Annotated in this window: 87 protein-coding genes, 3 pseudogenes and 1 riboswitch (1 of these 91 only partly in view); of the genes and pseudogenes, 25 read left to right on the top strand and 65 right to left on the bottom strand. The window is 72.5% G+C overall.

What is annotated here, in order from left to right; genetic code table 11:
* Positions 1-30 precede the first annotated feature (30 nt).
* A complete protein-coding gene (locus tag ACFVFH_RS23925) occupies positions 31-1,446 on the bottom strand; it encodes a purine-cytosine permease family protein (protein WP_383772082.1) in 1,416 nt (471 codons plus the stop codon).
* Positions 1,447-1,614: 168 nt separating this feature from the next.
* On the opposite strand from ACFVFH_RS23925, the gene ACFVFH_RS23920 reads away from it, so the two are divergent.
* From ACFVFH_RS23920 to ACFVFH_RS23905, 4 genes are all read left to right on the top strand, one after another.
* A complete protein-coding gene (locus ACFVFH_RS23920) occupies positions 1,615-2,220 on the top strand; it encodes a TetR/AcrR family transcriptional regulator (protein ID WP_383772080.1) in 606 nt (201 codons plus the stop codon).
* A 525-nt stretch (positions 2,221-2,745) separates the two neighbouring features.
* Positions 2,746-3,219: a hypothetical protein gene (locus ACFVFH_RS23915; RefSeq protein WP_383772078.1), complete on the top strand. Its 474-nt coding sequence runs from the start codon at positions 2,746-2,748 to the stop codon at positions 3,217-3,219.
* 85 nt (positions 3,220-3,304) lie between these two features.
* A complete protein-coding gene (locus ACFVFH_RS23910) occupies positions 3,305-4,513 on the top strand; it encodes an MFS transporter (RefSeq protein ID WP_383772130.1) in 1,209 nt (402 codons plus the stop codon).
* Between the two features lie 126 nt (positions 4,514-4,639).
* Positions 4,640-5,491 (top strand): NmrA/HSCARG family protein, encoded by an 852-nt coding sequence (locus ACFVFH_RS23905; protein WP_383772076.1) that lies wholly within the window; start codon positions 4,640-4,642, stop codon positions 5,489-5,491.
* A gap of 25 nt (positions 5,492-5,516) precedes the next feature.
* On the opposite strand, the gene ACFVFH_RS23900 is transcribed toward ACFVFH_RS23905, so the two are convergent.
* The 7 genes from ACFVFH_RS23900 to ACFVFH_RS23870 form a co-directional block, all read right to left on the bottom strand.
* On the bottom strand, positions 5,517-6,677 hold the full coding sequence (locus ACFVFH_RS23900) for a cytochrome P450 (RefSeq protein WP_383772128.1): 1,161 nt from the start codon (positions 6,675-6,677) through the stop codon (positions 5,517-5,519).
* A gap of 108 nt (positions 6,678-6,785) precedes the next feature.
* Entirely contained in the window at positions 6,786-7,841 is a 1,056-nt protein-coding gene (locus ACFVFH_RS23895; RefSeq protein ID WP_383772074.1) for an MDR family NADP-dependent oxidoreductase, read from the bottom strand.
* A complete protein-coding gene (locus tag ACFVFH_RS23890) occupies positions 7,838-9,562 on the bottom strand; it encodes a phytoene desaturase family protein (RefSeq protein ID WP_383772072.1) in 1,725 nt (574 codons plus the stop codon). The genes ACFVFH_RS23895 and ACFVFH_RS23890 overlap by 4 nt, the downstream gene beginning before the upstream one ends.
* 20 nt (positions 9,563-9,582) lie before the next feature.
* Entirely contained in the window at positions 9,583-11,271 is a 1,689-nt protein-coding gene (locus ACFVFH_RS23885) for a phytoene desaturase family protein (RefSeq protein ID WP_383772070.1), read from the bottom strand.
* Positions 11,261-20,650: an amino acid adenylation domain-containing protein gene (locus tag ACFVFH_RS23880; RefSeq protein ID WP_383772126.1), complete on the bottom strand. Its 9,390-nt coding sequence runs from the start codon at positions 20,648-20,650 to the stop codon at positions 11,261-11,263. The genes ACFVFH_RS23885 and ACFVFH_RS23880 overlap by 11 nt, the downstream gene beginning before the upstream one ends.
* A gap of 100 nt (positions 20,651-20,750) precedes the next feature.
* Positions 20,751-21,650: a sterol desaturase family protein gene (locus tag ACFVFH_RS23875; RefSeq protein WP_383772124.1), complete on the bottom strand. Its 900-nt coding sequence runs from the start codon at positions 21,648-21,650 to the stop codon at positions 20,751-20,753.
* 438 nt (positions 21,651-22,088) lie between these two features.
* The gene (locus ACFVFH_RS23870; protein ID WP_383772068.1) at positions 22,089-23,597 is read right to left on the bottom strand and encodes a glutamate synthase subunit beta; all 1,509 of its coding nucleotides are present in this window, start codon (positions 23,595-23,597) and stop codon (positions 22,089-22,091) included.
* A 254-nt stretch (positions 23,598-23,851) separates the two neighbouring features.
* On the opposite strand from ACFVFH_RS23870, the gene ACFVFH_RS23865 reads away from it, so the two are divergent.
* The gene (locus tag ACFVFH_RS23865) at positions 23,852-24,442 is read left to right on the top strand and encodes a lytic polysaccharide monooxygenase (RefSeq protein ID WP_383772066.1); all 591 of its coding nucleotides are present in this window, start codon (positions 23,852-23,854) and stop codon (positions 24,440-24,442) included.
* Between the two features lie 75 nt (positions 24,443-24,517).
* On the opposite strand, the gene ACFVFH_RS23860 is transcribed toward ACFVFH_RS23865, so the two are convergent.
* Together ACFVFH_RS23860 and ACFVFH_RS23855 are read right to left on the bottom strand one after the other, a co-directional pair.
* Positions 24,518-26,203, bottom strand: a complete 1,686-nt coding sequence (locus ACFVFH_RS23860) for a hypothetical protein (RefSeq protein ID WP_383772064.1) — start codon at positions 26,201-26,203, stop codon at positions 24,518-24,520.
* A gap of 75 nt (positions 26,204-26,278) precedes the next feature.
* Positions 26,279-29,227 carry a glycosyl hydrolase gene (locus tag ACFVFH_RS23855; RefSeq protein ID WP_383772062.1) on the bottom strand — a complete coding sequence of 983 codons (2,949 nt, stop codon included), beginning with the start codon at positions 29,225-29,227 and terminating at the stop codon, positions 26,279-26,281.
* A gap of 215 nt (positions 29,228-29,442) precedes the next feature.
* On the opposite strand from ACFVFH_RS23855, the gene ACFVFH_RS23850 reads away from it, so the two are divergent.
* Positions 29,443-30,459, top strand: a complete 1,017-nt coding sequence (locus tag ACFVFH_RS23850; protein ID WP_383772060.1) for a LacI family DNA-binding transcriptional regulator — start codon at positions 29,443-29,445, stop codon at positions 30,457-30,459.
* A 24-nt stretch (positions 30,460-30,483) separates the two neighbouring features.
* Here the strand turns inward: ACFVFH_RS23850 and ACFVFH_RS23845 are convergent, their stop codons facing one another.
* From ACFVFH_RS23845 to ACFVFH_RS23830, 4 genes are all read right to left on the bottom strand, one after another.
* Positions 30,484-31,356, bottom strand: coding sequence for an EamA family transporter (locus tag ACFVFH_RS23845; RefSeq protein ID WP_383772058.1), 873 nt, complete (start codon positions 31,354-31,356; stop codon positions 30,484-30,486).
* 183 nt (positions 31,357-31,539) lie between these two features.
* Positions 31,540-32,187, bottom strand: a complete 648-nt coding sequence (locus ACFVFH_RS23840) for an HD domain-containing protein (RefSeq protein ID WP_383772056.1) — start codon at positions 32,185-32,187, stop codon at positions 31,540-31,542.
* 77 nt (positions 32,188-32,264) lie between these two features.
* Positions 32,265-33,344 (bottom strand): NAD(+)/NADH kinase, encoded by a 1,080-nt coding sequence (locus ACFVFH_RS23835; RefSeq protein WP_383772054.1) that lies wholly within the window; start codon positions 33,342-33,344, stop codon positions 32,265-32,267.
* Positions 33,345-33,556: 212 nt separating this feature from the next.
* Positions 33,557-34,954, bottom strand: a complete 1,398-nt coding sequence (locus ACFVFH_RS23830) for an APC family permease (protein WP_383772052.1) — start codon at positions 34,952-34,954, stop codon at positions 33,557-33,559.
* A 370-nt stretch (positions 34,955-35,324) separates the two neighbouring features.
* Between ACFVFH_RS23830 and ACFVFH_RS23825 the strand changes: the two genes are divergently transcribed.
* Positions 35,325-35,642: a hypothetical protein gene (locus tag ACFVFH_RS23825; RefSeq protein WP_383772050.1), complete on the top strand. Its 318-nt coding sequence runs from the start codon at positions 35,325-35,327 to the stop codon at positions 35,640-35,642.
* Positions 35,643-35,681: 39 nt separating this feature from the next.
* Here the strand turns inward: ACFVFH_RS23825 and ACFVFH_RS23820 are convergent.
* Positions 35,682-36,047 (bottom strand): annotated as a pseudogene (locus ACFVFH_RS23820) (TetR family transcriptional regulator C-terminal domain-containing protein); the annotation flags it as partial.
* Positions 36,048-36,051: 4 nt separating this feature from the next.
* Here ACFVFH_RS23820 and ACFVFH_RS23815 point away from each other — a divergent pair.
* Positions 36,052-36,525: pseudogene (locus ACFVFH_RS23815) on the top strand (FAD-dependent monooxygenase); the annotation flags it as partial.
* A 37-nt stretch (positions 36,526-36,562) separates the two neighbouring features.
* Here ACFVFH_RS23815 and ACFVFH_RS23810 read toward each other — a convergent pair.
* A complete protein-coding gene (locus ACFVFH_RS23810; RefSeq protein WP_383772048.1) occupies positions 36,563-37,054 on the bottom strand; it encodes a transglycosylase SLT domain-containing protein in 492 nt (163 codons plus the stop codon).
* 4 nt (positions 37,055-37,058) lie between these two features.
* Positions 37,059-37,217: riboswitch (cyclic di-AMP (ydaO/yuaA leader) on the bottom strand.
* A gap of 667 nt (positions 37,218-37,884) precedes the next feature.
* Here ACFVFH_RS23810 and ACFVFH_RS23805 point away from each other — a divergent pair.
* Complete coding sequence (locus ACFVFH_RS23805) at positions 37,885-39,549, top strand: ABC-F family ATP-binding cassette domain-containing protein (RefSeq protein WP_383772046.1); 1,665 nt, start codon at positions 37,885-37,887, stop codon at positions 39,547-39,549.
* A 91-nt stretch (positions 39,550-39,640) separates the two neighbouring features.
* Here ACFVFH_RS23805 and ACFVFH_RS23800 read toward each other — a convergent pair whose 3' ends face one another.
* Entirely contained in the window at positions 39,641-40,306 is a 666-nt protein-coding gene (locus tag ACFVFH_RS23800; RefSeq protein ID WP_383772044.1) for a DUF305 domain-containing protein, read from the bottom strand.
* A 100-nt stretch (positions 40,307-40,406) separates the two neighbouring features.
* Positions 40,407-40,886, bottom strand: a complete 480-nt coding sequence (locus ACFVFH_RS23795; protein WP_383772042.1) for a hypothetical protein — start codon at positions 40,884-40,886, stop codon at positions 40,407-40,409.
* Positions 40,887-41,097: 211 nt separating this feature from the next.
* Here ACFVFH_RS23795 and ACFVFH_RS23790 point away from each other — a divergent pair, with 211 nt between their 5' ends.
* Positions 41,098-41,943 carry an MIP/aquaporin family protein gene (locus ACFVFH_RS23790; RefSeq protein ID WP_383772041.1) on the top strand — a complete coding sequence of 282 codons (846 nt, stop codon included), beginning with the start codon at positions 41,098-41,100 and terminating at the stop codon, positions 41,941-41,943.
* A 46-nt stretch (positions 41,944-41,989) separates the two neighbouring features.
* Entirely contained in the window at positions 41,990-43,507 is a 1,518-nt protein-coding gene (gene glpK, locus ACFVFH_RS23785) for a glycerol kinase GlpK (RefSeq protein WP_383772039.1), read from the top strand.
* Positions 43,508-43,564: 57 nt separating this feature from the next.
* Here the strand turns inward: glpK and ACFVFH_RS23780 are convergent, their stop codons facing one another.
* Genes ACFVFH_RS23780 through ACFVFH_RS23750 form a run of 7 tightly spaced genes read right to left on the bottom strand, consistent with a single transcriptional unit; the run spans position 43,565 to position 55,127 of the window.
* The gene (locus ACFVFH_RS23780; RefSeq protein WP_383772037.1) at positions 43,565-45,847 is read right to left on the bottom strand and encodes a M20/M25/M40 family metallo-hydrolase; all 2,283 of its coding nucleotides are present in this window, start codon (positions 45,845-45,847) and stop codon (positions 43,565-43,567) included.
* Positions 45,844-47,598 carry an AMP-binding protein gene (locus ACFVFH_RS23775; protein ID WP_383772035.1) on the bottom strand — a complete coding sequence of 585 codons (1,755 nt, stop codon included), beginning with the start codon at positions 47,596-47,598 and terminating at the stop codon, positions 45,844-45,846. The genes ACFVFH_RS23780 and ACFVFH_RS23775 overlap by 4 nt, the downstream gene beginning before the upstream one ends.
* On the bottom strand, positions 47,595-50,906 hold the full coding sequence (locus ACFVFH_RS23770) for an amino acid adenylation domain-containing protein (protein WP_383772033.1): 3,312 nt from the start codon (positions 50,904-50,906) through the stop codon (positions 47,595-47,597). Before ACFVFH_RS23770 ends, ACFVFH_RS23775 begins: the two co-directional genes overlap by 4 nt.
* The gene (locus ACFVFH_RS23765; protein ID WP_383772031.1) at positions 50,903-51,718 is read right to left on the bottom strand and encodes a class I SAM-dependent methyltransferase; all 816 of its coding nucleotides are present in this window, start codon (positions 51,716-51,718) and stop codon (positions 50,903-50,905) included. The genes ACFVFH_RS23770 and ACFVFH_RS23765 overlap by 4 nt, the downstream gene beginning before the upstream one ends.
* A 10-nt stretch (positions 51,719-51,728) precedes the next feature.
* The gene (locus ACFVFH_RS23760) at positions 51,729-52,802 is read right to left on the bottom strand and encodes an ornithine cyclodeaminase family protein (RefSeq protein WP_383772029.1); all 1,074 of its coding nucleotides are present in this window, start codon (positions 52,800-52,802) and stop codon (positions 51,729-51,731) included.
* A gap of 58 nt (positions 52,803-52,860) precedes the next feature.
* Positions 52,861-54,090, bottom strand: coding sequence for an MFS transporter (locus ACFVFH_RS23755; protein WP_383772027.1), 1,230 nt, complete (start codon positions 54,088-54,090; stop codon positions 52,861-52,863).
* 2 nt (positions 54,091-54,092) lie between these two features.
* Complete coding sequence (locus tag ACFVFH_RS23750; protein WP_383772025.1) at positions 54,093-55,127, bottom strand: pyridoxal-phosphate dependent enzyme; 1,035 nt, start codon at positions 55,125-55,127, stop codon at positions 54,093-54,095.
* A 500-nt stretch (positions 55,128-55,627) separates the two neighbouring features.
* On the opposite strand from ACFVFH_RS23750, the gene ACFVFH_RS23745 reads away from it, so the two are divergent.
* Together ACFVFH_RS23745 and ACFVFH_RS23740 are read left to right on the top strand one after the other, a co-directional pair.
* Complete coding sequence (locus ACFVFH_RS23745) at positions 55,628-57,661, top strand: transglycosylase domain-containing protein (protein ID WP_383772023.1); 2,034 nt, start codon at positions 55,628-55,630, stop codon at positions 57,659-57,661.
* The gene (locus ACFVFH_RS23740) at positions 57,658-58,956 is read left to right on the top strand and encodes a hypothetical protein (protein ID WP_383772021.1); all 1,299 of its coding nucleotides are present in this window, start codon (positions 57,658-57,660) and stop codon (positions 58,954-58,956) included. Before ACFVFH_RS23745 ends, ACFVFH_RS23740 begins: the two co-directional genes overlap by 4 nt.
* Positions 58,957-59,104: 148 nt before the next feature.
* Here ACFVFH_RS23740 and ACFVFH_RS23735 read toward each other — a convergent pair whose 3' ends face one another.
* The 3 genes from ACFVFH_RS23735 to ACFVFH_RS23725 are packed head-to-tail and all read right to left on the bottom strand — an operon-like array spanning position 59,105 to position 61,861.
* On the bottom strand, positions 59,105-60,139 hold the full coding sequence (locus tag ACFVFH_RS23735) for an ABC transporter substrate-binding protein (protein ID WP_383772019.1): 1,035 nt from the start codon (positions 60,137-60,139) through the stop codon (positions 59,105-59,107).
* A gap of 53 nt (positions 60,140-60,192) precedes the next feature.
* On the bottom strand, positions 60,193-61,056 hold the full coding sequence (locus ACFVFH_RS23730) for an ABC transporter permease (protein ID WP_383772017.1): 864 nt from the start codon (positions 61,054-61,056) through the stop codon (positions 60,193-60,195).
* On the bottom strand, positions 61,046-61,861 hold the full coding sequence (locus ACFVFH_RS23725) for an ABC transporter ATP-binding protein (protein WP_383772015.1): 816 nt from the start codon (positions 61,859-61,861) through the stop codon (positions 61,046-61,048). The genes ACFVFH_RS23730 and ACFVFH_RS23725 overlap by 11 nt, the downstream gene beginning before the upstream one ends.
* A gap of 218 nt (positions 61,862-62,079) precedes the next feature.
* Here ACFVFH_RS23725 and ACFVFH_RS23720 point away from each other — a divergent pair, with 218 nt between their 5' ends.
* Genes ACFVFH_RS23720 through ACFVFH_RS23710 form a run of 3 tightly spaced genes read left to right on the top strand, consistent with a single transcriptional unit; the run spans position 62,080 to position 64,756 of the window.
* Complete coding sequence (locus tag ACFVFH_RS23720; RefSeq protein ID WP_383772013.1) at positions 62,080-63,678, top strand: ATP-binding protein; 1,599 nt, start codon at positions 62,080-62,082, stop codon at positions 63,676-63,678.
* A complete protein-coding gene (locus ACFVFH_RS23715; protein WP_383772011.1) occupies positions 63,675-64,388 on the top strand; it encodes a response regulator in 714 nt (237 codons plus the stop codon). The genes ACFVFH_RS23720 and ACFVFH_RS23715 overlap by 4 nt, the downstream gene beginning before the upstream one ends.
* Entirely contained in the window at positions 64,385-64,756 is a 372-nt protein-coding gene (locus tag ACFVFH_RS23710) for a DUF779 domain-containing protein (RefSeq protein WP_383772010.1), read from the top strand. The genes ACFVFH_RS23715 and ACFVFH_RS23710 overlap by 4 nt, the downstream gene beginning before the upstream one ends.
* A gap of 48 nt (positions 64,757-64,804) precedes the next feature.
* Here ACFVFH_RS23710 and ACFVFH_RS23705 read toward each other — a convergent pair whose 3' ends face one another.
* Positions 64,805-64,999 (bottom strand): hypothetical protein, encoded by a 195-nt coding sequence (locus ACFVFH_RS23705; protein WP_383772008.1) that lies wholly within the window; start codon positions 64,997-64,999, stop codon positions 64,805-64,807.
* 133 nt (positions 65,000-65,132) lie between these two features.
* Positions 65,133-66,029 (bottom strand): phosphatidylinositol-specific phospholipase C/glycerophosphodiester phosphodiesterase family protein, encoded by an 897-nt coding sequence (locus ACFVFH_RS23700; protein WP_383772006.1) that lies wholly within the window; start codon positions 66,027-66,029, stop codon positions 65,133-65,135.
* A 390-nt stretch (positions 66,030-66,419) separates the two neighbouring features.
* On the opposite strand from ACFVFH_RS23700, the gene ACFVFH_RS23695 reads away from it, so the two are divergent.
* On the top strand, positions 66,420-67,160 hold the full coding sequence (locus ACFVFH_RS23695) for a class I SAM-dependent DNA methyltransferase (protein ID WP_383772004.1): 741 nt from the start codon (positions 66,420-66,422) through the stop codon (positions 67,158-67,160).
* A gap of 27 nt (positions 67,161-67,187) precedes the next feature.
* Here the strand turns inward: ACFVFH_RS23695 and ACFVFH_RS23690 are convergent, their stop codons facing one another.
* The 8 genes from ACFVFH_RS23690 to ACFVFH_RS23655 form a co-directional block, all read right to left on the bottom strand.
* The gene (locus tag ACFVFH_RS23690) at positions 67,188-67,889 is read right to left on the bottom strand and encodes an ABC transporter ATP-binding protein (protein WP_383772002.1); all 702 of its coding nucleotides are present in this window, start codon (positions 67,887-67,889) and stop codon (positions 67,188-67,190) included.
* On the bottom strand, positions 67,882-68,799 hold the full coding sequence (locus ACFVFH_RS23685) for an ABC transporter ATP-binding protein (RefSeq protein ID WP_383772122.1): 918 nt from the start codon (positions 68,797-68,799) through the stop codon (positions 67,882-67,884). The genes ACFVFH_RS23690 and ACFVFH_RS23685 overlap by 8 nt, the downstream gene beginning before the upstream one ends.
* A gap of 62 nt (positions 68,800-68,861) precedes the next feature.
* The gene (locus tag ACFVFH_RS23680; RefSeq protein ID WP_383772000.1) at positions 68,862-69,716 is read right to left on the bottom strand and encodes an ABC transporter permease; all 855 of its coding nucleotides are present in this window, start codon (positions 69,714-69,716) and stop codon (positions 68,862-68,864) included.
* The gene (locus ACFVFH_RS23675) at positions 69,709-70,674 is read right to left on the bottom strand and encodes an ABC transporter permease (RefSeq protein ID WP_383772120.1); all 966 of its coding nucleotides are present in this window, start codon (positions 70,672-70,674) and stop codon (positions 69,709-69,711) included. Before ACFVFH_RS23675 ends, ACFVFH_RS23680 begins: the two co-directional genes overlap by 8 nt.
* A gap of 23 nt (positions 70,675-70,697) precedes the next feature.
* The gene (locus ACFVFH_RS23670) at positions 70,698-72,293 is read right to left on the bottom strand and encodes an ABC transporter substrate-binding protein (RefSeq protein ID WP_383771998.1); all 1,596 of its coding nucleotides are present in this window, start codon (positions 72,291-72,293) and stop codon (positions 70,698-70,700) included.
* 175 nt (positions 72,294-72,468) lie between these two features.
* The gene (locus tag ACFVFH_RS23665; RefSeq protein WP_383771996.1) at positions 72,469-73,599 is read right to left on the bottom strand and encodes an acyl-CoA dehydrogenase family protein; all 1,131 of its coding nucleotides are present in this window, start codon (positions 73,597-73,599) and stop codon (positions 72,469-72,471) included.
* Positions 73,596-74,783 carry an acyl-CoA dehydrogenase family protein gene (locus ACFVFH_RS23660; protein ID WP_383771994.1) on the bottom strand — a complete coding sequence of 396 codons (1,188 nt, stop codon included), beginning with the start codon at positions 74,781-74,783 and terminating at the stop codon, positions 73,596-73,598. The genes ACFVFH_RS23665 and ACFVFH_RS23660 overlap by 4 nt, the downstream gene beginning before the upstream one ends.
* Positions 74,780-75,748: an NADPH:quinone oxidoreductase family protein gene (locus tag ACFVFH_RS23655; protein WP_383771992.1), complete on the bottom strand. Its 969-nt coding sequence runs from the start codon at positions 75,746-75,748 to the stop codon at positions 74,780-74,782. Before ACFVFH_RS23655 ends, ACFVFH_RS23660 begins: the two co-directional genes overlap by 4 nt.
* A 1,188-nt stretch (positions 75,749-76,936) precedes the next feature.
* Here ACFVFH_RS23655 and ACFVFH_RS23650 point away from each other — a divergent pair.
* Complete coding sequence (locus tag ACFVFH_RS23650; protein WP_383771990.1) at positions 76,937-77,230, top strand: carbohydrate-binding module family 14 protein; 294 nt, start codon at positions 76,937-76,939, stop codon at positions 77,228-77,230.
* Between the two features lie 25 nt (positions 77,231-77,255).
* Here ACFVFH_RS23650 and ACFVFH_RS23645 read toward each other — a convergent pair.
* A pseudogene (locus ACFVFH_RS23645) lies at positions 77,256-78,145 on the bottom strand (IS5 family transposase).
* Positions 78,146-78,410: 265 nt separating this feature from the next.
* Positions 78,411-79,100 (bottom strand): UdgX family uracil-DNA binding protein, encoded by a 690-nt coding sequence (locus ACFVFH_RS23640; protein WP_383771988.1) that lies wholly within the window; start codon positions 79,098-79,100, stop codon positions 78,411-78,413.
* Between the two features lie 598 nt (positions 79,101-79,698).
* Here ACFVFH_RS23640 and ACFVFH_RS23635 point away from each other — a divergent pair.
* Together ACFVFH_RS23635 and ACFVFH_RS23630 are read left to right on the top strand one after the other, a co-directional pair.
* On the top strand, positions 79,699-80,736 hold the full coding sequence (locus ACFVFH_RS23635) for an NAD-dependent epimerase/dehydratase family protein (RefSeq protein WP_383771986.1): 1,038 nt from the start codon (positions 79,699-79,701) through the stop codon (positions 80,734-80,736).
* A 390-nt stretch (positions 80,737-81,126) separates the two neighbouring features.
* A complete protein-coding gene (locus tag ACFVFH_RS23630; RefSeq protein ID WP_383771984.1) occupies positions 81,127-82,233 on the top strand; it encodes a glutamate--cysteine ligase in 1,107 nt (368 codons plus the stop codon).
* A 350-nt stretch (positions 82,234-82,583) separates the two neighbouring features.
* On the opposite strand, the gene ACFVFH_RS23625 is transcribed toward ACFVFH_RS23630, so the two are convergent.
* The 4 genes from ACFVFH_RS23625 to ACFVFH_RS23610 all read right to left on the bottom strand — a co-directional run bounded on the left by ACFVFH_RS23625 (position 82,584) and on the right by ACFVFH_RS23610 (position 86,202).
* Positions 82,584-82,826, bottom strand: coding sequence for a hypothetical protein (locus ACFVFH_RS23625; protein ID WP_383771982.1), 243 nt, complete (start codon positions 82,824-82,826; stop codon positions 82,584-82,586).
* 716 nt (positions 82,827-83,542) lie between these two features.
* The gene (locus ACFVFH_RS23620) at positions 83,543-84,370 is read right to left on the bottom strand and encodes a class II glutamine amidotransferase (RefSeq protein WP_383771980.1); all 828 of its coding nucleotides are present in this window, start codon (positions 84,368-84,370) and stop codon (positions 83,543-83,545) included.
* A gap of 130 nt (positions 84,371-84,500) precedes the next feature.
* Complete coding sequence (locus ACFVFH_RS23615) at positions 84,501-85,175, bottom strand: HAD family hydrolase (RefSeq protein WP_383771978.1); 675 nt, start codon at positions 85,173-85,175, stop codon at positions 84,501-84,503.
* A 61-nt stretch (positions 85,176-85,236) separates the two neighbouring features.
* The gene (locus tag ACFVFH_RS23610) at positions 85,237-86,202 is read right to left on the bottom strand and encodes an LLM class F420-dependent oxidoreductase (RefSeq protein ID WP_383771976.1); all 966 of its coding nucleotides are present in this window, start codon (positions 86,200-86,202) and stop codon (positions 85,237-85,239) included.
* Between the two features lie 467 nt (positions 86,203-86,669).
* Between ACFVFH_RS23610 and ACFVFH_RS23605 the strand changes: the two genes are divergently transcribed.
* Both ACFVFH_RS23605 and ACFVFH_RS23600 read left to right on the top strand, forming a co-directional pair.
* Positions 86,670-88,040: a rhodanese-like domain-containing protein gene (locus tag ACFVFH_RS23605; RefSeq protein ID WP_383771974.1), complete on the top strand. Its 1,371-nt coding sequence runs from the start codon at positions 86,670-86,672 to the stop codon at positions 88,038-88,040.
* A complete protein-coding gene (locus tag ACFVFH_RS23600) occupies positions 88,037-88,798 on the top strand; it encodes a sulfite exporter TauE/SafE family protein (protein ID WP_383771972.1) in 762 nt (253 codons plus the stop codon). Before ACFVFH_RS23605 ends, ACFVFH_RS23600 begins: the two co-directional genes overlap by 4 nt.
* Before the next feature lie 24 nt (positions 88,799-88,822).
* Here ACFVFH_RS23600 and ACFVFH_RS23595 read toward each other — a convergent pair whose 3' ends face one another.
* Entirely contained in the window at positions 88,823-89,101 is a 279-nt protein-coding gene (locus ACFVFH_RS23595; RefSeq protein ID WP_383771970.1) for a metal-sensitive transcriptional regulator, read from the bottom strand.
* 99 nt (positions 89,102-89,200) lie between these two features.
* On the opposite strand from ACFVFH_RS23595, the gene ACFVFH_RS23590 reads away from it, so the two are divergent.
* The gene (locus ACFVFH_RS23590) at positions 89,201-89,773 is read left to right on the top strand and encodes a rhodanese-like domain-containing protein (RefSeq protein WP_383771968.1); all 573 of its coding nucleotides are present in this window, start codon (positions 89,201-89,203) and stop codon (positions 89,771-89,773) included.
* Between the two features lie 69 nt (positions 89,774-89,842).
* On the opposite strand, the gene ACFVFH_RS23585 is transcribed toward ACFVFH_RS23590, so the two are convergent.
* Positions 89,843-91,138 (bottom strand): alpha/beta fold hydrolase, encoded by a 1,296-nt coding sequence (locus ACFVFH_RS23585; RefSeq protein ID WP_383771966.1) that lies wholly within the window; start codon positions 91,136-91,138, stop codon positions 89,843-89,845.
* A gap of 106 nt (positions 91,139-91,244) precedes the next feature.
* On the opposite strand from ACFVFH_RS23585, the gene ACFVFH_RS23580 reads away from it, so the two are divergent.
* A complete protein-coding gene (locus tag ACFVFH_RS23580) occupies positions 91,245-92,408 on the top strand; it encodes an ABC transporter ATP-binding protein (RefSeq protein ID WP_383771964.1) in 1,164 nt (387 codons plus the stop codon).
* A gap of 60 nt (positions 92,409-92,468) precedes the next feature.
* On the opposite strand, the gene ACFVFH_RS23575 is transcribed toward ACFVFH_RS23580, so the two are convergent.
* From ACFVFH_RS23575 to ACFVFH_RS23555, 5 genes are all read right to left on the bottom strand, one after another.
* Positions 92,469-93,752 carry a transporter gene (locus ACFVFH_RS23575; RefSeq protein WP_383771962.1) on the bottom strand — a complete coding sequence of 428 codons (1,284 nt, stop codon included), beginning with the start codon at positions 93,750-93,752 and terminating at the stop codon, positions 92,469-92,471.
* Positions 93,753-93,756: 4 nt separating this feature from the next.
* Positions 93,757-94,344, bottom strand: coding sequence for a hypothetical protein (locus tag ACFVFH_RS23570; protein ID WP_383771960.1), 588 nt, complete (start codon positions 94,342-94,344; stop codon positions 93,757-93,759).
* The gene (locus ACFVFH_RS23565; protein WP_383771959.1) at positions 94,341-96,470 is read right to left on the bottom strand and encodes a hydantoinase/oxoprolinase family protein; all 2,130 of its coding nucleotides are present in this window, start codon (positions 96,468-96,470) and stop codon (positions 94,341-94,343) included. Before ACFVFH_RS23565 ends, ACFVFH_RS23570 begins: the two co-directional genes overlap by 4 nt.
* A gap of 100 nt (positions 96,471-96,570) precedes the next feature.
* The gene (locus tag ACFVFH_RS23560) at positions 96,571-98,181 is read right to left on the bottom strand and encodes an FAD-dependent oxidoreductase (RefSeq protein ID WP_383771957.1); all 1,611 of its coding nucleotides are present in this window, start codon (positions 98,179-98,181) and stop codon (positions 96,571-96,573) included.
* Positions 98,178-99,320, bottom strand: a complete 1,143-nt coding sequence (locus tag ACFVFH_RS23555) for a LacI family DNA-binding transcriptional regulator (RefSeq protein ID WP_383771955.1) — start codon at positions 99,318-99,320, stop codon at positions 98,178-98,180. The genes ACFVFH_RS23560 and ACFVFH_RS23555 overlap by 4 nt, the downstream gene beginning before the upstream one ends.
* Positions 99,321-99,523: 203 nt before the next feature.
* Between ACFVFH_RS23555 and ACFVFH_RS23550 the strand changes: the two genes are divergently transcribed.
* The gene (locus ACFVFH_RS23550; protein WP_383771953.1) at positions 99,524-100,498 is read left to right on the top strand and encodes an acetylxylan esterase; all 975 of its coding nucleotides are present in this window, start codon (positions 99,524-99,526) and stop codon (positions 100,496-100,498) included.
* 12 nt (positions 100,499-100,510) lie between these two features.
* Here the strand turns inward: ACFVFH_RS23550 and ACFVFH_RS23545 are convergent, their stop codons facing one another.
* The 14 genes from ACFVFH_RS23545 to ACFVFH_RS23480 form a co-directional block, all read right to left on the bottom strand.
* Positions 100,511-101,461 carry an ABC transporter substrate-binding protein gene (locus ACFVFH_RS23545; RefSeq protein ID WP_383771952.1) on the bottom strand — a complete coding sequence of 317 codons (951 nt, stop codon included), beginning with the start codon at positions 101,459-101,461 and terminating at the stop codon, positions 100,511-100,513.
* Positions 101,458-102,135, bottom strand: a complete 678-nt coding sequence (locus ACFVFH_RS23540; protein ID WP_383772118.1) for an ABC transporter permease — start codon at positions 102,133-102,135, stop codon at positions 101,458-101,460. The genes ACFVFH_RS23545 and ACFVFH_RS23540 overlap by 4 nt, the downstream gene beginning before the upstream one ends.
* Positions 102,132-102,809, bottom strand: a complete 678-nt coding sequence (locus tag ACFVFH_RS23535; RefSeq protein ID WP_383771950.1) for an ABC transporter permease — start codon at positions 102,807-102,809, stop codon at positions 102,132-102,134. The genes ACFVFH_RS23540 and ACFVFH_RS23535 overlap by 4 nt, the downstream gene beginning before the upstream one ends.
* Before the next feature lie 177 nt (positions 102,810-102,986).
* On the bottom strand, positions 102,987-103,433 hold the full coding sequence (locus ACFVFH_RS23530) for a nitroreductase family deazaflavin-dependent oxidoreductase (protein ID WP_383771948.1): 447 nt from the start codon (positions 103,431-103,433) through the stop codon (positions 102,987-102,989).
* A 137-nt stretch (positions 103,434-103,570) separates the two neighbouring features.
* The gene (locus ACFVFH_RS23525; protein ID WP_383771946.1) at positions 103,571-105,169 is read right to left on the bottom strand and encodes a PucR family transcriptional regulator; all 1,599 of its coding nucleotides are present in this window, start codon (positions 105,167-105,169) and stop codon (positions 103,571-103,573) included.
* 70 nt (positions 105,170-105,239) lie between these two features.
* Entirely contained in the window at positions 105,240-106,346 is a 1,107-nt protein-coding gene (gene menC, locus ACFVFH_RS23520; protein WP_383771944.1) for an o-succinylbenzoate synthase, read from the bottom strand.
* On the bottom strand, positions 106,343-107,200 hold the full coding sequence (locus ACFVFH_RS23515) for a GNAT family N-acetyltransferase (protein WP_383771942.1): 858 nt from the start codon (positions 107,198-107,200) through the stop codon (positions 106,343-106,345). Before ACFVFH_RS23515 ends, menC begins: the two co-directional genes overlap by 4 nt.
* A complete protein-coding gene (locus ACFVFH_RS23510) occupies positions 107,197-108,327 on the bottom strand; it encodes a M20 family metallopeptidase (protein WP_383771940.1) in 1,131 nt (376 codons plus the stop codon). The genes ACFVFH_RS23515 and ACFVFH_RS23510 overlap by 4 nt, the downstream gene beginning before the upstream one ends.
* A gap of 1 nt (position 108,328) precedes the next feature.
* Complete coding sequence (locus ACFVFH_RS23505; protein WP_383771938.1) at positions 108,329-109,699, bottom strand: serine hydrolase domain-containing protein; 1,371 nt, start codon at positions 109,697-109,699, stop codon at positions 108,329-108,331.
* A gap of 23 nt (positions 109,700-109,722) precedes the next feature.
* Positions 109,723-111,663, bottom strand: coding sequence for a prolyl oligopeptidase family serine peptidase (locus ACFVFH_RS23500; protein ID WP_383771937.1), 1,941 nt, complete (start codon positions 111,661-111,663; stop codon positions 109,723-109,725).
* Positions 111,660-112,430 (bottom strand): ABC transporter ATP-binding protein, encoded by a 771-nt coding sequence (locus tag ACFVFH_RS23495; protein ID WP_383771935.1) that lies wholly within the window; start codon positions 112,428-112,430, stop codon positions 111,660-111,662. Before ACFVFH_RS23495 ends, ACFVFH_RS23500 begins: the two co-directional genes overlap by 4 nt.
* Positions 112,427-114,337: a dipeptide/oligopeptide/nickel ABC transporter permease/ATP-binding protein gene (locus ACFVFH_RS23490; RefSeq protein WP_383771933.1), complete on the bottom strand. Its 1,911-nt coding sequence runs from the start codon at positions 114,335-114,337 to the stop codon at positions 112,427-112,429. Before ACFVFH_RS23490 ends, ACFVFH_RS23495 begins: the two co-directional genes overlap by 4 nt.
* A gap of 2 nt (positions 114,338-114,339) precedes the next feature.
* Positions 114,340-115,326 (bottom strand): ABC transporter permease, encoded by a 987-nt coding sequence (locus ACFVFH_RS23485; protein ID WP_383771931.1) that lies wholly within the window; start codon positions 115,324-115,326, stop codon positions 114,340-114,342.
* Positions 115,326-115,343: the final stretch of an ABC transporter substrate-binding protein gene (locus ACFVFH_RS23480; RefSeq protein ID WP_383771929.1), read on the bottom strand. The gene runs 1,593 nt beyond the window's last position; only the last 18 of its 1,611 coding nucleotides appear in the window; its start codon lies off the right edge, out of view; the stop codon is at positions 115,326-115,328. The genes ACFVFH_RS23485 and ACFVFH_RS23480 overlap by 1 nt, the downstream gene beginning before the upstream one ends.

The raw sequence follows: 115,343 nt of genomic DNA, 5'->3' as shown, positions 1-115,343 counted from the left end.
GCGGTACGTCGCCGCCCCGGTGGTGTCCGGTCAGGACGGGCCGGTGTGCGGTACGACGGTCCGCCGGGCGAGCAGCCAGTAGACGAGCCCCGAGACGACGGAGCCGAGCAGGGTCAGGTCGGCGCCGCCCAGCGGGGCGACCAGCGGGCCGGTCCACAGTTCGGAGTCGCAGGTGAGCCCGGCGAAGACCATCCCGACGAGCAGGGCGGTCATACCGGCCGGGTGGTAGCCGGACCGGTACCAGTAGGCGCCGCCCGGCCCGGCGTGCAGGGCCGGTGCGTCGTAGCGGCAGCGGCGCATCAGCATGTCCGCGAGGAACACACCGCCCCAGGGCGCGAACACGATGATGAGCAGGGAGAGGAAGGACAGCAGGGAGCTGGTGAAGTCGGTGAGGAAGAGCGCGCACAGGGAGCCGGCGGCGGTGACGGCCGCGCTGATGACGATGGCCTTGGAACGGCTCCAGGGGACGCCGAGCACCTGGAGGTTCAGGCTCGACGAGTAGAGGGTGACGATCGAGTTGGTGACCGAGCCGCCGAGGACGAGGGCGAGGAAGAGCGGCTGGAACCATCCCGGCAGCAGCTTCTCGGTCCCCGCCACCGCGTCGGTCATGTCCGTCTGCGTGGCGGCGGCCACCCCGGCCACGCCCAGGGCCACCGAGGAGACGAAGCCGCCGAGGGCTCCGTACCAGGTGAGTGCGCGCATCGAGGTCGTCCTCGGCAGGTAGCGCGTGTAGTCGGCGGGCATCGGCACGTAGGAGAACGGCCCGGCCAGCATCACGACGAAGGCCAGGCTCCACCCGGACGCGCCGGGGTGGGCCGCCGCACCGCCCGTGTCGGCGCCCGGCAGCAGGAACACCAGGAGCACGGCGAATCCGACGGCGAGGACGTACGAGATCCAGCGTTCGGCGAACTGGACGGTGGCATGGCCCCAGAGGGCGACGACGAAGGTCAGCGCGAGGGTGACGAGCAGGGCGAGGGCCCGCCCGGTGCGGCCGGAGGCCCAGCCGAGGTCGGTGAGGAAGGCTTCCAGGGCGAGTGTGCCGACGACGGTGTTGAGGATCGTGTAGCCGATGCTGACCACCCAGTTGAGCATCCCGGCGGGCCAGTTGCCGCGTGTGCCGAAGGGGGCCCGGGAGATCACCAGGGTGGCGGTGCCGGTGCGGACACCGCTCAGTCCGGCGGCGCTGATGGCGAAGAACGCCAGCCCGCCGAGGACGACGACCCCGGTCGCCTGCCAGAACGACAGCCCGAAGGCGACGGCCAGGGCGCCGTTGATGACGTAGGTGAAGGTGAGGTTGGAGCCGAACCAGAGCCAGAACAGGTCCTTCGCTCCGCCGTGGCGGTCCGCGTCGGGGATCGGGTCGATGCCGTGGGTCTCGACCTGGAAGACCTGGTCGGTGGCCATGGTCCCGCCGGGCGCCCTCGCGGTCGTCTCCTGCTGCGTCATGCGGCCTGCCCCTCATCCGTGCGTGCCCCGGGAGCCCGGAACAGTACTTTGAATGCCGTTCTAGAAGTTAGAACGGCATTCAAGGTGTGGGAACGGGGGCCCGTCAAGAGCTCCGCCGAAATCGGCGGCTAAGGTCGTCACCGGATCCATCGGGAGCGGAGGGGTGGCGTGGCAGCGACGGCGCGACGGCGCGACGGGCACCTGGCCCGGGAACGCATGCTGGAGGAGGCGATGACGGCCATCGCCGAGGACGGCCTGGCGGCACTCACCATGTCGGCACTGGCCAAGCGGCTCGGCACCAGCGGCGGCCACATCCTCTACTACTTCGGCAGCAAGGACCGGCTGCTCCTGGAGGTGCTGGGCTGGAGCGAGAACACGCTCGCCGAGGAGCGACGGGAGCTGCTGGCCGGCCGGTCCGGCGCCGAACGGAAACTCGCCCTCTTCCTGGAGCTGTACCTCCCCCGCGGGCCGCGCGATCCGCGCTGGACACTGTGGATCGAACTGTGGGCGCGCACGGCGTCGAACGAGCCGCTGCGACAGGCCCAGGCCGAGATCGACCGCGGCTGGCAGGACGACCTCGAAGCGCTCCTCGCCGCGGGCGTGCGACAGGGCCGCTTCGCCGCCGGCCTCGACACCGCGGAGCGCGCCTCCGAACTCCTGGCCCTGCTGGACGGGTTGAGCACCCGGGTCGTCCTCGGCCAGCGCGGAGCCGACCGGGCGGGCGCGCTGCGCACGGCGCTGTCGGCGGCCCGTCGGCTGATCGAACGGGACTGACCCCGCCACGCCCGGCCCTGGAATGCGGTGGGTCCGCAACATGGTACGGAGGGGGCCGCGTCGACCCGGATTGCGATCGTCGACGGAGGGCCGGGCGGCCCGGCCGCGGCCCTGTCCCCGGAGCGCCGCGGACTTCGGGTGACCTTGTTCGAGCGGGACGGCCGATTCCCGCTCCGCCCGCGTACGACGGCCCCACGCGCGCGGAGCGGGAATCGGCCGCACGACACGCGGGCGGCGCCGCCCGGACACCGGAGGGACCGGAACGCGCTCCCGGCCGGTGACGCGCGCCGGAGCCGCCGGCGCCTCCCGGAGAGGCGTACCGGGCCTTCGGACTCCGGCCGGAGGCGCCGGATGATGACTCGAATACCTTTCGCACCATTTTTGCACTGTTCTCACCCGTACGGGTGGTGTATCACTGGGTGTGGCCATATTGTCGATGCAGGAACGACGGCTGGAAGAAGGGCGCCACGCCCGACGACTGCCCGGGGCGGCGTGGGCTCGACATGAGGCAGCCGAGGAGCCGACATGCAGAAGAGCAAGCTCAGGACAGCGTTCATGCTGGGCGCCGCCGCGGCGTTCGCAGCGGTGAGCCCCCTATCGGCGTCCGCCGCCGGATCAGCACCCGCGTCCGTGACCGCATCCGCGCAATCCAGCCCGTCGGCCCACGCGGTGGCCGTGGACTGCTCCTCACAGCCGCAGGTCCGCCCCGGCGACTTCCTGCTCGCCTGCGGGGACGGCAACAACCGGCTCGTCGACATCCACTGGTCCCACTGGGGTCCGGCCTCGGCGGTGGGCACGGCGCTCGACGCGGTGAACGACTGTCAGCCCTACTGCGCGGCCGGTACGTTCCACTCCTACCCGGTCGTCGTGCGGCTGGACCACCCGGAGACCTGGCAGGCCCATCCCGAACAGCAGCGGTTCACCCAGCTCCACCTCGTCTACACCGACGGCAGCCCCGCGCACACGGAGCGGGTCGTGACGCACGATCTCTGGGGCTGACCTTCCCGGACCCGGCCACGCCGGGGCGCCCGGCCGCGAGGTGATGTGTGTGAACGTTCGCGACTGCACATCGAAAGCACGCGGAATGCGGCGCCCCGGCTATCTGGCGGCCGCCTCCGTGTTCGCCATCGGAATGGCCGGGACGACGTTGCCCACCCCGCTGTACGGGCTCTACCAGCAGCGGATCGGGTTCTCCGAGCTGATGGTGACCGTGGTCTTCGCCGTCTACGCGATCGCGGTCATCACGGTGCTGGTGGTGGCGGGCAACTACTCCGACCGGGTCGGCCGTCGCCCCGTCCTCCTGTGCGCCCTGGCGCTGTCGGCGGCAAGCGCGGTGTGCTTCCTGCTGGAAGGCGGGCTGCCGCTGCTCTTCGCGGGACGGATGCTGTCCGGCTGCGCGGCCGGGCTGCTGAGCGGCGCGGCGACGGCGGCCGTGATCGAGCTGGCGAGTCCGGGGCACCGGGCACGCGCGGGGTTCGCCGCGACCGCGGCGAACATGGGTGGCCTGGGCTGCGGGCCGCTGCTCTCCGGGATCCTCGCGCAGTACACCCCCTGGCCGCTGACGCTCCCGTTCTGGGTCCATCTGGGACTGGTGGCGGCGGCCTGCCAGATCACCTGGCTCCTCCCCGAGACCGTCGTCGATCCCCAGCGTCTGCCGCCCCTGAAGCCGCAGGGCCTGACCGTTCCGCCCGAGGTGAAGACGGTCTTCCTGCCCGCCTCGCTGGCGGCCTTCGCCGGATTCGCCCTGCTCGGTCTGTTCACCGCCGTGGCCCCGAGCTTCGCCGCGAAGACGCTGGGGGTCCACAACCTGGCCGTCGCGGGTGCCGTGGTCTTCTCCGTGTTCCTCGCCTCAACCGCCGGGCAGTCCCTGACCCGGCGGATCGGCGCACGCCGCGCGCTCCCGGTCGGCTGCGCCGTCCTCGTCACCGGTCTGCTGCTGGTGGCCTCGTCGCTGGCCGTCGAGTCCCTGCCGCTGCTCGTCGTGGGAGCCCTGTGCGGCGGCACCGGCCAGGGGCTCGCCTTCCGCGCGGCGCTCACCCTGATCAGCGCCGCGGCCCCGGCGCAGCACCGCGGCGGCACCATCTCGGCGTTCTTCGTCGTCGCCTACGCCGGCATCTCCGTACCGGTGGTCGGGGTCGGCGCCCTGGCCGTCCTGCTGGGACTGCGCCCGGCCGGGCTGATCTTCACGGGCTGCGTGGTACTGCTGGCGGCGGGCGCGGGCGCGTACGCCGCGCGCAGGCTGCCCCAGGACCAGGACCCTCGGGCGGCTTCCTCCCGGATCCGAGCGCCTTGACCGAACGGCGCGCCGACGGCCCGTCCGCGTACGGTCCGGCTCCGGTGGCCGGGTTCCCGCCTCCCGGTGGCGGCTCCGGCCCGGTCTGGTCAGCATGGACCCATGTCGCTCGGTCAGGGAGGTCTCATGTCCATCGCGGTACTCGGCGCGACCGGCGGGCAGGGGGGCGCGGTCGTCGCCGCCCTGCTGGAAGCCGGACATCCGGTGCGGGCGGTGGTGCGCGATCCCGGTGGCGGCCGTGCCCGGTCGCTGGCGGCGGCCGGGGCGGAGGTCGTGCCGGGGGACCTGTTCGACGCGGTCTCGCTCGCCGAAGCGTTCCGGGGCACGACGGCCGCGTTCGCCGTGACCACCCCCTTCCAGGACGGCCTGGACGCCGAGGTCGCCCAGGGCGAGGCGATCGTACGCGCGGCCTCGGACGCCGCCCTGCCGCATCTGGTGATGGCCTCCGTGGCCGGCGCGGACCGTGACACCGGTGTCCCGCACTTCGAGACCAAGGCCAGGACCGAGGAACTGCTGGCGGCCTCGGGGCTGCCCGCGACGGTGGTGGCGCCGACCTATTTCTACGACAACGCGCTGAGCGGCCTGGACGAGGTGGCCGCGGGCATCCTCACCATGCCGATTCCCGGGGACACCCCGCTCCAGCAGGTGGCCCGGCGGGATCTGGGCCGGGTCGTGGCCGCGGTCGTCGCCGACCCGGACCGCTGGATCGGACGGCGGGTCGAGGTGGCGGGCGACGATCCCACGCCGCTCCGGATGGCCGCGGAGATCGGGCGGGCCGCGGGCGGCACGGTCGAGTTCCGCCAGTCGTCGCTGGAGGAGCTGCGCACCGCCGACCCCGACATGTTCGCCATGTACAACTTCTTCGTGCGCACCGGCTACCAGGTGGATCTGTCGGCGTTGCGCGAACAGTTCCCCACCGTTCCATGGACTTCCTACGGTGCGTGGGCGGACGCCCAGGACTGGCCGAGGCCCGCCTGACGCCCGCCCTCGCGCACCGGGTCCACTACCAGCTGACGGCGATCCGCCGCGGGCTGCGGGAGGTGGTGCCCAGGTGCCATTCGACCGCGTCGGCGGGCTCTGCCAGGCTCAGTCCGGGCAGCCGCGCGGCCAGCCGGTGCAGGGCGAGCTGGAGTTCGAGCCGGGCCAGCCAGGCGCCCAGGCAGTAGTGCGCCCCCGCGCCGAACGACAGGGTGGGCGCGGCCAGCGGTGCGAAGAGGTCCTCGAACGGCCCCGGCGGAAACACCTCGGGGTCACGGTTGGCCGTGCCGCACTCGGCGAGCACCACCGAACCCGCCGGGATCACCACACCACCGACCTCCGTGTCGACGGCGGTATGGCGCGCGGTCCCCCGGTCGTCGCCGAGCGGAATCAGATGGAGCAGGCGCTCGGCGAGCGTCCCGGCGGCCTCCTCGTCCGCCCCGAGGCGGGGCCAGACCTCCGGCCGTTCACCGAGCAGGTAGAGCAGCGCGTTGCCGAGCATCGTCATGGTGCTGTCATGGCCGCCCACCACCAGCCCGCAGACCAGGTCGACGAGTTGGCTCTCCGGCACGCCCCCCTCCTCGTCGGCCGCCGTGACCAGCACACTGGTCAGGTCGTCGCCCGGCGCGCGCCTCCGCTCGGCCAGCAGCTCCGCGCCGAACGCGGCGAACTCCGCCAGCGCGGAGGCCATTTCCTCCTCGGGGTGCGAACCGTCGGAGAAGGCGTACTGGCTCCAGTGGCGCAGCCGCTCCCGGGCCGCGGCGTCGAGGCCCATCAGCCTGCTGACCACCGCGACCGGCAGCGGCAGGGTGAAGCCGGCCACCAGATCGGCCGGGCGTGCGCTGTCCACGAACTCGTCCAGGCACTGTTCGACGATGGTCGCGATCCAGGGCCGCCAGCGGGCGACGGCGCGCGGCGTGAAGGCGCGCCGCATGGTGCGGCGCAGCCGGAGATGGTCCTCTCCGTCCTGGTTGAAGATCAGGTCGAGGCTGCTCACCAGGCCGGATTCGCCCGGCAGCGACGGGGCGTCGGGGGTGTGGAGCCCGGCGCGTCCGAACCTGCTGTCGGTCAGGACCTTGCGGACGTCGGCGTAGCGGCTCACCTGCCAGGCCCGTGTCCCGTCGGGCAGCTCGACGAGCCGGGGCGGTCCGGGTGAGTCGAACGACAGACGGTGGAGCGGGGGCATCGACGGACCGGGGCGGACATGGGCGTCGGCGGGGCAGGACACAGGGCCTCCTGGCTTGCGCGGATACGGTGGACTGCTGGACGGGCGGGGGCCGGAGCGGGGCCGGGGTCAGAGTTCGACCAGGACCTTGCCCCGGCTTCCCGCGGTGCCCTGGTAGAGGCTGCGGTAGGCGTCGGGAATGTTCTCGAAGCCGTGGTGGAGGGTGTGCCCGCAGCGGACCTCGCCCCGTCGGATCAGGCCGCCGAGCTCGTCGTGGAGGGCGCGCCAGTTCTCCTCGGTGAACCACTCCAGCGAGAAGATGCCCCGGACGTGTGCGCGGGGGAACATGATCTGCGGCAGCAGCCTCGGTCCCGTGACGTCGCGGCCCACCTGGGTGGCCCACTGCCAGCAGACGGCCACCTGGCTGTCGACGTTGAGCATGGAGAACACGGCGTCGGTGACGGTGCCGCCCAGATTGTCGAAGTACTTGTCGACGCCGTCCGGCGCCGCCCACAGGAGGGCGTCCCGCACGGCCTCGCGGTTGTCGCCGTGGCGGTAGACGATGACCGCGTCGAACCCCAGCTCGTCGAGGTAGTCGGCCTTCTCCGTCGTCGACGTGGTGCCCACCACCCGGGCGCCCGCGAGCTTGGCGAGCTGGCCGACCAGCGAGCCGACGGAACCGGAGGCACCGCTGATCACCATGGTGTCCCCCGGCCGGACCGACATGAACTTCGTCAGGGTGCCCCAGGCGGTCATGCCGGGGCCGCCCATGGCGCTCAGCGCGGTGGGGAGCGGCAGCGCGTCGTCGTACCAGGCGGGGTCCAGTCGGCGGAAGGCCGGGAAGACCATGGGGAACGTCCCGGTCCACCAGGGGGTGGCCGCGCCGTTGCTGACGAGGTGGGTGCGCCAGCCGCCGAACCCCTGGAGGAGGTCACCGGGCCGGTGGGCCGCGTGCGGCCCCGCCTCCAGCACTTCCATGATCGAGTCGGCCCCCATGTGCGCGCCGAGCGGGGTGTCCAGCGCGATGCCCTGGAGGTAGGGGTCCACCGACACGTACCGCGTCCTCAGCAGCATCTCGTCCGGGGCCAGTTCGGTGTCGAGGTCCTCCTCGACCTCTCCGTAGACCCGCTCGACGTCGGGGACGCCTTCGATGTGCTCGCGCACCACCCATTTCCTGGCCCTCATGCCGTTCCCTTCCTCTCGACGAGGGCCGGGCGGCCCTCCGCGACGGGACGTGGCACCGGCCGGGGCCCGACCTCGATGACCCGGTGGGTGGGGAGCGGCCCGCTCTCGTCCACGGACGCGGTGAAGGGGCGGCCGTCGTCGCGGCAGACGAACTGCATCACATGCCGGCCGGCCGCCGCCGCGCGGATCAGACCGCCCGTGGTGGCCCAGACCCCGGACTGGTAGAAGTCGCGCAGTCCGGGCAGGCCGGGGCCGTGCTTCTTGATGAGCTTCTCCAGCGTTTCCCCGCTCTCCACGAAGGGCTGCCAGCCGAGCACCGTGCCGTCGTAGTTGCCCGTGTAGCGGACCTGGGTGAGCGGGCTGGAGACGTCGCGGACGGCGATCGCGTCGGCGATGCCGGGGTGCTGCCGCTCCAGGAACGCGACAAGGGTCTCGCGGGCCCGGCGCTTGGCCGCGTAGTAGCCGCGGCCGTGGCGTACCGGAAGGGTGTGCAGTTCCTGGCCGCCGCGGGTCCGGGTCGCCTGTTCCGGGCCTTCGTCCAGGGCGCGCCAGGGGGCGATGTCGCAGAAGTAGGTGACGTACGCGACGCTTGTCCCGGGCGGGGAGAGCTCGGGGTAGTGCCTGTTGCGGAACTGGACGTTGATGCTGGGGTGCCGCATGCCGGTCAGCCCGGCCGCTTCCTTCTCGTCGAGCAGATAGGTGGTGCAGGGGTCGGCGTCGGGGAATTCGCGGCGCAGGCCGAGGAAGAGCGTGAAGTATCCGGGAAAGACCATGCCGGGCTGTTCGATGGTGCGGGTGTAGAGGCGGCGGTACTCCTCGTTGAGGTAGCGGCCCTTCAGCAGGTCCATCGTCGTGGTGCGTCCGTCGCAGGCCGAGACGATGATGTCGGCGCGCAGTTCGCGCCCGTCGCTGAGCCGCACCCCGACCGCGCGGTCGTCCTCGACCAGGATCTCCTCGGCCTTGGCGTTGTAGGTGATGTCGCCGCCGAGCGAGCGGTAGCGCCGCTCGATGGACTCGGCCAGTCCGAGGGATCCTCCTTCGGGGACGCCCGCGGAGAGGTTGGCGTGCGAGGCGAGCTGGAAGTGGAACGGCAGTACGGGGAAGGCCGGGTGCTTCTCGTAGAGGATGAAGTTGAACGCCTCGCGCAGCAGGGGGTCCTTGAACCGTGCCGAGTAGTCGGTCATGAGGACGCCGATGGATTTGCGCACGACGTTGAAGTACGGGACGAAGGAGGCCAGCATGCGCCAGCGCTCCCTCGTCGGCATCAGCCCGACCGGCTTGAGGAACGGATAGACGGCGAGGCATTTGCGGAAGGCGCGCAGTTGCCCGCAGAAGTTCTTGATCAGCGCGGCGTCGGCGGGCGAGATCTCCATGAGGTGGGCCTGGAGCCGGTCGGGGTCGGAGTAGAAGTAGACCGACCGGCCGCAGGTGCCGCGCACCACGTTGAACACATCGAAGTGCCGCATCTCCTTGCCCTGGAGCGCGCCCAGCTCCAGCCAGATCTGGTGCATCTCGTTCCCGGGGCCGCTGCCCAGGAGCCAGCTGACGCAGGGATCCAGCCGGAAGTCACCGCGGTCCCAGGCCGTGCAGCAGCCGCCGGGCAGTTCGTGCATCTCCAGGACATGGGTCCGGTAGCCGTTCATCCGGGCGTAGCAGCCGGTGGAAAGCCCTCCCAGCCCAGCGCCGATGATGATCATCGACTCTCTTCCGGAACGCGGCATGGACCTGTTCTCCTCGGTGTTCATGTGCGGACGTCACCACGCATGGACCATTTGTCGAGCTGGGGCAGCCGGCCCAGCTTCCCGGGGTGCCAGGGCTCGGTGCCCCGGCTCTCCGACGCCGTGAATCCGCGTCCCAGCTCGTCGCAGAGGTACTGGACGACGAAGCGTCCGGTGGACGCGGCGCGGATCAGGCCGCCCATCCCGACCCATTGCCCGGCCATCGAGAAGCCGCTCAGGCCGGGCAGCCGCATGCGGTCCTTGCCGACCAGCTTGGCCGCGATGTCGTCGGCCTCGGAGAACGCCTTCCAGGCCAGGATGGATCCGTCGTGGTTGCCGGTGTAGCGCCGGGTCGTCGCCGGGGACGCGACGTCGACGAGCTCGATGCGCTCACCGATGCCCGGCATCCGGCGTTCCAGGAACTCCCGGACGAAGGCGGCGACTTGGCCCTTCTTCGCGCGGTAGTCCTTGCGGTCGGCGGCGCGCAGCGCCTTCCAGTACGCGAAGTCGCTGAAGTAGGTGCAGTGGATGACGGACCTTCCGGGTGGGGCGAATCCGTCCGAGTAGTCGGAACGGAGCTGGACCACCACACTGCTCTGGAGCGCGCCGGGCAGCCGTGCGGCGTCCTCGGGCGGGAGCAGATAGGTGGTGCTGTGGGCCCGGTCGGGGCCCGGGTCCGGGTCTCCCCGGACCCCGACGAAGGCGGAGACCACCGCGGGGAAGAGCGCGCCGGGGCGGTGCAGCAGTTCGTCGTAGAGCTTGTCGATCCGGGGGCCGGTGAACCGGCCCTGCAGGAGTCCGTGGATCGTAGTGTGGCCGTCGCAGGCGGAGACCACGTGGTCGGCGTAGTACCGCTTGCCGTCGCGCAGTTCGATCCCGATGGCCCGCCCGTCCTCGACCAGGATCCGTTCGACGCGTGCCCGGTAGCTGATCCGGCCGCCCAGCGAGGTGTACCGTTCCTCGATCGACCGGGCCAGGCCCAGTGAACCGCCCTGGGGGAAACCGGCGTTGAGGTGATGGGCGCCGGCCATGTTGAACAGGTACGGCAGGAGCGGGAAGCCCTCCGGGTCCTGGAAGAAGATGTTGCGGAACGCCCTGCGGAGCAACGGGTCCTGGAACCGGTCGGCGAACGCGTGCATGGGTGTCGAGGCCGTGCGCCAGAACAGCCGGAAGGCGGGCAGGACGGTGCGCAGGAGCGCCGCTCTCTCCCGTACGGTCCGCAGGGCGGGGGCCGTCAGGAAGGGGTACAGCTCGATGTCGACGAACCGGCGCAGGTCCCGGCAGAAGGTCCGGATCAGCCGGGCGTCGGCGGGCGAGAGGTCGAGCAGATGGCGTTCCAGCCGGTCCGGGTCGTTGTAGAAGGTCACGGAGCGGCCGGTCTCGTCGACGACCCGGTTGAACATCTCGAAGTTGGTGATGGTCTTGCCGTCGAGCGCGCCCAGCTCTCGCCAGACCTGGTGGGCCTCGTTGCCCTCGGCGGTTCCGATCAGCCACTCGATGCAGTAGTCGAAGACATAGCCTTCGCGCGACCAGGCCGTGCAGCAGCCGCCGGGCAGTACGTGCTTCTCGAAGATGCGGGAGCGCATCCCGTTCATCTGCGCGTAGCACCCGGTGGACATTCCCGCGACGCCCGCGCCGATCACGATGACCCGGGGGCCGCCGTCGCCCGCGCCGTCGGGGGAACTCCACTCGTCCTCCGTCTCACCGGACACCGGCGCCGCCCTCCTGGAGGATGCCGCGCACCAGCTCGGCGTTGCGTGCCGCGTGCTTGGGGTCGAGCATGTCGGCGTGGATCCCGGAGCCGCAGAGCACGGCCGTCGCGACGGTCGAGCTGCCGTGCCAGGTGCCGCGCGCGTCCGCGGCGTACAGCGCCGTCTTGTCCTCGTCGGTGATGACGCTGACGGTCGCGGAGACCGTCCCGAGGTTCGGGGTGCGGCCGCAGAAGGCCAGGTACTCCGCGGCGTGGTCCAGGGTCTCGCGGGCGACGGCGTCCGATCCGGTGTGCTTGCGCAGGTGCTCGGCCAGCTCCGCCTCGAAGAACTCGATGTGCTCGGGGCCGGGCACATACGGTTCGAGGATGCGGTGCGAGTCCAGCACGATCACATGGGCGACGTCCCGTCCCCGGCCTTCGAGCTCCTTGGCCACCTCGAAGGCGAGGTTGCCGCCGAGCGAGTAGCCGAGCAGCAGGCACCTGCCGTCGGGCCGGTGCGACTCGACGAGGTCGGCGTACCGGGCCACCTTGTCCGCGCCGGGCACGTAGTTGAACGCGATGAGCCGGTACTCGGGCAGGGTGGCGGCGAACTGCCGGTAGACGAGTCCGTGGCCGCCGGCCGGTGGGAAGCAGAACACGGTCCGCTCCCGGTCGCTGTTGAAGCTGAGGCAGGGCAGGTCGTCGGAGACCGATCCGGTGGCGAGGCGCTCCAGCGTGGCGGCCATTCCGTGCAGTGTCGTCACCCGGTACAGCAGGCTGACGGGGATGCCGACGCCGTACTCCTTGCGGAGCCGGTGGATCAGCTCGATCAGTTTGATGGAGCTGCCGCCGACCTCGAAGAACTCGTGGGTCAGGCCGACCCGTTCCAGGCCGAGGAGTTCCTTCCAGTGCCGGGCCATGCTCACTTCGAACGGTGTGCTCGGCTTCTCCTCGGGCTCGTCGTCCGCGTCGAACCGGGGCACCGGGAGGGCGGTGGGGTCGACCTTGCCGTTGGCGGTCAGGGGCAGTTCCGGCACGGTGACGAAGTGCGCGGGGACCATGTACCCGGGCAGCCGGTCCGCGAGGTGCCGGCGCAGCGCGCGCCGGTCCAGCGCCGCTCCCTCGGCCGGTACGCAGTAGGCGCAGAGCACCTCCTCGCCCCCGGCGTCGGGGCGCACCGTGACGACGGCGCGAGCCAGCTCGGGCCACTGGGCGAGGTGGGCCTCGATGTCGCCGAGCTCGATCCGGTGGCCCCGGAGCTTGATCTGGCTGTCGGCCCGGCCCAGCAGATGGACCCGGCCCTCCGCGTCCCAGCGCGCCGCGTCGCCGCTGCGGTAGAGGCGTACGGGGAGCGCGCCCGGTGCCCGGCTCAGGGTCCGGGTCACGAAGCGCCGGTCCGTCAGCTCGGGGTCGCCCGCGTAGCCGAGTGCCACGCCGTCGCCGCCGATCCACAGCTCGCCGGGCACACCGGGTGGCACCGGTTCGCCGTGCCGGTCGAGCACATGGAGCGTGCTGTTGCTCAGGGGCCGCCCGATCGGCACCGTCCGTCCGGGTTCCAGGTCGTCGAGGGGTCCTTCGAAGCAGGCGCTGTCGATGGTCGCCTCGGTGACCCCGTAGGAGTTGATCAGACGGGTGCCCGGTCCGCACAGCTCGTGCAGCCTCCGGTACTCCCCCGCCTTCCAGACGTCGGAGCCGACGACCAGCAGGCGCATGAAGTCCAGCCGGTGGCCGCGCCGTTCGCAGTGGTCCATGAGACCGCGTACGACGGCGGGCACGAACTCCGCGCAGTCGACCCGCTCCTGGCGCATCGTGGTGTACAGCCGCTCGGTGTCGAAGAGCAGATCGCGGTCGGCCAGCACCAGGCTGCCGCCCGAGCAGAGCGCGCGCACCACGTCCCCGGTGAACACGTCGAACGAGGGGGCGGCCATCTGGAGGTGCACCCGGACGTCACGGTCCAGCCGGTACTCCTGGAGCCAGGCGCCGTAGGCCGAGGCCAGGTTGCGGTGGCTGACCCGCACGGCCTTGGGGAGACCGGTCGAGCCGGAGGTGTGGATGATGTACGCGGTCGAGTCCGGACCGGCCTCCGCGGCGCCGTCGCCGGCCTCGCCCGGGTCGTCCGTCGCGGGCACGGCCCCGCGCAGTTCCCGCAGGGTCAGCGTCCGCTCCGGCAGCCCGGCCAGCCGCTCGCGGCAGGCGTCGTCCTCGGCGACGACGAGGGTGGCTCCGGCGGTCCGCACCGTGTGCGCGACCCGGTCGGCCGGGTGGTCGGCCGGGATCGGGAGGTAGGCGCCGCCCGCCTTGAGTACCGCGAGCAGTGCGACGACGAGGTCCGGTGACTTCTCCAGGCAGAGCGCCACCACCGACCCCGCACCGACCCCGAGTGCGCGCAGGTGCCGGGCCGACTCCTCCGACCTGCGGTCCAGTTCCGCGTACGTCATCCGGTGGGCGGGCTCGTGGAGCGCCGGGACCGTGACGGCCACGGCGTCCGGGCGACGGGCGGCCTGCTCACTGATCAGCCGGTGCACCGGACGGAACGCCTCCGCCCCGTCCTCGCCCGTTCCGGCGGGCAGTGCGGTGCGCCCGGCGCCGCTCCACTCGCCGACCAGCCGTTCGCGCTCCTGGGCGTCCAGCATCTCCAGCCGGGAGGCGGGCCGGTCGGCCGGGGCGCGGGTCATGCTGTCGAGCAGCGCGGTGTAGTGCGATGCCATCCGCCGCACGGTCTCCGGCAGGAACAGGTCCGTGTTGTATTTGAGGACGCAGTGGAAACGGCCCTCCGCCTCGTCCTCGTAGACCGAGAGTGTCACATCGAACTGCCCCTCTTCCTCGGGGAGTTCGATGTACTGGAGCCGGTAGCCGTACTTCTCGGTGGCGACCTTGTGGGTGAGCAGGATGAACATGGCCTGGAACACCGCGGAGCGGCTGGGGTCGTGCTGGAGCCCCAGCTCGTCGACCAGCAGGACGAACGGGTACTCCTGGTTGTCCAGACCGCCCAGCACGGTGGTACGGACCTGTTGCAGCAGCCGGGCGACCGAGGGGTCGCCGGAGAGGTCCGCGTGCAGCGGGAGCGGGTTGACGAAGTACCCGTAGACGGAGGCGAAGTCCTGCTCGGTACGGCCGGTCACCGGGCTGCCCACGACGACCTGGTCCTGGCCCGAGTAGCGCTGGAGCAGCAGGTAGTAGGCGCTCAGCAGCACCATGAACGGCGTCACGTCGTGCTCACGGGCCAGGGCGTGCACCCGGGAGGTGAGTTCGGTGTCAAGGACGAAGAACTCGGAGGCGCCGTTGTGCGTCTGCACGGCGGGCCGGGGCTTGTCGACAGGCAGTTCCAGGGTCGGGACCTCGGCCGGCAGGTGCGAGCGCCAGTAGTCGAGCATGCGGGACGCGGCGGGTCCGGCGAGGAAGCGGTTCTGTGCGTTGAGGAAGTCCAGATAGCGGGCGGTGACCGGGGGCAGTGAGGGCGCGTGGCCCTGGCGCAGCCCCTCGTACACCGCCAGGAGCTCCTCGATGAAGGTGAACGTCGAGATCGCGTCGGAGACGATGTGGTGCACCGCCTTCATGATCACCCAGCGGTCGTCGGCGCGCTTGAAGAGGCGGAAGCGGAACAGCGGGTCGTGTTCCAGGTCGTAGGGCTTGCGGTACTCGGCGACGATCGTGCGGTGGATGTCCTCCCACTCCTGGTCGCGCACGTCGAACAGGGCGACGTCGGCGACGGCCTCGGGCGACACCTGCTGCATCGGGACGCCGTCCACCGTGAGGAAGTTGGTCCGCAGCGCGGGGTGGCGTGCCACCAGGCAGCGCACGGCCTCGAACATGAGCTCCGGGTCGAGTGCGACCCGGACCTCGACCGCGCCGCCGATGTTGTACGCGTAGCCCTCGGGGTTGAGCTGCCTGAGGAACCACAGGGCCTTCTGGTTCTGCGTCAGCGGATGGCGGAGTTCGTCCTCGAACACCTCGACCGCCGCGGCGTCGGCGCCCGCGGCCTCATGGGCGACCAGTTCCTCCAGCGCGTCGTGGAGCTGGGTGATCAGCTCGACCACGGGAGTGCCGCTCAGCAGCGCCACCACGGGCGGGGCGACGCCCAGCTCGGAGCTGATCCGGGCGCGCAGCTCCATCGCCAGGAGCGAGTCGAGTCCCAGCGCGTTGAGCCCCGCGTGTGGATCGATCCGCTCGGGGCCGGTCCGCAGCACGGAGGCGGTCAGCGCGATGAACCGCCCGGTCACCAGGGACAGGCGTTCGGCCTGGTCCGCGTGGCGGAAGACGTCCAGGACGCCCTCCCCCGGGCCGGTGGGCGTTCCGGCGGGTGCCGCCGCGGCCAGCTCCGTCACCAGTGCGGGCGGCGAGGCGTACCAGGCCAGGAACACCGGCCAGTCGACGACGGTGGCGACGAGCAGCTGGGCACGGTCCTGGCCGATGACGCGTTCCAGCACGGCCATGCCGACGTCCGGTGCGAGTGAGCTCATCCCCCGGTGGTGGAGGTAGTGGTCGACGAGTCCCAGCTCCTCGATCATGCCGGTGGCCCACGGGCCCCAGTCCACGCTCAGCCCCGGCAGTCCGTGTGCCCGGCGGTGCTGGGCCAGTGCGTCCAGGAAGGCGTTCCCGGCGGCGTAGTTGGTCTGGCCCGCCGTGGTGAGCAGCGAGGCGATCGAGGCGAAGAGGACGAAGTGGTCCAGCGGTTCGTCCCGGAGGTGGCGGTGCAGCAGATACGCGCCGACGGCCTTGGGATCGTGGGCGTCCGCGAACGTACGGCGGTCCATGTCCTCGACGAGGGTGTCGCGGACCTGTCCGGCGAGATGGAACACACCGCGCACGGGCAGCGGGTCGGTGCTCCGGTGCGTCTCCAGCCAGGAGGTGAGCGCGGCCTCGTCGGTGATGTCGAGCGGCGCCAGGACCACTCTCGCCCCGAGCGCCTCCAGCTCCTTGACGTAGGCGGTGGCACGGCCCTCGGCGGTGTCGGGGTCCAGGTCCCGCCAGGTGGAGCGCTCGGGCAGCGCGGTGCGTCCGACCAGGATCAGGCTGCGCGCCCCGCGTCGGACGAGCGTGCGGCAGAGCAGCCGGCCGAGTGCGCCGAAGGCGCCGGTGACCAGGTAGTTCGCATCGGTGCGCAGGCTCAGCGGGAGGGGGTGGGTCAGCTGCTCGGCCTGCCGGATCCGGCTGGTGAGGCGGGCCCCGCCGCGCAGCGCGATCTCCTCCTCGTCGTCGGTCAGCAGTTCGCGCAGCAGCGCGCGGGCCTCGTCCCGGCACTCCTCGCCGCTCGGCGCGCCGGGGGCCAGGTCGATCAGCTTGCCGGGGTGGGAGAGCAGTTCCTGGTGCCGGAGCACCCGGCCGACTCCCCAGGCGGGCGCTCCCAGTGGCTCGACCGTGTCGTCGGGGCCGGTGTGCTGCGCGCCGCGGGTCACGATGTGCAGCCGGCCGGCCGCCTCGCGGCGGAGCAGCGTCCGGGCGAGCGCGATCAGCGAGTAGGCGCCGGTGCCGCTGTGCCGTACGAGGTCCTGCGGCGTGGCGTCGGCGAGGTGGGGCAGCCCGAGGTTCCACAGGTGCACGACGGTGCCGACGGGTCCCCCGGCACCGTCCTCGTCCAGGTCGGTGAAGAGCCGCTCCAGGTCCGCGTCGGACTCCGGGTCGACGGTGAACTCGCCGCCTTCGCGGCTTCTTCGGTAGGTGTCGCCGGGGCGCACCAGGCGGCAGCGTTCGCCGCGCTCGGAGAGCAGGGCGCTCAGGGCGTCGCCGACGCCCTGGCGGTCCGCGAACACCAGCCAGTCACCGCCGGTGGCCGCGGGGCTGTCGGGGCCTGTCCCGTCCTCCTGGGTGGCGGACGGCGCGTCGATCCACGCGGTCTCGGCCAGCCAGGAGTCGATCGTGCCGAGGCCGACCGCCGTGGACGCCTTCTCCACGTCGGCCGCGCGGAAGCCGTGGATGCCGCCGAGGGGCTCTCCGCCGTCCCCGTAGACGGCCATGTCCCCGACGAGTTCGTCGGTGCCGCCGCGGGTCACCGTCGCGTGGACCCAGATGGGCCGGTCCCCCACCGGGGCGAGGCACAGCTCCTCGATCGACAGGGGCAGCCGGATCCCGGATCCCTGCGGTTCCGGTTCGCCCGCGCCCCGGGCGTCCGCTCCGGTGTCGGGCAGCTGGGTCGCCAGCAGCGACTGGAAGCAGGCGTCGAGCAGTACGGGGTGGATGTGGTGTCCGGCCGCGTCGTCGCCGATCGCCGAGGGCGGCCGGAGGCGGGCGAGGACCTCTCCGGTGCCGATCCACACCTCTTCGATGGCCCGGAACGCGGGCCCGTAGTGGTAGCCGAGGGCGGCGAGGGCCGCGTAGCAGTCCTCGGCGTCCAGCCGCCGCCGGGTGCCCGCCCGGAGGGCTTCGACGTCGGTGGGCGGCCCGGCCGGGCGGGGCTGCCCCGAGCGCACCACGCCGTTCGCGTGCACCGCGCGGCTGCCCTCGTCCTGTCCGGCCGAGGCGATGGTGAACGCGGCGTTCTGCGAGGAGAGGGTCAGGCGTACCGCCCGGTCCTCGCCCTCGGGCAGGAAGAGTGCCTTGCGGAATTCGATGTCGGTCAGCACCACATGGGTGCCGCCGGTGAGGGTGCGGACGGCCTGCGTGGCCATCTCCAGGTAGCCCGCGGCCGGGAAGACCACCGTGGACTGGATGCGGTGGTCGTCGAGGTAGGGCAGCCGTTCGGTGTCCAGCGTGGCGTGCCAGGTCGGCTCGGTGTCGTCGGTACGGCGGCCCAGCAGCGGGTGGTCGGTGCGGCCGAGACGCACCTGGGCGACGGACGCGGGCTCCGTCCAGTGGCGGTCGCGCCGCCACGGGTAGCGGGGCAGGGCCACCGGTCTGCCCGCCGGGTGCAGGGTGCCCCAGTCGACGGGGACGCCGAGGTTGTGCAGTTCCGCCAGCGAGGCGGCGAAGCGCTCGGGTTCGTTCTCCTGGCGGCGGATCGACGGGAGGGTCCGGACGGGGGTCTCGCGGCCTTCGAGGCATTCCCGGATGGAGTGGCCCAGGACCGGGTGCGGACCGATCTCCAGGAAGAGCCCGTACCCGTCGTCGGCGAGCCGGTCGACGGCCGAGCGGAACCGGACCCGGTCGCGGACGTTCCGCCACCAGTAGTCCGCGTCCAGCTCGCTGCCGTGCGCCGTGCCGTCCTGCCCGGTCAGGTGGAGGGGGACCGTGGCCGGCCGGGGATCGAGCCCGGCCAGTGAGGTGAGCAGCTCCTCCTTGATCGCCTCCATGCCCGCGCTGTGGTAAGGCACCTGCACGGCGAGGAACTTGGCGAAGACCTGCTCGGCGTGGAGGCTCTCCGCCAGCTCGGCCAGGGCGTCGCGGTCCCCGGCCAGGGTGACCGCGGAGGGGCTGTTGACCGCGGCGACGGAGATCCGGTCCCCGAACGCGGCCACCCGGGACTGTGCCTCCTCCTCGGTCAGGCTCACGGCGAGCATGGTGCCGGTGCCGGTCAGCTTCTGCTGGAGGCGGCTGCGGTGCACCACCACCTTCACCGCGTCCTCCAGGGTGTAGACCCCCGCCTCGTAGAAGGCGGCGATCTCCCCGGTGCTGTGGCCGACCACGGCGTCGGGCCGCACGCCGTAGTGGCGCCACATCGCCGCGAGGCCGACCTGGACGGCGAAGTTGGCCGGCTGGGCGAGCCAGGTCTCGTCCATGCGCGACCCGGCCTCGTCGGCCCGCATCTCCTCGATCAGGGACCAGCCCGCGATGGCGCGGATGGCCCGGTCGCAGCGGGTGACCGCCTCCCGGAACACCTCGTCGCCCTCCAGCAGCTGACGGCCCATCCCCCACCACTGCGGGCCCATGCCGGTGAAGACCCAGACCAGGCCGCGTTGTCCGGGTTCGAGCTGTCTGCCCTGGACGACTCCGGGGTGCGGTTCGTCGCGCAGGAAGGCGGCGAGCGCCTCGTCCAGTCCGGACCGTGAGGAGTAGACGACGGAGAGCCGGGACTCCAGGTGCTGGCGGCGGTGGGCCAGTGTGTGGCCGAGGTCGGGCAGCGACACCCCGGGGCCGTCGGCCCCGGCCAGTTCGCGGCGGATGCCGGCCGCCAGCTCCGGCAGCGCCTCGGGGGTGCGGGCGGTCAACGGGAGGAGGTTCCAGGCCCGTTCGGCGGGGGCGGCCGGTGGGTCCTTTCTGGGCGGTGCCTGCTCCAGCACGATGTGCGCGTTGGTGCCGCCGAATCCGAACGAGTTCACCCCGGCCCGTGCGGGCCCCTCGTGGTCGGGCCATGCGGTCGGCTCGGTGGGGATGCGGTACGGGGCGGTGTCCTGGTCGATGGCGGCGTTGAGCTGTTCCAGGTTGATGTGGGGCGGGATGAGGCGGTGTTCGAGGCAGAGCACGGTCTTGATCAGTCCGGCGATGCCCGCGGCCGCTTCGGTGTGCCCGATGTTGGTCTTGACGGAGCCCACGTAGCAGGGCGCGTCCGGCCGGCGGCCCACGGAGAGCGCCCGGCTCAGCGCGTTCGCCTCGATCGGGTCGCCGACAGGGGTGGAGGTGCCGTGCGCCTCCACGTACTGGAGGTCGCCGGGCGTGATGCCGGCTTCGCCGCAGACGCGTCGGATGAGGGAGACCTGGGCGTCCGCGTTGGGGACGGTGATGCCGTTGGTGCGGCCGTCCTGGTTGACCCCCGCGCCGAGGATCACCGCGTGGATGGGGTCGCCGTCGCGCAGGGCGTCGTCCAGCCGCTTGAGCGCGACCAGGCCGACGCCCTCGGCCCGTACGTAGCCGTTGGCCGAGGCGTCGAAGGCGCGCGAACGGCCGTCGGGCGAGAGGAATCCACCCTTGGTCTCGGCGATGGTGTACTGCGGCGCCATGTGCAGCAGTACACCGCCGGCCAGCGCGAGGTCGGTCTCCCGGTTCTGGAGGCTCTGGCAGGCGAGGTGCACCGCCACCAGGGAGGAACTGCACGCGGTGTCGATCGAGAGGCTCGGTCCGCGGAAGTCGAAGCAGTACGAGAGACGGTTCGAGACCATCGTCATCATCGTGCCGGTGGCGGTGTGGGAGGCGAGCGACGAGAAGCCCAGGTCGGAGAATTGCAGGATCTTGTAGTCCAGCGTGAACGCGCCGACGAAGACCGCGGTGTTGCTGCCCGCGAGCTCCGCGGGCCGCTGTCCGCCGTCCTCCAGTGCCTCCCAGGCGACTTCGAGCAGTTTGCGCTGCTGCGGGTCCATGTGGTCGGCCTCGCGCGGGCTGATGCCGAAGAAGGCGGGGTCGAACTCGTCGAAACCGTCGATGTATCCGCCGCGGCCGCCGATCAGGCGTCCGGGTTTCTCCTTGTCTCTGCTGCCCAGACTGCCGACGTCGTAGCGATCGGCCGGTGTCGGTGTGATGCAGTCCTTGCCCTCCATGAGATTCTGCCAGTACGTGCGATGGTCCGACGCACCGCCGGGCAGTCGGCACCCCATGCCGATGATCGCTACTTTGTCGCTCACAGAGGCACTGTTCACGTCGGGCAAGGCTGTACTCCTAGATCGTGGCGCCGCGGCACGGCATGGAAAGGGCAGTTCAGGCAGAACCGGTCCCGGGCCCCTTCGCACGGCGCAAGGGGTGAAGAAGGCTGGAAACGATCTCCCCGGTGCGGGGGAAGGACGCGGGGTCACCGAGACCGACCGCGACCGGTTCGCGGCCGGGCCGCCAGGTGTAACTGCCGAAGAAGTGGTCCCAGATCGACAGGTCCGAGCCGTAGTGGCCGGCCTCGGACAGATCGGTGCTGTGGTGCAGACGGTGCTGTTCGGGGCTGGCGAGCACATGGTTGAACCGGCCGATGCGCACGTCGATGTTGGCGTGGACGAAATATCCCTGGGCGGCGACGAAGAGGCCCACGACGAACACCGAGTCACGCGAGAAACCGACCAGCGACAGGGCCAGTTGAACGGTTCCCTGCGCGAGAACGATGTCGAGGACGTGATTGACGCCGTTGTTGGCGACGTTCACCTTTTCCGGCACATGGTGCACTCCGTGCACTCGCCACAGCAACGCGTTGGTGTGACCGAGCCGGTGCACCAGATAACTGGCCAGGGAACCCGTCAGCAGCGCGGCCGGCATCTCCGCCCAGAGGTTGAGCGCCGGTTCGTGCGGCGACAGCACGGAGACGACCGCGGAAACCACGTACTGCGCGAAGGCGCTGGCCACCATCGTCAGCAGGAAGTAGACGCCGTACCAACGCCATTCACCGGCATTCGGGTGCCAGGACCGCCGGTGCGGGATCAGGCGTTCGAGCGCGGTCAGATAGGAAATGACGCCGAGCAGGAAGAGCGGACTCACCCGGTCGGGATTCCAGTCGAGGCACAACGCCACGGCGGCCACCGAAACCGTGCTCGCCAGCAGGAACGGGTAGGCCGTGACACACAGAACGGCGCGCGCGGATCTCTGCGCGCTCTCCCCCCGGGCCCGACCGGAATCCACCTCCGGATCACCGCCGGGCAGCGGTTCACAACTTTCCACTCACAGCACCTTTACGAAGGAACCAGCACGGAGCGGTGCACAGAAGGGTGCACGGACCGTGAAGGAGGAACTGAATACTGTCTGCGGACACACGCGACCGGCGCACCGTTCGTGCCTGTCGCGCGCGGAGAATGTGGGCTGGAGTGTGAAACGGGCCGTCTGATGGACCCCGCGGACCCGAGTGCCGTCGCCGTGGCCCGCCCTTCTTATTTTTCCCCGATCGACGGACCCAACCGTCGAATTCAAGCCTCGTAGTGCGACTCCGCCGCGGGCCTGGCGGGAATTGTGGGGCCTTCCGAGCCATCCGGTTCACCATGAATATGAATTACTAGTAATACCGGAAATCCTTTTCGATTCCCTTCGAACGCCCTCCCGGGCCGATGCGGTACGGACGCGTACTCAGGCCACCAGGGGCCGGTCCCTCGGTGCGATCGGGGCCGGCAGGACCGTGGAGCCGCTCAGGTAGCGGTCCGTCGCGGCGGCGGCCGACCGCCCCTCCGCGATGGCCCACACCACGAGGGACTGACCGCGCCCCGCGTCACCGGCGACGAAGATCCCGTCCGTCCGGGTCCGCGCCGAGGGTCCGCACGGCTCCCCCGTCCGGGCCCCGAACCCGTCGTCCCGGGCGAAGTTCCCCCGCCCGTCCAGCACGAGTCCGAGCTGCCGCATCAGCCCGGTGCCCCGTTCGGGGCCGTGGAAGCCGAGAGCCAGCAGAACCAGATCGGCCGGGATGTCCCGCTCGGTCCCCGGACGCGGCCTCCTGCCCTCGGGCTCCACCTCCACCAGGTGCAAAGCCCGCACCCGCCCGGCCGGGTCGCCCTCGAAACGGAGGGTGGCCGAGGCGAAGACCCGCGGGTCCGCGCCCTCCCGCCCCCGGGCCTCCTCGTGGGCATGGGAGATCCGGTAGACCTTCGGATACACGGGCCAGGGCTCGCCGTCCCGCCGGGTGTCGCCCGGCTCCGGGTTGATGTCCAACTGCACGACGCGGGAGGCTCCTTGGCGCAGCGCCGTCCCCATGCAGTCCGAACCGGTGTCCCCGCCCCCGATGATCACCACCCGCTTTCCCTCGGCGGTGACGGCGGGTGTCTCGAAGTCGCCCTCGGTGACCCGGTTGGCCAGCGTCAAGTAGTCCATGGCCTGGTGGATGCCGCGCAGTTCACGGCCGGGGACGGGCAGTTCCCGCTGCCCCCGCGCGCCGACCGCGACGACGACCGCGTCATGCCGGGCGGCGAGGTCGGCTGCGTCGAGGGCGCCTCCGATGTCCATCCCCGTGCGGAATACGGTGCCTTCCGCCCTCATCTGCCCGATGCGGCGCTCCAGGTGGCACTTGGCCATCTTGAACGCGGGGATGCCGTAGCGGAGCAGTCCGCCGATGCGGTCGTCGCGCTCGTAGACGGCGACGGTGTGGCCGATTCTCGTGAGCTGCTGCGCCGCGGCCAGCCCGGCGGGTCCGGAGCCGACGACGGCGACGGTCTTCCCGCTGAGCCGCTCGGGCGGACGCGGTGACGCGTACCCGCGCTCCCAGCTCTGGTCGGCGATGGCCTGCTCGACGTTCTTGATGGTCACCGGGTCGGCGTTGATGGTCAGCACACAGGCGTCCTCGCAGGGGGCCGGGCAGAGCCGTCCGGTGAACTCCGGGAAGTTGTTCGTCGCGTGCAGCCGCTCGGCGGCCGCCCGCCAGTCCGCGTGCCTCGCGAAGGTGTTCCACTCGGGGATCAGGTTCCCCAGCGGGCAGCCGCTGTGGCAGAACGGGATGCCGCAGTCCATGCAGCGACCGGCCTGCTCGGAGATCAGGGGGAGCGTCGCCTGTCCCGCGTAGACCTCGTCCCAGTCGCGGAGCCGTTCCTCGACGGGGCGCGCCGGAACGGGACGGCGGGGGAATTCGAGGAAGCCGTGCGGGTCGTTCATGGCCGCCTCCGTCACTCACTCGCGGTGCACAGGCGTATCAGTCAGCCTACGCCCGTTTTGTCCGGCAAAGCACCGCATCGGCGGCATCATCGGGGCGGCCGGACCGGTTACCGGCCGGTTACGCAGCGGCGCATTACTGGTATGGACATGACCAATCCCCCTGACTAGTCTCGAAGTTGGTCTAGACCTAGTGGGTTGGAGCGCGCCCTCCCCACTCGTCTCGCAGCGCCCCCACACCTCCCCAGGAGAGCAGCATGCGCAGAAGGATCACCTCGTTACTCCTCGGCCTCGGAATCGCCGGGGCCTCCCTGCTCGTCACCACGGGCAGCGCCCAGGGCCACGGCTACACCGACGCGCCCGTCAGCCGTCAGCAGCTCTGCGGCAACGGCACCGTCCGCAATTGCGGCCAGATCCAGTGGGAGCCGCCGAGCGTCGAGGGTCCGAAGGGCTTCCCCGCCCGCGGCCCGGTCGACGGCACCATCTGCGCCGGCGGCAACGGCCGGTTCTCGGAGCTCGACGACCCGCGCGGCGGTGCCTGGCCCGCCACGCAGGTCACCGGCGGGCAGAGCTACACCTTCCGCTGGCGCATCGAGGCCCGGCACGCCACGACCGATTTCCGCTACTACATCACCAAGGACGGCTACGACCCCGCCAAGCCCCTCACCCGGGCCGACCTGGAGCCGCAGCCGTTCCTGACCGTGCCCTTCGGCGGCCGCCTTCCGGGGTCCACCGTGACCCACTCCGGGGTCCTGCCGCAGAAGTCGGGCAAGCACCTGATCCTGGGCGTCTGGACGATCGCCGACACCGGCAACGCGTTCTACACCTGCTCGGACGTCACCTTCTGAGCCCGGTGCCGTACCGGATTCCCGGTGCCGGCGGCGGGTCCCGCCCCCGGCACCGGGAATCCTTCCGCCGGCGTCCTACGGCGTCGCCGCTCCGACACCGGTGACGGGGCCCTCGACGAACACCGGGGACGGTCCGGCCTCCAGGGCGAGGCGGCCGTTCACCGGCTGTTCGACGGTGCGCCGACCCCAGGAGTCGACCAGTGCGACCGGGCCGGTCGCCGAGATGGTGAGGGTGCGGGCGGTGGTCGCCCACACCACACGGGTCGTGCCGCCACCGCCGGTGAAGCGGACGGAATGGGCGGGGGCGGCCGGTCCGTCGTCCCCGGCGTACGTCTTGCCGCCGAGCATCCGCGCCACCACGGCCTGTGCGACCGCGGCCGGTTTCGGGGCGTTGGCGGTGACCGCGACCGGGTTCGTGGCGGTGGCCGTCACGGGCTGCCGGAACATGCCGAAGTTCTGTTCCTTGTCGGCGGGATCGAGGCCGTCGTCGACCAGGTCGTACCAGTAGACCCGGGACACCCCGTTGGCGAGGCCGACGGCGTAGAGCCGGATCAGGTTGTCGGCCTGCTCGCGCTCGGTGGTGCCGTGACCCGTGTCGGTGGGCCAGCCCATCTCGCTGAGGACGATCGGCCTGTCCTTGCCCCCGTTGGCGGCACGGATCCGCTCCCGCAGACCCGCGATGGTGTCGCCGGGGCCGCCCAGCCATTCCGGTCCGCCGGGGTAGCGGTAGGGGTGGACACTGTAGGCGTCCATCTCGTTCAGCCCGCCGCGGTCGATGAGGTCCGGCGCGAAGCACTTGGTGCCGTCCGCCCCGACGCAGTTGCCGATGCCTATGGTGGCCGGGCCGACGACCGAGGCGCCCGGCACCGCGGCCTTCACCGCCTTGCCGACTCCTTTGAGCACGTCCAGGTAACACGCGGCGCTCCGGCCGCAGGCGCTGTTGTTGAAGGTGCCCGCGTTGTACTCGTTGAGCACCTCGACATCGCTCAGGCCGTAGTGCTTCAGGAGCGCCCCGGCGAACGCGCCGAAGGCGGCGACGCCCTCGGGGCTGCTCGGCGTGCGGCCCTTGTCGTACAGGCGGTTGGCTCCGTTCGCGATGACCAGCGGGGTGAGGCCCAGCGCCCGGGCGTGCGCCATCTCGGCGGAGAACGCGGCCGGGAAGGTGTAGCTGCCCTTCGCGGTCTCGAACCGGTCCCACCAGGCGTCCTCGCGGATGTGCGCGATGCCTGCCTTCCGCGCCTCGTCCAGCACGTCCGGTCCCCAGCCCGCACGGCCGATGTGCACGGCGGCGCCGAACGGCGAGGCCGGGCCGACCGTACTGTCCGGCACCGGTTCGATGACGGCGAACGAGGTGCGCAGGTCGGTCGGATCGGTGGCGGAGCCCGCGTGCAGCGAGAGGGTGTAGTAGCCGGGGGCGAGGTCGGCGACGGGAATGGTGGCCTTCCCGCCGGACAGCCAACTGGTGCCGCCGCGCACCCGGGTGCCCTGCTCGTCACCGACCGTCCAGGAGACCGAGGCGGCCGACGAGCCGAACTCCACCGCGCCGCTGCCCCGTTGGAAGACCAGGCTCGGGGAGGTGACGGAGAGGGTGTGCGTCGCGGCGGGGGCGGACGGGGGAAGACCCACGACCAGGGACAGCGCCAGGACCGGCGCGAGCGCGAGCGCCGGAACGCGGGGGCGGGAGCGGCGCCGTCGTGGGTCCGGCCGGTCGCGGGGCGGGCGTCCGGAGCCCGGCGCGGTGTCGGTGGAGGTACGGGTCATGGTGGTTCGTCCTCTCGCTGTCGATGGTGGAGGTCACGAATGCTGTGCGGGGGGGGGCGACGGGCGACGAGGGGGTCAGCGGGTCAGCCGCACCCGCTGGTAGCGCGTCAGCTTCCAGTTGTTGAGCCCGTCGCCCCAGGTCTGCCATCCGTCCAGACCGAGCGAGCGGTAGTTGTCGCGCCGCACGCCGTCGTTCTTGTTGACCGTCAGAGTCATCGAGAACGAGGGGTTCCGGGGCGACAGCGGGGAGATCCGCTTCCAGGGGACGGCGACCAGGTAGGTCGTCGTCCCGGCCGCGTCGTCGCGGGCCACCCGGACCTCGGCACCCGGGACCGGGCCCACGGGGTAGTCCTTCGGCAGGGATTCGACGAAGACGCCCGGCCCCTCGGTGGCGGTGTCACCGGCGTACAGCATGTACCAGTCGGCGCCCCAACGCCCCAGACCCTCCCCCGGTCCGCCCGGCTGCACCCCGATGCCGATGCTGTCCCCGGCGGGCAGCCAGGCCACCTGCCGGGCGGTCCGGTGGTCCTTCTCGCGGACGACCGCGGACACATAGAGGTTCTTGTCGTCCCAGGTCGCCCACAGGTCGCCGTCGGCGGCGGAGGAGTCGATGCCGCTGTACGTGCCGACCTCGGAGAGGTCCACCTCGGGAACGTTCTCCAGGCCGGTGAGCCGGCCGTCGACCAGGTGCGGGGTGGCCCTGGTGACCGGGCTGAAACCGAAGGAGTCGCTGTCACCCACGGTGCGTCCGTCCGCGAGCCCGGCACTCACCCGGACCTGCTCGACCGCGTAGGCGCGGGCCCCCTCGACGGTGGCCCGGAAGGTGCGGGAGGCGAGCGGGGGGACGGTACCGCCGTCGCCGATGTCCCGGCCCCCGATCGTTCCGGAGGTGTCGCCGAAGGACCAGTCGACCCCCGTCACCCGGACGGGGACGTCCGGCGAGTGGTTGGTGACGGTCACCGCCAGCCGGTCGGTACGGACGGCGCCGCGTACCGACATCTCCGGGGACACGTCGACCGACACCGGTCGCGCCGTCACCTCCGTACCGGCCGTGACCTCACCGGCCCGCCTCCCGTCGAGGGTGACCGCTGCGGACAGGCCGCGGCTGCCCGGCGCGTCCCCGGCGGGGATCCTCAGGACGGCGCGGCCCCGCCGGCCGGGTGCCGCCGAGACGGTGACCTTCTCGCCCTCGATCTCGAAGACCGCGGTGCGGCGGCGCGCCTTCGCCCCGTCCTCGCGGCCCGCGGCACGGTTGTCGAGCGTCGCCGTCACCGGGACGTCCCCTCCCGCCACGACGTCCTGCGGCGCGGACAGCGACAGCAGCGGGGACTCCTCCACCTCGTCCACCGCGGCGCGGAGGTAGACCGGGGCTCCGGTGGCCGTCAGGTACACCCAGCCGTCCACCGGCTCCAGGACCCGTTGCGAACCGAGCATGTCCACCACGGTGACCGGTCTCCGGCTCCGCACCCGGACCGGCTTGCTGGTGCGGTCCCCGCTCCACAGGGCCGTGGTCACCGCGCCGCCCCCGGGTGAGGCGGCGCCGGACCTGAACCCGTAGGCGTGGAGGCCGTCGTCCCCGGTGCGCGGGCGGCCGGTGAACCGCGAGCCGGTCAGCTCCCGGGCCACGGTGGAGTAGGCGAGGTAGGCGGGCTTCGGGCTCGGCCCGTCGGCCTCCGGGCCCGCGCCGCGCAGCAGGCCGAAGTTGTGCTCCGCGTCGTCCGGACCGTTGCCGTCGTTGACCAGGTCGTACCAGTAGTACCGGGCGACACCCGCGGCCCTGGCCTCCAGCAGGGCGCGCGCGGTGCTCTGCGCCTGGGTCTGCTCGCTGACGCCGACGCCGTCCCGCCCGGCCGAGGTCCAGCCCTGCTCGGTGATCCAGATGGGGAGTTCCCGGCCGTGGTTGTACGTGCGCATCAGCCGTCTGAGGCCCTCGATGTCGCGTGCGACGCCCTCCGGGGCGCCCGGCGCGCGGTAGGGGTGGATGGAGACCGCGTCCATGTGCTTGAGCCCGCCGAGCCTGAACAGCTCCTCGAACCAGTCCAGCGGCACCTTGAACGACGAGGCGCCGACCACGGCCACCTTCGGGTCGGCTGCCTTGACCCCGGCGTACGCGGCGTCCAGCATCTTCGCGTAGCACTTCGCACTCTGCGAGCACACGCCGTTGGAGAAGCCGCCGTAGTACTCGTTCCAGACCTCCAGCGCCCCGATCCGGCCGTCGGCCTTCTGCGCGACATGGCCGGCGTACTTCCCGAACGCCCGGTACGCCTCGTCGGTGCTCGGGACGCCGCCGTGGTCGGAGTTGCCGAGGCCCAGCAGCATCAGGCCGTCCTGGCCGCGCGCGCCGAAGCCCGCGGTGACGCGTTCGCTCGCCTCTGGCCACTGGTACTCGCCCTTGGGGTGCTCGATGGTGCTCCAGTAGGCGGAGTCGACGCGCAGGGTGTCGGCCCCGGCGCGGGCGGCGAGTCCGGTGCTGTCGTCCCAGGCGTCGCCGGGGGCCGAGCGGTAGTGGTGGTTGACTCCGAAGAAGGGGTCGGTGGTGTGTTTCGGGTCGGGGCCGGGGTGCTGCACCGCGAATCCCGCGCTGCGGGCGACCGGCGTACCGTCCGCCGCGGTGCCGCGGACCGTCAAGGTGTAGTAGCCGAGGGGAAGTTCGCCGGCGTCCACGGTGCCTTCACGGGTGACCGGGTCGATCGCGGCCGTGCCGGTGCGCACGGTCCGGCCCCGGTAGTCGCGGACGCTCCAGGGCACGGTGCGGTCACGGGCGGAGAGCACCCCGAGGACCGCCCGGACGCCGGGGTCGAAGAGGTTGCCGGGGGTCCTCACCTCGATCCGTACGTCGTCGGTGGCGACGGCGGACGGCGCGGGGGCGTGGCGGGCGGGGCCGGTCGTGACGCCCCGGGCCTCAGGGGCCTTCGGGGACGGGACGGTCGCGGAGGCCGGGGCCGGGCCGAAGGCCAGAAGGCCGAGCAGCGTGCAGAAGGCCACCGTCGTACGGGACGGCCGTCTGCGTGGGCGATGTCGCATGGCGTGGAACTCCCTGATCATCGGGGCGCGGAGGTGCTGCGCGGGGGTGACTTCGGAGTACGTGTGCGGGCCGGGCCCGATGGGCCCCGGTTGTTGCGCAACCGCTTGCTCAAACGCGGCACAGACTGGCCCCGGGGGCCGTTCCTGTCAAGGGTCCGAACCCCAACCGCCGGACGCGCGGAAGCAGTTGCGCATCCTGACGCTAGGCTGTCGTCATGTCGGAACGAGGCAGAGTCACCCTGAGCGATGTCGCGGCGGTCGCCGGGGTGTCGCTCTCCACGGCGTCACGCGCGCTGAACGGCGGCGGCCGGGTCTCGGCCGCGACGCGCTCACGCATCGCGGAGGCGGCGCGCAGGCTCGATTTCCGGCCCAACGCCCTGGCCCAGTCCTTCGCGTTGGGCCGGAGCCGCACGATCGGCGTGCTCGCGCAGAACGCCCGGGGGGCCTTCACCGAACCGGTGCTGGTCGGGGCGGTCGCCCATCTCGGCAGCCGGGAACAGGCCTGTCTGCTCTACGACACGGGCCTCGACCCGGAGTCGATGGCCGACGGGGTGCGCAGGCTGCTGGCCCGGCGGGTCGACGGGGTCCTGGTCCTCGGTGACGGTCTCCTCACCCGTCTACGATCCGTCACGGCCGACTTCTCCGTCCCGGTCGCCTACGCGTTCGGGCTCACCGACCGGCCGGACGACTCCTGTTACGTCCCCGACAGCCACATGGCCGGGCGGCTGGCGGGCGAGCATCTGCTGTCGCTGGGCAGACGGCATATCGCGCATCTCACGGGCGACGCGGCCGACACCGCCGCGGCGGGACGCGAGCGGGGGCTGATGGCCTCGCTCGCCGAGGCCGGGCTGGCCCCTGCGGCGAAGACGCTGCGGGGCGACTGGAGCCGGACCTGGGGGGCCGCCGCCTGCCGTCGTCTGATCGGCTCGGGCACCCGGTTCGACGCCGTGTTCTGCGGCAACGACCAGATCGCGCTGGGGGCGGAGTCGGCCCTGCGGGAGTCGGGTCGCCGGGTCCCGGACGACGTGGCGCTGGTCGGCGTGGACAACTGGGAGCACGTGATCAGCGGCCGGCGCACCCGCCATCTCACCACCGTGGACATGGGGCTGGCCGGGCTGGGTGCCGCCGCCGCGGCCCAGGTGGCCGACGGCCGGGACGACCCCGGCGTGCACGACCACCCGTGCACGCTGGTGGTCGGCGCGACGACGGCCGGGGCGGCGCCGGGCGTCTGAGCCGGCCGGGTCCGGGGCCCGCGCTCATCCGGCGGCGGCGAGCCGGGCCCTCGGCTGCACGGTGACGAGCCCGATGCCCCCGCAGCACACCGCGAGGAGCAGCAGTTCGGCGGGAGAGGGGGCGGGCGCGGTGCCCAGCGCCCAGTCCCCCATGCGCACGGTGAAGGGGACGGCCAACTGCACGGCGGCCGTGAAGACGGGCCCGCGGAGCAGGATGAGCCGGTGCTGTACGAGGTAGGCGGGCGCGTAGACGGCCGCGCCCAGTACCACGGTGCCGCCGATCGCCGCGGGCGTCGGCGGGTGGGCGATCAGCGCGGGCAGAGCCATCGGCAGCAGCAGACAAGTGGCGGCCGCGAGCAGTACCGGCAGTACGGCGAGCGGCGGCAGCCCCGAAAGCCGTCGGCGGTACAGGAACCCGTACACGGCGAAGGCCACGGTCGCCGCCGCCACCAGCAGCAGCCCCACCCCGTCCGCCTCCCCCGCGTCCGCGCCGAGCGCCGCGTAGCCGACGGCCGCGGCGCAGGCGAGCACCGCTCCCGTCACCTTGCGCGGCCCGGACCGTTCACCGAAGAACATCGCGCCGACCGCGACCGAGGCGCACGGCATCAGCGCGACGACGAGGTTGGTCAGCGAGGTGCCGATACGCGGGATGGCGAGGAGCGTCCCCGCCGCGTACCCGGCGAATCCGAGCAGGCCCAGCAGCCAGACGGTGCCCGGCCGGGCGGCGGCCCGGCGCAGGTCGGCCCGGCCCTGCGCGCTGGAGGCGGCGACGGCGCTGAGCACCGCGCAGCACACGGCGGTGCGGCCCACGGCGACGATCAGCGGATCGGTCCCGGTGACCAGGGCGCCGGAGAGCAGCCAGGTTCCGGAGAGCAGCAGGACGAGGACGGCCGGCATCGCATGGCCTTTCCGTGGGCGGCGAAGGCGCGGGCGGTGGGTGCCCGGCCCGGGACCGGCCCGTGGCGTACTGGTCCCGCCCCCGCAGCCAGTTTCCTGTAGCGGCCAACTATAGCGACGGGGAAGGCCGGTTCCACCGGGCCCGCTCCGGCTCCGCCGCGGGGCCGGAGCGGCCCGTACCCGTCATTCGGGCCAGGGGGAATCCAGGATGGTGTCCACGAAGTCGCCGCGTTCGAACCCGGGGACGTAGTGCTCCAGGACATCGGCCTTCACATTGCCGAAGGTGGTCTCGGGCTTGGGCGCGATGCCTTCGGTGAAGGCTTCGAGGATGCGCCGTTTGAAGTCCGGGCGGGGGTGGAGCGCGACGACCGCCGCGCGGTCGGCCTCGCTGATGCCGTCGTATCCGATGCCCAGGACGTCGTACTCCACACCGGCCGTCACCAGGGCGACCTCGGGCTCCATGTGGGCGGGGATTCCCGGCGTCGTGTGGAGCGCGATGGCCGTCCAGACCCGCCGGACACTGTCCTCCGGCACACCGCGGCTCTGCAGGAATCGCCGCGCCTCGTCGGCGCTGTCCACCTCGAAGCGGCGTCCGCTGCCACGGAATTCCTCGTTGAGGCCGAGATCGTGGAACATGGCGGCGACGTAGAGCAGTTCGGGGTCGAAGCTCAGTCCGCGGCCGTGTCCTTGGAGCCCGCCGAAGAAGTAGACGCGGCGGGAGTGGTGGTAGATCAGGTCGTCGGTCATGTCGCGGACCAACTGGGTTGCTTCCGAAGCGAGTCGGGTGTCGGGAACCGTCACGGTGGTGGGGAGGTCGGCGCTGCCGGGCATGGGAACTCCTTCGTCGTACGGCGTTTCGGTGTGCGGCCCCGTCCGTCCTGCGGCACGGCGCGGGGCGGGGGTGCCGGTCAGCCCCCGGCCGTCCCGTCCCTTTCCGCCGGGGAGAGGTGGAGATGGGCCAGGTCGTGCGGGACCGGCCCATCGGGGCGGAAGAGCGGCGCGCTCTCGCCGTCGGCCGCCGTGGCCGGGGCGTCCGTGAGGCGCAGGCGGGTGCGCAGCCGCCCGTAGAAGTCGTTCGGGCCGAGCCTGATGATCCGCAGCCGGCGCGGTGCGGCGTACACCCCGAGCCAGTCCCCGGCGTGCAGGACGCCGCGCAGCTGGCCGTCGATGGTGACGGCGACCTGTCCCGAGTGCGGCAGGACCCGCACGGCGACCGGTTCGTCGGGTGCGGCGACCACGGTGCGGTCGAAGGTCATGTGCGCCGCGACGGGCGTGAAGACGACGGCGTCCATGCGCGGGGAGACCACCGGGCCGCCGGCGGCGAAGCTGTAGGCGGTCGATCCGGTGGGTGTGGCCATGATGACCGCGTCGGCCGAGTAGGAGGCGAGGAGGCGGCCGCCGATGTAGACGCCGAGGCTCACCTGCCGGTCGCGGGCGAGCTTCTCCACGACGACGTCGTTGAGCGCGGTGACGTCCAGTGCCACGCCCCAGCCCTCCGCCGCGGCCTCCTCGTCCGGGGAGACCTGGGGAGGCGGCAGCATCGGACGCCTGCCGTAGCCCATCAGGGCGTCGATGTCCGGGGGCACTTCGAGGACGCGGGAGGCCCGCAGGGTCAGGGTCATGCGCTCCTCGACCTCCGCCCGCCCCCGGTGGACGGCGTCCAGCGCCCGGACCACGTCCTCGGCCGGTACCTCGGTGAGGAAGCCGACGCGGCCCAGGTCGATCCCGAGGACGGCGCCGTCGTTCTTGGCGGCGATCCTGGCGCCGCGCAGGAACGTCCCGTCGCCGCCGAGCGTCACGATGAGATCGGGGTTGCCCGCGACGTCGGCCTCCTCGCGCCCGCCGCGCCGGCGTGCGTCGCCGCGCCACACGTCGATGTCGGTGCACGGGATCGCCTCGCGGGCGCACCAGTCGCGTACGACGCCCGCCGCGACGACGGCCTCGGGACGGCCCTGGTGTACGACGACTCCGACCCGCTCGACACTCATCCCTGCCACGACTCCCCGTGCTCCGACGACGCCTTGGTCCCACTGTGCGGGAGTCGGGGCGGTGTCCGCCCGCCGTGGGGCCCGACACGGCACCCGGTCAGGCGATCGGGTCCGGTGAGGGGCCCGGGTGGCCGGTCGGGCGGAACGGGAACGGCCCGCCGGTGGACGCTCTCCACCGGCGGGCCGGACGTCGTGCGGGACGCCCCGGGGGGTCAGGGCTGCGCGTCCTCCGGGATGCTGACCAGCCAGCGGGTCTCCCGGCGGGGCCGCAGGTAGAGCGCCCAGTAGAGCGTGGCCACTGCGGTGATCCCGCCGGTCCACAGCAGGTACTCGGTCTCCTGCTGGGTCAGGATGTACGCCAGCACCGCGATCAGCAGCACGGGTATGGCGGGCCAGAGCGGCATGCGCCAGGCCGGTGCCCCGCGGTGCGCGCCGCGCCGGCAGAGCAGGGCCGCGACGGCGACCAGCAGGTACATGGCGGTGACGGAGACGCCGGTGACGCCGTACAGGGTGTCGAGGTTGACGAAGCAGAGCGCCGCGCCGGGGACGCCGACGACCAGGGTCGCGACCCAGGGAGAACCGAACCGGCCCAGGCGGGACAGGGCGTCGTTGACCGGCGCGGGCCAGGCCTTGTCGCGTGCGGAGGCGAAGAGCACCCGTGAGTTCTGGATGACCATCACGATGCCCGCGTTGATGATCGCCAGGGCGACGCAGAGACTGACGAAGGTGCCGACGGCCGAGTTGGACCAGGCGGCGACCATGGTGTTGAGGTCGCCCGAGGTGAGGGCCGCCAGGTCCGGCGCGCCCAGGGTGATCGCGATGACCGGGACGAGGATGACCGCCGTGGAGATGGCGAGGGTGGCGAGCACGGTGCGGGCCACGTTGCGCCGCGGGTTCTCCAGCTCCTCCGAGAGGTAGACGGCCGTGGAGAAGCCCTGGGTGATGAAGAGCGCGATCGCGAGACCGGAGACCACCATCATCGCGGTGACGGTCGAGCTCCCGCCGCCCGAGGAGGCGACCGTGCCGTGCACCAGGGCCGAGGCGCCGCGCTCGGAGTGCGCGAAGCCGAGGACGGCGACGACGCCCGCCGCGATCACTTCGAGGACCAGGAAGATTCCGGTGATCCACGCGTTGGCGCGCAGGTCCAGGAGACCGGCGAGGGTGGCGAGCACCATGACGCCCGCGCCCGCGAGGGGCGCCGGGATGTGCACGAGGGGTTCGAGGTAGTCGGCCGTGCCCATGGCGATGACCGGCGGCACGATCATCACCACCAGCAGCGAGAGCACGAAGACCAGCCACCCGGCGAGCCGCCCCGCCATGGTCGACACCATGGCGTACTCGCCGCCGGCGCTCGGGATGAGCGTGCCCAGCTCCGAGTAGCAGAACGCGACCGCGATGCAGAGCAGCGAACCGATGGCGATGGTGAGGGCGGTGTACGTGCCGAGGCTGGAGAACAGGTCCGGCACGACCACGAAAAGGGTGGAGGCGGGCGTCACGCAGGAGAGCGTGAGCAGTGTTCCGCCCACGACGCCGATGGAACGCTTGAGCTTCTGTGGAGTGGGGCCGGTCGCTGGGGCGAGCGCCTGGGGAGCGCTGAGCGTTTCGGTCATCGTGCGGTTCCGATCGACAGGTGCGGTGTTGGAGCACGGGAGCGGTATCGCCTCCAGACGAGGACGTGGTGAGTGGTTTCGTCGCTCCCAGCGCGATATGCAATCCTGACGTGTTCCGCAGGTCAAGAGCTGTTCACCTTCGGAATTCGTTGTTCCGAAGGCTTGATCCAACGATTTTGCGCTAACACCGGCCTGTCTTGCGGGGATCGGCGGGCACGGGAACCGCAGCCCCGGCCGAGGGAAAGTTTCGTCCATTTCCAGCATCCGGGAGCCCGGAGCGCCGCCCTTGCCGCACGGGGGCGTGCGCGGGCGCGGCAGGGCACCAACCCCGTGGGTAGCGCATCCACGGGGTTGGTGCCAGCCTGGAGTCATGGCTTGGGCGTCTTGGACGACTTGCGGTGTGTTCTCCGGGCACGGCGGCGTGCTCACGGAGGAGGTCGGTGTCCTGTCCGGGGACCTGACCGTCCACACGACCTGGGCGGAGGACACGGCCCAGGTCACGGTGCAGTACACGGGCGCGATCGACTGGTTCACCATGTCGGGCAGTCCCGTGCCGTGCCGTTCCGAGGAGGACAGCCGCCGTCTGCACGACGCGGCGGTGCAGGCGGTACGGGCCGGGCAGGCCGCCACCGTACCCGCGCCGCCCCGCACCCGTCCGGGACAGGCGTCGGCGTCCGCGCCGGAGTGACGTCGGGGCGGCGGCGGAGCGGCGGCGGAGCGGCGGCGGTCACGCGTCGCGGAGCGCCGCGGCGACCAGCCCCGCGATCTCGTCCCGCGGGACGTCCCCGCCGCCCACCAGCCGGTCGAAGACCAGCCCGTCCACGCAGGCCAGGAGGGTGAGCGTGCGGTTCCCGGCGTCGGCCGCCCCCTGCGCGTCCAGGAAGGCCCGTACGGCCTCGCGGGCCGCGTTCCCGCGCGGCACGAGGATCTCCCGCAGCTCCGGGTGGTGCACGCTCTCGACGGCGCAGGCGTAGCGGGCGAGCGACCTCCGGCGCCCCTCCCCCGTCAGCCGCCGTGCGACGAAGACGGCGAGACCGTCCGTCAGCCGGTCCGCGTCGGACACCGCCCCCGCCTGCTCACCGGCCGTCCGCAGCCACCCGGATCCGCTCGCCGAGGTCCACCGCCGGTTCGGCGGCCGGCACGATCCCATTCCCGCCCTGCCGGCGGCGACCCGTCCCGAGGCCGTCCTGCACCACGACATCGACGAGTTGGCCGTACCGCTGCCGTCCTACGCGGTGGGCCGGATCGCCCTGCTCGGCGACGCCGCCCATGCCATGACCCCGAACCTCGGCCAGGGAGCCTGCCAGGCACTGGAGGACGCGGCGACACCGGCCGCCGCGCTCTCCACCGCGCCCACGGTCGACGCGGCGCTCGGACGTTACGACGCCGAGCGCCGCCCCCGCAGCCAGTCGGTCGTCCGGGCCGCGCGCCTGGCCGGCCGGATGGGGCACCGGCTGTCGCATCCCGCGGCCGTCGCGCTGCGCGACGCGGCGCTGCGGATCGCACCGTCCCGCGTCACCGTCCGCACGATCCTGCGCCACGCCGACTGGACGCCCCCGCGACCGGGCTGATCGCGGGAACCGGCCGGTCCGGGGGCCGTTCTGTGCGTCAGTAGGCCCCGTTGACGTTGTCGATGGAGCCGTACTTGTCGGCCGCGTAGTTGCAGGCCGCCGTGATGTTGGCGACGGGGTCGTAGCTGTCCATCGCCGTGCCGGGCACGTGGTAGGCCCGGAAGGTGGGGTCGATGATCTGGAGCAGCCCCTTGGACGGCGTGCCGGCGACGGCGTTCGAGTCCCAGTTGTTGATGGCGCGCGGGTTGCCGGAGGACTCGCGCATGACGTTGCGGTGGATGCCGTCGTAGCTGCCGGGGATGCCGTGCTCGGCCATGACGGCCAGCGACTCCTTGATCCAGCCGTCCAGGTCGTTCGTGTACGCGGCGGCCGGTGCGGCTGCGGCGACGGTCTGCGTCGGCGCCGCCGCGGCGGCGTGGGCACCGATCAGCGGAAGCATGAGGACGGCCGCCCCCGTGCCCGCGGCGATGAAGCCCCGGGTCAGCGAGGAGGGGGTGCGACGACGACGGTACGTACCCGTTGCGGGCATGGTGGATTCCTCTCCGTCGCCTGCGAGGTGAGCTGTCGGGTTCGGGCTGGAGCTGCCCGGCCGCACATGGAGTGCGACTTCACCCCGAGCCGTTCCGGACACCGGACCGGCGGCCTGCTTGGGTTCCCCGCTCCTGCCTTGCACGAATGGGTGGGATGTCCGGGGCGGCGGCAGGATTCGGCGTTCCGTCCGGATTGACGGAGACCGTAGGCGAGAAAAGCCGAAAGGGACAAGACCCCAATTTCCGAATGCAATTCACTTACAAGATCGAATGGAGGGAACAGCGGTAACCCAGCTCACACCGGGCCATTCCCGCCCCTTGCACGGAAAGGGGACCGGGGGTCGCCGGCGGCCTCCGGGAGCTCGGACGTGACTCGCACCACAGGCCCGCGCATGGCGCTTCCCGCATCCCATCAAAAGCCGTGATTCACTCAAATCACTTTTAAATAAACAAAAGGCTAATCGGCTCCAAATGTGCATAACGGGCATAAGGTCTCGCGGTGCGACCCCTCCGCGTCCGTCCGCGGCTCTCGGCCGGGAGGCATTGCCATCGCCCCACCCCGCAGCTATCGTTACCGGGTCCTGTTGTCTCCGATCGAGGTGGACGTTGCGCATCTGAGGTCCGCGAACATCGCGCCGTACGGCTCAGCCCGTACGCCCGTCACGCCGACGCAGCCTTCCGTGCTGCCCGTGACCCCGCGTGGATGCGACCTCGGTGCATGAGCCGTCCCCGATCTTCAGGGCCGCCACACCCCTCTCCGCCGTCCGGTCGCCGCGTGGTGCTCGCATACGAATCCCCCTTCATTTCGTTTGCGACTGCGAGGAACAACATGGCGACACCCACCACCCCCGGCGCTTCCCTCACCTGCTCGGCGCTGTCCTTCCACTGGCCGGACGGCACGGCCGTCTTCGACGAGCTCTCCCTCTCCATCGGCCGGGGCCGGGTCGGCCTCGTCGGCAGCAACGGCGCCGGCAAGTCCACCCTGCTGCGGCTGCTCGCCGGCCGGCTGCGCCCCTCCCAGGGTTCGGTGACCGTCGGCGGCAGCCTCGCCCACCTGCCGCAGAACGTCACCCTCGACACCACACTGCGGGTGGACCGGGCCCTCGGTATCGCCGAGCGGCGCGACGCACTGCGCGCCGTCGAGTCGGGCGAGGTCGACGAGAGGCACTTCGAGACGATCGGCGACGAATGGGACGTCGAGGAGCGGGCCCTGGCGACGCTGGGCTCGCTCGGCCTCGGCGGGATCGAACTGGACCGCACCGTAGGCCAGTTGTCGGGCGGGGAGACCGTACTGCTGCGCCTGGCGGCGCTGCTGCTGGAGCGTCCCGACGTCCTGCTCCTGGACGAACCCACCAACAACCTCGACGCGTTCGCGCGTCGCAGGCTCTACGAGGCCGTCGACTCCTGGCGCTCCGGCGTCCTGGTCGTGGTCAGCCACGACCGGGAACTGCTGGAGCGGGTGGACCGCATCGCGGAACTGCGCACCGGGTCACTGCACTGGTACGGCGGCGGCTGGTCCGCGTACCAGGAAGCCGTGGCCGTCGAACAGGAGGCCGCGGGGCGGACGTTGCGGGCCGCCGAGGCGGACCTGCGCCGCCAGAAACGTGAACTGGAGGAGACCCGGGTGAAGCTGGCCAGGCGTCGGCGCAACGGAAGGAAGGCCGAGGCCGAGGGCGGTCTGCCGAAGATCCTGGCCGGCCGCCGCAAGCGGGCCGCGCAGGAGTCGGCGGGCAAGCTGCGCGGCGTCCACGAGGAGCGGCTCGATCAGGCGCGCGAGCGCCGGGAGGAGGCCGCGGAGTCCGTCCGCGACGACGCCGAGATCCGTGTGAGCCTGCCGGGCACGGCGGTCCCCACCGGGCGCGCCGTGCTGAGCCTGGACCGGGTGCGGCCCCGGTTCGGCAGGCTGCGCGAAGGGACGCTGCGGGTGCACGGGCCCGAGCGGATCGCGCTCGTCGGCCGCAACGGCGCCGGGAAGACGACGCTGCTGCGCACGCTCACCGGTGAACTGGCCCCCCGGTCCGGCGAGGCCAGGACCTTCGTGCCGACGCGGTTCCTTCCGCAACGGCTCGATGTGCTGGACGAGGAGCTGAGCGTCGCGGCCAACGTGGCCCGTGCGGCTCCCGGGGTCACCGACAACCACGTCCGCGCCCAGCTCGCGCGCTTCCTGTTCCGGGGCAGGCGCGCGGAACAGGAGGCGGGCACGCTCTCGGGCGGGGAACGCTTCCGGGCCGCGCTCGCGGCGACGCTGCTCGCCGCTCCGGCCCCGCAGCTGCTGATGATGGACGAGCCGACCAACAACCTGGACCTCGCCAGTGCGCGGCAGCTGACCGACGCGCTGGAGTCCTACGAGGGGGCGCTCCTGATCGCCAGTCACGATCTGCCGTTCCTCGAATCGATCGGCGTCACCCGGTGGCTGCTGGTCGAGGAGGAGCTCCGGGAGACCACAGCGCAGGAGGTGGCCGAGCTGCTCGCGGCACCGGGGACCCCGGCCTGAACGCACGGCGGCCGGGCCCCCGGGGCACCGGGGGTTCGGGCTCTCCCACGACACCGGCGGGCGTCGTGGGAGAGCCCGAACCCTGCGGGGATCAGAGCCTGTCGAGGATCTTGTTCAGCTGCTCGATCTCGGCCGTCTGGGCGGTGACGACGGCGTCGGCGAGCTTCTTCGCGTCGGCGTCGGCGCCGTTCTTCCGCTCGGCCTCGGCCATGGTGACCGCCCCCTGGTGGTGGCCGATCATGAGCTGGGCGAACTTCTTGTCGAAGTCCTTGCCCCTGGCCGCCGTCAGCTCGCTCATGTCCTTGTCGGACATCATTCCGGGCATCCCCGAACCGTCCGGCCCGTGGTCCATGCCGGGCATGTCACCCATCGAGGACGAGGCGGAGGGCTGCGGCACGCCCCACGACGTCAGCCAGCGCCGCATCGTGTCGATCTCGGGGTCCTGGGCCTTCTCGATCGCGGTGGCCAGCTTCCTGATCCCGGGGTCGGCGGCACGGCCGTCGGCCAGCGCCGCCATCTCGACGGCCTGCTGGTGATGCGGGATCATCCGCTGCGCGAACTCCACGTCCGCGTCGTTGAACGTGCCGCCGGAGGCGGCCGGCGCGGAGGCACGGCCCGAGCCGTGCTCCATGCCGGGCATGGACGGATCCTTGGACTTCGAGCCGTCGGAGGACCCGCAGGCCGTCAGGGCCAGGGCGAGGGCGGCGACGGCGGCCGCCGCGAGCGGGCGGCGGGCACAGGAACGGGAAACGGACATCACAGGTTCTCTCCAGGTGGATGCGCCACGTCCGTGGCGCGCGAAAGGGCAGGGGGTCCGGCCGGTCCGGCCCCGAAGGGCGGCGGACCGGCGGGTCCCGTCACGTCCGCGCGACGCCCACCTGGAGCAGCAGATCCCTCCCCGCGAACGGCGGTCCCCGCCGTTCCGGTCCGTGTACGGCGCTGCGGTGCCCGGCGAGCTCCCGGACGGCCGGGAGCGCCGGCCCCGGCGCCGCCGGCAACGGCAGCACCCGGTCACGGGCCTGGGTGAAGACGCACGACCCGCCGTCCGCCTCGGACCGGGCCCCGGCCGCGAGAGCGGGTCCGTGCCCGCCCGGCGCCGCAGAGTGACCGGCGGTCGTCGTCGGGGGCACGGACGCGGACGCGGTCACGGCCATCGCGTCGTGACAGCCCTCCGCGGCGCTCGCCGGTGCGCCGTGCATGAGGAACAGCCCGGACAGCACGGCGCACAGCACGAACAGCCGGAACGTGCCCGGTGTGCGCGTCCGTCGGCGGTCCACGGCTGCCTCGCCCATTTCGCTCGTACGGGTCCTGCGGTGCGAGGCCGACGATACCCCCACCGGGTTTCCGGCCCGGTGCCGGCCCGCTCCTCCGGCCGCCCGGAGCCGTCGCCCGTTCCCGGACCATCCGGCTGCGGGAGCGGCGCGTTCCCGTCCCGGGAGGTGCGGAAACAGCGTTTTCGTCACCGAATGCGGAACCAATTCCTGCCGTTTACTCTCGGACGTGGATCTATGCCGCCCACAGTCGTGAACCGTCAGGAAGCGAGATCCCATGCAGCGGCTCAGGAAATCGGGAATCGCCGGGGAGCTCTCCGCGGAGTTTCTCGGCACGATGATTCTCATCCTCTTCGGCTGTGGCGTCGTGGCCCAGGTCGTGGCGGGAGGTGCGCTCACCGACCCGCCCGGCGGCCTCGGGAATCACGACAGCATCGCCTGGGCATGGGGCCTCGGCGTCACCCTGGGCGTCTATGTGGCGGGCCGGCTGAGCGGCGCCCATCTCAATCCGGCGGTGACGGTCTCGCTGGCCGCCTTCAAGGACTTCCCCTGGCGGAAGGTGGCTCCGTACTCCCTCGCGCAGCTCGCGGGCGCGTTCGTCGGGGCGCTGGTGGTGCGGTGGAACTACACGGAGGCGCTGGCGAAGGCGGATCCCGGGCACACGATCAAGACGCAGTTCGTCTTCTCCACCCTGCCCGCCAACGGGAACCCGGCCCTTCCGGTGCACGAATGGGGAGCGTTCCGGGACCAGGTCATCGGCACCGCCATCCTCATCCTGCTCATCTTCGCGGTCACCGACCTCCTCAACACCCCGCCGGGCGTCAACCTCAGCCCCTTCGTCGTGGGCCTCATCGTGGTGGCCATCGGCATGGCCTTCGGGACCAATGCCGGGTACGCGATCAATCCGGCCCGTGACCTCGGCCCCCGGCTCGCGAGCTTCCTCACCGGATACGGCGGGGCGTGGCGGGACCAGTACGGGAACCTCTACTTCTGGGTGCCGATCGTGGGGCCGCTCGTCGGCGGCCTGGTGGGGGCGTTCCTCTACCAGGCCCTCATCAGCCGCTTCCTGCCCTCGCCTGAGGAGGAACCGGAGGGCAGCATCCCCGTACTGCCCGAGAAGTGACGCCCGGTCCCATCACCGCGCCCGGACTCAGGAGAGGGAGCACGCCATGGCGGACTTCGTCGGAGCAGTGGACCAAGGCACCACCAGCAGCCGCTTCATGATCTTCGATCACGGCGGGAACGAAGTGGCCCGCCACCAGTTGGAGCACGAACAGATCCTGCCCCGGCCCGGGTGGGTGGAGCACGACCCGGTGGAGATCTGGGAACGTACCAACTCGGTGATGCAGACCGCTCTGCGCACCGGGGGGCTGAGCGCCACCGATCTCGACGCCATCGGGATCACCAACCAGCGCGAGACGACCGTGGTCTGGGACCCGCGCACCGGCCGCCCGTACTGCAACGCCATCGTGTGGCAGGACACCCGCACCGACTCGATCGCCAAGGCCCTGGAGAAGGAGGGCCATGGCGAGGTGATCCGGCGCAAGTCGGGACTCCCGCCGGCCACCTACTTCTCCGGCGGGAAGATCAAGTGGATCCTCGACCACGTCGACGGGGTCCGCGCGGCCGCGGAGCGGGGGCACGCGGTGTTCGGGAACACCGACAGCTGGGTGCTGTGGAACCTCACCGGCGGCCCCGACGGCGGCATCCACGCCACCGATGTGACCAACGCCAGCCGGACGATGCTGATGAACCTGGAGACGCTCGACTGGGACGAGGAACTGCTGGAGGTCTTCGGCATCCCCCGGGCGATGCTCCCGGCCATCAGGCCCTCCTCCGACGCGGAGGCGTACGGGCGCACCCGTACGTCCCGGCCGCTGCGCGCGGCGATCCCGATCACCGGGGTGCTCGGCGACCAGCAGGCCGCCACGGTGGGGCAGGTGTGCTTCGAACCGGGCGAGGCGAAGAACACGTACGGCACGGGGAACTTCCTGGTCCTCAACACCGGTACGGAGCTGATCCGGTCGAAGCACGGGCTCCTCACGACCGTCGCCTACCGGTTCGGGCGCAGTGCGCCGGTCTATGCCCTGGAGGGCTCCATCGCGGTCACCGGGTCCGCGGTGCAGTGGCTGCGCGACCAGATGAAGATCATCACCTCCGCGAGCGAGAGCGAACACCTCGCCCGGACCGTCCAGGACAACGGCGGGATGTACTTCGTACCGGCCTTCTCCGGTCTCTTCGCCCCGTACTGGCGCTCGGACGCCCGGGGTGCCATCGTCGGCCTGGCCCGCTACAACACCAACGGCCATCTGGCACGGGCCACCCTGGAGGCCATCTGCTACCAGAGCCGGGACGTGGTGGAGGCGATGGAGCAGGACTCCGGCGTCCACCTCGATGTGCTCAAGGTCGACGGCGGGGTCACGGCCAACGACCTGTGCATGCAGATCCAGGCGGATGTGCTCGGCGTCCCGGTCAGCCGCCCGGTCGTCGCCGAGACGACCGCGCTCGGTGCCGCCTACGCGGCCGGGCTGGCCACCGGATTCTGGCGGGACCAGGGCGAGTTGCGGGAGCACTGGCAGGAGTCGAAGCGCTGGGAGCCGCAGTGGAGCGAGGAGCGGCGGGCCGAGGGATACGCGAACTGGAAGCGAGCCGTGGAACGCACCCTGGACTGGGTGAGCGTGGAGTGACGCTCCGGCGCGCCGTGCGGTCCGGGCCGGGACCTGGTCGCACGGCGCGCCGGGGGTTCAGGCGTCGGTCCGGAGCCCGGCCAGGAGCTGGTAGACGGTCTCGGTGCCCTGCCGCAGCGCGTCGACACCGATGTGCTCGTCGGTGCCGTGCATGCGCTTGAGCATGTCCCGGTTCACGGTGAACGGATACATGCCGTACACGGGGATGTTCTCCTCCCGGAACGGCACCGCGCTGGTGACCGCCTCGAACTGGCAGGCGGTGGCCCGTACTCCGGGGTGGGTCCGGCGTACGGCGCTCCGCCAGGCGCGGAAGACGTCCGTGTCGTAGTCGGAGTCGGGCGTGGCGAGATAGCCGCGCAGCCGGTCCAGGGCCTGCTGTTCGCTCTCTCCGGGGTTGCCGACGACGCTCAGCGTCGCCCGGTTGCCGATGAGCGAGCGCAGTTCGGCGACGACGCGTCCGGGGTCCTCGGCCCCCGGCAGGAAGGCGGCCCGGAACTCCGCGGTCGCCGTGCCCGGCACGATGCTCGGGTAGTAGCCGGACCGGGCGGCGGTGAAGGCGAGCGTGGTGCGCAGCATCGCGTTGTGCAGCTCCGGGGTCTCGCTGAGGCGCACCACTCTCTCCCCGGCCCGGTCCCGCTGCCGGTCGGTGCGGGCGTCGAGCATCTCCCGGAGCGCCTCGGCGAAGTGCCGGTCGGTGGTGGCACGGGCGAGTTCGGCGAAGTACTGCCGGGACAGCGCGTTCGGGCGGATGTGGGCACGCCACTGCCCGAGCTGGTCGAGCACCTCGCCCAGCCGGATCACCGCCTGGCCGCTGAACGGCTTGGAGGTGTGGGTGGCGTACGAGGCGGTCTCCAGGCGCAGCAGCAGCGAACGCTTGTCGTTGCAGGTGAGCGAGGCGATCATGGGCGTGGTGCCGTCGCGCTGGTTGAGCACCCAGCCGCCCTCGGTGATGACCGCGCCCGCCGCCACCTTGCCGGGGTGTTCCGTGAGGAACCAGCGCACGCCGTAGGGGCCCTGTTCCTCGTCGCAGTCGGACCAGAAGACGATGTCGCGGTCGAAGGCCGCGCCCTCGCGGACATGGCGCAGGAGTGCGGCGACGAAGGCGGCGTTGACGCCCTTCATGTCCAGCGAGCCGCGGCCGTACAGCTTGCCGTCCTCGATGTCCCCGGCGAAGGGGTCCGTCTCCCACCGGTCGCCGATGGCGGGCACCACGTCGGAGTGGCCGAGCAGAACGAGGGGCTTCTTCGTCGCGGGTCCGCTGCCGGGGACGCGGGCGAAGAAGTGGACGTTGCCGTCCTTCGGGGTGGGCACGATCTCGGTGGCGACCCCGGCGGACCGGAAGATGCCCTGGAGCATCCGGGCGAGCGGCAGGGTGACGGCGCCGTCGCCCGGGTTGCTGGTGTTGTGGCGGATCATCGCGACGGCGAGGTCCACCGGGTCGGTGGGGTCGCCGTCGAAGGAGGCGCCGCCCGTCCCGCTCCCCGTGCCCGGCGCCGAGTCGGCCCGCGCCGCGGGCGCCGCCGAGGCCACCGCGCCGAGGCCCAGCACCGTGGACGCGACGGCCGTCGCCCCGGCGCCGAGCACGGAACGCCGGGACGGCCGGGTGCCGGGAAGTCCGTCGAGGCAGGCGGCGATGACCGCGGCCGGATTCTCCTGGTGGGCGTAGTGCCCGCCCTCGACGGAGAGCAGGGTGCACGCGCCCCGGGTCCACTCGGCCCAGCGGCGCACGGTGACCTCGGGCACATGCGGGTCTTCGGTGGCCCACACCGCGCGCAGCTCCACCTGCGGGACGGCTCCCCGCCGGCCGTCGTACCCGGCGGCCAGCCGCAGATCGGCCATGACGGGCGGCAGCAGCACCTCCTCGAACTCGGGGTCCGCGAGCAGCTCCGGGTCGGTCAGTCCGGTCCCGGCGACGAAGGCACGGGCGTCCTCGACGGTGACCTCCTCGCCGCGGCCGTGGAAGTCGGCGGGACACTGCCCGGCGACGGCGCACAGCCGCGCGACGGGCACCTCGGAGTCGAGCAGCCGGCGGCAGGTCTCGTACGCGAGCAGGGCGCCGAGGCTGACCCCGATCAGCACCAGCCGCCGTCCGGCCCGCAGTTCGCGGATCCCGGCCGCCACCGCGTCGGCGTAGGCGGCCATGTCGGTGACCGGCTCCTCGTCCACGCGGGTGCCGCGCCCCGGCGGGACGACGCAGGCGAGGGCGACGCCCTCGGGGAGTCCGTCGTGCCAGCTCGCGAACGTGGAGCCGTGGGCGCCGGTGGGCGCGAAGCAGACGGCGAGGGTGCTGGTGGCGTCCGGCCGCTGCTCGCCCGGCAGGGTCAGCCATGGGGAGTTCATATCCGGTCCTCCTGCTGGATCTCGCGGCACGCGGCGGCGATCGCGGTGACGGTGGGGGCGCCGAGGATGCGGCGCAACGGGACCCGGCGGCCCGCCACCGTGGCCAGCCGGTTGGCGAGCCGTACCGCGAGCAGCGAGTGGCCCCCGGCGTCGAAGAAGTTCTGGTCCGCCGACGCGGGCGGTGCGCCGAGGAGTTCGCTCCAGAGCTCGGCGACGGCGGTCTCGGTGGCGTCGGACGGGGTGAATCCGGCCGCCTCCTGCCGGCCGATGCCCGCCACGAGGGTGCGCAGGGCGGTGCGGTCGAGTTTGCCGTTGGTGCCGAGCGGGAGCCGCGCTACCTGCTGGACACGGGCGGGCAGCATGTAGTCGGGCAGCCGGTCGCGCAGATGGGCGCGGAGTGCGGCGGCGCCGGTCTCCTCGTCGGCGGTGACACAGGCGACGATGCGTGTTTCGCCGTCCTCGGTCTCCGCGTAGACCCCCGCGTCGGTGACGCCGGGTGCCTTGCGCAGGGTGGCCTCGATCTCCTCCAGTTCGACGCGGTAGCCGCGCACCTTGATCTGGTTGTCCGCGCGGCCGGTGATCTCCAGTCCTGAGTCCGGGAGCAGGCGGCCCCGGTCGCCGGTGCGGTAGTGCGTGTTCCCGGCGTCGTCGGTGGTGAAGCGGTCCTCGCCGTCGCCGCCGACGTAGCCGAGGGCCAGGGGCGGCCCGGACACCCAGACCTCGCCGGTCGCACCGGCCGGCAGCCGTCGGCCGAGGCGGTCGCGCACGGAGAGGGCGGCGCCCGCCACGGGGCTGCCGACGGGGACGCGTTCGGCGTCGGCGGGCAGCAGGGCGGTGTCGTAGGCGGCGACGTTGGAGGCGGTCTCCGTCATGCCGTACAGATTGAGCAGGGTGGTGCCGGGCCAGACCTCGCGGAAGCGCAGGACGGTGTCGACCGGCAGGGTGTCGGCGCCGCTGGTGACCAGGACCGGCCGGTGCCCGCCGGGGCGGCCGGCGCTCTCCTCCAGCAGCCCGGCGATGAGCTGCGGGGTCAGGAAGAGATGGGTGACGCGTTCCTGTTCGACGACGGCGGCGAAGAGCGCGGGGTCGAGGAGTTCGTCGGTGGCGAGCACGACGGAGGGAACGCCCTGGAGCAGTCCGCCCAGCAGTTCCCAGGGGGAGGCGACCAGTGCCAGGGACTTCTGGACGGCGAGCACCGCGTTCTCCGGGAAGGGGTGGTCCCGCCACATCCACTCCAGCCGGCCCCTGACCGAACGGTGGCTGATGCGTACGCCCTTGGGGTTTCCGGTCGTCCCCGAGGTGTAGACGACGTGGAAGAGCGCGTCCTCGTCCGGCTCCTGCTCGGGGGCCTGGTGGAGCGGGCCGTCCGCGAGGGGCGCCAGGGTGACGCGCGGTGCGTCCAGGGTGGGGAACTGGTCGAGTCCGGGCTCTGCCAGGACGCAGTGCGGTCCGGTCTCCTCCACCATCCGGCGCTGTCTGCGCACGGGGATCGCGGGGTCGAGCCCGAGGTAGGCGGCGCCGGTCTTCAGCACGGCGAGGACCCCGGCGACGGCGGCGGGGCCGCGCTGGGCGGCGAGTGCGACCAGTGAGCCGGGGCCGGTGCCCTTGGCGGTGAGCCGGGCGGCCAGTCGGCCGCTCCATTCGTCGAGTTCGCGGTAGCTGACGCTGGTGCCGGTGTGGCGCAGGGCGACGGCCCGGGGGTGGGCCGCCACCTGCTCGGCGAAGCGTTCCAGCAGGGTCGGCGTCGTCATCGTTGATCGTCTCCGGGCAGCAGGTCGAGGGAACGAACGGTGGTGTGCTCGGCGCGCTCCGGGTCGGTGAGGGCCCGCAGTGCGATCAGAGTGGATTCCAGTACGTTGCGGGCGGCCGGTGCGTCGAGCAGTTCCCGCTGGTAGGCGTACTGGAGCAGCAGTCGGCCGGGGCCGTGCGGCTGGACGTACAGGGCGCAGTCGTACTTGGTGTAGCCGGTGTCCAGTTCGACGAAGCGGAACCGGACGTCCGAGGCGGTGGTGGCGCGCGCCGGGTAGGGCAGCATGTTGAGCATGGTCTGGAAGACCGGGGTCGCCGACGAGCTCCGTGCGGCGGCCGGGAGCCGTCGCAGCGTCCAGCCGAAGGGGTGTTCGGCGGCGGCGTAGGCGTCGTACACCGTCTCCCGCACCTGCGCGGTGAACTCCGCGAGGGTCGCGGCCGGGTCGAGGTTCACGCGCAGCGGCAGCATGGCGAGGGTGAAGGCGGGCACGTCGGCGGTCTCCGGCCGTTCCCGGCCCGCCATCGGGGCGCCGATGATCACCTCGTCCGTGTCGCTGTAGTAGCCGAGGGCCAGTGCATAGGCGGCCAGCAGGGGGACGAAGGCGGTGGCGGACGCGGCCACCGCGGTGTCGCGCAGCCGCCGGGAGAGTTCCTCGTCGAGGACCGCCTCGGTGATCTCGCCCCGATAGGTGGGGGCGGCGGGCCGTGCTCGCTGGGCGATCTGGAGCGCCGGGAGTTCGCCCGCGAGGCGGCGCAGCCAGTACTCCCCCGCCTCGGCCACCTCGTCGGTGGCCAGCCGCTCCGTCAGGTGGTCGAGGTAGCGGTCGTAGCGGGTGGCCCGTTCGGGGTCGGGTCCGGCGGGCCGCTGTTCGTAGAGTTCGGCCAGCCGCTGGAACAGCACGGTCGCCCCCCAGCCGTCGAGGAGGAGTTCGTGCATGGTGACCAGGAGCCGGTGCTGTCCGCCGGGGAGCCGGAACAGCGCGGTGCGCAGGGCCGGTTCGCCCAGGAGGTCGAAGGGCCTGGCGGCCTCCTCGGCGGCCACCGCGCGGAAGGCCTCGGCGGTGATGTCCCGGGCTTCGGCGGGCAGCGGCACCTCCCAGTGCGGGTAGTGGTGCACCACCTCGTGCGCCGCTTCCGGCCCGTCGGTCCCGTCGGTCTCGGCGAACCGTGCGAGGAGCAGCGGGTTCTCGGCGAGCAGCAGGCGCCAGGCCCGTGCCAGCCGTGCCACGTCGAGGGGTCCGTCGAGTTCCAGGGAGCCCTGGTAGCTGTAGTAGGGGCTGAGCGGGTCGAGCCGCCAGTGGAAGTAGACGCCCGCCTGCTGCGGGGTGAGCGGCCGGGTGCGCGGCGCGTCGTCCCGCACCGCCGCCGGGCGGGCACCGGTCGCGGGCCGCCGGCCGTGGCCGAGCGCGGCGAGCGCTGCGGGGCTGCCGTCGCGCAGCACATCGCGCAGACCGGCCGGCGATCCGGCCTCGCGCAGGGCGGCGACCAGCCGCATGGCGAGCAGCGAGTCGCCGCCCAGCTCCAGGAACCGGTCGTCCCTGCCCACCCGGCCGGTGCCGAGGAGTCCGGCGACGAGTGCCGCGATCGAGGTCTCCGCCTCGCCGCGCGGCGGGGTGTACGTACGGGTGTCGGGACGGCTGCGGCGCGGTGGTGCGGGCAGTGCCTTGTAGTCCGTCTTGCCGTTGCGGGTGAGCGGGAGCCGGGGCAGGACGACGAAGGTGTGCGGCACCATGGGGGCGGGGAGCCGGTCGCGCAGATGGGCGCGCAGCGCCGCCTCGGCCGGTTCGTCTCCGGAGGCGGTCACATAGGCGACGAGGCGGGGCGGCTGCGCGGCCACCGGGGTGTGGGCGCTCTCCCGGGCGACCAGGGCCCCGGTGTCGTCGGGGGTGTGGACGGCGACGGCGCAGGCGGAGACGGCGGGGTGGCCGCCGAGCACCGCCTCGATCTCGGCGAGTTCCATGCGTACGCCGCCGAGCTTGACCTGTCGGTCCACCCGGCCCAGGTACTCCAGCTGCCCGTCCGGCAGGACGCGCACGGCGTCCCCGGTGCGGTAGAGGCGTCCGCCGTCGGGGCGGAAGGGGTCGGTGAAGAAGGCGAGCGCGGTGCGCTCCGGGTCACCGAGGTAGCCGCGTCCCACGACGAGTCCCCCGACGAACAGCTCCCCCGTCTCCCCGTGGGCGCAGGCGTGCCACTGCCCGTTCTCCTCGCGCAGTACGTACAGCTCGGCGTTGCCGATGGGGGAGCCGATCGGCAGGTGGCGTACTCCGGGGGCGGGAGCGCCGAGTTCGGCGTGGGTGACGTCGTCCGAGCACTCGGTGGGGCCGTAGGCGTTGAGCAGCCGGATTCCCGGCAGGGTGTCGTGCCAGCGCCGGGCCAGCGCCGGGGGCAGCTCCTCGCCGGTGGCGATCATCCAGCGCAGCGCGCCGGGCCGGATTCCTGCGGTCTCCTGGGCGTCGAGCAGGAAGCGCATCAGGGTGGGCACGGTCTCCAGCACCGTGGTCCCGCGTGCGCGCAGCTCCTCCAGCAACAGGGCGCCGTCCTGGGCCTGTTCGTCGGCGAGGACCTGGACGCGTCCGCCGACGAGGAGCGGGGCGAGCATCTGCCAGACGGAGATGTCGAAGCTCAGCGGTGCGGTCTGGGCCAGCCGGTCGTCGGCGGTCAGCCCGAGGTCGTCGATCTTGGCGCGGAGGTGGTTGAGCATCCCCCGGTGCTCGACGACCGCGGCCTTGGGGCGGCCGGTCGAGCCGGAGGTGTAGAGGACGTAGCGCACTTCGTCGGGGGCGGGCGGCCGGGTCCGGGTGTACGGGGTGTCCGCCGGGAGCGGTGGGGTGGTGGGCACACCGGCCGCGCGGGCGCCCTTGACGAGTTCACCGGTCTCCGCCGGGGTGCCGGTGGTCAGCAGCAGTGCCGCGCCGCTGTCGGTGAGCAGGGACTCGACGCGGGCGGCGGGCCAGCTCGCGTCGACCGGGAGGTAGACGGCGCCGAGCAGTTCCAGGGCGAGGAAGGCGGTGATGACGTCGGCGCCGCGCCGGCCGCCGACGGCGACGATCTGCCCCTCCCGTATCCCGGCGGCGGCCAGCTGTGCCGCGACGCGCCCCATCAGCTCGGCCAGCCGCCCGTATCCGAGGCGGACCTCGCCGTCCTCGACCGCGATCCGCTCGGGCCGCTCGGCCGCGAACCGGTCGACGTGGGCGTGGACCCCGTCGCGCAGCTCGTACGGTTCGTGCCGGGTGAGTGCCGCGGCGACGGCGCGTTCCCGCGCGCCTTCCGCCAGGGGGAGCCGCGGGTAGTGTCCGGGCAGGGCGGTCACCGGGCTGCCCGCTTCTCCGCGACGACCAGCAGGTACTCGACGGGTACGCCCGTGCCGCGGGCGTCGGTGGTGTGGAACCCCTCGGTCATCTCGACCATTTCCGCTCGCAGTTCCTTCCACCGCGAGGGCGGCGAGATGGTGTTCTTCGCCGCTATGCAGGGGCCGAAGCAGTTCTCGAAGAAGGTCACCAGGTCCTCGGCGGTGGCGAACGGGTAGAAGAGTTCGCGGCGTTCGGAGGTGACCGTGAAGCCGGGGCCGAGGAGTTCGGCGAGGTAGTCCGGCGAGCCCCACAGCATCGGCTGTCCCTGGTGCCCGTTGGGCGAGGGGAAGTAGGCGGAGAGGATCTCCTGGAAGTGCGCGGTCCAGCTGCGGGCCGTCCAGTTGCACATGCCGATGCGGCCGCCCGGCCGCAGCACGCGGGAGATCTCCCCGCCGGACGCGGTGTGGTCGGGCGCGAACTGGATTCCGTAGGTGGAGGTCACCAGGTCGAACGAGGCGTCGGCGAAGGGGAGTTCCTGGGCGTCGCCGCGGTGCAGCTCCACCTCGACCCCGGCCCGGGCGAACCGTTCGCGTGCGTCGGGGAAGAACTCGTCGGTCAGGTCGAGTCCGGTGACGAGGCAGCCTCGCAGGGCGGACAGCAGCGCGACGTTGCCGTTGCCGGTGGCGACGTCGAGATGGGCGGTGCCCTCGGCGGGTGCGAGCCGGTCGACCAGCTCGACGGCGCCCGGCCGCAGCAGGTCGGCGACGTGCCGGTACTCGCCGTACGACCACATGGTGCGGTTGATCTCCTGGATGTTCTGGTCGATCGTCATGCGGATCCCCTCAGAGCGTGAGCCGGGCGCCGAGACCGGCGGCTTCGGCGCGGGCGTGGATGCGGTCGGCCACGGCGACGTCGAGGATCGACATCCCGAACGGGTTGCTGATCACGATCTCGTCCTGGTCGCGGCGGCCGGGGTGCCTCCCGGCGAGGACGTCGCCGAGCGTGCCGTCGACGCGGCGCGCCCCGGGCCGGGCGGTCACCCCTTCGCGGGGGGTGCCGTCTGGGCCGAGCAGGGTGCCCGCCCGGTGCATCCGGCCGAGCAGCCGTCGCGGGTCGTCGCGGACCAGGCTCCAGTCGTCGACGATCACGGTGCCGGCCGCGAGCACGGACGCCTCGGTGAGGTCGTCCAGCGAGACGTGGCAGACGAGCGCGCCGGGGCGCAGCCACTCCGGTTCGATGTACCCCTCGGTCACCGTGGTGACGGGCACGACGAGTTCGGCGTCCCGCACCGCCTCGCGCGGCCCGTCGGCGACCACCGTCCCGACGCCGTCCGCACCGGGCAGCGAGGCGATGTGGTGGGCGACGGACTTCGCGCGGTCGGGCGCCACGTCGTACAGGGTGATGCGGCGCAGGGTGGGGACGGTGCGGAGCAGCAGCGCGATGTGTGCCTGGGCGAGGGCGCCGCAGCCGAGGAGCGCCAGAGCGCGCGGCTCCGCCACCGCCAGGTGCCGCACCGCGAGCGCGGTCACCGCGGCGGTGCGCATCGCGCTGATGTAGGCGGCCTCCATCAGGGCGAGGGGCCGGGCGGTCTCCGGGTCGAGGAGCAGGGTGAAGCCCTGGGAGCGGGGTATTCCGCGTCCCGGGTTGCCGATCGAGGCGTTGATGGTCTTCATGCCGATGACCGGCGGGCGCCCCTGCTGGGTGAGTGCGCCGGGCATGGCCAGCAGCCTGGCCGCGTCGCCCTGCGGGGTGGTCCAGCCGAGATAGGCCTCCTCCGGGAGGACGGACCGTCCGGCGGAGTGCAGCGTGAGCGCCTCGGCCACCGCCGCCACGATGTCCACGTCGCGGGCGGCCTCGATGACGTCCGCCCGGGTCAGATAGCGGAAGTGGCTGTCGGGGTATTGCTCGAAGTCCATGAGGTGCGGGGCTCCTTGGCGAAGGGGTCGGTTGCGGTGGGGAGGGTGCGGGGCGGGTTCAGCCGCCGTCGGTGGTGCGCGCCGCGCGGAGCGTCGCGAAGGGGACGAGCGAGCCGAGCAGCAGGACACCGGCGAGCGCGATCCAGCCGGCCGTGCCGAGGGCGAGGACGACACCGGTCATCAGCACCGGGCCCGCGACCCGGTTGGCCACCGTGCGGCTGGTGTTGAAGAGCACCAGATAGGCGCTGCGCGACCCTTCCGGTGCCAGGTCGAAGGAGAGGGTCCAGGAGGCACCGACCTGGAGCAGTTCGGCGAAGGTCAGGAGGACGACGGCCGCGCCGAGCACCAGGAGTGCCTGCCGTGCCCCGAAGCCGGGCGCGGCGGCGAAGGCCAGGGCGCCCGCGCCGAGCAGCAGTGCCGCGGCCGCGTAGGAGAACCAGGCCCGGCGTGTGGTGCTGTAGCAGCGGTTGAGCGGGTACTGGAGGGCGATGCACAGCACGGTGTTGACCGCGTACAGGATGCCGACGTAGCGCTCCGGTACGTCCGTCTCGGTGACGAGCCAGAGCGGGAAGGCCACGTTGAGGACCGGCATCCAGAGCGACACAAGTGCGTTGTACGCGGTGAAGCCCAGCAGCCGGCGGTCCTTGAGCAGGTCGGACACCCGGGCGCCCTCGACCACCGTCACGACCTCCTCCCGCCGTGCGGTGGCGTACACGGCGGCCACCGCCACATAGGCGAGGGCGCCGCCGATCAGCAGCGGCCGGAAGGCGTCCGGCGAGCCGGAGCCCAGGGCGACCCCGGCGATCAGCCCGCCCAGGCTGATGCCGAGGTTGACGACGGTGCGCTGGACGGCCATGACCTTGGCGCGCAGGCTCTGCGGGGCGCGTGCCCCGACGTACGACTGGACCAGCGGGGGCGAGGACTGCTCGGTGACGGCGATGACGGCGACCACGAGGAGGAAGCTCCACCAGCCGTCCACCCGGAGGTAGCCGACGGTGGCCAGGGCGCGCAGCAGCATCACACCGATCAGCACCGGCTGCGGCCCGAACCGTGCGGCCAGCCGGGCGATGGGGACGGCGGTGGCGACGGCGACGGCGCCGCCGATGGTGAGGCCGGTGCCGACGGACGCGGTGCTGAGGTGGGCGACCTTGACGAAGTAGATGGTCGAGACGGCGAGGAAGAGGCCCGTTCCGGTCCACTCGATCAGCGTGGCGCCCTGCACCAGCGGCAGGAACTGCCGGAGGCCGGGGCGCGTCGGCTGCCGGTCGAGGGTGGTGCTGGTGCCCATGTTCAGTGCTCCTGGTGCTTCCGGTCGAAGAAGAGTCCTTCGCCGCGCAGTCGTCGCACGGCGGAGGTGATCTCCTTGGCTACACCTTGTTCGGCCGCCCAGTCGTCGGAGTAGAGGGTGTCGCGGTATTTGGTGCCGCCGTCCGCGGCCAGGCAGACCACGAGACGGTCGTCCCCGGGGGCCTCTTCCTGGTCGCTCAGCATCGCCCGTACGGCGCAGCCGCTGGAGCCGCCGAGCGCGAGGCCGATGTCCTCGGCGATGATCCGGCAGACGGCGATGGCGTCGATGTCGTCGACGTGCACGGCGCGGTCGTAGCTGTGCGGGGCCTTCAGGAAGACGGATGGCCGGCTCGCTCCGATGCCCGGGACGAGGCGGCGTCCGGCGCTGCCGGAGACGGCCAGGGAGCCGCGTACGTCCACGGCGACGGCGACGACGTCGGGACGGTGCTCGCGCAGGTGGGCGGCGATGCCGGCGAGGGTGCCGCCGGTGGAGACCGGTACGTAGACCGTGCCGAGTTCCGGTCCCGCCTGCTGGGTGAGTTCGGGTCCGGTGGTGCGCCGGTGGATCTCGGGTGCGGCCCAGTTCTCGTACTGGTCGGGCCAGCGGTAATCGGGGTTGTCCGCGCAGAGTTCGCGCACCCGGCGCAGCCGGCTCAGCAGATAGCCGCCCAGGCCGTCCGGTTCGTCCACGACGATCACCCTGGCTCCGCTGTCGGCGAGTCCGCGGCGGGTGGTGTGCGGGGTCTTGAGGTCGACCACGGCGAGGAAGTCGCAGCCGACGGTGGGCAGCAGCCGGGCCAGGGCGAGGCCCAGGTTGCCCGAGGTGGATTCCACCACCACCGTGCCCGGGGTGAGCGGCCGTTCCTCGTGGAGCGCCCGGAGCAGTCCGACGGCGCTGCGGTCCTTCACCGATCCGGTGGGGCCGTGTTCTTCGAGTTTGAGTCCCAGACGTCGCACCCGGCCCCGGTGGGCGACGTCCAGGCGGAGTAAGGGAGTTGATCTGAGAGCCCGTGCCAGGACGGGATTGACACGCGACACTGCTTCCCCCTGTGCGATACGTGTGTGGCCATGGCGGATCGACGGACCGGCCCCGCTGCGCGCTCTCAGACCTTAGGCAGGTGGCCCCCGGCGCCACCACGGCACTGTCGGACGGTGAGCAACGGGCTTGGCCGGAACAGCGCTTGACGCTCCGGCCTCCCCGGGCCACCGCACACCGCCGGGCGCCCCGAGGCTGCGAAGACGGTCCGGTGTCGTGGCGGGTCCGGGCGAATGCGGAGAAATGAATTGGCCGGTTCGGCGCCGGGCCCGGGGACCGCCGCGGTGGCCTCCGGCCGGGCCCGGTGGTCCGGAAAGCCGACCGGTACGACCCCTCCCGAGGGCCTGTTATCTTTACGTGACTTCGCACCACAACTCTCGGTCATCCTTTGGCCTTTGGTGCCCAGGAGTCGACGTGCCGGCGTGTGACGGCGGACGCGCAATGACCAACGCTCGGGCCGGTCGCGGTCTGCGACCGGCCCGGCCTGTCATGGCTGGACGGAATGACACTGCACAACGCATGGAGCAGAACGGCGCGGGCCGCGCGGGCAGCGCTGGTCCCCGGAACGGGGCGCCGGAAACAGACGAAACGCCGACGCACCCGCCTGCCGCGCCGACCGGACTATCCGCGCGCCGGGCGGAGCGGCTGGCGAAGATGGGTGCCCTCCTGGCGGCTGGTCCTCGGCTCCGCGCTGATGTTCACCGCGACGCTGGTGACCGTGGTGGGCATCGCCTACGCGCGCACGGACATACCGGAGGACCTCAACGCGTTCGCCACCCAGCAGGACACCGTCTACTACTGGGCCGACGGCACACCGATGGCCCGGACCGGCTGGGTGAGCCGGCAGGAGATGCCCCTGTCGAAGATCCCCGACCACGTCCGGTGGGCCGTACTGGCCGCGGAGAACGCCGACTTCTACTCCGACCACGGGATATCGACGCAAGGGATCACCCGCGCGCTGTGGCGCACGGTCGGCGACGGGGACACCCAGGGCGGGTCCACCATCACCCAGCAGTACGTCAAGAACGTCTATCTGACGCAGGACCAGTCCTTCTCGCGGAAGTTCACCGAGATGCTGCTGGCGGTCAAGCTGGACCGCCGTCTGAGCAAGGACAAGATCCTCCAGGAGTACCTGAACACCAGCTGGTTCGGCCGCGGCACCTACGGTCTCCAGCGGGCCGCGCAGGCGTACTACGGCAAGGAGGTCACCCAACTGAACGCCAGCGAGGGCGCGTTCCTCGCCTCCCTGCTCAAGGGCGCCTCGTTGTACGACCCGGCCGTCGATCCCCACAACCGCAAGCGGGCCGTCGCCCGGTGGAAGTGGACGCTGGACCGCATGGTGGAGATAGGCAGGCTGAGCCGGGCCGAACGGGCCACGTACACCACCTTCCCCGAGCCCAGGCCCCCGCACCGGCCGAACAACGCGGGCGGTCAGGACGGCTATCTCGTCCAGCTCGCCGAGTCGTACGCCAAGCGGGCCGGACACATCTCCGACGCACGGTTCGACCTCGGCGGCTACCAGATCTACACGACCTTCGAGAAGCCCCGGATGACCGCCCTCACCCGGGCCGTCCGCGAAGCGCGCGGCACACTCGACCCCGGACGGCGCAAGGCCGACCGGTCCGTCCGGTTCGGGGCCGCCTCCGTCGCCCCGGACGGCCGGATCCTCGCGGTCTACGGCGGACCGGACTACGAGCGGCAGGCGTTCAACGAATCCAACGCGAGCACCGTCCCGGCGGGTTCGGCGTTCGCCCCCTTCGTCTACGCGGCCGGGCTCCAGCACGGTGTGTCGCGGGTGCGCAACGGACCGCGCTCCACCGTCGGCCCGTCGACCGAGTACGACGGCGACGACGGCATACCGGTCATGACACCCGAGGGGCCCTACTGGGACCGCAGCGGCAGGATGGTGAAGGGCGAGAACGACGGCAATGTCTCGCACGGCCGCATCAGCCTGCACGACGCCATGGCGAAGTCCGTGAACTCCCCCTTCCTCCAGCTCGGCATGGACACGGGCCTGAAGAAGGTCCGCAGCACGGCCGAGGCCTCGGGGCTGCTCCCCTCCAGCTTCGGCCCGCCCGTCCCGGCGTTCGTGATGGGCAGCTCCACGCCCAGCGCCATCCGGATGGCCGACGCCTACGGCACGTTCGCGGCCCACGGCACCCACATGGACCCGTACTCGGTCCGCAAGGTCACCCGCAACGGCGAGCCGGTCCGGCTCGGCCTGCCGCGGCCGAGGCGCGCCATGCGGTCCGAGGTCGCCGACGAGGTCACCGCGTCGCTCGCCCTGCCCACCGGCAAGAAGGGGGTCGCCTCCCCCGCCGCGGTCGCCGCCAAGACCGGCACCACGGAGGACGACACGGCGCGCTGGTACGTCGGATACGGCCCGGCCGCGTCCACCGCCGTCGTCGTCTACCGCATGGACCTGACGAAGAGCCTCGCGCCGCTGCCGCTCAAGGGGCTGGCCGGCCGCGCGGCGGACGACGGGCCCCTCCCGGCCCGGATCTGGAACACATACACGGAAGCCATGACCAAGTGACTGATACCAGAGCCGAATCCACCGTCCACCGGATACGGGCCCGTCTCACGCGCCGTGTCGTCCTGGGCCTCGCGGTGTGTCTCGTGGCGTCGGGATCCGCGGCGCTCGTCCCGCTGATGTCCGACGACGCCGCCGACGACCGGACCCCGCTGCGGGAAACACGGACCGTCGCCGCCCCGAAGCCGACCGCCCGGGAACACCACAAGGGCGGTGGGAGCCCGGAGGAGAACTGGGACGGCAGGATCAAGATCCTGGGCGACGGCTCCACGTCCTACACCGGGCCGCAGCCCGCCCAGTTGAAGGCCGAGCGGCTCGAACCCGGGGAGCGTCCGCCCCAGTTCGTGGTCTTCTCGTGGGACGGCGCGCTGGAGGGCGACGACCACATGTTCTCGCGCTTCCGCCGGGCGGCGAAGGAGAGCAAGGCCCACATGACCTTCTTCCTCACCGGCATCTACCTCCTCCCGAAGGAGAAGCGGGACCTCTACCACCCGCCCCAGCACAAGACCGGCGCCGCCGCCATCTCGTACCCCACGCGCGAGCACATCCGGACGACACTGGCACAGCTCGGTGACGCCTGGCGCGAGGGCAACGAGATCGGGTCCCACTTCAACGGCCACTTCTGCGACAAGAAGGGCGGTGGGGACTGGAGCAGCGGCGAGTGGGGCAGCGAGATCGCCCAGTTCTACTCCTTCGTGCAGAACTGGAAGACGAACACCGGGTACAAGGACCTCGACCCGCTCCCCTTCGACCCCACCCGCGAGGTCGTCGGCGGACGCGCGCCCTGCCTGGAGGGCCAGAAGACCCTGCTGCCGGCGACCAGGCCGTTCGGCTGGCGCTACGACGCGAGTTCCCCCGGCGACTTCCAGATCTGGCCGTCCAAGAAGAACGGTGTCTGGGACTTCCCGCTCCAGATGCTGCCGTTTCCCGGCAAGGACTTCCAGGTGCTGTCCATGGACTTCAACTTCCTCTACAACCAGTCCGAGGGCGATGTCGAGGGCGACCCCGCGAAGTACCCGGCCTGGCGCGAGGAGGCACGGAGCGCGTATGTCGCGGGCTTCGAGCGGGTCTTCAACGGCAGCCGCGCACCACTGTTCATCGGGAACCACTTCGAGGACTGGAACGGCGGGATCTACATGGACGCCGCCGAGGAGACGATGCGCGAGGTGTGCCCCCGCAAGGAGGTCCGCTGCGTCTCCTTCCGCGAACTGGCCGACTGGCTCGACGCGCAGGACCCCAAGGTTCTGGCGCAGTGGCGCAACCTCGACCCCGCCCAGCCCCCGAGCTGGAAGGACTAGGAGGTGTGCGGAACGTGGCGTCGTCCGTCCGGAGGACGGGGCTTTCGACGGACGCGCCAGGGCCGTTCGGACCGGGCGGGGCCCGCGTGTCCCCGTACGTTCCGGCCCCCGCACGCCGTCCGGGGTGCGGGGGCCGCCGGGCCCGCGGTCAGTGCGCCTTCTCGACGAACTCCGTGGTGAACGTCTTGGCGAGGTCGACCCGGGCGTCCTTCAGGTTGGGGTTGAAGGCCTTCAGGACCCGTTCGACGGTGGCGGGGCCGTCCGCGGGCATCACCCCGTCGTCGGTGAACATGGGCAGGGTGCTCTCGATCGCCTTCGCGTACAGGGCCTTGCCGCCGCCCTGCGCGTAGTCGGCGGGCATCTTCGCGGCGATCTCGTCCGCGCTGTGCGTGGACATCCACTTCAGCGTCCTGACGAAGGCGTTGGCCAGCTTCTGGACGGTCTCCTTGTGGCTGTCGACCCATGACGTCTGCATGTACAGGCTGGACGACGGGTAGAGCCCGCCGAGCGCCTGCCTGGAGCCCTCCGGCGTCCGCATGTCGACGAGGATCTTGCCGAGCTTCTTGTCCAGGATGGTGGCGACCGTGGGGTCGGTGGTCATGCCGCCCTGGATGGAGCCCTGCTGGAGCGCGGAGATGAACGTCTGCCCGGCCCCCACCGCCACGGGCGTGAACTCGCTGGTCCGCACGCCGTTGGCGACCGCGAGGTACTTGGTGAGGAAGTCGGTGGAGGAGCCGAGGCCCGTCACGCCGAGCTTCTTGCCCTTGAAGTCCTTCGCCGAACCGATCTCGTCCGCGCTGTGCGTGGACACGATCTCGACCTCGCCCGGGGCGTGGGAGAACTGCACGACGGACTCGACCTGCTTGCCCTTCACCTGGAGGTCGAGGGTGTGGTCGTAGAAGCCCACGGTGCCCTGGACGTCGCCGGAGACCAGCGCCGTCTCGGCCTGGACCCCGGCGGGCTCGGTCAGGAGCTGGACCGACACGCCCTCGTCCTCGAAGTAGCCGAGCCGCTCGGTGAGCATCGCGGGCAGATAGATGACCTTGTCGAGGCCGCCGACCATGATCTTGACCTTGTCGTTGCCGCCGGCCGAGTCGGAGTCGCCGCCGCCACAGGCGGTGAGGCCGGTCAGGGCGAGTACACCGGCGACGGCCAGGGCCGGGATCCGGATGGATGTACGCATCTGTTGCACGTCCTTGTGAGGAGGAGAGGGCGGGGTGCGGATGACGGCGGGCGTCAGCGGGCGGTGTCGGCGTCGGCCGGTTTCCAGCGGAAGAGCCGCTTCTCCAGGAAGGTCAGCAGGCCCTCGGCCAGCAGCGCGACGATCGCGAGGATGACCATCGCGGCATAGACACCGGCGGCGTTGAACGTGCCCTGGGAGGCGGCGACCAGCAGTCCGAGTCCCTTGGTGGCACCGATGTACTCACCGACGATCGCGCCGATGAGCGCGAAGCCGAAGCTCACGTGCAGGCTGGTGAAGATCCAGGACGTGGCGGAGGGGATCACCACCTGGAGGGTGACCTGGCGGTTGCTGGCGCCCAGGATGCGGGAGTTGGCGACGAGATCGCGGTCGACCTCGCGGGCGCCCTGGAAGGCGTTGAAGAAGACGGGGAAGAACACCAGGACGACCGCGGAGGCCACCTTGGACGCCGGGCCGAGACCGAACCAGATGAGGAAGATCGGCGCGAGCACGATCCGGGGCAGCGCGTTGAGCACCTTGATGTACGGCCCGAGGACATCGGCGGCGAACCGGACCCGGCCCAGCGCGATCCCGAGCAGCACACCGGCGATCACACCGATGACCCAGCCGAGCAGGGCTTCGTAGAGCGTGTACCAGATCTGCTCCCAGAGGGAGCCCTGGGCGGTTCCGTCGACGACCCAGGTACGGATCTGCTCCCAGATCTTGGACGGCATGGAGAAGTTGAACGGGTCGATGACGGCCGTACGGGCCAGCCACTCCCAGAGCCCGATGACGGCGAGCAGCACCGCGATCCGGCTTCCGGTGACCAGGTATCTGCGGTTCCTGGCGGCTTTCGCTCGGGCCCGGGTCCGTTCCGTCCCGGGACGGGCCGTCTTCGCGGTGAGGGTGTCAGGCGACATCGAGGGCACCCCTCTCGCGGGTGATGCGGACCTCTTCGCCGAGCGAGGACCAGATCTCCCGGTAGATCTCGACGAACCGGGGCTCCAGCCGCACCTGTTCCACCTTCCGGGGGCGGGGCAGACCGATCTCGAAGACCTCCTTCACCGTGGCCGGTCCGGCGGTCATGACCACGACCTTGTCGGCCAGGGCGATGGACTCCTCCAGGTCATGGGTGACGAAGACGACGGAGGCGCCCGTGCCGGCCCACAGCTCCAGCAGTTCGTCCGACATCAGGGCCCTGGTCTGCACGTCGAGCGCGGAGAACGGCTCGTCCATCAGCAGGATCTCGGGGTCGTTGACGAACGTGGCCGCGAGCGCGACGCGCTTGCGCTGGCCGCCGGAGAGCTGGTGGGGGTAGCGGTCCTCGAAGGAGGAGAGACCGACCCTGGCGAGCCACTCCCGGGCCCGCTCCTTCGCCTCGGGCCTCGGCACACCGCGGAAGCGGGGGCCCGCCATCACATTGGACAGCACGGTGCGCCAGGGGAAGACCGCGTCCTGCTGGAAGACGAAGCCCACCTTGTCACCGATCCCGCGCACCGGCTCCCCGCCGACCAGGACCTCTCCCTCGGTGGGTTCCTCCAATCCGCTGACCAGGGTCAGCGTGGTCGACTTGCCGCATCCGGTGGGGCCGACCACGGCGACGAACTCACCGCGCCCGACCGTGAGGTCCAGATCCCGTACGGCGGTGTGGAGCGCCCCCGACGGAGTCCGGAACGCTTTGCTCGCCCCCCGCAGCTCGATGGCGGGGCTCGTTTCGCTGTTCATGGAGCGGGACGCTAGGGGCGCCCCGGGGACCCGGGCACCCTTGCGCCCACAACTCCCGGTTCTGCTCATAACGCGGGGTTCTGCTCGTTCTGCCCGCGCTCCGGCAACGAATGCGATACGAGGACTGGCCATCGGCGGGCACGGCGTTTACGTTGCGTTCACACGAGGACGAAACGGAGCATCATGTTCCTGGCGGGCGGAAGGCAGAGGGCGAGCACATGCGCATTCACTGGCCCCGCCGTGTCTTCGCCCAGGTGCTGCTCACCCAGGTGGCCCTCACCACCGGCGTGATCATGCTGGTCACGGGGCTCTTCCTCGCCCCGCTCAGCCATCAGCTCGACAACCAGGCGATGCACCAGGCCCTGTCCATCGCCCAGACCGCCGCGGCCGAACCCGGTCTGGTACGCGATCTCAGGAGCACCCGGCCCAGTCCCGGCGGCCCGGTGCAGGCCGAGGCGGAGCGTATCCGGCGGGCCACCGGGGCGCTGTACATCGTCGTCATGGACACCCGCGGGGTGCGCTGGTCGCACACCGACATCGCCCAGATCGGCAGGCATGTGTCGACCGATCCCAGCACGGCCCTGGGCGGCCGGGAGATCATGCAGATCGACGACGGCACCCTGGGCAGGTCGGCGCGGGCGAAGGTCCCGCTCCGCGACCGGGACCGGAGCATCGTGGGCGCGGTGTCGGTGGGCATCGCCTACGACAGCGTCCACGACCGGCTGCTCGGGACCATCCCCGGTCTGCTGCTCTACTCCGGCGCGGCGCTCGCGGTGGGCGTGCTGGCCGCCCTGGCCGTCTCGCGGCGGCTCCAGCGCAGCACGCACGGAATCGCCTTCGCCGACATCTCCGCGTTGCTGGGCGAGCGCGAGGCCATGCTGCGCAGCATCCGCGAGGCGGTGCTCGCCCTCGACGCGCGGGGCCGGATCCGGCTGCTCAACGACGAGGCGCGGCGCCTGCTGGAGCTGGACCAGGACGCCGTGGGGCGGGCGCTGGGCGAGGTGCTGCCGCCGGGCCGTACGGCCGAGGTGCTGACGGGGCGGGTCGCCGGCGCCGATCTGCTCACGGTCTGCCGGGGCCGGGTCCTGATCGCCAACCGCATGCCCACCGGTGACGGCGGGGCCGTGGTGACCCTGCGCGACCGCACCGAGCTGGAGCTGTTGGGCCGTGAGCTGGACTCCACCCATGGGCTGCTGGACGCGCTGCGCGCCCAGGACCACGAGCACGCCAACCGGCTGCACACCCTTCTCGGGCTGCTGGAGCTCGGCAGGCACGAGGCCGCGGTGGAGTTCGTGGAGGAGGTGACCAGCGGTCACCGGGCCTCGGCGGAGCAGGTCGCGGAGCGGGTCAGCGATCCGCTGCTGTCGGCGCTGCTGGTGGGCAAGTCGGCCATCGCGGCGGAGCGGGGCGCCTCGCTGCGCCTCTCACCGAACACCCGGCTGCCGGACGTGGTGGTCGACCCGCGCGATCTGGTCACCGTCCTCGGCAATCTCATCGACAACGCGCTGGACGTGGCCACGCTCATCGAGGTGGAGCTGCTCGCCGAGGGCGGTACGGCGGTCCTGCGGGTCAGTGACAACGGCCCCGGAGTGCCTCCGGCGATGCGCGAGCGGATCTTCACCGAGGGCTGGTCCACCAAGGAGTCCCCCGCACACCGGGGACGCGGCCTGGGCCTGGCCCTGGTGCGCCGGCTCGCCGAGCGCTACGGTGGCGCGGCCCGCGTCACGGCCCGGGGCGGCGGCGGCGCGGTCTTCACCGTCGTGCTGCCCGAGGCACTCACCGTCCGGTCGCTGACAGAAGTGGGAGAGTCGCGATGATCGATGTCCTGGTGGTGGACGACGATTTCCGGGTCGCCGAGATCAATGCCGCGTACGTGGCCAAGGTGCCCGGCTTCCGGGTCGTCTCCCGTGCGCACACCGCCGCGCAGGCGCTGTCCTTCCTGGAGCGCGGCCCTGTCGACCTGGTCCTCCTCGATCACTATCTGCCGGACGAGACGGGCCTGGCGCTGGTACGGCGACTGCGCCAGCTCGGCCATCCGGCCGATGTGATCATGGTGACCGCGGCCCGCGATGTGTCGACCGTCCGTACCGCCATGCGGTACGGGGCGTTGCAGTACCTGGTCAAGCCGTTCAGCTTCAGCGGTCTGCGGGCCAAGCTGGAGAGCTACGCGGCGCTGCGCCGGACCCTCGAAGGCGTGGGCGGCGGCCGGGGCGAGGCCGGGCAGGAGCAGGTCGACCAGATCTTCGGGGCCCTGCGCACCGCGGAGTCGGGACCGGCGACCGGACTGCCCAAGGGGCATTCCGCGCCCACCGCGGACGTCATCCGCCATGTCCTGTCGGCGGCCGACGAGCCGCTTTCGGCACACGACGTGGCCGCCCGGTCGGGCCTCAGCCGCTCCACCGCCCAGCGCTATCTCAAGTACCTGGAGGGCGCGGGCCGTATCAGTCTCAGCCTCAAGTACGGCGACACGGGCCGCCCCGAGCACCGCTACGCCTGGGCCGGTCTCCGTACGGAGCCGCTGCGATGAGCGGGTCGCGGGTGCCGCCGGTGGAGCTCACCCCCGCCGCCGCCGAGCTGCTGCGCCGGCTCCGCGCCGTCCACGGCCCGCTGATGTTCCACCAGTCGGGCGGCTGCTGCGACGGCAGCGCGCCGATGTGCTACCAGGACGGTGAGTTCCGTACCGGTGGTTCCGACGTGCTGGTGGCCTCGCTCGACGTGGCCGGGGTGGCGGAGCCCATCCCGTTCTGGATGTCGCGCAGCCAGTTCGAGGTGTGGGCGCACACCCGGCTGATCGTCGACGTGGTGGAGGGGCGGGGCAGCGGATTCTCGCTGGAGGCCCCGGAAGGGGTGCGGTTCCTGATCCGTTCGCGGCTGGCCGGCCCGGACGGGGGCTGATCCGTCGCCCGGGACGCAGGACGCGGCGGGCCCGCGTCCCGCGCCGGGTCAGGGGTTGAGACTGCTGACGACGCCGGCCGTGGCGGCCAGGCCGTCCTGGATGGTCGGCGCCATGCTGGTGCCCGCGAGGAAGAACCCGAGCATCGCGCAGACCAGCGCGTGCGAGAGCTTCAGTCCTCCGTTGCGGAGGAAGATCACCGCCAGGATCAGCAGAAGCAACACCAGTGAGATCGAAATGGCCATGACCAACCTCCTCCGCCGCGCCGGAATGCGGCATTCGGCGGCCAGTGTGGCGCAGCGGAGGAGCCGTCCGGCGCACTGGCGTGTCCGCCATCCGGGTGTTGACTGGCTGTCACGCCAGGGGCGGTGCGTCCGGTCAGTCGCGGAGGCGGGCGGCCCGGTCGTGGGTGCGCAGGAAGCGTTCGAGACCCGCCAGGTCATCGGTGTTGAGGTGGTCGACCCCGGCGGCCAGCAGCTCCGTCCAGACGGCGTCCCGCTCCGGCCCCGGCGCGTCCGGCGTGGCCCAGAAGCGCACGCGCCGGCCCTCGCGGTGGGCGGCGGCGACGCGTGCGCGCAGCCTGTTCCGCTCGTCGGCCGGGAACGGGCCCGCGCCCAGCCAGCTGAAGTCGTCGCTCCAGCTGCTGCTGATGAGCGGGGCGAACGAGGCGGGGGACGCGGTTCCGAGGTCCTCGGGGCGGCCGTCGTAGAAGGCGTACCGGGTGTGCTGCGCCTCCATCGGGGCTCGGGCGGCGCGGTCGCCGGAGATGACCGGGGTGACGGCGCCGGGCCGCACCCGGCCGCGGTGGCAGGACGTCAGCATCCGCCGGTAGCGCCGCAGCTGCCCGTCGAGTGCGAGGTAGGCGGCGGCTCCGTCCGTCTTGATGTCGATCAGCAGCTGGACGGGCTCGTGGTGGCCGGGGTGGACCGTGCCGTGGTTGGCCTCGACCCTGGCCAGCAGCGGGTCGAGGTAGAGCGAGGCGAGGGTCCGGGCGGGGTCGAGGTCGGTGGCCTCGTGGGCGACCAGCAGTTCTCCGTCCACCAGGAAGATGTCGGCCTCGACGCTGGTGAAGCCGTGCCCGAGCGCGTCGTACAGGGGGCGCGTGTGCAGGTAGTCGTTGTGCGCGTGGGCCCTGCGCAGCGGCCGCGGGTGGTGGTGGGCCGGGGACGTGGCGGGGCGCTCGGACGCGGCGGCCGTGCGCGGGGACAGGAGCGCGCCCGCGGCGGCGGTGGCGAGCGCGGTGGTGACGACGTTGCGGCGGGTCGGGAATGCCATGGGTTCTCCCCGGAGCGAGTGAGGGACCGGACGGAAGGACGCGACCGAGTATGCGACGGGTGCCGGGGCAACGGGCGGGCGCCGCAGAAGAGTTGATCCGGTCGTCGTCCGCCCGTCGACTGCCGTTCCCCGGTCAGGACAGGAGAACCCGGCGCTGGTTGGCGCCGCCGGGACCGGTCCGGCCGCCAGGGCGAGGATCAGCACCACGACGGTGGCGCGTGCTCCGTGCGTGTCCCGCTCCTTGTCCGGTGGCCCGCTGATCATGGACCTGTCCATGATGGTGACGCCGGTATCCGTCCGGACCTTCGCGGTTCCGGGGTTCGTTCCCGGGGCGGCCCCGCCCGTAAATGTGTCGACAGGGCCCCTCGGCGCCCGGCAGAGTGCCCGTCCGTGACCAGTAGTGAGATGTGGACCCGCGCGACCGCCGAACGCTACGACGCCGGGGAGACCGAGATGTCCTCGGCCGCCGTGCTCGGCCCGACCCTCGACTTCCTCGCCCCGCTCGCCGGAGACGGCCGGGCACTGGAGTTCGCCATCGGGACCGGCCGCGTGGGCGTCCCGCTCCGGGAACGCGGTGTGCCGGTGGTGGGGATCGAGCTGTCCGAGCACATGGCGGCGGTGCTCCGGCGCAAGATCGACGAGGCCGGACTCCCGGTCACCATCGGGGACATGGCCACCACCGTCGTCGACGGCGAGTTCGCCCTGGTCTATCTCGTCTACAACACGATCACGAACCTGCTCACCCAGGACGAGCAGGTCGAGTGCTTCCGCAACGCCGCACGCCATCTGCGTCCCGGCGGCCGCTTCGTGATCGAGCTGGGCGTACCGCCGCTGCGGTTCCTGCCGCCCGGCCAGGTCGCGGTGCCGTTCGACATCTCCGAGCGGCATCTCGGCTTCGACACCTTCGACCTGACGGAGCAGATGCTCGTCTCGCACCACTTCTCCGCCGACGGCGAGGACGGCCGCTACCGGCGCGGTGACTCCAGGCACCGGTACGCCTGGCCCGCCGAACTCGATCTGATGGCGCGGATCGCCGGGCTCGGACTGGAGCGGCGTGTCGGGGACTGGGACGGCTCGCCGTTCACCCAGGACTCCACGAAGCACGTCTCCGTGTGGCGCAAGCCGGTCTGAGGCAGGGCGGCCCCACGGCCACGAGGGTCAGGCCCTCGGGGCCTCCCGGCCGATCCGCCCCGGGGTCCCTCGCGGCGCGGAGCGGTCCGGCCAGCCGACCGTACGGTCGCACCAGCGCTCCAGCAGCACCCGGTCGTGACCGACGGCCAGCAGACCGGCCCCGGACTCCCTGCGGTAGGACTCGACGACCGCCACCAGAGCGGCGGTCGTCGACGCGTCGAGCATCGCGGTCATCTCGTCGCAGATCAGCCAGCGCGGCCGCAGCACCAGCGCCCTCGCCAGACAGGCGCGCTGCAACTGGCCGTCGCTCACCTCGTGCGGACGCCGGTCCAGCAGCTCGGGCGTGAGACCGACGGCGGGTGCCAGCGCCGCCACCCGGTCGGCCACCTCCGCGCGGCGGCCGGTCGCCCGCAACGGCTGGGCGATGAGCTCGCGCAGCCTCAGGCGGGGGTCCGCGGAGAGTCTGGGCTGCTGGAAGACGACGCCGACGGCGGTGCGCTGTGCTCGCGGGGCCCCGTGGCGCCAGCCGCGTACCGGTTCCCCGTCGAGCACGACCGTGCCCGCGTACGGGCGGTGCAGCAGGGCCGCGACCCTGGCCAGGGTGGACTTGCCGCAGCCGCTCGGGCCCAGCAGCCCGAGGGACTCCCCCGGCGCGAGGCTCAGCGAGACGTCGCGGACGACGGGCTCGCGCCGGTCGTATCCGGCGGTGACACGGGTGAGTTCAAGCACGGGCGGACTCCTCCCCGGCCGCCGTGACACCGTGGTGGCAGGCGAGCCGGCCGTCGAACGGGGGCGGTACGGAACACTGTTCGTCGGCGCGGTCGCAGCGGGCCGCGAAGGCGCACCCCTCGGGCAGTGCCCCGAGCTCGGGCGGCATTCCGGGGACCGCGACGAAGGAGCGCTCCGGCAGCGCGTCGAGGAGGCCGCGCGCGTACGGGTGGCGCGGTCCGGTCGGTCCGAAGAACCGCTCGGCGTCGGCGAGTTCGACGATGCGGCCCGCGTACATCACGGCGACCCGGTCGGCGATGCGTTCGGCCGCCGCGAGGTCGTGGGTGATGATCAGCAGCGCCCGTCCGCCGTCGGTGTGGCGGCGCAGTTCGTCGACGGTGCGCTCGACCAGCTCGCGGTCGAGTCCGGTGGTGGGCTCGTCCGCGAGGAGCAGCGGTGCGTCGCCGATCAGGGCGAGCGCGGTCGCGGCCCGCTGGGCGAGGCCGCCGGACAGCTCGTGGGGGTAGCGGTCGAGGTGCCCGGCCGGGAACGAGGCGCGGGCCGCGGCCCGTTCGGCGGCGGGGCGCAGGGCGGAGCCGCGGACGCCGGTCAGTTCGCGGACGGTCTCCTCCAGCTGGGCCCGGACGGTGCGGACGGGGGTGAGGTGTGCGGCGGGGCTCTGCGGTACGAGTCCGACACGGCGCCCCCGCACCGTGCGGGCGAGCCTGCGCTCACCGGCGGTGAGGAGGTCGGTGCCGTCGTCGAGCAGCGCCGAGCCCGAGGTCCGCGCGTTGCCCGGCAGCAGTCCCAGCAGCGCCGAGGCCAGCACGGACTTGCCGCAGCCGCTCTCGCCGACCAGGGCCAGGCACTCCCCCGCCGCGAGGTCGAAGCGCGCCTCGGAGACTGCGGCGACCTGCCGCCCGCCGGGCATCCGGAAGGCCACGGAGAGTCCGCGGACGGAGAGGACCGGGGCCGTGGGCCCCGGGGCGGTCTTCACAGCATCAGCTCCGATCGGCGGCGCGGGTTGATCCGCTCGCGCCAGGCACCGGCGAGGCCCGCCAGCGCGAGGGTCGGTACGACCAGGAACAGGCCGGGGAAGAGCGTCGGCCACCAGTCCCCGGCGAGCAGCGAACCCCGCGCCGTCTGTACGAGATTGCCCAGGCTCGCCTGGTGGGTGGGCAGCCCGAGCCCCAGGAAGGAGAGCGCGGACTCGTGCCACATGGCGTGCGGCACCATCAGCACGGCGGCCAGGCCGGCCTGCGGCAACACGGCGGGCAGCAGATGCCGGACGACGACCCGCCCGCGTGAGGCGCCACCGGAGATCGCCGCGTCGATGAACGGGCGCGAGCGCAGCGACAGCACTTCGGAGCGGACGATCCTGGCCGTCGAGAGCCAGTGGGTGAGCGCGACGGAGACGATCACCGGGCCGGCACCGGGCCGGAACATGGCGACGATGAAGATGCCGAGCAGCAGATGGGGCACGGAGGAGAAGGTGTCCACGAGCCGCATGACGACGCGGTCGGTCCAGCCGCCGAAGGCCGCGGCGAGCGCGCCGACAGCGGTCCCGATGACGGTCGCGGTGAGCCCCGCGACGACACCGACGAGGAGCGAGACGCGGAGCCCGTAGACGCAGCGCAGCAGCAGATCGCGTCCGACGTCGTCGGTGCCGAACGGGTGCTGCCAGGACGGCGGCCGGAGCCTGGCCGCGAGGTCGACGGCCTGCTGGTCGAGCTGGACCAGCGGTGGCACGAGCACCACCGCGAGCAGCACCGCGGCGACGATCCCGGCGGACACGGCCACCCGGACACGGCGGGTGGTGCGCGCGGTTCCGAGGTCGGGTTCAGCCATCGAAGCCCACTCTCGGGTCGGCGAGCGCGTACAGCAGGTCGGAGAGGAGGTTGCCGAGGACGACCGCCACGGTGGCCAGCACCGTGAGCGCGGCCAGCAGCGGGAAGTCGACGGAGGTGGCGGCCTGCACGGTGGCGGCGGCGATGCCGGGCCAGCTGAAGACCGTCTCGACGAGCAGGGCACCGGTGATGAGTTCGGGGACGCGGGAGCCGATGAGAGTGAGCACCGGCAGCATTCCGGAGCGCAGGGCGTGGCCGAGCAGTACGGTGCGTTCGCTCAGCCCGCGGGCGCGCGCACCGCGCACCGGGTCCTCGACGAGCGCGTCGGCGACGCCCTGGCGCACGTAGAGGAAGAACCACGGCAGCTGGGAGATCCCGAGCACGGCCGCGGGGAGCACCAGATGTCCGGCGACCTGCCCGAAGGTGACGGTGTCGCTGGCCGCGTCGGTGAGACCGCCGGCCGGGAGCAGGCCGAGTTCCAGCGCGAAGAACCAGATGGCGAGCAGCCCGAGCCAGAAGGCCGGGGCGGCTTCGAGGATGTACGCGGCGGAGCCGACGCACCGGTCGAGCAGGCGGCCGGGCCTGCGGGCGGCCAGCACGCCGAGGCCCGTGCCGAGGAGTACCGCGACGGCGAAGGCGGCGGTGGCGAGCAGCACGGACCAGCCCAGGCGTTCACCGATGACGTCGGCGACCGGCTGGCGCATCACGGCGGAGTCGCCGAGGTCGCCGCCGAGCGCGGAGCTCAGCCAGTCCCACCAGCGGGTCACCAGCGGCCGGTCGACGCCGAGGTTGGCCCGCAGCTGGTCGAGGTTCTCCTGCGAGGCGGTGAGCCCGGCGGTGCCCGCGTACGCCTTGACGGGGTCGAAGGGGGAGGCGGCGGCGACGGCGAAGACCCCGAACGTCACGGCGGCCAGGACGGGGACGGCGAGCAGCGCCCGCCGTCCCGCCATCCTGCCCATCGGCCCCCAGGGGAGGCGGTGGTTCACTTCTTCGGCGTCCAGTCCTCGACGTTCCACCACGGGCCGGACGCCAGTCCGTGGTCGTGCGGTTCGACCTGGGTGGTGAGGGGGCCGAAGCGGTCCTTCACGACGTAGAGGTGGTCGATGTGGGTGAGGAAGGTGTAGCCGGGGTTCTTCATCAGTTCGCGCTGGACGGTGTCGTAGGCGGCCTTGCGCGCGGCGGTGTCACCGCTGCGTCGCCCGGCTTCCAGGGCCCGGTCCACGGCCTTGTTGTCGTACCACGCCATGTTGTTGAAGCCGTCGCCCGCGAGCGAGGACTTCAGCAGGGTGTACTGGTCGAAGTCGGGGTCGGCGGGCGATCCGCCGCCCGCGAGGACCGCGTCCTGCTTCATCCGGGGCTCGATGACCTCCCAGGTGCCCGCCTCGGTGGTGATGTCGATGCCCGCCTTCCTGGCATCGGAGGCGTAGGCGAGCGCGTGGTCCTGGCGCAGCTTGTCGCCGGTGAGGTACCAGAGCGGGAAGGCGGCGCGTACGCCGTTCCTGCTGCGGATGCCGTCCTTGCCGGGCTTCCATCCGGCGTCGTCGAGGATCTTCCGTGCGGCGGCGAGATCATGGGTGCGCTCGGTGCCCCGGGCGAACCACTCGCTGTCGGTGGGGACGGGCCCGTAGGCGGGGCGGCCCTCGCCGTTGAGGATCGAGTCGACCATGGCCTTGCGGTCGACGGCGACGTCGAGGGCGCGCCGCACGGCGATGTCGCCCGCGACCGGGTTGTGGGTGGGCAGGGTCACGGTGCGGTAGTCGTACGTGGTGGCGGCGTACGTCCGGGTGCCGTCGGTGAAACCCTTGGCCAGGTTGGGCGGCAGGATCGCGCCGTCGAGTTCCCCGGAGCGCAGCCGGGTGGCGCGCACGTCGTCGTCCTTGATGATCGCCATGGTGAACTTCTTCACCTTCGGCACGCCGCCCCAGTAGTGCGGGTTGGCCCTGAAGCTGAGCTTCTCGCCCTTGGACCACCGGGTGAGCAGATAGGGTCCGGTGCCCGTGGGCCGGGTGGTGAAGTCTCCGGTGTTGACGTCCTGCTTGCCCGCGATGTGTTCGGGGGCGATGGGCAGGACGGTGCGCTGGGCGAACGGCGCGTAGGGGTACTTCAGGTGGAAGACGACGGTGTCGTCGCCGTGGGCCTCGATGCTCTTCACCGCGTCGAGTTCGGTGCGGGAGGCGTTGTTGGTCTTCTTGTCGAGGATGGTCCGGTAGGTGAAGACCACGTCCTTCGCGCCGAAGGGCTCGCCGTCGCTGAACTCGACGCCCTTGCGGAGCCGGTAGGTGTACGTCAGTCCGCCGTCGCTCACCTCGGGCAGGGCGGTGGCGAGGGCGGGCCGCAGCTTCATGTCCGCGTCGAGGGCCAGCAGCCCGTCGAAGATCTTGGAGTTGCCGTCCTTGCCGTAGCCGAGCAGCGGGCTGAGGCTGTCGGGCTCGTAGGCGATGCCGACCACCGCGGAGTCCCGCGCGCCCGGCCCGGAGCCGCCGGACGGGCCGCCCGGTTGCGAACAGGCCGCCGCGGTCGACGCCAGTACGGCCGCCACTGTCGCGGCGGCCGCTCCCCGTATCGATCGGGCCGTCATATTCCGCACATCCCCTTACTGAAGATCAAATGTTATTGCGAATCCTTCGCAATTAAACAACAGGTAAAGGGGTGCCCGGTACCCCGCCGCGGCGGGAAGCACGGGAGCGGAGGCGTGTGGACCCACGCCTCCGCTCCAAGTCCCGCGTTCCCGCGGGCCGTTCGGTCCTCCTTTGCTACGGCGCGGGCAGTTCCATCAGTTCGGCGACGGTCCCGCGGTGCTGCCCGGCCGTGCCGTAGGCGATCGAGTCGGCCTTGGCGCGCTTGAGGTACAGATGGGCCGGGTGCTCCCAGGTCATGCCGATCCCGCCGTGCAGCTGCACGCACTCCTCCGCGGCGTGCACCGCGACCCCGGAGCAGTACGCCTGGGCGACGGCCACCGCCAACGGCGCTTCGGGGCTGCCGGTCGCGAGGGCGTCCGCGGCGTTCCGCGCGGCGGCGCGGGCGGACACGACCTCCAGCCAGAGCTGCGCCATACGGTGCTTGAGCGCCTGGAACGAACCGACCGGCCGGTTGAACTGGTGCCGTTCACGGGTGTGGCGGACCGTCTCGGTCAGACACCACTCGGCGAGTCCGAGCTGCTCGGAGGCGAGCAGACCGGCGCCCGCCAGCAGGCCCCTGCGCACGGCGGAGACCGCGAGCGCCCCGTCGGCCAGCCGCGTTCCGGCGGCCTCGGCGAAGGTGACGGTGGCGAGCGGGCGGGTCAGGTCGAGCGGTACGAGCGGCCGCACGGCGACGCCTTCGGTGCCGGTCCCGACCGCGTACAGCCCATCGGTCGTCGGGACCAGCAGTACGTCGGCGACGGCGGCGTCCGCGACACCGGTGACCGTCCCCGTGACGCGCCCGGACACCACACCGGCCGGCTGGGCGGCGTCGGGCGCCGGGGCGGCGAACGGCACGGCGAGGACCGCGGTCCGGCGGCCCGCGGCGAGTTCGGCGAGCAGTTCGGCGGCCGGTCCGCCGGGCGCCCCCAGCGCGAGCAGGGTCTCCGTGGCGACCACCGCGCCGGTGAGATAGGGCGAGGGCGCGACGGCCCGGCCCAGTTCCTCCAGCACCACGGCGGCCTCGCGGTGACTCGCGCCCTGTCCGCCCAGCTCCTCCGGCACCAGCAGCCCCGCGGTGCCCATGTCGGCGGCGAGGGCCTTCCACAGCAGTGGGTCGTACGGTGTGCCGGACTCGACGCGGGCCAGTACCGCCGACGCCTCGCTCCGGTCGGCGAGCAGCGCGCGCACCGCGGCCCGCAGGTCCTCCTCGGCCTCCGAGTAGAGCAGATCGGGCGTGCCGGTCTCTTCGGTCGGTGTGCTCATCGGGCCAGGTCCTTCCAGGCGACGTCCTTGTCGTTGCGCGGCTCGGCGGGCAGGCCGAGGACGCGCTCGGCGACGATGTTGAGCAGCACCTCGCTGGTGCCTCCCTCGATGGAGTTGCCCTTGGAGCGGAGATAGCGGTACCCGGCGTCCCGGCCGGTGAAGTCGACGAGTTCGGGCCGGCGCATCGTCCAGTCCCCGTACAACAGCCCTTCCTGGCCGAGCAGTTCGACCTCCAGTCCACTGATCTCCTGGTTGAGCCGGGCGAAGGCGAGCTTCATGCCGGAGCCCTCGGGTCCGGGCTGTCCGGCGACGAGCTGCTGGCGCAGCCGGGTGCCGGTGAGCCGGGCGACCTCGGCCTCGACCCAGAGGGTCAGCAGGCGCTGGTGGAGTTCGTGGGTGCGCAGTTCGGGGCGTTCGCGCCAGGTGCGGGCGAGCGGGCCGATCATGCCGCCCTCGCGCGGGACGCGTGCCCCGCCGATGGAGACCCGCTCGTTCATCAGCGTGGTCTGCGCGACCTTCCAGCCCTCGCCGACCGGTCCGAGGCGCCTGCTGTCGGGGATGCGTACACCGGTCAGGAAGACCTCGTTGAACTCGGCCTCGCCGGTGATCTGGCGCAGCGGCCGGACCTCGACCCCGGGGTCGGTCATGTCGCAGACGAAGTAGCTGATGCCGCGGTGCTTGGGCACGTCGGGATCGGTGCGGGCGATGAGGATCGCCCAGCGGGCCAGATGGGCGCTGGACGTCCAGACCTTCTGCCCGTCGACCACCCAGTCCTCGCCGTCCCGGACGGCACGGGTGCCGAGGGCCGCGAGGTCGGAGCCCGCGCCCGGTTCGCTGAAGAGCTGGCACCAGACCTCCTCACCGACCCACAACGGACGCAGGAAGCGCCGCTTCTGCTCGTCGGTGCCGAAGCCGAGGAGGGTGGGGGCCGCCATGCCGAGCCCGATCCCGATCCGTCGGGGGTCGTTGTCGGGGGCGCCGGCCGCGGCGAGTTCGGCGTCGACGACGGGCTGGAGGGTACGGGGCGCGTCCAGGCCGCCGAGTCCGGCCGGGTAGTGCACCCAGGCCAGTCCGGCGTCGAAGCGGGCCCGGAGGAAGGTGGTGCGGTCGGTGGTGGCCGGGGGGTGCGCGGCGAGCAGTTCCTGGGTGCGGCGGCGGAGTCCGGCCGCGTCGGGGGCGGTCATCGGGCGGCTCCTGACGGGACGACGACGATCCGCCCGGTGCTGGCGCCCCCGGCGACCCGCCGGACGGCGTCGGCCGCCCCGTCGAGCCCTACGCGCCGGCTGATCAGCGGCTTGACGGCGCCCCCGTCGACGAGCCGGGTGAGCTCGTCGTGGCAGGCGCGGACGGCGGCCGGGTCCTTGGTGTTGTACAGGCCCCAGTGGAGTCCGACGATCGAGTAGTTCTTGACGAGGGCGTGGTTCAGCGCCGGAGCGGGGACGACGCCGCTGGCGAAGCCGACGACGAGCACCCGGCCCTCGAAGGCGACGCACTTCACGGACTTGGCGTAGGCGTCGCCCCCGACCGGGTCGTAGACCACGTCGGCACCGCGGCCGCCGGTGGCCTCCTTCACCGCGGCGACGATGTCCTCGCTGTGCCGGTCGACGACCAGGTCGCAGCCGAGCGAGGCGGCCACCTCCGCCTTCTCCGGGCCCCCGACCACGCCGATGACGGTGGCTCCGGCGGCCTTGCCGAGCTGGACGGCGGCGCTGCCGACCCCGCCCGCCGCCGCGTGGACCAGAAGGGTCTCGCCCGCCTGGAGGTGCGCCCTGCGGTGCAGGCCGAACCAGCCGGTCTGGTACCCGATGTGCAGGGCGGCGGCCTCGGCGTCGTCCAGGGCGTCCGGGGCGGGCAGCAGCGCCGCCTCGTCCGCGACGGCGTACTCCGCGAATCCGCCGTGCGGCAGCGCGGGGGTGGCGAGCACCCGTCGCCCGTCCGCGGTTCTGCCGCAGATCTCCACGCCGGGGGTGAAGGGCAGCGGCGGCCGCACCTGGTACTGGCCGCGGCAGAGCAGCGCGTCGGGGAAGTTGACGTTCGCCGCGAGTACCTCGATGAGCACCTGCCCTTCGCCGGGCGCGGGCCGGTCCGCCTCCTCCAGCCGCATCACCTCGCTCGGCTCGCCGTTCCGGTGCACTCGCCATGCCTGCATGAGGGGCCTCCACAACACTGTCGGCATTACCACTGCTCCGGCGCATACTAAGCGGTCGCTTGCCTCTCTGGGAACCACCCGCCGGGACCGGTCCCGGCGCGGGGCTGCCGACGGTGCGCCCGGTCCGACCCGAGCGGTCCTGGGCAGGAACCGGGGGCGGCCCGTTCAGCGCCCCCGGCGCCGGCCCGGCCGGGAGCCACCGCGTCGACGGTCCGCGGTGCCGCCGCACCGGTGGGCGGCCGGGAGCCCCGCCGGCTCGGGCGGTTCGGCCGTGGCGCGCTCCTGCGGCACGGCTCCGCCGGGCAGGTGGCTGTGCGGGCCGTTCCCGCGCGCGGGGGGCGCGGACGGCGTTCCACCACTCGTTGTCATGGGCGGTGCGACCGTTCCCACGCGCGCGGGGCGCGGGCCTTTGGAAGCGACGCTGAACGAGACGATCAAGCGGGCCGTTCCCGCGCGGGGCGCGGACTCCGTGTGCCGTGCCCGCCGACGGTGCGGTTGCGCCCTCCCCGGGAGGCGATGGGCTCGACGAGGGTTGCGATGGAGCGGGGCGGCATCGTGAGCGGGGAGCCGAGGTCCGAGGCCGCCACCCACGTCCGGGAAGCAGACCACGAGCCGTTCCCGGGGCCCGATCGGTGGACCGCCGCACACCCACCGGTCGAGCCCCGACCCGCGCGTACCCCGCCGTCCCCGCGCATCCGGAGGAACGCGTCGAACGCCGAACGCCGGGAGAAGCATGCCGGTGACCGCGCACCCCGCTGGGTGGACCTGATGGCACAGGACCTGCACGCGCCACAGTCCTTCTGCTCCGCCGTCATGGGCTGGACGTTCAGGGAGAGTTCGCTCGGCAGCGACGCCCCGGTGCCCTGGCGCACGGCAAACCGGCCGCCGGGCCGGGCCTGCGGACCCGCGACGCGATTGACGCCGCCTTCTCCTAAGCGGAGGTCTCCGACCGGGCCCGGCCGCCAGGAGGCTGCACGGTGGACGACGCCCAGGACCACATCATCGTCCGGGCAGAGGGGCACACCGTCGCCGCTCTGTACGGCGGAGTTCTCGAAACCGGCCCGGACCCCTAGGTCGTGTCTGCTAATTGATCTTGTGGTGGGTCGTGGTGAGCTGTCGAAGGTTGCCTCTTCACTCTCGCGAGTCGCCCCACGTGACCGAAGCGCGTTCCGGGAGGTTAGCTCCGTTATGAAACGCGCTCTCGCACCAGCCCTCACCCTCGCTCTCGCGCTGGCCCCCTCGGTCGCGCTCGCCGAAGACACTGCACCCCGTGCTGCCGCCGGGCCGGAGGCGCCCGGCTGCCCCGAGGTGGACAACCCGTCGGGGAACGCCGTGGTTCTTGCCGACACCAGCGACCCGTCGGTCTACTACGTCTGCAGCAACGGGGAACCGCACAAGGTTGTGTGCCCGGAGGGGACGCTCTTCTCGAAGTTCGAGAAGGTGTGCGACTGGGAGTGGAACATCCAGTTCGAGAACGGCTGAGCCAGGGCCTGTCTGGCGAAGGATCTCAGGTGGGTTCTCGGAGCCAGAGGATGAGTGAGGCGAGGTGGACTCCGGCCTTGTAGCGGGTGGCGAGCTCATCGAAGCGGGTGGCGATCGCTCGGAACTGCTTGAGACGGCCGAAGCAGCGTTCGACGACGTTGCGGGCTTTGTACAGCTTGCGGTCGAAGGCGGGCGGTCTGCCACCGGCCCGGCCGCGTCGCAGACGGTTGGCCTTCTGGTCGGCCCGCTCGGGGATCACGGCCTGGATGCCCCGCCCGCGCAGAGTCCGGCGGATCGCCCGTGAGGAGTATGCCTTGTCCGCGAGGACCGCGTCAGGTCTGCGGCGGGGGCGTCCGGCACCGGTCCGGGGCACTCGAAGCCCGCCCATGACGGCGTCGAAGACGGTGGAAATCGTTGACGTTGCCCGGCGTGACGACGACGGCCAGGGGCAGGCCCCGGCCGTCGCAGGCAAGATGAACCTTGGTGGTCAGCCCGCCGCGGGACCGGCCCAGCGCCTGGCGATCCGCCGAGCGTGCCGGATCTTCCAGTCCGTCCCCCGCCTCCGCCCCCCCTTTTCCGGGCACCGGCGGCGTGCTGGTGAGCCCGGCTGACCGTGGAGTCGACCGAAACGGTTCAATCCACGGCCTCGGCGGAGTCGTCGCGGATCTGGACCTGCTCCAGCAGCCGGGCCCAGGTGCCGTCCGTCTCCCAGCGGGCGAACCGCTCATAAACCGTCTGCCACGGCCCGTAGCGTTCCGGCAGATCACGCCACGGTGCACCTGTTCGCAACCGCCACAACACCCCGTTGATCACCTGCCGATGGTCCCGCCACGGTCGCCCATGGCCATCAGCACCAGGCAGCAACGGCACAATCCGCTGCCACGCCGCATCCGTCAGCTCACCACGACCCACCACAAGATCAATTATCAGACACAACCTAGGGCCGTCCTAGGTGGAACGTCGGCTTCCAGGTCGATGACACCACAGAGGCCGCAGCCGCGGCCGTCACACCCGGCGGCAGGACCCCGGCGGCACCCACAGCCGACGCCTTCACCGTCCGACACCCCGGCGGCGCTGTTCTCACCCTGTCCGGCGCTTGACGGCGCCCGCCGCGTCCGGCGGCTCCCGTCACCCGCGCCGACGCGTCGGAGCCCTTCGGGTGCCGGGTCACGAAGGCGCCTCATGCGAGGAACCGCGCGGCCGTTCGCAGATCCGACAGCAGCCCTCCGTAGGCATCGGCCCGGTCCTTCGCCCGCAGTACGGCCGAGGGGTGCACGGTGGCGAGGAACCAGTGGCTGCCCGCGTCGGCATCCCGCTCGGCCCCGAGCGTCGTGGGGATGTCCCAGTGCGGTACCGGCAGCAGCGCGCCCCGGGCCTGCGTCACCCTGTAGGAACCGCCGAACAGCGCCTTGCCCGCGGTGGCACCGAGCGCGACCACCAACGCGGGATCGGCACGGTGCAGTTCGGCCGCCAGCCATGGCCGGCATGCCGTGATCTCCCGGAGGTCCGGCGTCTTGTGGATGCGCCGCTTCCGCGTATTCGTGGCCGGTGCGAACTTGAAGTGCTTGACCGCGTTGGTGAAGTAGACCTCGTCCTCGTCGATTCCGGCTTCGGCCAGCGCCTTGCGCAGGAGCCGGCCTGCCGGACCGACGAACGGCAGGCCCCGGCGGTCCTCCTGGTCGCCGGGCTGCTCTCCGACCAGGACGGTGCGCGCATCGGCGGGACCGGCACCGAATACCGTCTGTGTGGCGTCCTCGTACAGCGGGCACCCATGGCAGTCGGCCGCGGCCCGCCGCAGCGCCGGCAGACCTCCCCGGGCGGGCACGTGGTCGAGAGCGCTCCGGTGAGGGCTTTCCGCAGCACCGGGCATGGCGCCTCCTCGCGTGGCCCCCGCGCGGGACGAACGACGGCCGGTGGCCGCTGTGCCCCACGCCCCTGCGGTGTCCATCGTTCCAGGTGGCGCCCGGCCTGTCCCGGTGGCGGTGTGCGACGACCACCGGAGCGCGTACCCACCGAAGCCGTCGTCCACTTCCCCGGGCTTCCCGGCACCCGGACCGATCCGGTCTCCCGCCCGCCTCTCCCCCATGGTTCTCGCACAATCACCACCGCCCCCGGGGACCTCCGGGCCACGGGAGGCGGGATGGCCCGGTCGCTGGTTCGCTGGATGAGTCGGCTCGTACGGGGAAGCGGAGTCGCACGGCGGTCGACGGCGTCGGAGCCGCGATCGGCGGAGCACGCCCGTGCGGGGCGTCCGAACCGCGGACGGGCCGGGAGCAGCCCCTCCATGAGCACGCTTCCGGACGGGCACTGCGAGCAGGAGCGACCGCAGGAGCGCTGGACGATCGGGAAATGCCACCGCCGTCCTTCGCGGGCACCCCCGTGTTCACCGTGCACAACGCCCCACCGCGCCCGGCGCCCGCGCAGTCGCTCGGACCTCCGCGCCCCGTCGGGAAGGGAAAGGAATGACGATGAGCACACTTGAGAACTTGCGGGTCGTGGTGACAGGGGCCACGGGCAATGTGGGGACCAGTGTGGTCCGGGCCCTCTCGGAGGACCCGGACGTGGCGTCCGTACTGGGCCTCGCCCGTCGGCTGCCGAAGCTGTCGATACCGGGAGTGGCATGGGGCGGAGTGGACCTCTCCCGGCCCGACAGCCCCGGCGTCCTGGACGAGCACCTGGCCGGGGCGGACGCCGTCATCCACCTGGCCTGGCGATTCCAGCCCACTCATGACCCCGTGGTCACCTGGCAGAGCAATGTTCTGGGATCGATCCGGGTCTTCGAGGCCACGGCGAGGGCCGACGTGCCGGTGCTGGTGCACGCCTCCTCGGTAGGTGCCTACTCCCCCGGCCCGAAGGACGAACCGGGGGTGGACGAGGAGTGGCCCACGCACGGGTGGCCGGATGCCGCGTACTGCCGGGAGAAGTCCTACCTGGAGCGCGTGGTGGACACGTACGAGTTGCGGCACCCGGGGATCCGGGTGGTCAGGATGCGGCCCGGTTTCCTCTTCAAGGAACAGGCCGCCAGCGAACAGCGCCGGATCTTCGCGGGCCGCCACGTCCCCGGTGCCCTGCTGCGACCGGACCTCCTCCCGTTCGTTCCCGACCTGGACGGGCTGCGTTTCCAGGTCCTCCACACCGATGACGCGGCGCAGGCCTACCGGGCGGCCGTGGCCGCCGACGTCCGGGGGGCGTTCAACCTGGCGGCGGAGCCCGTCCTCGACGCGCGACAGCTCGGCGAACTCCTCGACGCCAAGGTGGTGCGTGTCCCCGCGGCACTGATGCGCGGCGCTCTGGCTGCCGCATGGCACAGCCGCGCGGTGCCCGCCTCGCCGCATCTCTTCGACGCGGTGTTGCGGCTGCCGGTCCTCGACTGCGGCCGGGCGCACGACGTGCTGGGGTGGCAGCCGACCAGAACGGCACAGGAGGCGCTGTCGTCGTTCCTGAGGGGGGTGCGTGACGGCGCGGGCCTGGAGACGGAACCGCTCGCGGGCAAGCAGTGGGGATGACGGAGGGATACGGCCGTCTCCCCACGCTTTGGAGTCAGCGGGAAGAGGATCAGCCATGGAGTCCGGGCCTCTCCACCAGCCCCCTGGGCCAGGGCAGGGCTCCTCGGCCGACGCGGCGGTGGACGCCCAAGCTCTGGAGAGGGAGTTGCGCAGGCACGTACGGGGAGAAGTGCGCTTCGACGCGGAAACGGGAACATTGTGGTCGTCACCATCCCGGCGGCGGTCGCCATCGTGGCACCGCTGAATCAGATCAGGGCAGAACCTCATCGCGGGTCATCGACGTCGGTGCGGCTTCGTCCTGCCCGCGGCTCCGGCACGGTGCGCCTCTTCTTCGAGAGCGGGGAGCCGCGGACCGGACGAGCGCCCCGGGGCGGCCACTGGGAAGATGTGATGGTGCGAACCGTCGGTGTGGAGGAGGAGCTGCTGCTCGTCGACGCGCAAAGCGGCGAGCCCCAGGCGCTTTCGAAGGCCGTGCTGGCCGTCGCGGAGCGCCGCTCGGAAGGAGAATCCGCCTTCGAGCCGGAGCTCCATCACCAGCAGCTCGAATTCGCCACGGAACCGCGCAGCGACATGCGCGAACTCGCGGACGAGATCCGCCTCCGGCGCGCCGAGGCCGCGGAGAGTGCCGCCCGTACGGGGGCGGCCGTGGTGGCGCTGGCAACCGCTCCTCTGCCGGTCAGCCCCTCGGTCGGGGAGGGCGAGCGCTACAGATGGCTGGCCGACAGGTTCGGCCGGACGGCGCAGGAACAACTCACGTGCGGATGCCACGTACACGTTTCGGTGGCATCGGACGAGGAGGGCGTCGGCGTGCTGGACCGGGTGCGTATCTGGTTGCCGGTGCTGCTGGCGCTGAGCTCCAACTCACCTTTCTGGCAAGGCCGCGACACCGCGTACCGCAGCTACCGGAGCAGAGTGTGGGGACGCTGGCCCTCCGCCGGACCGGTCGAGGTCTTCGGCTCCGCGGAGCGTTACCACGAAGAGGTCCAGGCGCTCATCGACACGGGGGTCCTGCGCGACAGAGGGATGGTCTACTTCGACGCCCGGCTGTCGCACCGGTACCCCACGGTCGAGATCAGAGTGGCGGACGTGTGCCTGGACCCGGCCGACACCGTGCTGCTCGCCACCCTCGCCCGCGGCCTCGTCGAGACCGCGGCTCGCGAATGGCGCGCCGGCGATCCGCCCGACCCGGCGGGAGTGGGTGTCCTGCGCATGGCCGCCTGGCAGGCCGCCAGGTCGGGGCTGGAGGGGCAGCTGCTCCAGCCTCGCACCATGCGCCCCGTGCCCGCGGCCGAGGTGGTCGCGGCCCTGCTGGCACACGTCCGGGACGCTCTGGAGGACTGCCGGGACCTCGCTTCCGCCGAACAAGCGCTCATGGACGTACTGGAACGGGGCACCGGCGCACGGACCCAACGGGAACTGCTCGCTCGCACCGGAAGTCTCCGTGACGCCGTGGCCGAGTGCGTGCCCAGGACACTGGGGAGAAGGAGGCCCGGGTGAGTGCCTGCGCCGTCTCCGTGCCACCGCACTCGGCGCGCGGCCTCGCCCGCACGGCCGGGTCGGGTCCGCCTCACGGGGACACTCTCGGGCCGCGCTCAAGGACCTGACAGGAGAGGGTGGCGGCATGACCGGTTCGGCGCTCCTCGTCATCGACATGATCAACACCTCCACCCGGACCTCGCGGAGGCCGCACTGACCATGATGCGGCGGAACATGGACGCGAACATCACACGGGCCGCCGAGGTCGTGTGATGAGGCCGGTACGGCCGGTACTCCCCACTGCTCGGCGAGCCGACCGGCGTGGGCGGGCCTCGCCCCCGTTCGCCGGATCGTTGTTCCGGCCCCGGAGGTCAGGCGTGGTCAGCCAGCTGGGACCGGGACAAGCCCTTCTCACGCGCGCAGTGTGCGCAACAGAAGTACTGTCCGTCGGCCTGCATGCCGTGGCCGAGGATGCGGCACAGGCAGTTGACACACGTCGGGGCGATCTTCTGGGCGGCGCACTCGATGCTGTCGAAGACGTGCACCACCCCTTCCGCGGTACGTACCTCGAATGCCAGCTCGTAGTCGTTGTGGCAGACCTCGCACACGGCCATGGACGATCACCCCTTGCTGCCGGAATCGATGAGCGGCGGCGCCTCCAGGCCCGCCGGAGGCGCGGCGCCCTCCCCGGACACTAGCGAAGGAGCGCACCGATCCCCCCGGCAGCGCGTGCACGGTGACCCGACTGCTGGCGGATTCACTCCCCTGACGGCCGTTCACCGTCTCGTGCCGGGCGGACGGTGGCACTCCGCCACCGTCCGCGCGGCGGTCGCCCTCGCCGCGCCGTCACGGGCGGCGGACGAGTCGGGGACCCCACGCGAACGGGCCGTCGCCCGTACCGTCCGCGAGGTCGGCGAGTACCTCGGCAACTCGCCTGCGGTGTGCCGGGTGTCCTCCGCCGAACCGGACCATGTCCTCAGGGGCGCCGGTTCCGCCAGGCGCACAGGGCCACGCCACCGGCGACGAGGGCGGAGGCGGACCAGGCCAACCGCGCGTTCCGGGACAGGCAGGTCTACACGGAGCGGTTGTGGGCCCTGTCGTCGAACACACCGTGGGCGCCGTAGTCGCGCGCGGCTTCCCCCTCTCCGTCCAGTGGTTGCCAGAGATTGCCGGGCCGATCGGCCCGAACCGGTTCCCCGGTCTGCTGCGAGTCGTAGCCGGTCCGCGCCGGACAGCGGTCCAGCAGCCCGGCAGCGACGTGGTCGGCCAGGACACAACGGCCGATCCCGCCATGACGCCGCCGGACTCGCGGCCCTTGAGGACCGCCGGGTCACACCGGCTCGAAGGGAAGGAACTCGTCGGTGCCGTGCTGCACGACCGCGCAGCTTCCCTCCGGCACCTCGTTCCAGACACCCGGCAGGTCCCCCAACGGCTCCGAGACCACCAGCCGGGTGTCATCGGATGCTCCGCCCAGGAACTCCAGGTCCGGGTGGAGCGCCCGCACGGTGTCCACCCGGCTGCTGTAGAAGAGCGACCTGGAGGCCCGTCGGCTCGAATAGCGGAAGGTCCACAGCCGCTCGCCGTCGGCCACGGCCACGGTCATCTGAAGCGGGTCCTCCACGCCTTGGCTACGGCCCAGCCGCTCGATCAGCCCGGCCATCCGGGCGACGGCACCGGGAGCATCCTGGTCGAGACCGAGAGTGATGGCCAGGTAGAACATGACTTCCGAGTCGGTGGAGCCTTCCAGTTCGGAGAAGAGCGCCGGATCGATGGCCATGGACAGGTCCCGGCGAAGACGGTGGAACTCCGCGATGGCCCCGTTGTGCATCCACATCCAGCGGCCGTGCCGAAAGGGGTGGCAGTTGGTCTGCTGCACCGCGGTGCCCGTCGAGGCGCGGACGTGGGCGAAGAAGAGCGGTGACCGCACATGGGAGGCGATCTCACGGAGGTTGCGGTTGTTCCAGGCCGGGCCGGTGTCGCGGATGACCGCCGGGGCCGCGGCTTCGGCCCCGTACCAGCCGACCCCGAAGCCGTCGCCGTTGGTCGTCTCGACACCCATGCGTGAGTGCAGGCTCTGGTCGATGAGGGAGTGCTCGGGCTTGTAGAGAAGATCGCCGAGCAATACGTCCTGCCCCGAATAGGCAAGCCACCTGCACATGAACCATCACATCCCTGGGCGAGCTCCGGTGTCCCGGCCCGTGGTGCCCCGCGCTACCCACGGTACCGAGCCGGGCCGTCGCACGCCGCCCGGTGCCGGGGCGGCTCCCCCGTCACGCGGGCATCGCCCCTCAGTCCGCCGCGCCGGTCCGTGTGAACGCGCTGGTGTCGAGGTGGCTGAGGAGGTCGGCCGGACCTGCGTAGACCTCGGTGGCTCCCGCCTGTTCGAGGGCCGCCCGGGGAATGCCTCCGGAAAGGAGAGCGACAGCCGCCACCGAAGCGCCGGTCGCCGCCCGCATGTCCCAGACCGAATCGCCCACGTAGACCGTCTCCTCCGGACTTCCGCCGGCGATCTCCATCGCCTTCCGGATCGGCTCGGGCGCGGGCTTCCCCTCGTCCACGTCGTCCGCACTCGCCGTGTTCGCGATGACGTCGTCGGCGCCCAGTGCCCGGCGCAGCGCCGACAGCTCCCGGTCGGACGCGGACGTCGCCAGGACGATCGTCCAGCCTCGTGCCGCCAGGGCGCGCAGGAGCTCGGCCGCGCCCGGCAGCGCGGGCAGGCGCTCGAAGCAGGTGGCGTACAGGCAGCTGTGCGCGTCGATGATCCGCTCGTCCTGATCACGGTCCCGGTCCGCCCCGAGCACGTACTCGATCAGATCGGCCGATCCCAGGCCGATGGCCCGGTGCAACGCGGCCATCGGCACCGTGTGCCCTGCCTGGCGGAAAGCCTCCCACCACGCGGTCACATGCAGGTAGTTGGTGTCCACGAGGGTTCCGTCGACATCGAACAGGGCGGCGCGCGTCATGACGTGTCCTTCACGGTCCGGGGGCAATCGTGCGCAGGTCGCGGGACGATCCCGGACCCGTTCAGAGTTCACGCAGCGCGGGCAACAGCTTGTCCTGCGCCCAGCTCAGGAACGGCCGCTGGTGCGCACCACCGATCTGGACGAGTGCGATCTCGGTGAAGCCCGCCTCGGTGTACGCGCGTACCGCGTCGACGAACTGCTCGACGTCGTCGCCGCACGGGATGGCCCGCGCGACATCGTCGGGGCGGACGTACTCGGTTGCCTGGTCGAAGGCGGCCGGGTTCGGGAGCTCGGAGTTGACCTTCCAGCCACCGACCGACCAGCGGAACTGGTCGTGCGCGCGCTCGACCGCCGCGTCCCGGTCCGTGTCGTAGCACACCGGCAGCTGGCCGACCCGTGGCTTCCCGCCCCCGCCGTGCCGGTCGAACGCGGTCAGCAGCTCCTGCTCGGGTTCGGTGGCGATGACGAGGTCCGCCAGTCGGCCGGCGATCTCGCAGGACCGCTGCCCGGAGACCGCGATGCCGATCGGCACACGGGTCTCGGGCAGATCCCACAACTTGGCGTTGTCCACGTCGAAATGGGTGCCGCGACGGCTGACGTACCCGCCGTCGAAGAGCGCCGTGATGATCTCCACGGCCTCTTCCAGCATCTCCAGCCGCACCTGCGCGGCGGGCCACCCCCGCCCGACCACATGCTCGTTGAGGTTCTCGCCGGAGCCCAGTCCGAGCCGGAAGCGGCCTTCGGAGAGCAGTTGCAGCGTCGCGGCCTTCTGAGCGACCACCGCGGGGTGGTAGCGGGTCGTGGGGCAGGTCACGTATGTCATGAGCCGGATGGCCGACGTCGCCTGCGCCGCCGCGCCGAGCACGCTCCACGCGTATGGGGCGTGTCCTTGGGAGTCCAGCCAGGGGAAGTAGTGGTCGGAGGTCACGGAGAAGTCGAAGCCCGCCCGCTCCGCCGCGACCACATCCTCCACGAGCTCTCGTGGCCCCGACTGCTCGGTCATCATCGTGTATCCGAATTGCGCCATATAGGACGGTTCTCCGGTCTTCCGTGAGCGAAACCCGGGTTCGGATCAATGGCCCAACAACCATGCCCGGAGGCGGGCCACCGGACCGTGCCGGCGGCACGCGTCGGCCCGCCCCGGCCCCGCTCGGCGCACGTCGTGCGGCACGGACCCGGGAGGGAGTCCGGGCGGCCGGGGCGGCGACGCGTCGGTTCCCGGCACATGCCCCCTGGAGAGCCGGGCGGCGAGCACCCGCCGGACGCGCCCGTCGCGGGCACCGGCGTCCGCGCCGCCGCACGACGACGGCCGGGCCGCGTTCCGCGGGTCCGGGCGGGAGCCGGTCCCGCCGAGGGGGCGCGCCCCGCCCGCGGGGCGCGCGGCGGCGGGCGTCGCGCATGTCTCACCCGGCCCATGAATACCCCCCAGGGTATGAGTGCTAGCCTGAATCAGAGATACCCCCCGGGGTAAAGCATCACGGAAGGAGCCCTGTCGTGTTCTTCGTGGACACCATCGAGACGGCGAGCCTCGGCAACCGCAGCTATCTGACGGGCGGGCCGCGGGCCGCCGCGGTCGTGGACCCGCCGCGCGACATCGACCGGGTGATCGCCGCCGCCGCCCGGCGCGGCGTGCGGATCGCCCTGGTGGTGGAGACCCATCTGCACAACGACTACGTGACGGGCGGCCTGGACCTGGCGCGCGTCACCGGGGCGCGCTACCTGGTGCCCGCCGCCGCGGCGGTCTCCTTCGAACGGGTCCCGGTCGCGGACGGCGATCTCGCGCAGGTCGACGACGGTCTCGCGCTGCGGGCGCTCGCCACCCCCGGGCACACCCCGCACCACACCTCGTACGTGCTGACGGAGGAGGGCCGTGACGTGGCCGTCTTCACCGGCGGCTCGCTGCTGATCGGCAGTGTGGGGCGGCCCGATCTGGTGGAGCCCCGGCTCACCGCCGGGCTGGCCCGCGCCCAGCACGCCTCCGTGCACCGGCTCGCCGACGAGCTCGCGGACACCGTGCCCGTACTGCCCACCCATGGGTTCGGCAGCTTCTGTTCCTCCTCGCAGGCCGAGGGGTCCACCACCACGATCGGGGAGGAACGCGGGCGGAACGAGGCGCTGGTCAAGGACGTGGACACCTTTGTCGCGGAGCTGCTCGCCGCGCTGGACGACGTCCCGGCGTACTACGCGCACATGGGTCCGGCCAACGCGGCGGGACCGGCCCCGCTGGATCTGACCCCGCCCCACCCGGCCGACGCCGAGGAGATAGCCCGGCGGCTGGCCGCGGGCGAGTGGGTGGTGGACCTGCGCAGCCGGGTGGCATTCGCCGAGGGGCATGTCGCCGGGTCGTTCAACTTCGAGGGCGAGGGCCGGCTCGCGACGTATCTGGCCTGGCTGATCCCCTGGGGCAAGCCGGTCACCCTGCTGGCGAGCACCGCCGCCGACCTCGCGGACGCCCAGCGGGAGCTGTCCCGGGTGGGCATGGACCGTCCGGTCGCCGCGGCCACCGGCGGCCCCGAGGAGTGGGCGGGCACGGCGTCCGGGCTGCGGTCGTCGCGCAGGTCCGACTTCGCGGGCCTGGCAGCGGCCCGGGAGCGGGGCGAGGACCCGGTGGTCCTCGATGTGCGCAGGAACGCCGAGCACCACGAGGGTGCGGTCGCGGGCGCGGTGCACATCCCGCTGCACGAACTGCGGGAGCGGCTGGGCGAGGTGCCGCCGGGGACCGTCTGGGTGCACTGCGCGGGCGGTACGCGGGCGGCGATCGCCGCGTCGATGCTGGACGCGGCGGGGCGCGGGGTGGTGGCCGTCGACGACGGTTTCGACGCGGCGGCGCGGGCCGGACTCGACATCGTCGTCCCCGCTCCATGAACACACTGGTCGTGGCGTCGGCCACCGGAGCGGTGGTCGGCCTGGCACTCGGCGGACTGGGCGGCGGGGGCAGCGTGCTCGCCGTCCCCGCGCTGATCTACCTGCTCGGCTTCGGCCCGGCCGCGGCCACCACCGCCGCGCTCCTCATCGTCATCGCGACGTCCCTCGCCGGGCTGCTCGCCCACGCCCGGCGGGGCGGGATCCGCTGGCGTACGGGAGCGCTGTTCGCGGCGGCCGGGATCGTTCCGGCCGCGATCGCCGGGGCGCTGTCGGTGCGGGTGCCCGCCGGGGTGCTGACGGCCGGGTTCGCCGTGCTCGCGGCGGTGGCGGCGGTGCGGATGCTCCGCCCGGGGGACGGGGCGGCCGCGGCCGCCGGGACCGGCACGGCCGCCCCGGCCGTCGGGCGGGTCGCCCGGACCGGCGCCGGGCTCGGTGCGGTGACCGGCTTCCTCGGCGTGGGCGGCGGGTTCCTCGTGGTGCCCGCGCTGGTCACCGTGGTCGCCGTGCCGATGGCCGAGGCGGTCGGGACCAGTCTGCTGGTCATCACGGTGAACTCCACGGCGGCCCTGGCCACCCGGCTCACCACGCCCACCGCGCTGGACTGGGCGGTCATCGCGCCGTTCACGGCGGCGGCGGTGCTCGGCGCCTGGGACGGGCAGCGGCTGGCCGCGAAAGTGCCCGCGGCCGCCCTGCGACGGATCTTCGGCGCGGTCCTGCTGGCGGTGGCCGTGTTCATGCTCGTCGACGCCGTGGCATGAACCGGCGCACCGCCCCCGGCCCGCTCAGGCCAGCGAGAGAAAGAGCTTCTCCAGCCGTGCCCGCATCTGGTCGCGGTCCGCCGGCTCCTGGCCCCCGTCGGCCATGCAGTGCTGCAGACCGGTCGCGATGATCGCGAAACCGGCCCGGTCCAGCGCCCGGGACACGGCCGCCATCTGTGTGATCACGTCCTCGCAGTCCCGGCCCTCCTCGATCATCCTGATGATCCCGGTGAGCTGGCCCTGTGCGCGGCGAAGGCGGTTGAGGACCGATTTCAGTTCGTCGGCCGCCATGTCGAGTTCCACAACATTCTCCTCCTGATACCCCAAGGGGTATTCTAGCCCGACCGGGGACGGGAGACCGCATCCTTCCCGAACCCCGGTGAACGAAAGGACACACTGCTCGTGACCAGCCCCGTCTCCCTCTCCCCCGCCCAGGCCGCGGCCCGTCTCGCGGAGTTCACCGTCATCGATGTGCGGGCCCCCGGCGAGTACGCCTCCGGGCACGTCCCCGGCGCGCTGAACGTCCCGCTGGACCGGCTCTCCGAGGCGGTGCCCGCGCTGAAGTCCGCCGCGGCGCGCGGCTCGCTGCTGGTGGTGTGCGCCTCCGGCGTCCGCTCCACCCGGGCCTGCGACATCCTCGCCGACGCGGACATCGACGCCGTGACGCTCTCCGGCGGCACCTCCGCCTGGGAGAGCGAGGGCCGCGACCTCGACCACCCCGCCGGGGCCCGTACGACCTGGCCGATGGAACGCCAGGTCCGGCTCGCCGCGGGCTCCCTCGTGGTGGCCGGTCTGCTCGCCGGGGTTCGTTTCCCCGCGGCGCGCTGGATCTCCGCCGGTGTCGGCTCCGGGCTCGTGTTCTCCGCCGTGACCAACACCTGCGGCATGGCGGCCGCCCTGGCGAAGCTCCCGTACAACCGGGCCCCCCGGTCGGCCACCTGCCTGGAGGACACGCTCCACGCCCTCCAGGGCTGACGCCCTCCCCGCCGTACGTGTGAGGAGCCGGTCGCGCGCCGCGACCGGCTCCTCACGCCGTGGCGGCGGTCAGACCTCGTCCCGGACCAGGGCGAGCAGCCGGTCCAGCACCCGGGGCCCGCCCGCGCGCAGCCCGTCGTGCTCGTACTCGTTGGTCACCCAGGTGCGCAGGCCCCGGATCGAGGCCGCGGTGCGCAGCGCGTGTTCCGTGTCGACGTACATGTCGTCGTGGTAGACGGCCGCCGCGACCGGCACCTGGTTGGCCGCCAGCCGCTCGGTGTCGTACAGCGGTGCCCAGTCGGTGCGGGCGGCCAGCAGTTCGGCGGTCTCGCGCAGCGGTCGCAGGGCCGGGTCCACCTCGAAGTGCCAGGGGTGGATGCTCTCCCCGGTGAAGAGCACCGGGCCGTCGCCCCTGAGCGCCCGGTCGGCGTCGAACTGCGGGAACTCGGCGCGGACCCGTTCGGCCGACCAGCCGGTGGGCCGCCCGTCCTGGCCGTAGATCGCCTCGTGCATCAGCGCGTAGAGGGGGTGCCCGGCGAACGAGGTGGCGGTCCGCACGGCCTCCTGGAAGGTGTCGGAGAGCTCGGTGCCGAGCGGCGTGCGGACGAACGCGTTCTCCAGCAGGTAGTGCAGTTGGTGGCTGCCGTTGCCGCTGCCCAGCATGATGCCGAGGGACTGGAACCCCTCGGGCGTGAGGCGGTGTCCGGCGCTCTCGGGGCGGTGTTCGGCGAGGTGGGCGGTGATCTCCCGGGCGCGCTCGACGTCCTGCGGGTAGCGGGCGTAGTGGGCGACGGCCTTGCGCTCGATCCGGGGGTAGGCGGCGCGGTAGACGTCGTCGGCGTGCGCGTCCAGCGAGGGCAGTCCGCCGGTGATCAGGACGGTGCTGAGTCCTTCGGGGGCGGCCGACAGATAGCGGACGGCGCAGAAGCCGCCGAAGGACTGGCCGAGGACCGTCCAGGGCTCACCGCCGGTCAGCTGCGGGCGGATCAGCTCGCAGTCGCGCACGATGGCGTCGGACCGGAAGTGGGCGAGGTAGTCGGCCTGCTCGCGCGGGCCGCCGCGCAGCGGCAGCGTCTGCCGGTTGGCCGGGGTGGAGAGTCCGGTGCCCCGCTGGTCGAGCAGCAGCACGCGGAACTCCTGCACGGCCCGGCCCAGCCAGGCCTCCGCCCCGATGAAACGGCGGGCGCCGAAGCCGGGGCCGCCCTCCAGGTAGACCAGCCACGGCAGCTCCTCTCCGGTCCTGCCGCTCGCCACGGCCTGCCTGCCGAAGATCTCTATCTGCTCACCGCCCGGATCGCTGTGGTCGAGCGGGACGGTGAAATGGCGGTCGGTGAAGACGATGCCGGGGTGCCGGTAGCTGCTCACGGTGTGCTCCTGAATCAGATGTGCCACGGACAGTTCAGCACATGGCCGTGACACGGACGGTCGCGGCCCGTGTGCGGGGTGCGCCGGGGCCCCCTACCGTGCAGGCATGATCCGGTTCGAGCAGGTCGGCAAGGTGTATCCGGACGGCACCAGCGCGGTCGACGGCCTCTCCTTCGAGGTCGCCGAGGGGGAGCTGGTCACGCTCGTCGGACCGTCCGGCTGCGGCAAGACCACCACGATGATGATGGTGAACCGGCTGATCGAGCCGTCCTCGGGCCGCATCCTCGTCGACGGCGAGGACATCTCCGGCGTCGACCCGGTGAAGCTGCGCCGCCGGATCGGTTATGTCATCCAGCAGGTCGGCCTCTTCCCGCACCGCACGGTCCTCGACAACACCGCGACCGTTCCCGCGCTGGTCGGCTGGAAGCGGGCGAGGGCCCGCGAACGGGCGGCCGAGCTGCTGGATCTGGTGGGCCTCGACCCGAAGACCTACGGCTCCCGCTACCCGGCGCAGCTCTCCGGCGGGCAGCGCCAACGGGTGGGTGTGGCACGTGCGTTGGCCGCGGACCCGCCGGTGCTGCTGATGGACGAGCCGTTCGGTGCGGTCGACCCGGTGGTGCGCGAGCGGCTGCAGAACGAATTCCTGGCGCTCCAGGCGGCGGTCCGCAAGACGGTCCTGATGGTCACCCATGACATCGAGGAGGCGGTCCGGATGGGCGACCGGATCGCGGTGTACGGGGCGGGGCGCATCGAGCAGTTCGACACCCCGGGCGCGGTGCTCGGGTCCCCCGCGACTCCGTACGTGGCCGAGTTCGTCGGCGCCGACCGGGGCCTGAAGCGGCTGTCGGTCACCACGATCGAGCCGGACGACCTGGAGGAGCCGCCGGTCGCCCGGCTGGAGGAGCCGGTCGCGGTGGCGGCGGCACGGCTGGGCGGCACGGGCGCGCGCTGGGCGGTGGTGCTGAACGGCGAGGGCGATCTGCACGGCTGGGTGGCGGCGGACGCCCTGCGGATCGCCGGAGGGCACGGCACGGTCGGCGAACTCGCCCGCAGGATGGATGCCTGGGTGCCGGTCGGGGCCCCGTTGAAGCAGGCGTTCAGCGAGATGCTCCAGCACGACGCGGGGTGGGTGGCGGTGCTGGACGGCTCCCGGTTCCTCGGCGTGCTGACCCCGGCCAAGCTCCATGAGGCGCTGCGCCGCTCGGTGGACGCGGACGCGCGGGGCGTGGGCCGGGACGAGGTGCTCTTCGACTCCGTCGCGGACGCGTAGGGCCCGTTCGCGAGGGGCCCGCCCCCGGGCGGCTTTCCGGCGCCCGGGGGCGGGACGGGGTCAGAGGAAGGTGGCGGCGGTCACGCAGAAGCCCCCGAGGGCGACGGCCCACACGTACGGCAGGGTGCGGACCATCACCTGCTGCGGGGTGACGCCCGCGTACTGCGCGCTCCACACGGTCTGGGTGCTCGTGGGGTCGGCGACGCCGAACACCTGGTTGTACGAGGTGGCCAGGCCCAGCACCGCGGTGGCGGGGTAGACGCCGGCGGCGATCAGGACACCGGCGATGCCCGCGCCGAGACCGAAGACATTGAGCGGGCCGCGGTAGAGGCAGAGCGGCACCAGGGCGGTGAAGACCAGCACGAACACCACGGCGTTCTGCGGGCCGACCGCCTTGACGAGGGGTTCGAGCGCGTCGACGGCGCCGGGGAGTTTCACGGCCGCGAGCAGGATGCCGATGGCGATGAACAGGGTGATCGGCGCCGCGGCCACCTCGAATCCGCCGTAGAGGGTGCGCAGCAGCCGCTTGTTCATCCCGCGCGGCCGGGTGGTGGTGACCAGGCAGTACAGAACGCCCGCGAGCAGTGACGGGACGATGGCCACGTCGAGACCGAGGGCCAGGACCAGGGGGACGACGGGTGTCAGCAGCGCGTACCAGGGGGCGTCACCGAGCCGGGCGCGCCGGTCCGGGCGCGGCTTCGGCGCGAGGGACCTGACGGACCAGGTGTGTTCGACGCCGCGTCGGCGGGACTCGATCAGGACGAAGAGGACCGCGGCGGCCACTGCGAACGGGAACAGCTTGATCATGAATCCGCGCACGGTGGGGATCGGCAGTTCCAGCGCGGTGGAGAAGAACTGCCAGACGGGGAGTTCGAACGGCATTCCGGCGGCGATGCCCATGAGGATCGTGCCGGCCGCGGTGACCTTGGGGATGCCGACGGCGATCATCGCGGGGATGCCGATGATTCCGGCGAGCATCGCGGCGGGAGCGGAGCCCGTCACCGTGCCGACGAGGGTGGAGACGGCGAGGACGCCGAGGGCCACCACGACCGGGCGGTCGCCGCCGAATTCGACGATCTTGCGGACGAGGGTGCCCGCGATGCCGGTCTCGTCCAGGAGCTTGCCGAGCCAGGAGCCGAGCAGGATGGCGATCATGGTGGCGGCGAGCGCGGGCGCGCCGTCCTGGAGGACGGTGTCCAGGACGCTGCCCTCGCCGGTGGGCGGGGCGCCCGCGACGAGGGCGATGACGACGGCCAGGACGACGAGCGCGACGGCCGTGGGGAGTCTGCGGGTGAGCATCGCGGCGACACCGGCCGCCATGACGAGGAGGATGACGACGCCCATGGCGTTACTTCTCTCTTCCGTGCGGTGCGGTGCGGGGGTGCGCGTCGGCGCGGGCCAGCGCGGCGGTGAGCAGCAGCGGGCTGCGGCCGAGGCCGCAGACGGCGCGGGCGTGGGCGTGGGCAGCGATCTCCTCGGCCCCGGCGACGTGCCCGTACAGGCGTCGGTGTCCGGCGCGCAGTACGACATGGCCGAGGGCGCGTCTCAGTTCGGCCTTGGCCGGGCCGTGGTGGAGCTGTTCGTGGGCGGCCTCGTGCGCGAGGGCCGCCGCGCGTGGCGAGCCGGCCGGGTACCAGTGGCGCCAGCCGCACTCGTCGACCAGGGCCTCCGCTCGGGCGAGGGTGTCGGTGTACAGCTCGACGGTGGCGGGGCGCGAGGTGTAGCGGGCGAGGAGTCCGTGGGCCAGCCCGCCGTCGCGTTCGACGACACGGGCGCGGGACGGGACGGGTCCGAGCCGGGCACCGAACTCCGTGGCCGCGGTGGCCCAGTGGCGCAGCAGAGCGCGGTCGCGGCCTTCGTGCGTGGGGGTGGCCGCCAGGAGCCGTACACCGAACTCGATGTCGTCCGTGGCGGCGAGGTCGACGGGGGCGGTCATGTCCGTACCTCCAGGACGGCGATCACGGGCTCGTCGGCGGCGCGGGTGCCGAGTTCGCCGCGGGCGAGGGCGAGCAGCGGCTGGGGGTCCAGGACGCCGGAGAGGTCGGCGATGCGGGAGCCGACGAGGAGCCGCAGGGCGGGGGCGCGGACCCCGCCGTCGCCGTAGGAGGTGGCCTCGCCGACGAGCCGGGCGAGCGTCTCGGGGGCGGCGGCGACGGTGGTGGTCTCCACCAGGGCGTCGGGGGCGTGCAGCCGGACGACGCCGTCGGCGTCGACGACCCGCACCGGGTGCCGGGTGGTGCGCAGGCGACGCCGTATCTCGGTGCCGTAGACGGTGTGGGCGGGGGTGGCGGCCAGGATGTGCACGTCCGCCGGGTCGGTCCGGAGGCTGGCCGCCGCGGCGCGCAGCCGTTCGTCGTCGTCGGCCCGGTGGGTGCGGTCCCGGTTGCGGAGTTCGGTGGCGCCGGTGGCCACCGCCCGGACCGTGCTGGTCTGCGGGTCCACGGTCACCTCGACCTCCACGCCGTCGGCGGCGGCGCCCTGGGCCACGACGGCGGCCTCGGCCTCCGCGCGGACGGCGAGGATCTGTTCCTGTCCCGCGCCCGGGATGATCCGCTCGATCTGCTCGCGGACCAGGGCGAGGGCGACGCCGATGGGGCTGATGACCTCGCTGTGCCGGGCGATCCGGCCCTCCTGGCCGGTGACGGAGGCCAGGTGCGGGGTGACGGACGCGGCTCCTCCGCCGCCCCCGACCAGTACCGAGGTGTCCTTCTCCAGCCGGTAGTCGCGGATCATGGCGTCGGTCACGGCTCTGACCTGTTCGACCCCGGCGTCCAGGAACCGGGCGGCCGCGGTCGCGACATCGGTGGCCAGAGCGGCGGCCAGCGGGGCCAGCGCGGCACGGGCCGCGTCCGGGTCGCAGCGGGCGAAGTCGCCCTCGGGCACCCGTCCCAGCGCGTTGGCCGCGCAGGTCATGGTGAGCGCGTACCGTCCGCCGGCCGCGTCGATCACGGCGTAGTCGTCGGGGTCGCCCGCCATCGGGCGGACGGTGGTCAGGCGCGCGTCGCGCAGTTCGTCGCGGGTGGCGAAGCAGGCGTACGGCAGTCCGGCGATGTGCGCGCTGCGGGGGCCGACGCCGACGACCCCGCCGCCGCCGACGCGGACCATGGACCCGCCGCCGACCCCGACGGTCCGTACGTCGAGCGCGGAGAGGTAGGACCCCTTGCCGAGGATGGTGGCGTGCCGCACGGCCACCTTGCCCCGGCGTACGACGCTGATGTCGGTGGAGGTGCCCCCGGTCTCCAGGAACAGCCCTTCGCTGATCCGCTCCCGCATCAGCGCGCCCGCGACTCCCGCGGCGGGGCCGGAGAGCACGGTCAGCAGCGGGCGTCTGCGCATCTCGTCGAGCGACATGACCCCGCCGTCGCACCGCATCACCATCAGCGGGGCGTGCACCCCGGCCTTGGTGACGGAGGCGTCGACGAGGTCGGCGGTGGCCAGCATGCGCGGCAGGATCGCGGCGTTGACGACGGCGGTACGGGTCCGCTTGGCGAGCCCGTACAGGGAGGTGATCTCGTGCGCGGCGGTCATCGGCAGTCCGCGCGGGCGGGCCGTTTCGAGGACCGCGCGCTCGCCCTCCGGCCGGTCGACGCCGAACGGCTCGCTGGCGACGAGGACTTGGGCGCCCTCACGGGTGACGGCGTCGACGGCGTGGCGCACCTCGTCCGCGTTCCCGGGGTCGGCCACATGGGCGTAGGCGAGCGGGAGCCGCTTGCCCGGGGCGAGTTCGAGCCTGCCGAGCGAGGCGAGCCGGCGGGTGAGGACGGCGCCGGGGCCCGTGCCGATGCCGATCAGCCCGACGGTGGCGACATCGCCCTCCAGCAGGGCGTTGGTAGCCTGTGTCGTGCCGTGGGCCAGGAACGCGACGTCCTCGGCGGCCCGGCCGGTCTGTTCCAGCAGCCGGCCGAGTGCCTCGACGATGCCGTGGGCGACCCCGTCCTCGTGGTGGTGGCTGGTGGGAACCTTCACCTGCCCCAGCAGTTCGAGGGTCGTGGCGTCGACGGCCACGGCGTCGGTGAAGGTTCCGCCCACGTCGATGCCGACGCGGATGCGGTGGGTGGTCATGGCTGGGCACCTCCTTGTGCGGGTGGGTTGATGCGCGGGCGGGCCGGGTGGGACAGGTGGAGCTGTCCCACCCGGCGTTCCACTGATGCGCGAGGGGCCGTCAGTAGCCGCGTACGTCGGGCCAGTGGCGCTGGACCCCGTCGCGGTCGAGCAGCCGGGCGAACGCCTCGTACCGCTTGTCCTCGGACTGGACCAGGTGCGGTTCGACGCCCTCGGTGAGGCAGTGGGCGGCCAGGGCACCGGCGACCTCGCCGATGTTCCACTCCACCGGGTGGAGCCGGTAGCAGCCGTTGGTGATGTGGGTGGTGCCGATGTTCTTGCCGGCGGGCAGCAGGTTGCGGACACGGCGCGGGACGAGGGCGCCGAGCGGGATCTCGAACGGGACCGAGCCGATGTCGATGTAGGTGTCGCCCCCGGTGGAGGGGTGCAGATCGATGCGGTAGCTGCCGACGCCGACCGAGTCCCGGTGGCGGGTCCCGCCGTGCGGGCCGACGAGGTCGATCGCCACGTCGTGTTCGGTGACGGTGGTGACGGCCTTGATCCGGCGGGACTCGCGTATGTACGGGGCCTTGGCGAGGCCGTCGTCGGTGCCGGTGACGTCGGGTCGCAGCCGCAGTCCGGGGAATCCGGTGCCGCCGTCCCGGCGCGGGGCCTCGGTCTGGAGCCAGTACAGCAGTGACAGCGACAGCTGCCGTGCCTCGGCGACCGCCTGGGCGGAGACGTCGTCCCCGGCGCCGACCAGCGGCTTGAGCCAGTAGTCGTTGAGCGGCCAGTTGACGAGCGTGATGTCGGAGTCGAAGGCGCCGGGGCGGTGCATGCCCCGGGCGAGGATCCGGCGGAAGCCCCACAGCTCCTTGTCGCCCGCGTCCGCGCTCTGGTCGGCGCCGACGGCGAGCGGGTCGGTGTCCGGGTTGGGAACGAAGGTGCGCGGTACGGATTCCAGGGAGCGCGGGTCGGGTGCCTGGAAGCCGAGCAGCGGGCCGGGCCAGAAGTCGGGGCGGTAGGAGCGCCAGAAGTCGTGGTCGGCGGGGCGGTCGACGGTGTGGTCCTCGCCCTCGTGGTGGGAGAGCGCGAAGCACACGGTGATGCCCTGCTGGTTGAGCGGCTGCGCCCGGTCGGGGGCGTGGGGCTCGTCGAACTCGCTCTGTGCCTCGGCGCCGGTGACGTGCTCGACGCCGCCGAGTTCGAGGAGTTCGCCGGTCTCGGTGGCGTCGACGACATAGCGGGCGGCGACGGTGGTGCGGTCGCCGCTGCGGAGGTTCTCCAGCGTGACGGCCCGGACGACGTCGCCGTCCGTCTCGGCGGCCACGGCCCGGTGCTCGGTGAGCAGGGCGAGACGGCCCGTCGCCCGGTGCGGTGCGAGCATCGCCTCCAGCACGGCGAGCGCGACGCGCGGTTCGTGGCAGAGCTTGCTGACGCGTCCGGCGCCCGGGTTGAGCCCGGTGCGGGCGAGGGCCTCGGAACGCATCGGGTACCACTGGCGGTAGTACGCCCGGATGCCTTCGCGCAGCCTGCGGTACGAGGCGGTGGTGCCGAACTGTTCCACCCAGGGGTGCTCGTCCGGGGGGACGGCCTGGGAGGTGAGCTGGCCGCCGATCCAGTCGGTCTCCTCGGTGAGGACCACGGTGCGTCCGGCGCGGCAGGCGGCGAGCGCGGCGGCGACGCCGCCGAGTCCGCCGCCCACGACGAGGATGTCCGGTTCGGGTATCACTGGTCTCCTTGAGCCGTGTGTACGGGTGCGGTCGGTTCGGTGGCCGCGGGCGGCGGGCCGGAGGTGGCGCCGGGCCGGAAGGCGCAGGCGACCAGGGGTTCGGCGGCCTCCTCCCCCGCGACGAGTGCGGCGAGCATGCGGACGGCGGCGGCGCCGAGACGGGTGCGGGGGATGTCGAAACCGGTGGGTTCGGGACCGTCCGCGAGATCGGCGGGCGGGCTGCCCAGCAGTGCCAGGGAGGCGTCGCGCGGGCAGTCGATCCCGGCTCCGGCGACGGCGTGGAGCAGGGCGCGCCAGGCGGCCCCGGTGTCGGTCTCCTCGGCGACGAACGCGGTGACGCCGTCGGCGAGCCAGCCGCGCAGCCGCTCGGGGGTGAGGTCGCGTGCCGGGTCCGCGGAACGGAAGACGGTCCCGGGGCCGCCGTCCGCCCCGGCGGTCTCCAGCCCCTGGAGGAAGCCGTGTTCACGGTCGGTGGAGGCGGGTGCCTCGTCGTCCTCTCGGATCAGCACCATCCTGCGGTGCCCGAGCGCGGCCAGGTGGCCGACGACCTCGCGGGCGGCGCTCACGTAGTCGGCGCCGACCCAGTGCAGCCCCTCGGGGTCGTCCCGGCGGCCGAGGTGGACCACCGGGAAGCCGTCGGCGACCAGCCGGCCCAGCTCCCGGGCGGGTGCGTGGCGGCCGAGGAAGAGGCAGCCGTCGGCGAGGCGGACCCGGTTCAGCGCCTCGGGTCCGGCGGCCCCCGCGCCGCCGGTGCTCGACCCCGTGAACAGCACCAGGTCGTAGCCCCGTTCCGCGGCCTCGCGCTCGACGCCCACCAGGAACGGGTAGTACGAGTGGCGCACATCGGTCGGGAACGTCGCGGTGAAGCTGAAGACGCCCAGCAGGTCGTTGCGCGCCGCCGCGAGCCTGCGGGCCGCCGGGTCGGGGACGTAGCCGAGGCTGTGGGCCGCCTCCAGGACCTTCCGGCGGGTGTCCTCCGAGATCGCGGGCCCCTCCCGTTTGTCCGCGAGCACCAGCGACACCGTGGCCTGCGAGACCCCGGCGAGCCGGGCGACCTCCGCCTGGCGCGGGCGGGCCGTGCGGCCCGCCGGTGCGGGTGAACGGCCGGGCCTGGCCCGCTTCGTGGGTTCCTCCACCATGGCTCCTCATATCGATTAATGCGTATTAGTAATGCGCATTAACGAGTACTGTGAGGGCCGGGCGGGCTTCGGTCAAGAGGTCGGGCACGACTTTTTCGCCGTGGCGGCGGGCCCTCTCCCCCGCGCGGGAGGGCCCGCTCCGGGCCGTACGCGCGGCGCCGTACGGTGTGATCAACCATCCCCGCGCAGAAGGCGGTCCCTCCATGTCCCTGTTCGATCTCCCGCTCGACCGGCTGCGCGAGTACCGCAGCGGATCGGTGGAGCCGAAGGACTTCGACGCGTTCTGGTCCAGGACGCTCGGCGAGGCCCGGTCCCACGCTCTCGACGCCCGCTTCGAGCTGCGCACCGACACGGGTCTGAGCACCGTCGACGTGTACGACGTGACGTTCGCGGGCTACGGCGGCCACCCGGTCAAGGGCTGGTTCCTCGTCCCCGCGGGCACCACCGAGGCGCTGCCGGTGGTGGTCGAGTTCATCGGCTACGGCGGCGGGCGGGGGCTGGCGCACAGCCATCTGCTCTGGGCGTCGGCCGGTTTCGCCCATTTCGTGATGGACACCCGCGGCCAGGGCAGCGGCTGGCTCGTCGGCGACACCGCCGACCCGGTGGGCAGCGCCCCCGCGTTTCCCGGTTTCATGACCCGTGGCATCGAGGCCCCGGAGTCGTACTACTACCGGCGGGTGTTCACCGACGCGGTACGCGCGGTGGAGGCGGCGCGCTCGCACCCGCTGGCCGACGCGGCGCGCACCGCGGCCGTCGGAGAGAGCCAGGGCGGCGGCATCACGCTCGCCGTGGGCGGGCTGATACCCGACCTGGTGGCGATCGCGCCGGACGTCCCGTTCCTGTGCGACTTCCCCCGCGCCCTCACCGTCACCGACCGCGCCCCGTACCGCGAGGTGGGCAACTACCTCAAGACGCACCGCGGCCGGGCCGAGCGGGCGCGGGCCACGCTCTCCTACTTCGACGGGGTGCACTTCGCCGCGCGCGGGCGCGCACCGGCGCTGTTCTCGACGGCGCTGGAGGACATGACCTGCCCGCCCTCGACCGTCTTCGCCGCCTTCAACGCCTACGCCCACCCGGACAAGTCCATCGAGGTGTACGAGTTCAACGATCACGAGGGCGGCGGGCCGTTCCAGCAGGCCGTGCAGTTGGGCTGGCTGCCCGGACGGCTGCGGGCCTGACCGCGGCGGCGGTCAGCCGCGCGGGACGAGCCCCTTGGACTCCAGGTAGTCGCGTGCCACGTCCTCGGGGAGCCGGCGCAGGCTGTCCACCCGCTCGTTGAGCCGGGCCAGGTCGGCGGTGGTCAGTACGGTGTTGAGCCTGCCCAGCGCCGTGCGTACGCCCGCGCCGCCCGCCCGGGACCGGTTGACGACGGGGACGAGGTGGTCGGCGTTCTGGAGGTGTCTGTCGTCGGCGAGCAGGACGAGGCCGAAGCTGTCCAGCGTGGCGTCGGTCGTGGTGGTCAGGACCATCTGGTCCCGGCCCTTCTGGACGGCCTGCTTGGCCTGCGTGGTGCCGACGCCCTTGGGGTCCACGGCGGTGATCCGGATGCCGTAGGTCTTCTTCAGTCCGGGCGCGCAGTAGGGGCGCCGCACGCATTCGTCCCCGGCCGCCAGCCGTACGGGCAGCCGGGCTCTGCCCAGGTCGCCGAGGGTCCTGAGGCGGTGCTCGGCCGCGTACCGGGCGGCGACCGCGAAGGCGTTCTGGTCGACGGCGCGCCCGGGGTCGAGGACGGTGAGGCCGCGCGGGACGGCCAGCGCGCGCAGCGCCTTCATGGTGGCGGCGAGGTCGGGCGAACCGACCGGGGTGGCGTCGGCGCCGTTCTTCCTGGCGTTCAGCCAGTCGGCGAAGGTGGCGGCGTACTCCGGCACGACGTCGATCTGCCCGTTCTCCAGCGCCGGTTCGTAGATCTCCCGGTTGGTGACGGAGATGACCTTCGTGGAGTAGCCGGCCCGGTCCAGCAGCAGCGCGTACATCCGGGCGAGCAGATCGCTCTCGGTGAATCCCGCGGAGCCGATGGTGAGGTGTCGGCTGTCGCCCGGCGGTGCGGTGACGTCGCCCCGGTTCTCCAGGGAGGGGCCGGTGGCGCATCCGGCCGCCGGGAGCAGCAGCGCCAGCGCGGCAAGGGCGGCCCGCGGCCTCATCCGGAGCCCCCGCCCCGGAACCGGCCGGGGACGAGCAGCCGGCCCGCGACGAAGAGCCCTTCGACGATCAGCGCGAAGACCGCGACGAGGACCGCTCCGGCGACGACCTGCGCGGTGGAGGCGAGGTTGAATCCCGCCGTGATGATGCGGCCGAGTCCGCCGCCGCCCGCGAGTGCGGCGAGGGTGGCGGTCGCGACGAGCTGGACGGCGGCGATCCGCACTCCGGTGAGGATCAGGGGGAGTGCGAGCGGCACCTCTACCCCCAGCATCAGCTGCCGTCCCGTCATGCCCATGCCCCTGGCCGCGCGCACGACGTCGCGGTCGACCTCCCGCATGCCGACGTAGGCGTTGGTGAGCAGCGGCGGCACGGCGAAGAGCACCAGGGCGATGATGGTCGGCCACTCGCCGTGCCCGCCGACCGGGGTGAGGAGCAGCAGCACCAGTACGGCGAAGGTGGGTACGGCCCGGCCGATGTTGGAGAGGTTGACGGCGAGCGTGCCGCCCTTGCCGAGGTGGCCGAGGACCACGGCGACGGGCAGTGCGATCAGACAGCTGATCAGCAGGCAGACCGTGGTGAGGAACAGGTGCTGGCCCAGCCGGTTGCGGATGCCGTCGTCGCCGGACCAGTTCGCGGAGGTGGTGAGCCAGGACCAGGCGTCGGCCAGGGTGTTCACGGCTGTCTCCGGGTCCATGGGGTCAGCAGTCGCTGGGCGAGCAGGAGCAGCACGTCGGCGGCGACGGCGATGAGGACGCAGAGGACGGAGGCGGTGAGCACCTGGGCCTTGAAGTAGGTGTTCATCCCGGAGTAGATGAGGTTGCCGAGTCCGCCGTACCCGACGATCGCGCCGACCGTGACCAGGGAGACGGCGGAGACGGTCGCGATCCGCAGTCCGGCCATGGCCGCGGGCAGCGCGAGGGGCAGTTCCACGGCGAGCAGCAGCCGCAGGGGGCCGTATCCCATGCCGCGCGCGGCCTGCCGGGTCTCCTCGGGCACGGCGCGCAGTCCGGCGAGGATGTTCCGGACGAGGAGGGTGAGCGAGTACAGGACCAGTCCGGCGACGACGAGCGAGGCGGAGAGCCCGTACACCGGCAGCAGCAGCGAGAACATGGCCAGCGACGGCACGGTGTAGAGGACGGTCGTCACGCCGAGCACGGGGCCCGCCGCCCAGCGCCGGTGCCGCGCCGCGAGGGCGAGCGGCACGGCGAGGGCCAGTCCGATGAGCACGGAGACCACGGTGAGCTGGAGGTGTTGCACGGTGGCGTCCCAGAGGATCTCGCGACGGCTGGAGAGGTAGGCCCCGCAGAGCCACTCGTTGCGCGCGAGGCAGTCGTCGGGGGGCGCGGTCACCCCTCCATTGGAGCGCCCGGGGCCGCGCGGGCGCTCGTCCTGATCGGCTGTCCGGGTGCCGCGTACGGGCGGGGCCCCGCCGCCGCTCCCCCTGCCCGGGGGTACCGGCCGGGCGGGGAGCGCCCGGGTGCCGTCGGCCGGGCCCTCACGCGCTCCCCGGGGCAGGGATGGCGGACGTCAGTGCTGCCCGGCCGCCGGTTCGAGGACGAAGACCGGGATCTGCCGCTCGGTCTTCGCCTGGTAGTCGGCGTAGTCGGGGAACGCCTCGACCGCGCGCCGCCACCACAGGGCCTTCTCCTCGCCGGTGGCCTCACGGGCGTCCATGTCCTGGCGGACCGGGCCGTCCTGGAGTTCCACGCGCGGGTCGGCCACGATGTTGTGGTACCAGACGGGGTGCTTGGGGGCGCCGCCCTGCGAGGCGACCACGGCGTACGAGCCGTCGTGCTCGACCCGCATCAGCGGGGTCTTGCGGATCTTGCCGCTCTTGGCCCCGCGGGTGGTGAGGACGATGACGGGCATGCCCCGCATCGTGGTTCCCTCGGTGCCGCCGGAGCTCTCGAACAGTTCGACCTGGTCGCGGACCCACTTCTCGGGGCTCGGCTCGTACTCTCCCTGCAGAGGCATGGATTCTGTCCCATCGTCTCGTCGTCGTTCGGACACGCGTGCCCGCGGACATCGGTGTGTCCCGCTCCGAGAACTCTCGCACCATTCCGCCCGTACGGCGCCCGGACCGGGCCGGGCGCGGGAACACGTGTGGTGCCTCAGGAGTGCGGTGGCCCCAGGCGCAGTTGCAGCATGGCCTCGAACCGGGCCTCCGGGTCGTCGAGGTCGATGCCGGCGACCACGGCCAGCCGCTTGAGCCGGTAGCGGAAGGTGTTGGGGTGGACGTGGACGGCGGCAGCGGCGGCAGGCACGTCGCCGAAGGTGCTCAGCCAGGCGTCCAGGGTGTCCGTGAGCGCCGTGTGGTGCTTGGCGTCGTAGGCGCGCAGCCGTACGACGGGGCCGTCCGGCAGGTCGTCCTCGGCGGCCATCCGGTCCGTCAGCTCCTCCAGCAGCGCGGCCGCGTAGACGTCCGACAGCCGGGCGGCCCTGCGCTGCGTACGGCCGGAGCCGAGGACCCGCAGCGCACGGTCGGCGTCGGCGCGCGAGCGGCGCAGCTCCACCGGGCGGGCGGCTAGCCTGCCGATTCCGATGACGGAGGGCATCCTGTCCCCCACCCGGCCGAGGAACGCCTCGGCCACCCGGAGCCCCTGTTCGTCCGAACTCGTGGGCAGGACCGCGTAGGTGACCGGGCCGAGGGTGGCGGTGGCGGTGCGGGGGTGGATCGCGGACAGGTGCAGGGCGAGCGCCTCGGCGACGCGGTGGCCCGCGGCCACCCGGTCGGGCGCGTACTGCTCGCCGGTCACCGCGAGCGCCAGCACGCAGGCGGGCTGCACGGACAGGCCGAGCCGTACGGCGGCCTGCGGGGCGTGCGTACCGCCCTCCAGGACCGTGGCGAGCAGATCCGCGCGCAGCCGGCGTTCGGCGTCCTCGCCGGTGCGGCGGCGCAGCAGATGCAGGGCGGCCACCTTCGCCGCCTCCTGGAGCGCCTGCGTACGGTCCGCGCTCAGGGGCCCGTCGACCACGACCCAGATCGAGCCGAGGATCTCGCCGCCGGCGCGGACCGCGATCGCGACCCGGGGCTTGTCCGAGATGCCGTCCACATAGACGGGTTCCTCCTTGCGGTAGAGGGCCTGGAAGGCGCCGCGTTCCTCCAGGGCGCGCAGTTTCTCGGCGGGCACCTGGCGGTCCAGGACGGTCGCGATCCTGTCCTCGTCGGCCTCGTCCTGTCTGCTGGAGAAGGCCAGCACCCGGCCGCCGCGGTCCTCCACGGTGACCGGGCCGTCCAGCAGTCCGGCCGTGGCGTTGGCCAGGGCGAACAGGTCACCGGCGAGGGGTTCGGCGCCGTCGGCCTCGTCGGGGCCGCCCACCGTGCCCAGTTCGTCGACGGCGAGCAGCGAGCGCAGCAGCGCGGCCACCTGGGCCCAGGACGCCCCGGGCGTCAGGCCGAGCACGGTCACGCCGGTGCGGGCGGCCGCCTCGGACACCGATCCGTAGACCGGGACCGGGGAGCGGACCACGACGGCCGCCGCGCCCAGCCCGGCCGCCCGGTCGACGAGGGCGGCCACGGGCCCGGCGCCGTACACACCGACGCCGAGCACCACCGCGCCGGGCAGCCGCGCCGGTTCGTCCAGGGGGTCCTGGATCAGCACTCCGGTGACCGCGCGGGCCGGGTCCGCCTCCCCGGCCAGCACTTCGATCAGCGTCGATCCGAGATCGTTGAGGATCCGGCCGAGCACGGCCCGTGGCTGCTCCGTCATCCTCACAAGGTAGGTGATCGGAGGCCGGCCGCGGCGGGGGCGGCCGCGCGGGGGCCTGCGGGGACGCCGGTCACCGGCCGATCCACTCCGTCGACGTGGTCACCTCGGCCAGCTGCCCGGGGATCGGGGAGACGCCGAGTCCGGGGCCGTCCGGCACGTCGAGATGGCCGTCGCGCAGGACGAACGGTTCGGTGATGTCGGTCCGGTAGTACCGGTCGGAGGCGGACGTGTCGCCGGGCAGCGTGAAGCCGGGCAGTGCGGCGAGGGCGACGTTGGCGGCCCGGCCGAGACCGGTCTCCAGCATGCCGCCGCACCAGACGGGGACGCCGTGCGCGGCGCACACGTCGTGGATCCGCCGGGCCTCCAGATAGCCGCCGACCCGCCCCGGCTTGATGTTGACGACCGAGCAGGCGCCCATCGCGATGGCGTCGGCCGCCGAGCGGGCGGACACGATGGACTCGTCCAGGCAGATGGGGGTGCGCACCTGCCGGGCGAGTGCCGCGTGTCCCCTGATGTCCTCCTCGTCCAGGGGCTGTTCGATCAGCAGCAGCCCGTACGGGTCGAGCCGGGCCAGCTGCGCGGCGTCGGCGAGGGTGTAGGCGGTGTTGGCGTCCACCTGGAGCTGTACGTCGTCGCCGAAGCGTTCCCGGACCGCGCGCACGGGTGCCACGTCCCAGCCGGGCTCGATCTTCAGTTTGATCCGCCGGTAGCCCTCGGCCAGATAGCCGTCGACGGCGTCGAGCAGCGCGGGGACCGAGTCCATGATGCCGACCGAGACGCCTGCCGGTACCCGTTCGGCCGTCGCGCCCAGCCACTGGCCCATCGACAGGTCGTGGGAGCGCAGCCAGGCGTCGAGGACCGCGGTCTCCAGTGCGGCCTTGGCCATCCGGTGGCCCTTGAACGCGGCCAGGGCCGGGGCGACCGCCCAGGGGTCGAGTGCCGGCAGGGCGGCGAGCGCGGGCACGAGATGGCTGCGCAGCACGTCCACCGCGGCCGCGGTGTACTCCGAGGAGTACAGCGGATCGGCCATGGTGACGCATTCGCCGTAGCCCTCGTGGTCCTCGGTCTCGATCCTGACCAGCAGGATCTCCCGGGTGGTCATCGTGGCGAACGAGGTCCGGAACGGTGCGACGAGGGGCATCGCGATCCGGCGCAGTTCCACACCGACGAGTTTCATGCGTGACTCTCCTGATGTCTGTCGATCACGTACCAGCCGTCCCGGGTGAATCCGGTGACGGTGTGCCCCTCGGCCATCAGGCCGCCGAGCACCTCGCGCAGCGCGTACCGCCAGGCGCGGGCCAGGGGCGGGTCGGTCCGGCGGAGCTCCTCGGCCTCGGCCGGGATCCGGACCAGGACGGTGTCGCCGTCCCGGCGTCCGATGACGGGGCTCCCGTCGGGTTTGGCGTCGAGTCCGACCACGGCGCGGGCGCCCGCGTCGTCGACGGTGAGGGTGCGGGGGGTGCCGGCGGCGGAGGCGACGGCGGGCTCTCCGGTCAGCTCCCAGCGGACCATCAGCCGGTCCGTCTCGGTCCCTGCGTTGACCTCGTCCCGCATGGCGCCGTAGAAGTCCGCCAGGTACTCGCTCGGCACCGCGCCCAGTTTGGCCAGGTTGAAGTAGGCGTTGCGGCTGATCAGCGGGTCGAAGGTCCAGGTGATGGTGGTGAGGCCGCGGGCCAGGGCCCAGGCCCGCTGGTGCTGTTTCACCGCGAAGCCGATGTTGCGGCCCCGGACGGTGCCGTCCACCCCGGCGATGTGCGAGTGGAGTCCGACGCTGGCCAGGAAGCCCAGGCAGAAGCCGATCGTCCGGCCGTCCCGTTCGACGCCGACGACATAGCTGCCGGAGTGCGCGAGGACCCGCAGCAGTTCCGGGGTGATCAGCGGGTTGCCGGGGTCGGGCCGCCAGATCCGGTCCAGCACCCGGCACGCCTCGTGCATCTCGTCCAGTCCGTGCAGCTCCCTGACGGTGACGCCGGCGCGCTCCGCGGCCAGGTCCGCGGCGGCCGTCGCGGCGGCCGCCCGCGCGGCGTTCACGGTCCCACCCGGCCGGGGCCGGTCAGCGAGGCCACCAGGGAGGCCACGAGTGCCGCGCGGCGGGGCAGTTCGGCGACGGTCACGTGCTCGTCGTCCGCGTGGGCCCCGCCGCCCACGGCCCCGAGGCCGTCGAGCGTGGGCGTGCCCGCTCCCGCGGTGAGGTTGCCGTCGGAGGCGCCGCCGACCGCCACGCCGCGCAGGGGCCCGAGGCCCAGTTCCGCGTAGAGGCCCTCGGCGAGGGCGAACAGCCCGGCCGAGGCGGTCGTCGGCAGCGGCGGCCGGTCCGGGCCGCCGGAGAACGTGAGCGAGGCCCCGTCGAGCGCCGGCCGGAGGCCGTGCACCGCGCGGTCCACCCGGTCCTGCTCGGCGGCCGTCGCCACCCGCACGTCGACCAGCAGCCGGGCCGTGTCGGGCACCGTGTTGCGGGTGGTCCCGGAGGCGGCCACGGTCGGGGTCACGGTGGTGCCGGCCGCCGGGTCGGCGAGGGCGGACAACGCGAGGACCTGGTGGGCGAGTTCGGTGGTGGCGTTGACCCCCTTGTGCGGTTCCAGGCCCGCGTGCGCGGCGCGTCCGGCGACGGTCAGCTCATAGCCGGACACCCCTTTGCGCGCGGTCTTCAGCGCACCGCCCTCGCTCGCCTCCAGGACGAGGACGGCGCGGGTCCGGCGGGCCTCGGCCTCGATCAGGGCGCGGGAGGTGGGGGCGCCGATCTCCTCGTCGCCGGTCAGGAGCACCGAGACGCCGTCCAGGTCGTCCAGTACCGACAGGGCGTGGAACAGCTGCGCCACCCCGGCCTTCATGTCGAAGCAGCCCGGCCCGGTGAGCCTGCCCCCGGCGACCTCGAAGGGGTGGGTGGCGAGGGAGCCCACCGGCCACACGGTGTCGAAGTGGCCGAGCAGCAGCACCCGGTCGCCGGAGCCGAAGCGCCAGCGCAGGGCGGGCCGTCCCGAGCCGTCGATCCACTCGGGCGCCGCGCCGGTCAGCCGGGTGCCGATCCCGGCGACGACGCGGGCGCAGGCGGCCACGGCGGCCGGGTCGTCGCTGGGCGACTCGGTGCGGACCAGGTCCCCGATGTCGGCCAGGAGCGACGGGAGCCCCGCTTCCAATGCGGTGGTGATCGAAGGCACGTCAGCCCGCCTTGGGAGTGGCACGGCCACCGTGGTGGAGGTAGGGGGTGCCGTCGTCGAGCGTGTAGAAGACGACCGGGACCCAGAGCTCGAGCCCCGGCCGCTGCACGACGAACAGGCCCGGCTCGACGGGATGCATCCGGTACTCCTTCTCCGTGTCGGGGGCGAGTTGGGCCAGGGGTCCGGTGATCCGGTCCACCATCACCAGTCCGCCGTCGCGCTCCACGATCTCGATGCGGCTGGAGAGCCGCTGGTACACGCCGACGTAGTCGGCGGGGTCCACCGCCACCGGTTCTGTCGCGGGCTCGATGGCGGGGCGCATCGTCACCCCGGCCAGCTCCCGGACGATCTCCGCGTACACGTCCCGGTAGAGGCCCGAGGTGTCGCCGCCGTTGGTGAGCAGGCAGATCGCCAGCTCGGCCTCGGGCAGGACCCGCAGATAGGCGTTCTGCCCGATCGTGCCCCCGTCGTGTCCGTAGACCCGCTGTCCGTCCCAGGTGTCGAGGAACCAGCCGAGCCCCCAGGCGTCGCCGAGGACGTGCGGGTCGGGGATCTCGACCTGCGGGGTCTGCATGGCGGCGACGGACTCCTCGGAGAGGAGCTTGGTGCCGTCGGCGGTGACGCCCTTGTCGAGGTGCAGCCGGGCGAACCGCAGTACCTCGCGCGGGGTGGAGCAGATCAGTCCGGCCGGTCCGGCCGAGCGCATCAGCCCCCACATCGGGGCCTGGACCGGGGGGCTCCCCAGGTGCCCGATGGCGGTGCGGAAGCGCAGCGCCTCCTCGGGCAGGGTCACGGTGTGCGTCAGGCCGAGCGGCCGGTACAGCCGCTCGCGCATCAACTCGTCCCACTGGACGCCGGTGACGACCTCAAGCACCCGGCCGAGCAGGGTGAAGCCCGCGTTGCAGTAGGACATGGTGGCGCCGAGCGGGTGGTTGGGGGTGACGTCGTCGAGCAGGGCGACGTACTTCTCCAGACAGTCGTCGCCCCGGCCGGTGTCGGTGAAGAGGTCGCCGTCGATGCCGCTGGTGTGCGTCAGCAGATGACGGAGCGTCACCCCCCGGGTCAGCTCCTCTTCACCGAGGCGCAGCTCGGGGAGTACGGAGACGAGCGGGGCGTCCAGTTCGAGTACGCCCTCGTCGACCAGGGCCATGGCCACCGTGGTGGTCCAGACCTTGGAGATCGAGCCGATCTGGAAGAGGGTGTCGGTGGTCGCACCGATCCCGGCCTCGGTGTTGGCCAGTCCGACGGCGGTCTCGGCGACGATCTCGCCGCGGTGCAGGATCGCGAGGGAGGCGCCGGGTACGGAGTGACGTGCGGTCAGTTCGGTGAGCCGGGTGGTCCAGCGGGCTGACAGCTCGGTGGTGTCGGTCATGCGGGGCTCCGATTCCGTTTCGTTCAGCGGTTGGTGTGCGTGGTGACCCATTCGACGAGCCTGCGGGAGTAGTCCTCCCGGTGCGAGGGCCGGCCGTCCAGGAGGAAGAGGTGCGAGCTGCCGGGGTACACGACCAGCCGGGCCGGTACGTCCCGGGTGCGCAGCGCGTGGAACCACTGCTCGGCCTGGCCCACCGGACAGGTGTCGTCCGCGCCGCCGTGCAGGATCAGGGTGGGCGAGCGGACCGCGTCGGCGTGGCTGAGCGGCGAGAGTTGCGTCATCCGCGCCGGGTCGCCGATCTCGTGGCGGGCGATCAGGTGGCCCTCCTCGGAGGTGCCGGCCATGCTCGTCAGGTCGACCAGGACGCCGCCGGGTACGACGGCGGCGAACAGGTCGCTGCGGGCGGAGAGCCAGCAGGTCAGATAGCCGCCGTAGCTGTAGCCGGTGAGGGCGATCCGTGCCTGGTCGACGAGTCCCTCGGCGACCAGGGCGGCCACCGGTTGCAGGACGTCCTGTTCGTCGGTCTCGCCCCAGGCGCCCGTGGCGGCCGTGTAGAACGCCTCGCCGTAGCCGTCGCTGGCACGGATGTTCGGGGTCAGGACCGTCCAGCCCCGCGAGACCAGCTCCTGGTGGTAGAGGTGGACCGGATCGGAGTGCGGGGCCCAGGCGTTGTGCGGGCCGCCGTGCACGTCGACCAGGAGCGGGCCGCCCGGTGGCGTCTCCTCGGCACGCGTGATCATGGCGTGTACGACCGTACCGTCCTCAAGGGTGAACTCGCGCTCGGTGACCGGGTGGAGGGCAACGCCGGGCAGCGACCGGTCCATGTGGTCGGTGAGCCGTACGGGCCGCGGTCCGGCCGACGGCAGGACCGGCCCCCCGGACGTCCAGGCGTCCAGGTCGAGCAGCACGACCTCGGCGAAGCGCGAGGCGTCGGAGACCACCACCGCCGCCCGCCCCGCCTTGGTGACGACCGAGCAGCCGCTCACCCCGCTGCCGGCGGAAAGCGGCGAGGCGCTGATCCCGTCGGCGTCCAGCCGGTACAGCCGGGTGGCGCCCCGGTCGCGGGCGCAGAACACGATCGCGTCGCCGTGGAACTGCGGCAGCGCACCCGGGTAGCCGGGTCCGCCGCCCATGACGTTGCGGTCCAGGGCGGCGCTGAGGGAGACCGGCGCGGAGCCGTCCAGCGGCTGGCGCAGCAGCTCCGAGTGGCCGACGCCGAACGAGGCCCGGCCGACGACGAGCAGTGCGGACCCGTCCGGGAACCAGCTCACCGGACCGGCGAGGCCGTCGACGGGCCCGACCCGCCGGCCCAGGGACGCGCGCTCCCCGGCCCCCACCACATGGGCGGCCGAGGGGCCGAGGGCGGCCGCGTCCGGGCCGGTGTACGCCGGGAAGGCGAGCTGTGTGCCGTCGGGCGACCAGCTCGGCGTGCCGACGTGCCGGTCGCCCCCGGTGACCTGTGCGACCTCGCCGGACGCCACCTCCACCACGAAGAGCTGGGTCCGGAGCGATCCGATGAGGCCGGTCCCGTCCGCCTTCCAGCCGAGGGCGTCGATGACCACGGGTGCGCTGTCCGCGCGGTACGCCTCGGGGGCCGCGAAGGCGATGCGTGAACCGTCCGGGCTCCAGACCGGTGTGCCCGCCCCGGCCGGACACCGTGCGGGGGTGGTGAGCGCGACGGCCTCTCCCCCGTCGGCGGAGAGCAGATGGAGCTGCCCCGCGCGCAGGAAGGCCAGCCACGATCCGTCCGGGGACCAGCGCGGCGCGGTGTCCGCCGGGCCGTGGGTGAGGCGCCGGGCCGGGCCGCCCCCGCCGCGTACCTCCCAGATCGAGCGGATGACGCGGTCGTTGTCGGCGTCCTGGGTGGTCAGGGTGTAGGCGACGCGTTCGCCGTCCGGGGACAGTGCGGGATCTCCCGGGATCTCGAACCGGTACAGGTCTTCGATCGTCAGGGGTCGGGTCATGACGCCTCCTCGGCGAGGGCAAGGGTCGGTACGCAGGAGATGAGGTTCCGGGTCGTCGGGTGTTCCGGGTGCTCCAGCACCCGGTCGGCGGGGCCGCACTCGACGAGGTGGCCGCCGTCCATCACGGCGACCTGGTCGCAGAGGTAGCGGACGACCGCGAGGTTGTGGGAGATGAAGAGCATCGCGAAGCCCAGTTCGCGCTGGAGGCGGCGGAGCAGATTGAGCACCGCGCCCTGCACGGAGACGTCCAGGGCCGAGGTGATCTCGTCCGCGATCAGTACGGCGGGCCGGGCGGCCAGCGCGCGGGCCAGGGCCACCCGTTGGCGCTGGCCGCCGGAGAGGGCGTCCGGGGTGAGCGCGGCCCGCGCGGGGTCGATGCCGACCAGTTCGAGGAAGCGCGCCACCTCGGCGTCGCGCGCGGCGCGGCGCTCCCGGGCCGGTGTGCGGCGCCCGGCCGCCGCGCCGGGCAGTGCCTCGGCCACGGAGGCGCCGACGCTCATGCGCGGGTCGAGCGAGGCGTACGGGTTCTGGAACACCAGCTGGACGGGGCTTCGCCCGCGCCGCGCCGTCCCGGCCCCGTCGACCAGTACGCGCCCCGAGCTGATCGGTGCCAGTCCCACGACGGCCCTGCCGAGGGTCGACTTCCCCGACCCGGACCCGCCGACGAGTCCGGTCACCGTCCCTTCCGGCACCAGCAGGTCGACGTTCTCCACGGCGGTGAACCGGCCGTAGCGCACGGTGATCCCGCGCAGTTCGAGTGAGCTCATGAGGTGGCCTCCGCCGTGGACGACGCGGTCGCGACGGGCCCGTCGGCCGCCGCCGTTCCGACCGGGAACCAGCAGGCGACCTGCCGGCCCGGCCCGAAGCCGGAGAGTCCGGGGGCGGTTCGGTGGCAGCGTTCCCGGGCGCGTTCGCAGCGCGGGGCGAACGCGCACCCGCCGCCGGTCTCCCCCGGTTCCGGGGGCCTGCCGGGAATGGTCACGAGGTCCGTGCCGGGGTCCGTGGCCATGGTGGGGACCGCCCCCACCAGTGCCCGGGTGTACGGGTGGGCGGCGCCGCCGAGGAGTGCGGTGACCGGAAGGTCCTCGACGACCAGGCCCGCGTACATCACCAGGACGCGTTCGCAGACCTGGGCGACGACGACGAGGTCGTGGGAGATCAGCAGCAGCGCGGCGCCGGAGTCCTCGCGCACCTCGGCGAGCAGGTCGAGCACCTGCTCCTGGACCGCCACGTCGAGCGCCGTGGTGGGCTCGTCGGCGATGATCAGCTTCGGCTCCCCCATCAGTCCCATCGCGATGACGGCCCGCTGCCGCATCCCGCCGGAGTACTCGTGCGGCCGCTGCCGGGCGCGGCGTTCCGGTGCGGGGACGCGGACGGCGCGGAGGCGGTCGACGGCGCGCGCCGCGCCCTGGGCCCGGCTCGCGCCCAGGTGCACCTCGGCCACCTCGGAGAGCTGGCGGCCCACGCGCAGGGCCGGGTTCAGGGAGGCCATCGGGTCCTGGAAGACCATGGCCAGTTCGGTGCCGAGCCGCGGGTCGTCCCGCAGATCGTGCCCGTCGAAGCGGAGGGTCCCGGCCGTGACCCGGCCCGGGTGCGGGACCAGGTCCGCGAGTGCCAGCGCGCTGAGGCTCTTGCCGGAGCCCGATTCGCCGACCAGGCCGACCGCCTCGCCCCTGGCGATGTCCAGCGAGATGCCGCGTACCGCCTGTCGCCCGCCGGGGAAGGCCACCCGCAGATCGCGCGCCCTGATCAGGGGAGCGTCGTCGGCGGACGTTTCCCCGGGGGTGTCCGGCCGCTGCTCCGGGACGGGCTCCGGGGCCTGCGGCGCCCTCCGGCCGCCCGCCTGCGCCAGCACCTCACCGGCCAGCCCGAACATCAGCCCGGTCAGGACGACGGCCGCGCCGGGTGCCAGGGCCGCCGCAGGGTTCACGAAGATGCGGTTCAGCTGTTCGTTGAGCAGCCGCCCCCAGTCGTACTGCGGCGGCTGTACGCCGAGTCCGAGGAAGGAGAGGCCGGAGAAGGCGACCAGGATGCCGCCGGTGGCCTGGGTGGCGAAGAGCACCGAGGGTTCGGCGATATTGGGCAGCAGATGACGTACCACCAGCCGGAACCGGCCCACGCCGAGGATCCGGGCCGCGGCCACGTAGTCGGAGCCCGCGACCGATGCCGTCAGGTTCTGCACCAGCCGCGCCATGGGCGGAACCATGGCCAGTCCCACGGCGAGCACCGCGCCGGTGGTGCCCACTCCGAAGATCGTGGCGAGGAAGAGCAGGAACAGCAGCCCGGGAAAGGCCACCAGTACGCCGACGGTCGCGGTGATCAGCCGGCCGAGGCGTCGGCCCACGACCGCCGGGGCGACCCCGAGCAGCAGCCCGCCGCCGACGCCGATCGCGGCGGCGAGCAGGGTGAGCCGCAGGGTCAGGCGGGTCGCCACCACGACGCGGGCGGCGATGTCCCGGCCGAGCTGGTCCGTGCCCAGCAGATGGGCGGCGCCGGCGCCCTGGTTGATCGCGTCCGTGTCGACCCGCGCGGCCCGGTCGCCGAGCAGTACGGGTCCGAGCACGGCGACCAGCGCCACCAGCACGAAGACGGTGAGCGCGGTGATGCCGATCGGTGTCCTCAGGGTGCGCCCGAGCCGGTGCCGCAGTGAGCTGTCATGGTCGTGATGAGGCATCGTCAACTCCCGCGGACGGTGGACTGGGGGTCGGCGACGGCCACGGCCACGTCGACGACGAAGGTGATCAGCAGCGCGGCCGCCCCGTAGACCAGCACGACGCCCTGGACCAGCGGATAGTCCTTCTCGGTGATGGCCTGGACGATCGTGGTGCCGAGGCCGGGCCACGCGAAGACGTTCTCGACGAGCACGGTGCCGGCGAGCAGCGAGCTGAACAGCAGGCCGCCCAGGGTGAGCGAGGAGGTCAGCAGATTGGGCAGCGCGTGCCGCAGATAGCGCAGCCGGGCCGGGAGCCGCTTCGCCCGTGCGGTGCGCATGTAGTCCTCGCCGAGCACCCGCAGCGTCTCCACCCGGACGATGCGCGACAGCGTCGCCGCCGGGACGAGGGCCAGGGCCAGCACCGGCAGGACGTAGGAGTCCGGGCCGCCCCGCGAGGCGACCGGGAAGAGCGGCCACGCCACGGCGAACGCCGCGATCAGGCCCACCGCCAGCAGGAATTCGGGCACCGCGCCCAGCAGCCCGGTGACCCCGGTGAAGGCGAGTTCGCCGCGCCGTCGGCGGCCGTCCTTGGTCAGCACCGCGGCCGTCATGCCCGCGGGGACGGCGATGAGCAGGATCAGGACGAACGCGGGGACGGCGATCTGCACGGTGGCCGGGAGCCGCCCGGAGATGATCTCGGAGACCGGCATCTGGGCGCCGATCGACTCTCCGAGCCTGCCGTGGAGGAGGTTCACGACGAAGTCGCCGTACTGCTTCAGCAGCGGTTGGTCCAGGCCGAGCGACTGTCTGCGGGCGGCGACCAGCGCCGGGTCGGCGGTGGTGCCGAGGGCCGCCCGGACCGGGTCCCCGGGGATCAGATGGATCATCGCGAACGCGGCCGTGACCAGCGCCGCGAGCGAGGCCAGCAGCCGCCAGGTCCGGCGCAGGCCGAAGGCGATCCAGGGGCTGCGGACCTTGGCGCCCAGAAGGTCCTGGGTGATCGTCGCCATCAGTCGGCGCTCCGGCG

The organism is Streptomyces sp. NPDC057697 (assembly GCF_042799335.1).
In the GTDB taxonomy this organism is placed as follows: domain Bacteria; phylum Actinomycetota; class Actinomycetes; order Streptomycetales; family Streptomycetaceae; genus Streptomyces.
This window is presented reverse-complemented; position numbering and strand designations above follow the sequence as displayed.

Coding starts and splice junctions, on each gene's coding strand:
- ACFVFH_RS23925 (WP_383772082.1), bottom strand. CDS start 1,446: ATGACGCAGCAGGAGACGACCGCGAGGGCGCCCGGCGGGACCATGGCC.
- ACFVFH_RS23915 (WP_383772078.1), top strand. CDS start 2,746: ATGCAGAAGAGCAAGCTCAGGACAGCGTTCATGCTGGGCGCCGCCGCG.
- ACFVFH_RS23910 (WP_383772130.1), top strand. CDS start 3,305: ATGCGGCGCCCCGGCTATCTGGCGGCCGCCTCCGTGTTCGCCATCGGA.
- ACFVFH_RS23905 (WP_383772076.1), top strand. CDS start 4,640: ATGTCCATCGCGGTACTCGGCGCGACCGGCGGGCAGGGGGGCGCGGTC.
- ACFVFH_RS23900 (WP_383772128.1), bottom strand. CDS start 6,677: ATGCCCCCGCTCCACCGTCTGTCGTTCGACTCACCCGGACCGCCCCGG.
- ACFVFH_RS23895 (WP_383772074.1), bottom strand. CDS start 7,841: ATGAGGGCCAGGAAATGGGTGGTGCGCGAGCACATCGAAGGCGTCCCC.
- ACFVFH_RS23890 (WP_383772072.1), bottom strand. CDS start 9,562: ATGCCGCGTTCCGGAAGAGAGTCGATGATCATCATCGGCGCTGGGCTG.
- ACFVFH_RS23880 (WP_383772126.1), bottom strand. CDS start 20,650: ATGGGGTGCCGACTGCCCGGCGGTGCGTCGGACCATCGCACGTACTGG.
- ACFVFH_RS23870 (WP_383772068.1), bottom strand. CDS start 23,597: ATGAACGACCCGCACGGCTTCCTCGAATTCCCCCGCCGTCCCGTTCCG.
- ACFVFH_RS23865 (WP_383772066.1), top strand. CDS start 23,852: ATGCGCAGAAGGATCACCTCGTTACTCCTCGGCCTCGGAATCGCCGGG.
- ACFVFH_RS23860 (WP_383772064.1), bottom strand. CDS start 26,203: ATGACCCGTACCTCCACCGACACCGCGCCGGGCTCCGGACGCCCGCCC.
- ACFVFH_RS23855 (WP_383772062.1), bottom strand. CDS start 29,227: ATGCGACATCGCCCACGCAGACGGCCGTCCCGTACGACGGTGGCCTTC.
- ACFVFH_RS23850 (WP_383772060.1), top strand. CDS start 29,443: ATGTCGGAACGAGGCAGAGTCACCCTGAGCGATGTCGCGGCGGTCGCC.
- ACFVFH_RS23845 (WP_383772058.1), bottom strand. CDS start 31,356: ATGCCGGCCGTCCTCGTCCTGCTGCTCTCCGGAACCTGGCTGCTCTCC.
- ACFVFH_RS23840 (WP_383772056.1), bottom strand. CDS start 32,187: ATGCCCGGCAGCGCCGACCTCCCCACCACCGTGACGGTTCCCGACACC.
- ACFVFH_RS23835 (WP_383772054.1), bottom strand. CDS start 33,344: ATGAGTGTCGAGCGGGTCGGAGTCGTCGTACACCAGGGCCGTCCCGAG.
- ACFVFH_RS23830 (WP_383772052.1), bottom strand. CDS start 34,954: ATGACCGAAACGCTCAGCGCTCCCCAGGCGCTCGCCCCAGCGACCGGC.
- ACFVFH_RS23825 (WP_383772050.1), top strand. CDS start 35,325: ATGGCTTGGGCGTCTTGGACGACTTGCGGTGTGTTCTCCGGGCACGGC.
- ACFVFH_RS23810 (WP_383772048.1), bottom strand. CDS start 37,054: ATGCCCGCAACGGGTACGTACCGTCGTCGTCGCACCCCCTCCTCGCTG.
- ACFVFH_RS23805 (WP_383772046.1), top strand. CDS start 37,885: ATGGCGACACCCACCACCCCCGGCGCTTCCCTCACCTGCTCGGCGCTG.
- ACFVFH_RS23800 (WP_383772044.1), bottom strand. CDS start 40,306: ATGTCCGTTTCCCGTTCCTGTGCCCGCCGCCCGCTCGCGGCGGCCGCC.
- ACFVFH_RS23790 (WP_383772041.1), top strand. CDS start 41,098: ATGCAGCGGCTCAGGAAATCGGGAATCGCCGGGGAGCTCTCCGCGGAG.
- glpK (WP_383772039.1), top strand. CDS start 41,990: ATGGCGGACTTCGTCGGAGCAGTGGACCAAGGCACCACCAGCAGCCGC.
- ACFVFH_RS23780 (WP_383772037.1), bottom strand. CDS start 45,847: ATGAACTCCCCATGGCTGACCCTGCCGGGCGAGCAGCGGCCGGACGCC.
- ACFVFH_RS23775 (WP_383772035.1), bottom strand. CDS start 47,598: ATGACGACGCCGACCCTGCTGGAACGCTTCGCCGAGCAGGTGGCGGCC.
- ACFVFH_RS23765 (WP_383772031.1), bottom strand. CDS start 51,718: ATGACGATCGACCAGAACATCCAGGAGATCAACCGCACCATGTGGTCG.
- ACFVFH_RS23760 (WP_383772029.1), bottom strand. CDS start 52,802: ATGGACTTCGAGCAATACCCCGACAGCCACTTCCGCTATCTGACCCGG.
- ACFVFH_RS23755 (WP_383772027.1), bottom strand. CDS start 54,090: ATGGGCACCAGCACCACCCTCGACCGGCAGCCGACGCGCCCCGGCCTC.
- ACFVFH_RS23745 (WP_383772023.1), top strand. CDS start 55,628: ATGACACTGCACAACGCATGGAGCAGAACGGCGCGGGCCGCGCGGGCA.
- ACFVFH_RS23735 (WP_383772019.1), bottom strand. CDS start 60,139: ATGCGTACATCCATCCGGATCCCGGCCCTGGCCGTCGCCGGTGTACTC.
- ACFVFH_RS23730 (WP_383772017.1), bottom strand. CDS start 61,056: ATGTCGCCTGACACCCTCACCGCGAAGACGGCCCGTCCCGGGACGGAA.
- ACFVFH_RS23725 (WP_383772015.1), bottom strand. CDS start 61,861: ATGAACAGCGAAACGAGCCCCGCCATCGAGCTGCGGGGGGCGAGCAAA.
- ACFVFH_RS23720 (WP_383772013.1), top strand. CDS start 62,080: ATGCGCATTCACTGGCCCCGCCGTGTCTTCGCCCAGGTGCTGCTCACC.
- ACFVFH_RS23715 (WP_383772011.1), top strand. CDS start 63,675: ATGATCGATGTCCTGGTGGTGGACGACGATTTCCGGGTCGCCGAGATC.
- ACFVFH_RS23710 (WP_383772010.1), top strand. CDS start 64,385: ATGAGCGGGTCGCGGGTGCCGCCGGTGGAGCTCACCCCCGCCGCCGCC.
- ACFVFH_RS23705 (WP_383772008.1), bottom strand. CDS start 64,999: ATGGCCATTTCGATCTCACTGGTGTTGCTTCTGCTGATCCTGGCGGTG.
- ACFVFH_RS23700 (WP_383772006.1), bottom strand. CDS start 66,029: ATGGCATTCCCGACCCGCCGCAACGTCGTCACCACCGCGCTCGCCACC.
- ACFVFH_RS23685 (WP_383772122.1), bottom strand. CDS start 68,799: ATGCCCGGCGGGCGGCAGGTCGCCGCAGTCTCCGAGGCGCGCTTCGAC.
- ACFVFH_RS23680 (WP_383772000.1), bottom strand. CDS start 69,716: ATGGCTGAACCCGACCTCGGAACCGCGCGCACCACCCGCCGTGTCCGG.
- ACFVFH_RS23675 (WP_383772120.1), bottom strand. CDS start 70,674: ATGGGCAGGATGGCGGGACGGCGGGCGCTGCTCGCCGTCCCCGTCCTG.
- ACFVFH_RS23670 (WP_383771998.1), bottom strand. CDS start 72,293: ATGACGGCCCGATCGATACGGGGAGCGGCCGCCGCGACAGTGGCGGCC.
- ACFVFH_RS23665 (WP_383771996.1), bottom strand. CDS start 73,599: ATGAGCACACCGACCGAAGAGACCGGCACGCCCGATCTGCTCTACTCG.
- ACFVFH_RS23660 (WP_383771994.1), bottom strand. CDS start 74,783: ATGACCGCCCCCGACGCGGCCGGACTCCGCCGCCGCACCCAGGAACTG.
- ACFVFH_RS23655 (WP_383771992.1), bottom strand. CDS start 75,748: ATGCAGGCATGGCGAGTGCACCGGAACGGCGAGCCGAGCGAGGTGATG.
- ACFVFH_RS23650 (WP_383771990.1), top strand. CDS start 76,937: ATGAAACGCGCTCTCGCACCAGCCCTCACCCTCGCTCTCGCGCTGGCC.
- ACFVFH_RS23640 (WP_383771988.1), bottom strand. CDS start 79,100: ATGCCCGGTGCTGCGGAAAGCCCTCACCGGAGCGCTCTCGACCACGTG.
- ACFVFH_RS23635 (WP_383771986.1), top strand. CDS start 79,699: ATGAGCACACTTGAGAACTTGCGGGTCGTGGTGACAGGGGCCACGGGC.
- ACFVFH_RS23630 (WP_383771984.1), top strand. CDS start 81,127: ATGGTGCGAACCGTCGGTGTGGAGGAGGAGCTGCTGCTCGTCGACGCG.
- ACFVFH_RS23625 (WP_383771982.1), bottom strand. CDS start 82,826: ATGGCCGTGTGCGAGGTCTGCCACAACGACTACGAGCTGGCATTCGAG.
- ACFVFH_RS23620 (WP_383771980.1), bottom strand. CDS start 84,370: ATGTGCAGGTGGCTTGCCTATTCGGGGCAGGACGTATTGCTCGGCGAT.
- ACFVFH_RS23615 (WP_383771978.1), bottom strand. CDS start 85,175: ATGACGCGCGCCGCCCTGTTCGATGTCGACGGAACCCTCGTGGACACC.
- ACFVFH_RS23610 (WP_383771976.1), bottom strand. CDS start 86,202: ATGGCGCAATTCGGATACACGATGATGACCGAGCAGTCGGGGCCACGA.
- ACFVFH_RS23600 (WP_383771972.1), top strand. CDS start 88,037: ATGAACACACTGGTCGTGGCGTCGGCCACCGGAGCGGTGGTCGGCCTG.
- ACFVFH_RS23580 (WP_383771964.1), top strand. CDS start 91,245: ATGATCCGGTTCGAGCAGGTCGGCAAGGTGTATCCGGACGGCACCAGC.
- ACFVFH_RS23575 (WP_383771962.1), bottom strand. CDS start 93,752: ATGGGCGTCGTCATCCTCCTCGTCATGGCGGCCGGTGTCGCCGCGATG.
- ACFVFH_RS23570 (WP_383771960.1), bottom strand. CDS start 94,344: ATGACCGCCCCCGTCGACCTCGCCGCCACGGACGACATCGAGTTCGGT.
- ACFVFH_RS23565 (WP_383771959.1), bottom strand. CDS start 96,470: ATGACCACCCACCGCATCCGCGTCGGCATCGACGTGGGCGGAACCTTC.
- ACFVFH_RS23555 (WP_383771955.1), bottom strand. CDS start 99,320: ATGGTGGAGGAACCCACGAAGCGGGCCAGGCCCGGCCGTTCACCCGCA.
- ACFVFH_RS23550 (WP_383771953.1), top strand. CDS start 99,524: ATGTCCCTGTTCGATCTCCCGCTCGACCGGCTGCGCGAGTACCGCAGC.
- ACFVFH_RS23545 (WP_383771952.1), bottom strand. CDS start 101,461: ATGAGGCCGCGGGCCGCCCTTGCCGCGCTGGCGCTGCTGCTCCCGGCG.
- ACFVFH_RS23530 (WP_383771948.1), bottom strand. CDS start 103,433: ATGCCTCTGCAGGGAGAGTACGAGCCGAGCCCCGAGAAGTGGGTCCGC.
- ACFVFH_RS23525 (WP_383771946.1), bottom strand. CDS start 105,169: ATGACGGAGCAGCCACGGGCCGTGCTCGGCCGGATCCTCAACGATCTC.
- menC (WP_383771944.1), bottom strand. CDS start 106,346: ATGAAACTCGTCGGTGTGGAACTGCGCCGGATCGCGATGCCCCTCGTC.
- ACFVFH_RS23505 (WP_383771938.1), bottom strand. CDS start 109,699: ATGACCGACACCACCGAGCTGTCAGCCCGCTGGACCACCCGGCTCACC.
- ACFVFH_RS23500 (WP_383771937.1), bottom strand. CDS start 111,663: ATGACCCGACCCCTGACGATCGAAGACCTGTACCGGTTCGAGATCCCG.
- ACFVFH_RS23495 (WP_383771935.1), bottom strand. CDS start 112,430: ATGAGCTCACTCGAACTGCGCGGGATCACCGTGCGCTACGGCCGGTTC.
- ACFVFH_RS23490 (WP_383771933.1), bottom strand. CDS start 114,337: ATGCCTCATCACGACCATGACAGCTCACTGCGGCACCGGCTCGGGCGC.
- ACFVFH_RS23485 (WP_383771931.1), bottom strand. CDS start 115,326: ATGGCGACGATCACCCAGGACCTTCTGGGCGCCAAGGTCCGCAGCCCC.